The organism is Sphingomonas melonis (genome assembly GCF_013409985.1).
Lineage (GTDB): Bacteria > Pseudomonadota > Alphaproteobacteria > Sphingomonadales > Sphingomonadaceae > Sphingomonas > Sphingomonas melonis_A.
This window is the reverse complement of sequence record NZ_JACCBY010000003.1, coordinates 502,155-585,059: the sequence shown is the minus strand read 5'-3', so window position 1 is coordinate 585,059 and position 82,905 is coordinate 502,155. Positions and strand designations below refer to the sequence as shown.

Below are 82,905 nucleotides of genomic sequence, written 5' to 3'. Positions count from 1 at the left end.
CAAACTCTCAAGTTTATGTAACCACCCGGCGCCAGCGGAATAACCGACGTCAGGCAATCCATCTCAAGGACCCGCTCTGCACATTACTTCAGACCGCCACCAAGGTCGAAACCCAATGGCAGTCCATTACGTATGGATACGTGAAGGACATATAGAGCGAGCTATAGCTTTACCGACAATCCGACGCCTTGAAACGCCAGACGCCGGAGCCGCCGCCCACATGTCCCTTCATCTAACTAACAATGTCAAAGAGCCGACAAAAATACCGGCACAGCATCCCTACCCCTTTTTCTCAGGATAGTCAGCGCGCCAGATCTGTCGTGACTGCCTCAGCGACCAGTCGGCCACCGCTGCGGTGACACCCATCTAGGCGGGCCACCCAACACCGTCAACACCAAATTGCAGTTTTACGACATTTTTGCGGAGAATGGCGTTCAGCGCCCGTCTCCGGCGCTCTGATGGCGACGCGGGCCCCCCATCCTCCGGCCCGCGACAAATCGCGCGTCGCGCATTAGGAGCCGGGCATGGCTTCCCCTTATGATGCAATCATTCTTGGCGCCGGCGCTGCCGGATTGATGTGCGCCGCCGTCGCCGGACAGCGCGGTCGCCGCGTGCTGCTCGTCGATCATGCCGATGCGCCGGGCAAGAAGATCCTGATCTCCGGCGGGGGGCGGTGCAATTTCACCAACCTGCATACCGCGCCCGATCGCTACCTCTCCGCCAACCCGCATTTCGCCAAGTCGGCGCTCGGGCGCTATACCGCCGCCGACTTCGTGGCGCTGGTCGACCGTCACCGGATCGCATGGCACGAGAAGACGCTGGGACAATTGTTCTGCGACGGGTCGGCAAAGCAGATCGTCGCGATGCTGCGCGACGAATGCGAGGCCGGCCGGGTCGACATCGCCCTGTCCTCCCCCTTCGGCGAGATCGGCCATGACGGTTCGGCCTTTACCGTCGCCCTGCCCGGCCGCATCGTCAGCGCTCAGCGGCTGGTGATCGCCACCGGCGGCCCTTCGATTCCCAAGCTCGGCGCGACGGGCGTGGCTTATGATCTGGCGCGGCGATTCGGCCTCAAGGTCGTCGAGCCGCGACCGGCGCTGGTGCCGCTGACGCTTGGCGGGGACGAAGCCTTGTTCCGCGAATTGTCCGGCGTGGCGGCGGAGGTCGTCGCGACCGCGGGCAAGACGCGCTTTCGCGAGGCGGCGTTGTTCACGCATCGCGGCCTGTCGGGGCCGGCGATCCTGCAAGTATCGAGCTATTGGCGGCCCCGCGAGCCGATCGCGGTCGACTTCCTGCCCGATGCGGCGCGCGATTGGCTGATCGCGGCGAAGCGCGCGAACCCGCGCACCACGCTCAGGCGCGCGCTGGCCGCGACGCTGCCGGACCGGCTGGCGGAGGCCCTGGCGGAACGGCTGACGCTGCCGACGGAACTCGGCAACATCCCCGACCGGCGGCTCGACGAGGCGGCGCGACAGCTGTCGGGATGGCGGTTCATGCCCAATGGCAGCGAGGGATTCGCCAAGGCCGAGGTCACCGTCGGCGGGATCAGCACCGCCGACCTGTCCTCGCAAACACTGGAGGCACGGCGCGTGCCGGGGCTGCATGCGATCGGCGAGGCGGTCGACGTGACCGGCTGGCTCGGCGGCTACAATTTCCAATGGGCGTGGGCGAGCGGCTGGGCGGCGGCCCAGGCGCTCTGACGATCAATCCTGCGCGGCGGGGCCGTCGGTCGACACCGGGATCGCGTGCACGGCGCGATCCTGCGACGCGAGAAGATAATCGGCGGTGGTCAGGAAGGGCACCGGATTGACCGCATGGCCATCGATACGGACCTCGTAATGAAGGTGCGGGCCGGTCGAGCGCCCGGTCGACCCCATCAACGCGATCAACTGGCCGCGGGTGACGCGGGCGCCATCGGCGACGAGGATCTTCGACAGATGGCCGTAGCGCGTGGCGATGCCCTTGCCGTGGTTGATCTCGACCATATTGCCATAGCCGCCGAGGCGCGCGGCATGGTCGACGATGCCGTCCGCGGTGGCATAGATCGGCGTGCCGACCGGGCCGGGGATGTCGACGCCGGCGTGCATCGCCGCGGTGCCGCGGAACGGGTCGGAACGGATGCCGAAATTGCTGGTGAACTGGAGATGCTGGACCGGCTGGACCGAAGGGATGGCGATCGCGCCCTGCGGGCGGGTGTCGAGCTTCTTCCAGCTCTGGAACAAGGTGCGGAATTGCGCATCCGCCTTGAGGTCGGCCTGCGCCTCGGCGCTATTGGCATCGAGCATCGGGCCGCCCTCGGCCTTGGTCCCCTCGCCCTTCGTCCCGTCGCTCTTGATCGTCGTATGCGCGGTCGGCGTCGCGCCGGCGCGGGTCGCGTCCTGCGCCTGGGCTGCACCATAACCGAGGGTCATCGCACCCAGCGTGGCGACGATCGTGGCTTTACGGGCGAAAGTGCTCATCGGACCCCAATATGATGCGCCGCGTCCGTGGTCACGGACCCGACCGATTCCCTTCGTCTCGAAACCGCAGCCCCACCGCGTCCCTGACGGACAGTCTCTGCCGGCATTTGCCGCCCGACCACAATAGCTGCCGGCGGTTCGTCGCGATCAAGCGGCATCCGGCTGCGCCGAGTCGATGCGACACCATCACATCTGCGGGATTTCGCCGCTTCGAAGGGCGGGAATGGTGCCGGTTCGGCAGTGATCGCGCGGCTTGTCCGGGCTCGCCCGCCGCGGTCTGCGCGCGCCGTCCCGCGGGGGCATGACGCGGCCGCTCGGCCGGCCTATATCGTCCGCTTCATCAAATGGATGGCTTTCATGCTCGACTCCGCTTCCGCTCAGGTTCCCACGCTCAGCCTTGCCGATCAGGCGCATGATCCCGACGGCTTTGCCGCCGCGTTCGGAGAATCGTTCGAGCGGTTCGGCTTTGCGATCGTCGCGGACCATGGCGTGCCGCAGGATCTGATCGACCGCGCATGGCGCGACACCGAGGCCCTGTTCGCGCTGCCCGAGGCCGAGAAGCGGGACTATTTCGTCGCGGGCGGCGGTGGCGCGCGCGGCTATACGCCGTTCAAGACCGAGATCGCAAAGGACGCCAAGCACGTCGATCTCAAGGAGTTCTGGCACATTGGTCGCGAATTGCCCGAAGGCCATGCCAATGCCGATCGGATGGCGCCCAATATCTGGCCGGCAAGGCCGGAGGGGTTCAAGGACACGTTCCTCGAGCTGTTCACCGCCTTCGACCGCGCCGGCGACCGGTTGCTGTCGGCGATCGCTCGGCATCTCGGCCTCGCGCCCGACTGGTTCGATCCGGCGGTGAAGGACGGCAATTCAGTGCTGCGCCTGCTCCATTATCCACCGATCCCCGCCGATGCGGAGGGCGTCCGCGCCGGTGCGCATGAGGACATCAACCTCATCACGCTGCTGCTCGGCGCGGAGGAAGCGGGGCTGGAACTGCTCGACCGTGCCACCGGCCAGTGGCTGGCGATCAAGCCGCCCGAGGGCGCGATGGTGGTCAACGTCGGCGACATGCTGCAACGGCTGACCAACCATGTGCTGCCCTCGACCACGCATCGGGTCGTCAATCCGCCGGTCGAGCGGCGGGGTCATTCGCGCTATTCGATGCCCTTCTTCCTGCACCCGGCGCCGGATTTCCTGATCGCGACGCTGCCGCAGACGGTCAGCGCCGAAAACCCGAACCGCTATCCCGAGCCGATCACCGCGCACGATTACCTGCATCAGCGCCTGGTGGAGATCGGCCTGATCAAGGCTTAAGCACCGCGACGGTCAGATCCAAGCCGTCGCCACGCAGAATCCGCCATTTCCGGATCACGTCAAGACTTCTGAGGAACTGCCCCGTGCTCCTGCGAAAGCAGGATCACGGGGGTCACGAGCGCCTTAGACGTTGTTTTGTTTGGCCCTGGCCGGATCGCCATTCAGTTAAACGCCTCCCCCGCCGGAGAGGGCTATCGCCTATGGAGGTTCGTTTGGGCCGCCGCCCTCGAACCCCACCCCGTCACCCCGGACCTGTTCCGGGGTCCACTCTGCGGCTAGGAAAAAGGCTTGATGGGGCAGCGTTCTCATGTTGCCCGGTTGACCCCGGAACAAGTCCGGGGTGACGGATACCGGGGGGAAGCCGGTCAAACCTCATCACCGCAGACATTTGCGATAGCCCTCCCTAGCGGGAGGCGTTCTCTTCAAAGCTTGCATGTCGATACGGCCTGGGCTCCTGCTTTCGCAGGAGCATTGTTGCCTCACCGGCGATGACGACTTCGTTCGGCTCTCACCCGTCCAGATCTTCGGATTAGGTGCGGCAAGGAGGGCGAGAAACGTCTCCCTTTGGACGCATCGCTTTGTCGATCAATCGAAGCCACCCTCCAGATAGCGCGTCGCGACGGCGCAATGCATCGCGACGCCCTTCGCCATGACCGATTCCTCGATCGTCATCCGCGAGTTGTGCAGCGGCGGGTTGGTCGCCGGGTCGCTGCCCGCCGGGGCGACGCCGATGAAGGCGAACGCGCCGGGGAATTTGCGCAATACGTAGGAGAAATCCTCCGCGCCCATCATCGGCTGCGGCATCGGCGCAAACGGCTGGCCGAGGTCACCGGCGACCTGCTCGACCAGCGCCGCGCCACGGGAATCGTTGACCGTCACCGGATAGCCCTCGTCGATCCAGGCCTCGGCCGTCGCGCCATGCGCCGTGGCGATATGCTCGGCGATCCGGGTGATCGCGGCGCGCATCGTCGTCCGCGTCGCCTCCGACAGCGTCCGCAGCGTGCCGAGCATGCGCACCTCGCCGGGAATGATGTTGTGCGCCGATCCCGCCTCGATCTTGGTGATCGACAGCACCGCGGGGTCGGTCACCGCAATGGCGCGGGCGACATAGGTCTGGAAGGCGGTGACGATCTCGCAGGCGACCGGCACCGGATCGATACAATCGTGCGGCATCGCCGCATGGCCGCCGGCGCCGCGCACGACGACATGCACCGTATCCGCCGAGGCCATGATCGATCCGGCGCGGGTGATGACCACGCCGGCCGGCGCGTTGGGCGTGATGTGCAACGCGAAGGCCGCGTCGGGCGCGACGACGTCGAGCAGGCCGTCCTCGATCATGAAGCGCGCGCCGTGATGGCCTTCCTCGCCGGGCTGGAACATGAAGACGACCGTGCCGGGCAGTTGGTCCCGCCGCGCCGACAGCGCGCGGGCGGCGCCGACCAGCATCGCGGTATGCGAATCATGGCCGCAGGCGTGCATGCGGCCCGGGATGGTGCTGGCGAACGGGAGCCCGGTTTCCTCCTCCATCGCCAGCGCATCCATGTCGCCGCGCAGCAGCACGGTGCGACCGTTGTCGCCCTTCTGCCCGCGCAGGATCGCGATCAGGCCGCTGGTCGAGGGGCCTTCGTGATAGTCGAGCGGCAGGCCGGCGAGCGCCGCCTTGATCTTGTCGGTGGTGCGGCGGCAGTCGAGGCCGATCTCCGGCTCGGCATGGATCGCGCGGCGCAGCGTGACGATGTCGTCGAGTTCGGCTTCGCCGGCTGCGACCCAGTCGCTGCTATGGTCGTCGAGGGACATGATGAGGGCTCCGTTTCCGGTACAGTCTGGGCCGGTGCAGGGGCGTTGTCGAGGTTTGGGTGTGCTCCACCTGACCCGTCGTTCCCGCGCGGGCGGGGATTGATGGACACGACCGCAGCGATGGCGCCGCAAGGTCTGCGCTTATGAATCCCCGCCTGCGCGGGGATGACGATTTGGGGGGCGCGCCGGGCATCCCCCTTCGTCATGCCGGCGGAGGCCGGAACCCATTGGTGTGAAGCGCCGATGATGCGCGCAGCCGTGGTTGCACCGTGACCATGGGTCCCGGCTTTCGCCGGAATGACGATCAGGGGTGAGACGATGAGGTCCCCGCCCTCACCGCCGCATCAGATTGCCCAGCACGCTGCGCAGTACCGTGCCCATCAGGCCGCCGCTCGCCGACGAGCGCCGGGAGCCCGAACCGAACACCTGCTTGCCGATCTCGTTGGCCACCTGTCGGCCGATCGACGCGCTCGCCGCGCGGGTGGCGGAGGTCATCGCCTTCGCCCAGGGCGAATTCGCCGCCTCACGCGCGGCGGCGGCCTCCGCCTTGGCCTGTGCCGCCTGCGCGCGTGCCGCCTCCTTGGCGGCTTGCGCATCGGCCTTGGCCTGGACCGCCGCCGCCTTGGTGGCGTCGTCCTGCGCCCGCGCCGCGGCGGCGGCAGCCGCGGCCTCCTGCGTTTTGGCGGCGAGAATCTCCTCCGCCGATTCGCGGTCGACCGCGGTGTCGTATTTATCGCCGATCGCGTCGGTTTCGATCATCGCGGCGCGCTCCTGGGGCGTCACCGGGCCGACGCGGCTGGCCGGCGGCTTGATCAGCGTCCGCTCCACCGGCGCGGGCGAGCCGTCCGCCTGCAACAGCGACACCAGCGCCTCGCCGACCTTGAGCTCGGTGATCGCGGTGGCAACGTCGACGCCGGGATTGGCGCGGAACGTCTCGGCAGCGGCACGCACCGCCGCCTGGTCGCGCGGCGTGAAGGCGCGCAGCGCATGCTGCACGCGATTGCCGAGCTGGCCGGCGACGGCATCGGGAATATCGATCGGGTTCTGGGTAATGAAATAGATGCCCACCCCCTTCGACCGGATCAGCCGCACCACCTGCTCGATCTTGTCGAGCAGCGCCTTGGGCGCGTCATCGAACAGCAGATGCGCCTCGTCGAAGAAGAACACGAGCTTCGGCTTGTCGGGATCGCCGACCTCCGGGAGATGCTCGAACAATTCGCTCATCAACCACAGCAGGAAGGTGCTGTAGAGCTTGGGCGCCGCCATCAGTTTGTCGGCGGCGAGGATGTTGACGATCCCCCTGCCCTTGTCGTCGGTCCGGATGAAGTCGTCCATCTCCAGCGCCGGTTCGCCGAAGAAATGGTCGCCGCCCTGCGTGCGCAACTGAAGCAGCGCGCGCTGGATCGCGCCGATCGATTGCTTCGAGACGTTGCCGTAGGTGGTGGTGAGTTCGTCGGCGCGGTTCGCGCAATCCGCCAGCATCGCCTGGAGATCGTCGAGGTCGAGGAGCAGCAGCCCTTCCTTGTCGGCGACGTGGAAGGCGATCGTCATCACGCCCTCCTGCACCGCGTTGAGGTCCATCAGGCGCGAGAGCAGCAGCGGCCCCATCTCACTTACCGTCGTCCGGATCGGATGACCCTGCTCGCCATACAGGTCCCAGAATTGCACCGGCGTATCGGCATAGGCCCAGTCGGTCTCGCCGATCTCGGCGGCGCGCGCGGCGAAGGCGGCGTGCGTCTTCGCCTGCGGCGATCCTGCAATGGCGAGGCCCGACAAATCGCCCTTCACGTCGGCGACGAAGCTTGGCACGCCGACCTTGGAGAAGCCCTCGATGATCCCCTGCAACGTCACCGTCTTGCCGGTGCCGGTCGCGCCGGCGATCAGGCCGTGGCGGTTGGCACGCCGCAGGTCGAGCAGTTGCGGCTTGCCGCCGCCCAGTCCGATGAAGATGCCGTCGCTCATGTCCGCTCCTGTCGTCTGCGCGGCAGACCTACTCCGGCGCATCGGCAAAAGGAAAGGGCCGCCGCTCGGCTGAGCGACGGCCCCATGTCTCGGTCATCCCGGCGGCAGGGCCCCCGGCGAAACGCCGGTGACCTGCACGCCAGCATGCGCAACGGGTTACTTGATCTTCACCGCGATGAAGCCCGGCACACGACCGCGCTGGATCAGCAGCAGCACCTGCGGACGGCCCGCCGCCTTCGCCTGCGCGACGATCCGCGCGACATCCGCGGAGGTGCGCACCGGAACGCTGTTGACCGCCTGGATCACATCGCCGCGCTTCAGCTTGCCCGCCGCATCGCTGCTCGAATCGACCGCCGCAACCACCACGCCCTGCACGGTGGGATCGACGCCCACCGCACGGGCGATGCCCGGCGTCAGCGGCTGGACGGCGATGCCGAGCGGCGCCGAGCTGCCCTGCGTCGTGCCCGCGCCGGTGCCGCTGTCGTCGTCGCTGCCATCCCCCTGCGGGTCGTTGGGGCCGAACCCGCCCGAATCCTCGCCGCCGTTCGCCAGCGCCTTGATCTGGTCGTTCGACGGCCGGGTCGCGACCTGGATGTTGACCGTCGTCGGCTGGCCGGCGCGCAGCACCTCGAACCGCGCGGTCGTGCCCGGCTGGAGGTTCGAGACGAGACGGGTCAGCGTCTGGTCCGGCGTCACCTGCTGGCCGTTGATCTTGGTGACGACGTCGCCGGCGCGCAGGCCGCCCTTCGCCGCCGGGCCATTCGGCTCGACCTTGGCGATCAGCTCGCCCTGGTTCTTGGGGATACCGAGCGCTGCGGCGGCATCGTCATTGACCGCGCCACCGATGGTCACGCCGATATAGCCGCGGGTGATCTTGCCACCCTTCATGAACGTCTCGATGATCGGCTTGGCGGTCGCCGCGGGAATGGCGAAGCCGATGCCGATATTGCCGCCCGACTGGCTGAAGATCTGCGAATTGACGCCGATCACATTGCCGTTGAGGTCGAACATCGGGCCCCCCGAATTGCCCTGATTGATCGAGGCGTCGGTCTGGATGAACTGGTCATAGGCGCCGCCCTGACCGGTGACGCGGTTGATCGCCGAGATGATGCCCGCGGTCACCGTGCCGCCGAGGCCGAAGGGCTCGCCGATCGCCAGTACCCAGTCGCCGACACGCGCGCGGCTCGAATCGCCCCACTTCACGAACGGCAGGCCGGCGGCGTCGATCTTGAGCAGCGCCAGGTCCGAATCCTGATCCTTGCCGATGACCCGCGCGGTATATTCCTTGTTGTTGCTCAGCGTGACGGTGATCGAATTGACCGTCGCCCCCTCCGCACCCGGCGCGATGACGTGGTTGTTGGTCACGACATAGCCGTCCGGCGAGATGAGGAAGCCCGAGCCGAGCGACGCGCCCTCGCGCTTCACCGGTGCGCCGCCCTGACCGCCGCCCATGCCGCCGAACAGATCGCCGAACGGCGTGCCCGAGAACGGGTTGGCCGGCTGGCGCTGGACGATCGTCTGCTTGGTCGAGATGTTGACGACCGCCGGCTGCAGCTTGGCGACCATGTCGGCGAAGCTCATCGGCGCGCCGGCCTTGGGCGCGGCGGCCTGGATCGCGCCGGGCTCGTTCTGGGCCTGTTGCGCGGTGCTCGGCTGCAGCGCCAGCGTGGCGGTCGCGCCGCCGAGGAGAAGCGCACTGGTAATGGCGTAGGCGTAGCGCACTAGGAGAAAATCCTCTTCTGGATGGGCGTTCAGATTTGGTGCCTTAGTGGACCCAAACGCCTGAACGCCGCTTGAATGTTCATACGCCCGAAAGTTGGGGTGCAATCCCTGGGGATCAACGCCCCCGCCCTTCGAACTCGCGCAAGTAACTGTTTCCAGGCGACAAGATGATGGAGGTCGATCCCGTCGGCGCCGCGCCGCCGTCCGCGCCGAAGGTATGCCGATACGACTGCATCGCCCGATAGAAGTCGTAGAAATCAGCATCCTTGGTGAAGCTTTGCGCATAGATCCGCGCGGCGGCGGCATCGGCCTCGCCACGGATGATCTGCGCTTCCTTCTGGCCCTGCGCGCGGATCGTCGTCGCCTGTTGCTGGCGTGCCGTCGCCATCCGCGCGAGCGCGCGGTCGAGCGGGCTGCCGTCGGGCAGGTCGGCGTGCTTGATCCGCACGTCGACGATCTGCACGCCATATTGGCTGGCGAGCCGCTGCATGCGGATCTGGATATTGTCCATCACCTGGTCACGCTCGGGGCTCAGCAGCGTCGCGAACGGCTGGTTGCCGAGCTCGTTGCGGATCGAGCTGCCGAGCAGCGGGCGCAGCGCCTCGGTGATCGCCGCCTCGGTCTGCGAGGTGCTGCCGGTCGCATTTACCGCCTTCAGCGGATCGACGATGCGGAACCGTGCATAGGCATCGACCTCGAGCCGCAGCTGGTCGGACGAGAGCACCTGCTGGTTGTCGTAATCGACATCGAGCACACGCTTGTTGAGCCAGACCAGCCGATCGATGAACGGAATGCGCAGGATCGGACCGGCACCGGTGCGGCCGAACTGCTCGTTTGCCTTCCATGCGTTGACTGTGCGTACCGGCTGTTCGAAGCGCAGGATCACCGCCTGCTGCGTCTCCGGAACGATCGTGATCGTCGCGGAGAGCAGGATGACGAGGATCAGCGCCGCGAGACCGAGCGCGATGGGGTGACGCCAGAGGCCGTTCACTGGCCGCCTCCCGTCGCCGGGGCAGGCTGGGCCTGGGCCTGGGCCGGAGCGGCATCGGGCAGTCGCCGTGGGCGGTCGAGCGGCAGATAGGGCACGACGCCATTGGCTTCGACGATCGTCTTGTCGGACTTGGCCAGCACGGCCTCCATGGTCTCGTAATACATGCGGCGGCGCGTCACCTCGGGGGCGAGGCGATACTGTTCGTACACCTTGTCGAACTGCGATGCTTCGCCTTCGGCGCGGGCGACGACCTGCTTGGCGTAGGATTGCGCCTGATTGCGCGCGCCCTGCGCGTCCTGCTGCGCGGCGGTGACGTCCTTGAACGCGTCGTTGACGCGCGCGGGCGGGTCGGCCTGCTTGATGCCGACGCCGACGACGACGATCCCCGACTTATAATCGTCGAGCACCTTCTGCATCCGCTCCTGCACCTGGTTCTCGATTAGCGCGCGGCCCGGCCCGAGTGCCGAGTCGAGGCTGACGTTGGCCACGACCTCGCGCATCGCGCTTTCCGCGGTGGCGCGGACGGTGTCGCGCGGCCGGTCGATCTGGAACACGTAATTCTGCGGGCTCGAGATCTTCCAGCGTACCGCATAGGCCAGATCGATGATGTTCTGGTCGCGAGTCAGCATCAGGTTCTCGGTGCCGCTCTCCGGAAAATTCTCGATCCGGATGTTCTGCACGTCAACCTTGACGACGCGCGCGATCGGTGCCGGCATCGTCATCGCGATACCGGGATCGAGCGTGCCGGAATAGCGGCCCAGATAGGTCACGACGCCGCGCTCCTGCGGCGCGATCGGATGGATCGAGGTGTAGAGGACCCATACCAGCAGGATGATCCCGGCCCCGATCAGCCACAGCGCCCGCGCGTTGGGCGCACCGGGCAGGCCGCCGAGCCCGCCGCCGTTGCCGCCCCCGCCGCCGCCCCGCGCCTTGCGCAGGAACTCGTCGAGCGCGGTCTGCTTGGCGCCGGTCTTGCGCGCGCCGGGCGGCAGCGACCAGGGATTGCGCGGACCGCCGCCGGAGCCACCGTTGGCGTCGTCGCCCTGGCCCCAGGGGCCCCTGGGCGTTTCATTGGCGAGTATGGGAGGGCGCGATCGGCGACCCGGCAGGATATTCATGCCTATCCTTATAAGAAGGCGGACGCGGAAAAACAGTGGCAAGCCGTCGGCGTAGCCCTATCTGGTGCCGCATGACACAAGACGTAACGATTGCCGCGATCCGCGCCGCCGCGGGCGAGCGGGCGACGGTCCGCTTCGAAGGCACGCGGGCGGGCATCGTCCTCGATGCGACCGGCCTCGGCGGCGCCGAGCGCGATGCGCTCGAAGCGGCGGTACGCGCCGCCGCCACCGCCGCCTGGTCCGGCGAAGTCCGGCTGGTCGTCACCGCCGAGCGCGTCACGCGACGGCTGCTCGCGGTGGCGAGCGGCAAGGGCGGCGTCGGCAAGTCGACGCTCGCCGCCAATCTCGCCATCGCGCTGAAGGCGCGCGGGCGGCGCGTCGGCCTCGTCGACGCCGACATCTATGGCCCGTCGCAGCCGCGGCTGATGGCGGCGGAAGACCAGCGGCCGACCGCCAAGGACAAGGTGCTCGACCCCGTTCCCACGCCATACGGCGTGCCGATGCTGTCGATGGGCCAGCTCATCCAGCCGGGCAAGGCGATCGCCTGGCGCGGTCCGATGGCGGCCGGGGCCCTGACCCAGCTGGTCGACGCCGATTGGGGCGCGACCGACACGCTGGTGCTCGACCTGCCGCCCGGCACCGGGGACGTGCAGTTGACCATGGTCCAGAAGCACAAGCCGGCGGGCGCGATCATCGTATCGACGCCCCAGGATCTGGCGTTGATCGACGCGACGCGCGCGATCGACCTGTTCGACAAGGCGGGCATCCCGATCATCGGCATCGTCGAGAATATGGCCGGCTATATCTGTCCGCATTGCGGCGAGCTGTCGGATCCGTTCGGCAACGGTGGCGCGCAGGCGACCGCGGAACGGCTCGGCCTGCCCTTCCTCGGCCGGGTGCCGCTGGCGATCGGCATCCGCACCGCCTCCGACGCGGGCCAGCCGCCGGCGGCGGGGAACGGCGCCGATGCGACCGCGTTCCATGCGATAGCGGGCCAGGTCGACGACTGGCTGCGCAGCCACTGAGGAGACCGCCCGTGCCGCTGACCGACGATGCCGCGATCAAGGCGCTGCTGGAAGGCGCACGGACGATCGCCATGGTCGGCGCGTCCGACCGCCCCGACCGCCCGTCCTATGGCGTGATGGCGATGCTCCAGCGCCACGGCTATCGTGTCATCCCGGTCAATCCGCAGATCACCGGCGAGCATGTCCATGGCGAGTTCGTCTTCCGCGACCTTCACCAGCTCGGCGACCCCATCGACATCGTCGACATCTTCCGTCGCCCGGACGCGGCGGGCGAAGCAGTCGACGAGGCGATCGCAATCGGCGCGAAAGCGGTGTGGCTGCAATTGGGCGTGGTCAACGCGGCCGCCGCCGCGCGGGCGGAAGCCGCCGGCTTGCAGGTCGTCATGGACCGCTGCCCGGCGATCGAGATTCCGCGGCTGGGGGTCGCCCCGATCGAGGCTTGATATCGGACGCGGCTTGACGGAGACTGATGCGTCCGAGGCCATCGGGAAGACGCATCCCATGTTCGCGCTGCTGTTGCTGTCCGCCGCCCCGATCGAAGATGCCGCGACGTTGATCGCGCGCTCCTCCACCGTGATCGCCGGAGAGCGCTGCGCGCCCGATCCCGACAGGACCGATATCACGGTGTGCGGCCGACGCCGCGCCGACCGGTTCCGCGTGCCGTTCGTGGTCCATGATCCCGGCGACCCCAGATATCAGCCGGTGATCGTCGAGCGCGACCGCCTGCTCAACCGCACCAATCCGGTTAGGGAATTGAGTCCCTTCCTCGTCGGCGGAGGCATGGCCGGGGCCACGATGAGCACGCGCAACGGCCTGACCGGGGCCACCAATCGCCCGCTCGCGCCATGATCTGGCTGGCGATCGCCTTGCAGGCCGCGGTGCCGGCCACGAGCAGTCCGGCACCGGAACAGCCGCAGCGCTGGTCGATCCTCACGCCGCAGCCCTGCGCGCCGACGGACCGACCACATGACGACAAAAGCGACATCGTCGTCTGCGCCGACGGCAAGACCTCGCAATCGCTGCCCTTGCCCGACGAGGCGGGGCCGCCACCGGGCCGCGGCGCCAATCGCGATCTCTCTTCCAAGACGGCACTGGCGCTGGAGGCGCCGCCCTGTGCAGCGACGCAGGCGGGGTGCACCGTCGGCTTCGGCCCGCCAATCGCCCCCATCGTCGGCGCGCTCGCCAAGGTGGCGAAATCGGCCTTCGCCAAGAAACCCGACAAGCGCGGCCGCGTGCCGATCGACCTCGGCACGCCATAATTCTTCCCGCCCGGGCGAGACGATCGCATATTCAAGCCCACCCCGTCACCCCGGACTTGTTCCGGGGTCCACTCCGCGGCGAGGAGAAGGGCTTGATTCGAAACCTTTCTCTTGCGGCCAAGTGGACCCCGGAACGAGTCCGGGGTGACGAACCTGATGAGGACGCCGATCGAACCTCACCACCTCAGCCATAGGCGATAGCCCTCCCGCCGGCCGGGCCGAATTCGCCTCACCCCAGGATGGGCATCCACAGCGGCAGGCCGGACAGGCTCTGCGATCCGCGCAACTTCTCCAGCGCGTGGACGACCGCGCGTTCCGGCCCTTCGTGGGTGACGATGGCGACGATCGCGCTGCCGTCCGCCGCGACTCCGCGCTGGATCAGGCTCTCGATCGACACGCCCGCGTCGCGCATCGCCGCTGCGATCTCGGCCAGCACGCCGACGCGATCAGGGACGGTGAAGCGCAGATAGGCGCGGGCCCTCCGTTCGCCGGTGTCGGCGGCGCGTTCGGCGGTCAGCGCCGCCGCCGGCATCGCATAGGGCGAGCCATATTCACCGCGCGCGATGTCGATCAGGTCGGCGACCACCGCGCTCGCAGTCGGCCCCTCGCCGGCGCCGGCGCCCTGGAAGAACAGCCGGCCGACGTAATTGCCCTCCGCCACCACCGCGTTGAGCGAGCCGGTGACATGCGCGAGGGGATGATCGACCGGTACGAGATGCGGATGGACCCGCTGGAACAGGCCATGTGCATCGGCCTCGGCAACCCCGACCAGCCGCACACGATAGCCGAGCGCCGCCGCCTCGGCGATGTCGGCGGCGATGACGTGGCGCACGCCGGTGGCGGAGACGTCACCGAACGCCGGCCGCGTGCCGAAGGCGAGGCTGGCGAGGATCGACAATTTGTGCGCCGCATCGACGCCGTCGATGTCGAAGCTGGGGTCCGATTCGGCATAGCCGAGCGCCTGCGCCTCGGCGAGCACCTCAGCAAAGTCGCGGCCTTCGGCTTCCATCTTCGACAGGATGAAATTGCAGGTGCCGTTGAGGATGCCGTAGACGCGGCTGATCCGGTTGGCGGCGGCGCCTTCGCGCAGCCCCTTGATGACCGGCACGCCGCCCGCCACCGCCGCCTCGAACTTGAGCGGCACCGCGGCGGTTTCCGCAGCCTGTGCGAGTTCGAGGCCGTGGTGGGCGATCATCGCCTTGTTGGCGGTGACGAACCCCTTGCCCGCCGCGATCGTCTGCCGCGCCAGCGTCAGCGCCGGCCCGTCCGAGCCGCCGATCAGCTCGACGACGACGTCGGCCTCGGCGTGGCCGGCGAGATCGCGCATGTCGTCGATCCAGGCGAAGCGGGTCAGATCGATGCCGCGATCCTTGTTGCGATCCCGCGCGGAAATCGCGACGACCTCGATCGGCCGGCCGGCGCGGCGGGTGATCAGATCGCGGTTGGCATCGAGCAGGCGGACGACGCCGCCGCCCACGGTTCCGAGCCCGGCAAGGGCGACGCGCAAGGGTGTGTTGCTTTCCATGGCCGCCGCCTAGCGGAAAGGCGCGTTGCCTGTCCATCCGGCGCAGCTTTATGTCGCGCCGATCGTCACCATTGCCCCATCGTATCGCCCCGTGCCACAACCCGTGCCAATTCCATTCAGCCTGCGAGCGCTTTTCCCATAATGGCCACTGCCCCCAGCCCCATCGCGCGGCCCGTCGCCGAGCTGACCGTCCGCGGTATCCTGCTCGGCGGGGTCATCACCCTGCTGTTCACCGCGGCCAACGTCTATCTCGGTCTGAAGGTCGGGCTGACCTTCGCCACCTCGATCCCGGCGGCGGTCATCTCGATGGCGATCCTGCGCTATCTGCCCGGCGCGACGATCCTCGAGAACAATATCGTGCAGACCGTCGCCTCGGCGGCGGGGACGCTGGCGGCGATCATCTTCGTGCTGCCCGGCCTGGTCATGATCGGCTGGTGGCAGGGCTTTCCCTATCTGCTTACCGCCGGGATCACGATGACCGGCGGCATCCTCGGCGTGATGTTCTCGGTGCCGCTGCGCCGCGCGCTCGTCGTCGATACCGATCTGCCTTATCCCGAAGGCCGCGCTGCCGCCGAGGTGCTGATGGTCGGCGCCGGCAGCCGCGCCGGTGAGGCGGAGAGCGCGCGCGGCCTCAAGGTCATCGTCGTCAACGCCCTCGCCTCCGCCGGCTTCGCGCTGCTCACCCAGACCAAGCTCGTCGCCAGCGAGGCGGCGCACTTCTTCCGCGTCGGCGCCGGCACCACCGGCATTGCCGGCGGCCTGTCGTTCGCGCTCATCGGCGCCGGGCATCTCGTCGGCCTGTCGGTCGGGCTGGCGATGTTCGCGGGCGTCGTCATCGGCTGGTGGATCGCCCTGCCGATCCTGACCGGCCTGTCGCCGGCGGCGGTGGGCGTCGGCCTCGAAGACTGGGCGGGCGGCGTGTTCCGCACCGATGTCCGCTTCCTCGGCGCCGGCGTGATCGGCGTCGCCGCGATCTGGACGCTGCTGCGCATCATCGGACCGGTACTCTCCGGCATCCGCTCGTCGATCGCGGCGAGCAAGGCCAAGCGCGGCGGCGCGGTGCTCGAACTGGGCGAGCGCGACCTGTCGATCGGCATCGTCGTCGCCGTCATCCTTGCGACGCTGATCCCGATTGCCGGCCTGCTGTGGTCGGTCATCGTCGGCGGCCCGCTGGAAGGATCGGCGCTGGTGCTGATCGCCGGCGCCCTGGTGTTCGTGCTGGTGCTCGGCCTCGTGATCGCCGCGGTCTGCGGCTATATGGCGGGCCTGATCGGCGCGTCGAACAGCCCGGTGTCGGGCATCGGCATCCTGTCGGTGATCGCCGCCAGCCTGATGCTCGTCGGGCTGTTCGGGCGCGGGGCGGGGCCGGACACGACGCAGGCGCTGGTCGCCTATGCGCTGATCGTCACCGGCATCGTCTTCGGCGTCGCCACCATCTCGAACGACAATCTCCAGGATCTCAAGACCGGCCAGCTCGTCGGCGCGACGCCGTGGAAGCAGCAGGTCGCGCTCATCTTCGGCGTGATCTTCGGCAGCCTCGTGGTGCCGCCGGTGCTCGAACTGCTCGCGACGACGTTGGGCTTCCAGGGCGCGCCGGGCGCCGGTCCCAATGCGCTCGCCGCCCCGCAGGCGGCGCTGATCTCGGCGCTGGCCAAGGGCGTGCTGGGCGGCGACCTCAACTGGACGATGATCGGCTATGGCGCGCTTATCGGCGTCGGCGTGATCCTGCTCGACGAGACGCTCGGTCGCCTCGGCAAGCTGCGCCTGCCGCCGCTCGGCATCGGCCTTGGCGTCTACCTGCCGATGGCGGTGACGCTGCCGCTGGTGCTGGGCGCGGTGATCGGGGCGATCTACGACCGCTGGGCGGAGCGTACCGCCGATGTCGAGCTTGCCAAGCGGATGGGCGTGCTCACCGCAACCGGCATGATCGTCGGCGAAAGCCTGTGGGGCGTCGCCTTCGCGGTCCTGGTCTACCTCGGCAATTCCGACGCCCCATTGGCGATCGCACCGGGCGGCTTCGCGCCGATCGCGCTGATCGGTGGGACGCTGGCGTTCCTCGCGCTCCTCGCCGGCCTGTACCGCTTCACGCAGCGGTCGGTCGCGCCGCGGTAAGCGCCCGCCAAATGCGGCCAACCGTTTAACCGGTGCGGAACGCGCGGCGGGATCGGCCGTTTGACATGCAGAACCCGGTGATCACCCTGCCATCCCCCCCGGCCGGTGATTGCCGGGTTTTCAGTAAGCGTATCATGGGGTTCGTCGTGACATCGTCAGCACAAGAGCAGCGCGACCGATTGGCGAGGGTGAGCGAGGCATTGCAGTCCAGCGTCACCGTGCCGACCGACACATTCATCACCGACGACATTCCGCTGCTGCTGACCAAGCTGTCGCGGATCCCGGCCAAGCCGGACGACAAGCGCGGCAACGGCGCCGGCTGATACGCCCCCCGGTCGCGATCATCCCCGCACCGACGGGGATGACGACATGTGAGGGGCGCGCCCTCACACCATCGCGGCGAGCATGTCCTTGATCTTGACGAAGGCGAAGCCGACCGAGCTGTCGGCGATGCCGTACGGCAGGAACAACGTGTCGCCGTGCTTGATCGCGCCGCAGCTGTAGACGACGTTGGGCACATAGCCCTCACGGTCCTGGTCCTTGGCGGCGAGGATCGGCTCGCGGGTACGGCCGAGCACCTTCGACGGATCGTTCTTGTCGAGCAGCGCCGCGCCGATCGAATATTTGCGCATCGCGCCGACGCCGTGGGTCAGCAGCAGCCAGCCCTCGTCCAGCTCGATGGGCGGGCCGCAATTGCCGATCTGCACCAGCTCCCACGGGAAGACGGGCGTCAGGATCTTCTCGCCTTCGTCCCAATGTTCCAGGCTGTCGGACTTGAGCAGGAACAGATTCTCGCCGTCCTGCCGGCCGATCATCATATATTGGTCGCCGACCTTGCGCGGGAACAGCGCCATGCCCTTATTGCGCGCTGCCGGGCCAGACATCGGCACGAGATCGAACGCGCGGAAGTCGCGCGTGCGCATCAGCTCCGACTGGATCACCGAGCCGTTATAGGCGGTATAGGTGCCGATCCATTCGTAGCTGCCGTCCTCATGCTGGAAGTGGACGATGCGCAGATCCTCCAGCCCCTTCGACTGGGCGCGGGTGATCGGGAAGATGACGGTGCCCGACAGCGTCGAGTCGCGGTGCCGCCAGACCGTGACCGGCCCCTCCGGGATATCGTCCTCGCCGACGCCCACGACGTCGGTCGCGGTCGCGAACGGCGGCTCGGGTGCCAGCTTCAATTCGTTGCCGCTGGTGATGATGCCCTCGCGGAACGCGACCGAGGAGATATGCCCCTCGCCCACCGAGCGCAGGCTCATCAGGATACGCATCGATCCTTCGGGCATGCCCGACTGGTCGAAATGCGGCACCGCGCTGGGGTTCATCAGCGCCGCCGCGGCATAGCTATACTCGTGGCAGAAATAGGCGCCGATCAGCTGGCGCTTCTCGTCGCTGATCGCGCTGCCGTCGAGACCCAGCAGATCCTCGATCTCGTCGTAGCGTGTCATGAAGACGCGGCGCGTCTGCCAGTGCCGGGCCTCGAAGTCCTTGAGCACGATCTCGAGCTGCTCGCGCGCGTCGTCCACCGACATTTCGAGCACTTCGCCAACCAGACGCTCGGTCCGGTTGGGCGGGCCGCCCTTGCCGCCCCACGCGATGTGGAACGGCCGGACGACCACGCGGGACGGATCGGCATGAAGCCGCAAGCGGTGGTTAAACAGATCCATCGCGGTGTGTAAGCCTCGCCGGTCGGGTCGTTGACGATGTGTCGCCCGAACCGATCAGGCGACGCGCGTCGTCCCTGCCACGCCTTGGACCGACTTTGAAAGCCCCGAAATCGCGCAACTGGCCAGTTGGAGCGCCAAAATGGATTCGGCGCCTTGGTTGCGGTTGAGTCCGGTCGGCATGAGCCCGTCGAAACAGCCGCCATCCGCCGGGCTGGCGAGCGGCAGGTCCAGGTCGTTCTGACCCAGATACCAGGCATAGGCGCGGTCCGCCTCCGCCACCCAGCGCGGATCGTTGGTCGCGCGCCATGCCGACAGGCAGGCGTCGACCGTCGCCTGCGCCTCGAGCGGCTGCTGGTCGAATTGCAGCGGATCGGCATAGGGCCGGCCGAAGCTCTCGGTGCCGACAGCGCGGAAACGTCCCTCGGGCGAGGTCTGCTTGGCGACGATCCAGTCGAGCGTCTCCAGGCCGCAATCGATCAGGTCCTGGCGCTCCAGCGCCTGACCGGCGACGATCAGCGCCTGCGGCAGGCGGGCGTTGTCATAGGCGAGAACGATCTCGAACCACTGCCATTCCGGCCGGCGTGCTTCGGCAAGCAGCGCAAGGTGATCGTCCGGGAACCGCTCCAGGATCGATCGCGCCAGTTCGTGTCCCGGCGACGCTTCGAGCATCGCCGCCGCGCCGAGCATCGCGAACGACTGCGCCCGCAGCGATCCAAGGTCGAGCGCCAGGCTGGCAGTCGCGTCGAACATGTTGCGTGCCCAGTCGCGATGCTTCGGGTCCTTGCCGTCACGCGCGGTGACGCCGAGCGCCCAGATCGCGCGGCCGTTCGAATCCTCGGAGCCGACGTCCTCGCACCAGGTGCGGTCGAAGTTCATGAAGTTGCGGAAGCGGCGCTCGTCCGGGTTCCAGGCATATTGCACGAACGAGGCGTAGATCGTCGTCCACTTGTCGCGCTCGACCGGATCGAGGTCGTCCATCGCGCTCATCAGCATCAGCGCGCGGGCATTGTCATCGATGCAATAGCCATGGCGACGATCGGGCACCGAATAGATCGAATGCTGGAGCATGCCGGTCGCGTCGCTCATCCGCTCGACCGCGGCGAAGTTGGGCTTCAGCGCGCGCACGCCCTGCTGGGCCTGCGCCAGCCGCCTAGGGCGGGTGGCGACGGCGACCTCGGTCTCATGCAGCGTCGCTTCGGCCAGCCGCGGCCAGATCATCGTGCGACCGCGATCATAGGCACGCTGCGCCAACCGGGTCCGGTCGCGCGCGCTGGTCAGAAGTCGATCGATCTCGCGCGCAAAAGCGCCGACGTCGCGGAAGTCGACCAGCACCCCGTGGCCGTCCGCGAGGATTTCCGTCGCATGGACATAGGGCGTGGAGATCACCGCCTTGCCGACGCCGACCGCATAGGACAGCGTGCCCGAAGTGATCTGCGCCGGGTTCAGGTACGGCGTCGCGTAGATGTCGGCCGCCTGCAGATAGTCGATCAGCTCGTTATGCTCGACGAAGGCGTCGATGAAGGCGACGTTGCCGCCGACGCCGCGCTCCTCGGCCAGCGCCTTGAGGCGGTCGCGATAGGCTTCGCCCTCATGCGCGACGAGATTGGGGTGGGTCGCGCCCAGCACGACGTAGAGCAGGTTGGGATGGCGCTCAGCCACCGCGGGCAACGCCTCGATGATCGTCTCTATGCCCTTGTTGGGGGCGAGCAGACCGAAGGTGAGGACGACGTCGCGCCCTTCCCAGCCGAAGCGCGGCTTGAGCGTCTCGGGGTCGACGAACGGGCGGTCGGGCACGCCGTGCGGGATCATCGCGATCTGGCGCGGCGCCGCACCATAGACGCGGCGCAGGATGTCGCGGCCGCGCTCGGCCATCACGACGACCTTGGCGGCGCGGCGCAGCAGCCCTTCGAGCACGCGGCGTTCGTCGGCATTGGGCTTTTCGAGCACGGTGTGCAGCGTGACGATCACCGGCAAAGTCGTCCGGTCGAGCAGCGCGAGCAGATGCTCGCCCGCCGGACCGCCGTAGATGCCATATTCATGCTGCACCCAGATCGCCTGCGCGCCGCTCGCCTCGATCGTGCGGGCGGTGGTCAGATAGGCGGACAGGTCGTTCTGCGGGATCGTGCCGGTCACCGCGGGCGGATAGTCGTAGCGTCCCGGATGATCGTCCATCGCATAGACATCCACCCGGACGTCGGGGAAGCGCGCGCGCATCGCTTCGTACACGTCCGTGGTGAAGGTCGCGAGGCCACATTGGCGCGGCAGGAAGTTGCCGATCATCGCCAGATGCTTGATTGCGTCGCCGTTCGCCGCGGTCGTGAGCATGCCCGTCCCTTCGTAGATGCAACCCTGTGGCGGAGCCACAACCTTGCTATCGGATGAACACGCTCACGACCCAAAGGTTGCAGTGATGTTGCGCTGCACCTAACCGATCGCGTTGATCTCGATCAACCCCTGCCGCGGTACGGCGGCACGCCCTGATCGGGCAGCCACAGCTCGGCAGGCGGCGGCCCGGACTGCCAGAACACGTCGATCGGGATGCCGCCGCGCGGATACCAATAGCCGCCGATCCGCAGCCACAACGGCTTCATCTCGTTGAACAATCGCTGCCCGATGCCGACCGTGCAATCCTCGTGGAAGCCGGCGTGGTTGCGGAACGCGCCGAGGAACAGCTTGAGCGACTTCGATTCGACGATCGTCGCGCCGGGCGCATAATCGATGACGAGATGGGCGAAATCCGGCTGGCCGGTGACCGGACACAGCGAGGTGAATTCCGGCACTGCAAAACGCACGAGATAGGTCGTACCGACGCGCGGATTGGGAACATAATCGAGCACCGCTTCTTCGGGAGATGCGGGCAGCTGGCTGGCCTGGCCGAGATGCTTTGGGGTCATGCCCCGCCATGTAGGACGTCGACCCCAATATGAAAACGCTCGTTCCGGTCCTCGGCGACCAGCTCAGCATGACGCTTTCCTCGCTGCGCGACGCCGACCCCGCCGATACCATCGTGCTGATGATGGAGGTGGGCGACGAGACGACCTACGTCCGCCACCACAAACAGAAGATCGCCTATATCCTGTCGGCCATGCGCCATCACGCCGCGGCGCTCGCCGAGGCAGGCTGGACCGTCGACTATGTCCGCCTCGACGATCGCGACAGCAGCGGCAGCTTCACCGGCGAGATCGCCCGCGCCGTCCAGCGCCACGCCCCCGACCGGATCGTCGTCACCGAGGCCGGCGAATGGCGCGTCGTCGCGATGATCGAATCGTGGGAGACGATCTTCGGCATCCCCGTCGCGATCCGCAGCGACGATCGCTTCCTGTGCGACCATGCCGAATTCGACGCCTGGGCAAAGGATCGCAACCAGCTGACGATGGAATTCTTCTACCGCGTCATGCGTCGCAAGACCGGGTTGCTGATGGACGGCAAGCAGCCGGTCGGCGACCGCTGGAACTTCGACAAGGAAAATCGCAAGCCGGCGAAGAGCGACCTGTTCATGCCGCGCCCGCACGCCTTCGCGCCCGATGCGATCACGCAGGAGGTGCTGGCGCTGGTCGCCGAGCGGTTCGCCGATCACCCCGGCACGCTCGACGGCTTCAGCTATGCCGTCACCGCCGCCGACGCCGATTGCCAGGCCGCTTATTTCCTGGAAAAGGCGCTGCCGCAGTTCGGCGATTACGAGGATGCGATGCTCACCGGCGAGCGCTATTTGTGGCACTCGATCCTGTCGCCCTACATCAACTCCGGGCTGCTCGATCCGCTCGACCTGTGCCGCCGCGCCGAGGCGGAATATCGCGCCGGCCGCGCGCCGCTCAACTCGGTCGAGGGCTATATCCGCCAGATCATCGGCTGGCGCGAATATATGCGTGGCATCTACTGGCGCGAGGGGCCGGACTATGTGACCCGCAACTTCCTCGACCATCATCGCAAGCTGCCCGGCTGGTACTGGACCGGCGAGACCGACATGCACTGCCTCAAGGAGGCGATCGGACAGACGCTCGCCACCGCGCACGCGCATCATATCCAGCGGTTGATGGTGACGGGCAATTTCGCGCTGCTGATCGGCGCCGATCCCGCCGAGGTGCATCGCTGGTACCTCGAAGTCTATATCGATGCGTACGAGTGGGTCGAGCTGCCCAATACGCTCGGCATGAGCCAGTTCGGTGACGGCGGGCTGCTGGGATCGAAGCCCTATATCTCCTCGGGCGCCTATATCGACCGGATGAGCGACTATTGCGGCAAGTGCCGCTACGACGTGAAGAAGCGCGTCGGCGAAAATGCCTGTCCGTACAACGCGCTCTACTGGGACTTCCTCGTTCGCCACGAGGACAAGCTGGGCGACAATATGCGCCTGCGCATGCCCTACAGCACCTGGAAGAAGCAATCTGCGCAATCTCAAAAGGAAACCCGCGCTCAAGCCGCAACTTTCTTGCAGAGTCTCGACACGGCGGGTGAAGATGGCTATTGACCGCGGCGGGCGCTCCTCCCCAGTCGTCGGCCCGACTAACCCGTGCGAACGTAGGGAGAGTGTGTGATGGACGCGTTGGTGACCACCGAATGGCTGGCCGCAGAATCGGGTGCGAGCGATCTGCGGATCGTCGATGCCACCTATTTCGCCAACTTCCCCGGCGAGACGCCGCGCGATGCCGCCGCGGAATATGAGGCGGCGCATATTCCGGGCGCGGTGTTCATGAACCTCGGCGAATTGCGCGACACGGAGAGCGATCTGCCGATGATGCTGCCGAGCGCGGAGAAATTCGCCAGCCGCATGCAGAGCCTCGGCCTCGGCGACGGCAGCCGCATCGTGCTCTACGACAATTCCCCGCATCATACCGCGGCGCGGGCGTGGTGGATGCTGCGCACCTTCGGCGCGCACGACGTCGCGATTCTCGACGGCGGCCTCGCCAAATGGCAGGCCGAGGGGCGCGAGACGGCGAGCGGCAAGGAAAGCCTGCGCCATCGCCACTTCACCGTCTGGGCCGACGCGAAAAACGTCCGCACGCTGGCGCAGATGAAGGCCAATGTCGACAGCGGCGCCGAACAGGTGGTCGACGCGCGTTCGGCGGCGCGCTTCACCGGCGAGGAGCCCGATCCGCGCCCGGCGACGCATGCCGGCCATATCCCCGGCTCGAAGAACCTGCCGCAGGGCAAGCTGTTCAACGCCGACGGCACGTGGAAGCGGGGCGAGGCGCTACGCGAGGCGTTCGCCGCGGCGGGGGTCGATCTCGATCGGCCGATGGTCGCCACCTGCGGTTCGGGCATCACCGCGGCGGTGCTCGCCTTCGGCGCGCATCTGGTCGGCAGGGACATGCCCATCTATGATGGCAGCTGGTCGGAATGGGGAGCGGATCGCTCGACGCCCAAGGCCATGGGAGCCAAGGAAACCGTTGACGGATAGCAACACGACCGACCGCGATCTGGGCGACGCCACCCGCGTCGTCCAGGCCGGCCGGCGCCCCGAATGGACGCAGGGCATCGTCAATCCGCCGGTCTGGCGCGCCTCGACGATCCTCTACGACAGCATCGCCGATCTGCGCGCCAATGCCGGCCGCGATACGCATCACCGCCTCTATTACGGCCGGCGCGGCACGCCGACGCAATGGAGCCTCGCGGACGCGCTGACTTCGCTGGAGCCGGGTGCCGAAGCGACCTTCCTCTACCCCTCCGGCGTTGCGGCGATCGCGGCGGCGCTGCTGTCAGTGCTCTCGCCCGGCGACGAATTGCTGCTGGTCGACAGCGCCTATGACCCGACACGCGGACAGGCGATGCAGTTGCTCAAGCGGTTCGGGGTCACCACCCGCTTCTACGATCCGCTGATCGGCGCGGGGATTGAGGCGCTGATCGGCCCGGCGACGAAGGCGATCTTCATGGAAAGCCCCGGCAGCCTGACCTTCGAGGTGCAGGACGTGCCGGCGATCGTCGCGGTCGCCAAGGCCCGCGGGCTGGTGACGATGCTCGACAACACCTGGGCGACGCCCTTGTTCTTCCCGGCGATCGAGAAGGGCGTGGACCTCACCATCCTCGCCGCGACCAAATATGTCGTCGGCCACTCCGACGTGATGCTCGGGTCGGTCACCGCCGCGCCGGGGCATTTCGCCCGGCTGCGCGATACCAGCTTCCAATTGGGACAGGTCGCCTCGCCCGACGACAGCTGGCTCGGCAGCCGCGGGCTGCGGACGATGGCGGTGCGGCTGGCGCAGCATCAGCGCAGCGCGCTGGAGATCGCCCGCTGGCTCGAGTCGCGGCCCGAGGTCGCGCAGGTGCTGCACCCGGCGCTGCCCTCCTGCCCCGGCCACGACCTCTGGGCGCGCGACTTCAAGGGATCGAGCGGGCTGTTCTCGTTCGTGCTGAACGGCGGCACCGAGGCGGCGCGTGCGGCGCTGATCGACACGCTCGACCTGTTCGGCATCGGCTATAGCTGGGGCGGGTTCGAAAGCCTCGCCATCCCCGCCGACCCGGCGCGCATCCGCACCGCGGCGCCGCGCGACTATGCCGGGCCGATGGTGCGGTTGCAGATCGGGCTGGAGGATGCGGGCGACCTGATCGCCGATCTGGAACGGGGGCTGGCGGCGTTCCGCGCGGCGGGATAGCCCCGTTCTCCCTACCAGGCAGGCTATCGCATATCAGGCGCGCCGGGTTCCAAGTCCGCTCCGTCACCCCGGACTGGTTCCGGGGTCCACTCTGCGGCGAGGAGAAGGGTTTGAGCCGACACCATCCGCTTGCGGCGGGGTGGACCCCGGAACGAGTCCGGGGTGACGGATCTGTTGTACGAGCCGATCGAACCAGCACAGGGTCGATCATGCCCCCGGCGTGATCTTGGATTGCCGGGGCGATCCAACCCTGTGCCCCCGCTACGCGAGGGAGGACTTGGTTACTGCGCCGACGCCTTGGCGTCCTGACCGTCGCCTTCCGGTGCCGCGACAATGTCGCGGGTCGTCGCGCCCTTGTCGACGACGTTGGTCGCTGGGTCGCCGACCGACGAGCGGATGCCCGTATCGGCAACGTCGCCGCCGGCCTGGCTGACGACGCCATTCTCCGCGGCGCTGCGCTGCGGGTTGCCGCCGAACAGCGCCTGGAGCGTCTGCGCGGTGTTGGCATTGTCCTGCGGGCGCGCCGCGCCCGGCTGCGGCGGCACCAGCGAATAATCGGGCGGGATCACCAGCGGCGCCTGGCGCGCGACCGCGAATTCGTCGGGCCGGGCGCGGTCATAACCGCGCTTGCCGCAGCCCGAGAGGAGGACGACGCAGGCGAGGCCGGCGAGGATCGGAACTGACTTACGCATGGGGATTCTCCGAGGGAATGTCGCGCTTGTCGCGCATCAGAAGCGCGCGGACAAGCAGCACCAGCACGCCGAGAGTGATCGCCGCATCGGCGACGTTGAACACGAGGAACGGCCGCCAGTCGCCGAAATGCAGGTCGGCGAAATCCACGACATAGCCGAACCGCACCCGGTCGACGATATTGCCGAGCGCCCCGCCGAGGATCGCGCCGAGCGCCATCTGGTCGGCGCGATGCGGCTCGCGCGTCATCCATATTGCCACCGCAAGCGCGATCGCGCCGGTCATCGCGACCAGCGCCCAGCGCATCGTGTTGCTGTCCGCGTGCAGCAATCCCAGCGAGATGCCGTGATTGGCGACGAAGCGCAGGTTGAAGAAGGCGGTGATCGTCCGCTCGGCGGTCAGCTCGTTGAGCTGCAGCACGTCGGTGATCGTCACCTTCGTCACCTGGTCGACGAGGAACAGCAGGGCCGCGGTCAGCAATCCGGCGATCGGGGCCTTATGCATGGGCGACGACGCCCTCGCAGCGCGCGCACAGCGCGCCGTCCACCGTCACTTCGGGCAGGTGACGCCAGCAGCGGCCGCATTTGCGGTAATCGGTGCGCGTCACGGTGACCTCTTCGCCGGGCGCGACCCTGGCGACGATGAACGTCTCCGCCAGCGCCTCCGCCGACAGCGGCAGGTCGGGCACGGTCACCTCCGCCTCTAGGCTGGAGCGCACTGTCTTCTCGCGGCGCAACGGCTCGATCGCCTCGGTCACGCTGGTGCGCAGCCGGCGCACGTCCGCCCAGTCGGTGCCGAGCGGCTCGTCGCCGGGCAGCGCCGGCAGCTCGGGCCATTCGAGGAAGTGGACCGAGCCGTCCTCGCTCGGGAAGCGCGCCTGCCACACTTCTTCCGCGGTGAAGCAGAGGATCGGCGCGGCATAGCGGACCAAAGCATGGAACAGCGTGTCGAGCACAGTGCGATAGGCGCGGCGCTTCGGATCGCTTGGCGCATCGCAATAGAGCGAGTCCTTGCGGATATCGAAGAAGAAGGCCGACAGATCCTCGTTGGCGAAATCGGTCAGGCGGCGCAGGTAGCGGTTGAGCTCATAGCCGTCCGCCGCCTCGCGCAGGTCCATGTCGAGCTGGCCGAGCAAGGTGAGCACGTAGCGCTCCAGCTCGGGCATCGCCTCCACCTCGACCCGCTCGCTCTCGTCGAAGCCGTCGAGCGCGCCGAGCAGATAGCGGAAGGTGTTGCGCAGCTTGCGATAGCCGTCCGAGGCGGTGCCGAGCACCTCCTTGCCGATCCGCACGTCATCGAAATAGTCGGTCGAGGCGACCCACATGCGCAGGATGTCGGCGCCGCTCTCGCCGATCACCTTCAGCGGATCGACGACGTTGCCGAGGCTCTTCGACATCTTGCGCCCCTGCCCGTCGAGCGCGAAGCCGTGGGTCAGCACCGCGTCATAGGGCGCGCGGCCGCGCGTGCCGCAGCTTTCGAGCAGCGACGACTGGAACCAGCCGCGATGCTGATCGCTGCCCTCGAGGTACAGGTTGGCGCGGACGTCCTCGCCGTAGCGTGCCTCGACGGTGAAGACGTGCGTCGAGCCGCTGTCGAACCAGACGTCGAGGATGTCGTTCTGCGGTTCGTAATCGGCGAGATCGTAATCCGGCCCGAGCAGAAGCTGGTGATCGGCGGTGAACCACGCATCCGCACCGCCGTCGCGGAAGGCGGCGACGATCCGCGCATTGACCGCGGGATCGTTGAGATAGTCGCCGGTCGCGCGGTTGACGTAGAGCGCGATCGGCACGCCCCAGGCGCGCTGGCGGCTGATGACCCAGTCGGGCCGCCCCTCGACCATCGAGCGGATGCGGTTCTGCGAGCGCGCCGGCACCCAGCGGGTGTGCTCGATCGCGTCGAGCGCGGTCTCGCGCAGCGTCGCGCCGTTCGACGCCCCCTCGCCGCTGTTGAGGATCGGCCGGTCCATCGGGATGAACCATTGCGGCGTCGCGCGGAAGATCACCTTCGCCTTCGACCGCCACGAATGCGGATAGCTGTGCGCGAAATCGTCCGAGGCGGCGAGCAAGGCGCCGACCGCGCGCAGGTCCGAACAGATCGGGCCGTCCGCGCCGACGAACTTCTTGTTGATGACGCTGCCCTGCCCGCCGAGCCACGCCCAATCGGGCCGGTAGAAGCCCGCGCCGTCCACGGCAAAGACGGGTTCGAGGCCATTGGCCTTGCACAGCAGGAAGTCGTCCTCGCCATGATCGGGTGCCATATGGACGAGGCCGGTGCCGGCATCGCTGGTGACGAAATCGCCCGACAGGAATGGCCGCGGCCGCGCGAAGAAGCCGCCGAGCGCATGCATCGGGTGACGCGCGGTCGCCCCTTCCAGCGCACTGCCCTTGACCAGCGCGACGACGGTCTCGAGCGTGATACCGGTGCGCTTGCCGAACGCCGACAGCAGGTTCTCCTCGACGAGGAAGCGCCGCCCGCCGCTCTCGAACAGCACATAGTCGAGCGCCGGATTGTAGGCGAGCGCCTGGTTGACCGGGATCGTCCACGGCGTCGTCGTCCAGATCACCGCGGTGGCGCCGACCAGCAGCTCGCTCTCGGGTGCGGTCGCGATCTCAAACCCGACGTCGATCTGCGTCGAGACGACGTCCTCATATTCGACCTCGGCCTCGGCGAGCGCGGTCTTCTCGACCGGCGACCACATCACCGGCTTGGCGCCGCGGTAGAGCTGGCCGCTTTCGGCGAACTTGAGCAATTCGCCGACGATCGTCGCCTCGGCATCATAGTTCATCGTCAGATAGGGATCGGCCCAGTCGCCCATCACGCCCAGTCGCTGGAACTGGTCGCGCTGCACGCCGACCCATTGATCGGCATAGGCGCGGCATTCGGCGCGGAACTGCGCCACCGGCACCTCGTCCTTGTTATGCTTCTTAGCGCGATACGCCTCCTCGACCTTCCACTCGATGGGCAGGCCGTGGCAATCCCAGCCGGGCACATAGGGCGCATCCTTGCCCATCAGCGACTGGCTGCGGACGATGATGTCCTTCAGCACCTTGTTCATCGCATGGCCCATATGGATGTCGCCGTTGGCATAGGGCGGGCCGTCGTGGAGGATGAACAGCTCGCGCCCGGCGCGCTGTTCGCGCAGCCGCTGATAGACCCCGATCCGCGCCCAGCGTTCGAGGATCGCCGGCTCCTTCGCGGCGAGCCCCGCCTTCATCGGAAAGTCGGTCTTCGGCAGGAAGACGGTGTCGCGCCAATCCTTGGCGGTGTCTGAGGCGTCGGTCATAATCGCTGGGGTCTTATCGTGAGTGTCGGTCAGGACAAAGCGCATAAACGAGACAGGTTAAGCATCGAGCAACGCCCGCGCCCGCGCGCAATCGCGCTCCATCTGCGCCGTGAGCGCGTCGAGGCTGTCGAACTTCGCCTCCGGCCGCAGATAGTCGATCAGCGCCACCTCGATCGGCTGGCCGTACAGATCGCCCGAGAAATCGAAGAAATAGGGTTCGAGCAGTTCCTTGGGCGGATCGAAGGTCGGCCGGATGCCGAGGTTCGCCGCGCCCTTCAGCACCCGCCCGTCGCCCAGCCGCGCGGTAACGGCATAGATGCCGTAGGCAGGACGCAGATATTTGCCCATGTCGACGTTGGCGGTGGGATAGCCGATCGTCCGGCCGAGCTTGTCGCCGTGCTGGACGATCCCCTCGATCGCGAACGGCCGGGTGAGCAGTCGCGCCGCGCCGCGCGGATCGCCCGCGCGCAGCAGCGTGCGGATGCGCGTCGACGACACCGGCTCGCCGTCCAGCGTCACCGCGCCGACCGTCTCGGCGACGAAGCCATGCGCCCGGCCCCGCTCGGCGAGCAGATGCACGTCGCCGCTCTTGCGATGGCCGAAGGTGAAATCCTCGCCGGTCACCACCCCCGCCGCGGCGAGGTTGGCGTGCAGCCGCTCGGCGATGAACCGCTCGGCGGACAGCGCGGCGAGCGCCGCGTCGAACTGGAAGACGACCATCGCATCCACCCCCGCTTCGGCGAACAGCCGCTGGCGCTGGTCGAGCGTGGTCAGCCGGAACGGCGGCGTGTCGGGGCGGAAGTGGCGCACCGGATGCGGATCGAAGGTCGCGACCAGCGCCGGCCGGCCGGCGGCATGCGCGCGCGCCACCGCCCGGCCGACCACCGCCTGGTGCCCGAGGTGAAAGCCATCGAAATTGCCGAGCGCGACGATCCCGCCCGCCAGATGCGACGGCACCGCCGAGCCACCGTCCAGCCGCTCCATCGCCGGGGCCTTACGGCGCGCGCCGCCGGGGAGCAACAGGCGACGCACCCCCTTTCCGCGCTCCCGCCACCGGGAGTAGGGTGGAGGCATGACGACCCTCCCCTTCCTCGGCAACGGCCTGACGCCCGAGCCGATCGTCGCCCGCCTGCTCGCGCAGCCCGGCGTGCAGAAGGTGCCGAGCCCCAAGCTCGACCTGTTCATCGCGCGCGACTTCATCGGCCCCGTGCTGTGCGACGCGCTGATCGAGCGGATCGACGCGGTGCGCCGCCCATCGACGATCGCCGACCCCAATGGCGACGCCGCCTTCCGCACCAGCGAAACGGGCGACCTGTCGGCGAGCGATCCGGTGGTGCAGGCGGTCGAGGCGCGGCTGGCGGCATTCACCGGCCTCGACCCCGCATATGGCGAGCCGTTGCAGGGACAGCGCTATGCGGTGGGCCAGGAGTTCAAGGGCCATACCGACTATTTCGAGCCGCAGGGCGCGGACTTCGAGCGTTATTGTTCGGTGGCGGGCAACCGGACGTGGACGGTAATGGTCTATCTCAACGCACCCGCGGCGGGCGGCGCGACGCGGTTCAAGGCCGCCGACAAGATCATCCAGCCGGAAACCGGTAAGCTGGTCGCCTGGAACAACCGGCGAGCCGACGGGTCGCTCAATCCCGCGACGCTGCATCAGGGGATGAAGGTGCGCGACGGGGTGAAATACGTGATCACCAAATGGTATCGCGAACGCGTATGGGGGTGAGCCCGCAAGTCCTCCTTCCTGAGGGGGCGGGCTCTTGCACATGGCCGTTCGGGTGAGCCCATCGGATCCCAGGTCCACCCCGTCACCCCGGACCGAGTCCGGGGTCCACTCCGCGGCGAGGAGAAGGGCTTGATGCAACGCCATTCTCTTGCGCCCGGGTAGACCCGGAACCAGTCCGGGGTGACGATGCTGGCGAGGAGCCTGGTCGAACCTCCCCATCTCAGCCAGATGCGTTAGGCTCAGAACGTCGCGCTGACGCCGAGGCTGAACACGCGGCCGAGATTGTACCGGTTGATATAGACCTCGGTGCCGTTGGCGAAGGTCTGGCTCTCGCGATAGCGCGTGCGGGTCAGGTTGCGCGCCTCGGCCTTGATCTCGAACTTGCCGCCCATCAGCTCGACGCCCTGCCGCGCGACGAGGTCGAGGCGGATGCCGGGATGCTCGACGATGTCGGGCTGGAACCCGACGCCGGACAGGTTCGACGGACCACGATTGGTGACGCGCTTGCTGGCGTAGTTGAACAGCAAGGTGATCTGCGACAGCGCCGCGCTATCCTCGATCCCGAGCTGCAGATTGACGAGATGGTCCGACTGGCCGGTCAGCGGCGCCCCGTCGCGGAACAGCGAGGATGCCGGGGCAAACCCTTCCCCACAGCCACCGGTCGGCTGCGTCGAAGAGGCGACCGACGGTGCGCAATTGCCATCCGCCGTGATCTTGGACTTGGTATAGGTATAATTGGCGACGAGCAGCGCGCGCCGGGTGGCGAAAAAGTCGCCACCGAAGACATCGGCGAGCGGGAAATATTTCTGCAACTCGACCTCGCCGCCGTACAGCGTCGCCTTCGGCAGATAGGTGAAGCCGGTCTGCAACCGGTCGTCGGCACCGGTATAGAAGCCGACCTGTTCGATTGGGTTGTCGATCCGCTTGTAGAAGCCCGCCAGCGTGAAGCGCTGATCGCGCTTGAAGAACCATTCGTAACGCGCTTCGAGATTGTACAGCTTCGAGTCGCGCAGCAGCGGGTTGCCGAAGAACAGGCGGTCCGAGTCCGGATCGCGGAACTGCTGCGGCGCCAGTTCGCGGAACTGCGGGCGCGAGATCGTCTTCGAGGCGCTGGCACGCAGCTGCATGTCGGCGGCGAAATTCCACGTCAGGGTGGAGGCCGGCAGGAAATAGTCGTTCTTCAATCGGGTGAGGCCCGTCGTGACGCCAAACGGCGTGACCCGCTCGTCCCCGCGTTCGTAGCGCACACCGATCACCGCGCGCAGTCCGTCGAACGCCTCGCCTTCGGCCTGCACATAGCCGGCATGGACATCGAGGCTGGCGTCATAGCGATAGGCGCCCGCCGCCGTGTTGAACTGCAACTCGATGGTGCACGACGGCGTGGTGGTCGGGCAGGCGTTGTTGAGCACGTCGGGGCTCAGCAGATAGTCGGGCCGCAACAGATTGTAGGGATAGCCCGGTGCGGTGCCGCCGCCGCGCGAGGTCTGATAGTTGAACGGCAGGCGTGACGAAACGCGGTCGGTGCCCTGATAGAAATAGCCCGCCGACAGCGTGATCGGTCGATCGGCGTCGATCTTGTACGAGGCGTCGGCCTGACCGGTCCACAGATCCTCGTTCAGTTCGCTGAAGATGATCGAGGCGAACGGGGTGAAACGCTGCGTCACCTGATAGGCGCCGTTGCACTGATACCCGCCCGCCTGTTGCAGGCCGTCGCTGGTGATCGGGAGGCCCGTCGTCGTGGTCGGCGAGCAGAGATAGTCGAACTGCCGCTCGTAGGGCGCATTGCGCTTGGAATTGGCGTAGGCGCCGCGCGCGTCGACCTTGAACGCATCGCTCAGCTTGAACTCACCAACCAGCTGCGTCTCGATGAGCTGCCGTTCGAACCAGTTGGTGTTCTGCTGGAAACGCAGACCGCTGGCATTGTTGTACAGCGTCGCCGCCGAGCCGCGCCCCTGCTTCAACGTGTCGTGGATATAGACGTTGGTCCAGCGGATCGTGTTCTCGCCGAATTCGAGCCCGACGCCGATCAGCGCGTTGGCGACGATGCGATTGTCGGTCAGCACGGTGGTGAAGTCGTTGCGGAGCGTGCCGTCCGGCGAAACGCTGTCCTGCTGGGTGGCAGATCGGGTGCGGAAGGTGTTGCTCGCGCTCAGCGAGGCGATGACGCCGAGACGCGACGATCCGATATCATAGACCGAGCCACCACTGATCTCGCCCGACCAGTTCGCCGGCAGCTGGTTGTTGCGCTGGAGCAGCGTGGTCGATGCGTTGGACAGCTGCGCGACCTGCGCGGTCGGGATCAGGCCGCTGCCCGTGGGCGCGTTCTTGATGAACGAGGGCACCTTGCGCGTGCCGTCGTCATAGCCGATCCAGTCGGCATCGCCGCCTGCATAGGTATAGCCGAGCTCGCTCGTCGTCGCGTCGTCAGCCGCGATGGTGGCGCCGAACGAGACGAAATTCTTGTCGGGGATCGCCTTGGTCGTCAGGTTGATGACACCGCCGCCGAACTCGCCGGGGTAGTTCACCGAATAGGTCTTCTGGACCAGCGCCGAGCCGACGATTGTCGTCGGGAAGATGTCGAGCGGCACCGAGCGGCGCAGCGGTTCGGGACTGGGCAGCGGCGACCCGTTGAGCAGCGACGAGGAATAGCGGTCGCCGAGGCCGCGGACGTAGACGAAGCCGCCGCCGACCACCGACAGGCCGGTGACGCGGGTCAGCGCCCCGGCGATATCGCCCTCGCCGGTCCGCGCGATGTCGGCGCTCGACAGCACCGCGACGATCTGCGGCGTCGAGCGGACGACGTTGGGAATGTTGCGGCCGACGACGACGATATCCTCGACATCGCCGTTCATGCCGGGCGCCGAGACTTCGACCGGCGCGTCCTGCTGGTCGGTCGAGGTCGGCGCCGCGCTCTGCGGATCGGTGGTGCCGCCGGGGTTCGACGTGGCGGTGGTCGAGGTCTGCGCCGGGGCGGGTGCCGGCGACGCGGTGCCGCCAGCGGTCTGCGCGAGAACCGCCGGCGCCACGAGGGTGGAGGACATCAATAGAAGGGTGGCGAAAGCGAGCCGCTGCGGCATGACCGTCAATCCCGGATCAGGAGTCTGGATACAGGTGTCCGCAGGTGACGGGATCGCCACCTGCGGCACCGTTGCTGTGAAGGGGCACCGGCGGCGCCCCCGGCCTCAGCGGCCCTGGCAGGCGAAGTAGATCGAGTTGAACGACGGCGGACCGAAGTCCTGGAGGTTCGGATCGGCCGGGCGCACCGTGGTCCGCACGCCGTTGACCTGTTCGCCCGCGACGATGTTGACGCAGGCGACGCCCGACGGGGTACGGACGACGCCGTTGACGAAGCGCATGTCCGAGCCGCCGCGCTGGCGGATCGCGGCCGGCGCCGCCGCGGTCTGGATGAAGGTGAAATTGGCGTAGGTGGCGAAGGTCCGCGGCAGCAGGTCCTCGGCATTGTTCGAGTCGATCTCGGTCGAGAAGCTGTCGACCGTCGCACCCGAAGCCTTCTGGATCGCGATCATGAACTGCATGAAGCCGCGATAGCCGTTGTCGATGTCGAAGCCGTCGTCGTCCGCGCCGGTGATCGCGATATACTTCAGGTTGCTGGTGCCGCCGAAGATCTCGATGCCGTCATCCGCCGAGTTGTGGCTCTGGATGTGATCGAGCTGCGTGCTCGACCCGGTGCCGCCGAGCGTCAGGCCCTGCAGTTCGTTGCCTTCGGTGATGGCAATGCCCGAATAGCGGATCTGGACATAGGACATCGTGCCGCTCGAATCGGCGGTGTTGGTGCCGCCGTAGAATTTGCCGGTCACGCCCTCGATCGCCAGTTCGCACGGCCGCTGCGGCGTGCCGCTGCCGGTGACGCACACCGCGGTCGGCGCGCGGCCGAGCAGGATGACGCCGCCCCACAGGCCCTGGCTGCCGTCGCCGAAATTGTTGTTGCCGCCCAGGTTCTGCTGCGCCGTGAAGATGATCGGCGCGGCGCGCGTGCCGGTCGCGTTGAGCTTCGAACCGCGGTTGACGAGCAGCAGGTCGTTGGTCGGCTCGCTCGAATCGGCTGCAATGACGACGCCAGGCTGGATCGTCAGCGTCACGCCGGCGCCGCCGTTGGCGCCGAGATCGGCACCGACCTCGGTCTGGCCGCGGAGACGATAGAAGACGCCCGAGATCTTGGGCAGGTTCGTGTCCTTCGAGATATTGAGCGGCAGGCGGCAGGCACGGAAGCCCTGCACCAGCCCGTCGTCGATCGTGTCGGCCGGGCACGCCGCGGTTGCGCCGCCGCTACCGATTGCCGCGGTCGGTACTGCCGAGCAGGAGGCACCGCTACCGCCGAAGCTGGTGCCCGGCGCGTTGCAGGTCCAATCCTGAAACGCCGTATCGTTCGGCCCGTTGAGCGCACCGACGAAATCGGTCTTGGTGAAGAAGGCGTTGATCAGCGACGGATCAGCGGCCGGGGTCAGCGACGTTGCCGAGGTCGGGTAAACGCCGTTGAGCGTCGAACCGACACCGTTGACGTTGTTGTTGGTTCCCGTGTTGATGATCGCGAGCTGCTCTTCCGCCGTCACGGTGATGGCGTTGGCGCCCGTGCCGACCGTCGTGGCGGCGGCGAACTGCGCCGCAGTGATCGCCGACGGGGTCGGCGACGGGGTGGGGGCGGTCGGCGTGGGGGTCGGGCTGACGATCACGACGCTGCCGGCACCCGGCGAGGCGACGCTGTCGGCGCCGCCGCAGCCGGCCAGCGCCAGACACGCGGTTGAGGCCATGAGGATTGCGCCGATGCGCGTGTGGCTCGCCATGATCGAAAGCTCCCGGTCGATAGTCGTTGTGACGGTCGGCCAAGGCTCCCCCTTCGACCGATCCCTGGAGCCGCGGTACGAGCGGTAAATGACGCCTGAATGAGATTCAGGAGACGTTTCAGTGACGAGGATGTGACGGTTTTGTTGCGACGGGAGTGGACCGCGGCAGCGAGCCATATGGCGCAAGCATCTGAACGATCTCAGGATTGCGTACTAACACAAATCCTCCCCCGCCAGGGGGAGGTGGCGCGGCGAAGCCGTGACGGAGGGGGAGGACACGGAACGAACGTGTCACTTTACCTCCCCCTCCGTCATGCCTGCGGCATGCCACCTCCCCCTGGCGGGGGAGGACTTTGCGGCGACGATGAATGCCGATTCGGCCTCCCTCTTCTGCGCCCCCTCCGCGGCACACCCACCCCAGACGCAAAACGGGCGCCCTCCCTTCGGAGGACGCCCGCCGTTTCGGATCAGGCGAGACTTACTTGTCGCCGTCCTTCACGCCGATCGCGGGAACCGAGACGGTTTCCTTCTCGGTCTTCACCTTGGGGACTTCGACGGTGGTTTCCTTGGTGCCGACGACGACCTTCTTCGAATCGAGGTCGACATCCGGCAGCGAGCCACCCTTGGCGCTGACATCGACGGTCGGCAGCGAGCCCTTCTTGGTGACGTCCGCGCTCCAGAAGCCGGTCAGGAACAGCAGTGCGACGATGATGATCGCAACGACCGCGATGATCGCGAGCACGCGGCCCGCGCCGCCGCGGCGTTCGACGATGACGCGGTCGCCGTTGCGGTCGGTCGTATAGTCTACCATGATCTCTCTCCCTTAGAACTGAGAGACTTAATTCGGCGGACGAAGGATTGTTCCCGCCCCGCAACGACCAATGCGGACGCGATCGTCAGCGCGCGCCCCCGCACACGGGACGCCAAGAAACCAAAAAGCCCGCCGATCGTGCGATCGGACGGGCTGATATGGTGGGCGCGACAGGGATTGAACCTGTGACCCCACCCGTGTGAAGGGTGTGCTCTACCGCTGAGCTACGCGCCCGAAACCTGTCGGAGGCGCGCCTTTACGGGGCGCCGCCGCCGCTGTCCAGTCTCAGTTTACCGAATCTTTCAGGCCCTTGCCCGCTTTGAACTTCGGCTGGTTCGATGCCTTGATCGTCATCGGCTCCAGCGTGCGGGGATTGCGGCCCTGCGACGCCTTGCGCTTCGAGACGGAGAAGGTGCCGAAGCCCACCAGGCGAACCTCGTCGCCCTTCTTCAAGCTGTCGGTGATCGCGTCGAACACCGCTTCCACCGCCTTGATCGCATCGCCCTTGGCGAGCCCCGCGGTGTCGGCGACCGTCGCGATCAGCTCTTGCTTGTTCATGGAATACTGCCCCCTTCGAACCTTTGGAAGAATCATTGCCAAGCCAGAACGACCACTAAGGCCGCCTCGCCCGGCAGAGTCAATCGATACCGCTGCGTCCGGTGGGACGCAGCGGTTTCAAAACGTTAAGGCGTCGCCCTAACCGCGATCGGCTCAGTGATGCAACTCACCACCGGCGGGTGCAACCCCGGCCGGGGGCAAGGCGGCGAGTTCGTCGGCGTCCGTCCATTCGATCGCGACGAGCGGTTCGGTCAGCGCGAGCTTGAGCACCTCGTCGACGTGGCTCACCGGCACGATGGTGAGCCCGTCCTTGATGTTCTGCGGGATGTCGGCGAGATCCTTCTCATTCTCCTGCGGGATCAGCACCGTGGTGATGCCGCCGCGCAGCGCCGCGAGCAGCTTTTCCTTGAGGCCGCCGATCGGCAGCACCCGGCCGCGCAGCGTCACCTCGCCGGTCATCGCCACGTCCTTCTTGACCGACACGCCGGTCAGCGTCGAGACGATCGAGACGACGAGGCCGATACCCGCCGACGGACCGTCCTTGGGCACCGCCCCTTCGGGCAGATGGATGTGGATGTCCTTGCGGTGGAACAGCGACGGCTTGATGCCATAGCTCGGGCTGCGCGCCTGGACGAAGCTGAAGGCGGCCTGCACCGATTCCTTCATCACGTCGCCGAGCTTGCCCGTCGTCTTGACCGCGCCCTTGCCCGGCACCGTCACGCTCTCGATCGTCAGCAATTCGCCGCCGACCTCGGTCCAGGCGAGCCCGGTAACCGCGCCGATCTGATGCTCGGTCTCGCCGAGCCCGTAGCGGAACTTCTGCACTCCGGCGAACTCGTGGAGGTTCTCGGGCGTGATCACGACGCTCGTCGCCTTGCCCTCGAGGATCTGGCGCAACGCCTTGCGCGCCAGCTTGGCGATCTCGCGCTCCAGCGTGCGCACGCCCGCCTCGCGGGTGTACTTCTGGATCAGCGCGCGCAGGCCCTCGTCGGTCAGCGTGAACTCGCCGGCCTTCAGGCCATGCGCCTCGATCTGCTTCTCGATCAGATGGCCCTTGGCGATCTCGACCTTCTCGTCCTCGGTATAGCCTTCGAGGCGGATGATCTCCATCCGGTCGAGCAGCGGCTGCGGCAGGTTGAGCGTGTTGGCGGTGCACACGAACATCACGTCGGACAGATCGATGTCGATCTCGAGATAATGGTCGTTGAACTTGCCGTTCTGCTCGGGGTCGAGCACCTCGAGCAGCGCCGAGGCCGGGTCACCGCGGAAATCCTGGCCGAGCTTGTCGATCTCGTCGAGCAGGAACAGCGGGTTGGACGTGCCGGCCTTCTTGAGGTTGGTCACGATCTTGCCCGGCAGCGAGCCGATGTACGTCCGGCGATGGCCGCGGATCTCGGCCTCGTCGCGCACGCCGCCGAGGGACTGGCGGATGAACTCGCGGCCCGTCGCCTTGGCGATCGACTTGCCGAGGCTGGTCTTGCCGACGCCCGGCGGCCCGACGAGGCACAGGATCGGCCCCTTCAGCTTGTTGGTGCGCGCCTGCACGCCGAGATATTCGACGATCCGGTCCTTGACCTTCTCGAGCGCATAATGGTCCTCGTCGAGCACCGCCTGTGCCGCGGCGATGTCCTTCTTGATCTTGGACTTCTTGCCCCAGGGCAGGCCGAGCAGCACGTCGAGGTAGTTGCGCACGACGGTCGCCTCGGCGCTCATCGGCGCCATCGTCTTGAGCTTCTTGAGCTCCGACGTCGCCTTGGTGCGCGCCTCCTTGCTCAGCTTGAGCGTCGCGATCTTCTGCGTCAGCTCGGCGATCTCGTCGCCGTCGCTCTCGTCGTCGCTGTTGCCCAGCTCGCGCTGGATCGCCTTGAGCTGCTCGTTGAGATAATATTCGCGCTGCGTCTTCTCCATCTGACGCTTGACGCGGCTCTTGATCTTCTTCTCGACGTGGAGGACGCCGAGTTCGCCTTCCATCAGCGCATAGGCCATTTCCAGTCGCTTGACCGGGTCCGGCTCGACCAGCAGCGCCTGCTTGTCGGCGACCTTGACCTGCACGTTGGCCATGATCGCATCGGCGAGCTTCGACGCCTTGGTGATCTCGGTGAGCTGCTGCGCGGTCTCGTTGGGCAGCTTCTTGTTGAGCTTGGCATAGGTTTCGAACTGCTCGATCGCCGAACGCATCAGCGCCTCGACCTCGACGCCCTCAGCCTCGCGCTCCTCGAGCATCTCGACGGTCGACTGGAGGTAGCCGTCACCCTCCGACAGCTCGCCGAGACGGCCGCGCGCCTTGCCTTCCACGAGCACGCGCACGGTGCCGTCGGGCAGCTTGAGCAATTGCAGGACGGTGGCGGTGACGCCGACCTCGTACAGATCTTCGCGGCCGGGATCGTCCTCGGCCGGATCGAGCTGCGCGACGAGGAAAATCTCCTTGTCCGCGCCCATCGCCGCTTCGAGCGCGGCGACCGATTTGTCGCGCCCGACGAACAGCGGCACGATCATGTGCGGGAACACGACGATGTCGCGCAGCGGCAGAACGGGGAATGTGATCATGGGTACTCCGGTGCCACTTCGAACAGAATGGCTTTGATACACTATATGGGGATCGGGGCGTATCCATCAATCGTCGCGATCAGGCCACGGCGGGTCTTGTCATCCTCGGGCCGAGCGCCGAAACCCGCCGCGTCCATTCGGGAGTACAGAATGCCGCTTCGCCTGCCGTTCGCCGCCCTCTTGCTGCTGTCGACCAGCGCGTATGCCGCCGAACCGGGCAAGCCGCCGCTCAGCGCGCAGACCGCGGCGTCGGGCGGCCCGCTCGACCCGGCGCAGAAGAAGGTGACGTTCGACACCGCCGACCTGCAGATCGAGGTCGATCCCGCCCGCGAGGTCATCAACGGCACCGCGACGCTCGTCTTCACCGCCAAGGAGCGGACCGACCGGCTCGTCGTCGATCTCGACAAGAATTTCACCGTCACCGCGGTCACCGTCGACGGCGTCGATCCGGCGAGCTTCGCCAATCCGGAAGGCCGGATGACGATCAAATTGCTCAAGAAGGCCGCCAAGGACGCCAAGCTCACCGTCAAGATCACCTATGGCGGCCGCCCGCACACCGCGGTGCGCGCGCCGTGGGACGGCGGCTTCGTCTGGGCGAAGACGCCCGACGGCAGCCCCTGGGTCGCCACCGCGGTGCAGGGCGAGGGCTGCGACCTGTTCTGGCCGTGCATCGACTATCCGACCTACGAGCCCGAGAAGGTGACGCTGCACATCACCGTGCCCAAGGGCCTGAAGGCGCCATCGAACGGCAAGCTGCTCGGCGTCGACCATCTCGACGACGGCCGCAGCACCTGGAACTGGGAGGCAGCGCACCCCAATCCCTATGCGATCGCGCTCAACGTCGGGCCGTATGAGGAACTCACCGGCACCTACAAGAGCCGGTTCGGCAACGAATTCCCGATGACCTATTGGTACCTGCCCGGCGAGAAGGACAAGGCGGAGAAACTGTTCGCCGAATTCGCCCCGACGCTCGACTTCTACGAGAGCGTGGTCGGCCCCTACCCCTGGGCGACCGAAAAGGTCGGCGTGGTCGAGACGCCGCACAAGGGCATGGAGCACCAGACGATCAACGCCTACGGCAACGACTATGCCAAGGCGCCCGAGGGGTTCGACTGGCTGTTCCAGCATGAGTTCGGCCACGAATGGTTCGCCAACCAGATGACCGCGCCCAATTGGGACGATTTCTGGATGCACGAGGGCTTCACCTCGTACATGCAGCCGCTCTACGGCCGCTGGCGCGAGGGCGAGGCGCGCTATGCCGCGATGATGCTCGACATCCGCAAGAACATCCTCAACCAGTCGGCGCTGGTCACCGGCAAGCCGCAGACCGCCGACGACGTCTACAAGACCTCGCCGGGGCGCGGCGGCGACATCTATTACAAGGGCGCGTGGATCCTCCACACGCTGCGCAACGCGATCGGCGACAAGGCGTTCGCCGAGGTGCTGCGCTGGACCGTCTACGGCCGCGCCGATCCGGCGCCGGGCAATTTCCAGCCGCTGTTCCGCAGCACGCCCGAATTCATCGGCTACGTCAAACAGGTGACGGGGCAGGACTGGCAGTGGTTCTTCGACGTCTATCTTTACCAGGCGGCGCTGCCCAAGCTGGCCGTAACGCGCAACGCGACGCAGCTGACGCTGAAATGGACGACGCCGACCAACAAGCCCTTCCCGCTGCCGGTCGAGGTGTTGGTCGACAATGTCGTCCAGACGGTGCCGATGACCGGCGGCGTCGGCACGATCACCGTGCCGGAGGGCGCGCATGTCGTCGTCGATCCGATGGCGCGCGTGCTCAAGCAGGACGATGCGATCGACGCCTATCAGGCGTGGAAGGCCGCGCAGCCCAAGCCCAAGTGACCGAGGACCCCGCCATGTCGACACCCTGGACCGCGCGCGCTGCCGAGATGGCGGCGATCTTCATGGTCGGCGACGGCCTCGTCGGACTCGCCCAGCCGCGCCGGCACGTCGATCTGTGGAAGGACCGATCGCTCGGCGCCGAGAAGACCGTGGCGCCGTTCGTCGACCGGCCGGGCCGCCGCCGGCTCTACGCGCTGGCGCAGATCGGCGCCGGCCTGTGGCTTGCCAGCCGCCAGCGGCCACGGTGATCCACGCCGCCGGCCTGCCGGGACTGGCAGCGCTGGCGACCGGGCTGTTCCTGTTCGCCGTGGCGCTGGTCGCACTGGCCGTGCTGCGCTGGCGACGACGGCGCGAAGCCGGCAGCCGGCGCGACGCCCTGTCGCTGGCCGGCATCGCGGTCCAGGCGCTCGGCGGCGGCATCGCCGCGAGCGGCCCGGTGGACGCGACCCTCGACCCGCTCGGCACCGCGGCGCTGGTGCAGGCGGCGGTGACCGCGCTGTTGCTCGCCACCGCACTCGGCCTCGTCATCCGGACAATGGCGACACGCGGCCGCACCCGGAGCCCCATCGCACCGGCGCTGGTGGTGATCGCACTGGCGCTGGCGCTCGGGCACCTGCCGCGCCTCGTGGTGGCGCTGCCGGTCTTCGCGCTGGGCACGTGGCTGCGCGCGCGCGCCGCTGAACGCCCGCGTTACGGCACCACCGTCGTGAACAGATAGGCGGCGAAGATCACCAGATGCACCACCCCTTGCAGGACGGTGGTCCGTCCGGTCCCCAGCGAGATCGTCGTCACGAACAACGACAGCGCAAGCAAGGTCATGCTCTTCGCCCCGATCCCCATCGCCAGCGGCAGCCCGAGCACCAGGCTGACGATCGCCACCGCCGGAATGGTCAGCCCGATCGTCGCCAGCGCCGATCCCAGCGCGAGATTGAGGCTGGTCTGCAACCGGTCGCGCCGCGCCGCATTGTACGCCGCCAGGCTCTCCGGCGCGAGCACCAGCGCCGCGATCACCACGCCGACGATCGCCAGCGGCAACCCGGCGGCAAGGATCGCCGCCTCGACCTGCGCCGACAGCCCCTTGGCGAGCAGCACCACCACGACCAGCGCGACCAGCAGCACGCCGAACGCGCTCCACGCGGTACGATCGTTCGGTGGCGGCGCATGTTCCTCCGGCTCGACATCGCCGGCGGGCAGGAAATAGTCGCGATGCCGCACCGTCTGCACCAGCACGAAGGTGCCGTAGAGCACGAGGCTGACGATCGCGACGAAGATCAGCTGCGACGGCGCATAGGTCGGCCCCGCCGCGCTCGTCGTGTAATTGGGCAGGATCAGCGACAGCACGACCAGCGCGGCCAGCGTCGCCAGCGCGGCGCTGATCCCGCGCAACGTGAATCGCTGCTCGCCATGCTTCAGCCCGCCGGTCAGCAGGCAGAGGCCGATGATGAAGTTGAGGATGATCATGATCGCCGCGAACACCGTGTCGCGCGCCAGCGCCGCGACATCGCCTGATCCGGACAGCATCAGCGAGACGATCAGCGACACCTCGATCACCGTCACCGCGATCGCCAGCACCAGCGTGCCGAACGGCTCGCCGACGCGATGCGCGACCACCTCGGCATGATGGACCGCCGCGACCACCGATCCGATCAGGACGACCGCCGCGACGATCGTGCCGACCAGCCCCATCGCATAGACCGACAGCAGCACGACCGGCACGCCCAACGCCGGGAACAGGATCGCCCATGCCGGCAGCCCCATCCAGCCTCTGGTTACGGTCATGCTGTCTCCTCCTGATCGTTACGGCAAGCCAATGCTCCTGGCCGGCGAAAAGGTCCGCGATGGCCGCGCCGCAAAGCTGCCGTTTACATTTTGATACGGATCAAGAATTCATCCGGCGCAACCGGCATGATCGGACCGGCCTGATGTAAGTTATTACGATTGTTCGGCTTTGTTATGGCTCCGCAATAAACCTGCGGCGTCGTTAACGGTTGGGTCAGGGTCGGTGCGACGCCGACATGTTTCTTCCCAGACACTGGAGACGCCGCAATGTATTATCATGACAAACGCCTGCAATATCCCGTCACCGTCGAGAAGCCGGACCCGCAGTTCGCGCGGATGCTGCAACAGGCGATCGGCGGCGTCGAAGGCGAGATTCGCGTCTGCATGCAATATTTCTTCCAGGCGTGGGGCAATCGCGCGCCGGACACGCGCTATCGCGACATGCTGCTGCACACCGCGACCGAAGAGATCGGCCATATCGAGATGCTGGCGACCGCCGTGGCGCTTAACCTCGACAAGGCACCCGCCTCGTTGCAGGAAGAGGGCGCAGCCGATGGCATCGTCGGGGCGGTGATGGGCGGCGAGCGGCCGCGCCACATCATCGAAGGGCTGATCCACAAGAATCTGCTGTCGAGCGGCCTTGCCGCGATGCCGATCGATTCGGACGGCGTGCCGTTCAACATGAGCCACATCTATGCCAGCGGCAACGTCGCCGCCGACATGTATGCCAACGTCGCTGCCGAGAGCACCGGCCGCGTCCTCGCGGTGCGCCTGTTCAACGCCGCGCATGACGAGGGCATGAAGAAGATGCTCCACTATATGATCGCGCGCGACACGATGCACCAGAATCAGTGGCTCGCGGTCGTCGAGGAACTCGGCGGTCTCACCACGCAGGCGCCGATTCCGAACAGCTTCCCGCAGAGCGAGGAAGACAACCAGAACAACTATAACTTCTACGCGACCTCGGTCGACGGCACCTTCCCCGAGGGGCGCTGGACCAGCGGTCCGTCGGTCGACGGCAAGGGCGAATACACCGTATTCCGCAACGAGCCGCTCGGCCAGGAACCGATCCTCGGCCCCGCCCGCCCCGACAGCGGCGCGCAGACCGACCAGATCGGCAAGGCCTGATCGTTCGGGGACCGGCGGCGGTGGAAGCGTCGCCGGTCCTCCTCGTCACCGCGCCTGCACCGCCCGAACCTGCGCGGGGCGGTCGAAGGCCTGGTCGCGATAGCGCCCGTCCTTCTCGACCCAGTGCAGGAACAGGTGCGCCGACCAGCTGTTGGGATTGGCATCCAGCCGCCCATGCCGATGATGCGTGCCTTGGTAGAGCACGCCATCGCCCGGCTGCATCGCCACCGAAGCATATGGCTGCGTTCCGAAATCCTCCGATACGGTCGGCAGCGGCACGTCAGTGCGCTCGGTCGCAACGGACAATGGCCACGGCTGGTCGTCGCCATAGGCTATGGTGAGCGACAGGCTGTGCTCGCAGGCCTGCCGATCCGAATGCACCCTGCACACGTCGCCTTGCTGATAGGCCCGAAAGTACGCGTAGGTCGGCAGCAACGCGCGTCCGACCACGTCGGCGACGCGCGGCGTCAGTCCCCACAGAAACGTGAGCATGGGCGCATATTGGAACGCATATATCTCGATCGCTGGCCGGCGAAGCAGCGGGCCACGAGCGGTGAAGCTCTGCAACGGCCGTCCGGCCGCCTGCAGATCGCTTTGCATCATCTGATAGAAGGCGAGCAGCACCTCCGGCACGAACAACTGCGGCAGGGCAACATGCCCATCGCGATGATAGCGTTCCGATAACGACATGATTCGGCTCGTTTCCCCGACGATGTACGGGGTCTACGAGAAGGCGAACGCCTGCGCTACGGCGATCGCCGCCGCCTCTCACCCGCCCATGACGAGCAGGATCGCGGGAAACAGGTTCTGGAGCACGTGCACCGCCACCACGACGCCGATGGCGCGCCAGAAGCCGCGCGGCCGCCAGGTGACGTAGAGCGTCGAGAAAATCAGGAACGGCCACCAGATCACCGCGCCCCATAATGGCGTGGCGAGGCTGTGCGCGATGCCCCACAGGGCGCTGCTGGCGATCACCGCCTGCCAGCCCGCCAGCCAGCGCAGCAGCAGGCCGAGCACACCGGCCATGACCAGCGTCTCGACCACCGGACTGAAGCCGGCGACGAGGAACAATTTCATCGGGCCGGAGGTATCGCCGAGATCGGGGCCCGGGCGGCCGGGCACCAGCCGTTCGATGATGGCACTCAGCACGATGCTGCCGACGATAGTCAGCAGCCAGCCGACGAGGATCGCCAGCCACGCCTGCCGCTGCCGGAACAGCAGCGGCGGCAGGATGGCGAGCGGCCCCCTGCCCTCATGCCATGCCGGACTGAGGTCCGGCGCCGTCTCGATCCGTGTTGCCATTATCGCTCCGTCGGTTGTCGGCCCGGTGTGGGCCGGCCAGCGTTAACCCCGGATGAGGCGACGCGGCTATTTGGCTGATTCCCCCCTCACACAGCGGGAGTGCCTATGAACATTCGCTGTTGCCCGACGCTTGCCGCCCACCCCCGTCACCCCGGACTTGTTCCGGGGTCCACCGGGCCGCGGGGGGACGCTGTGTTCCCAAGCCACTCTCCTCGCCGCAGGGTGGACCCCGGAACGAGTTCGGGGTGACGGACAGGAAGAGGGTGCCGATCGAACCTCACTGCCTCAGTTCCATACGACAGCCGCACCCGTCCGGGGCACAGCCGCCCGCGGCCACACCCCGCGCCCACGAAAAAGGGGCGCCGCTCGCGCGACGCCCCCATTTCCGCCCAAGGGAAAAGCCTCAGGCCGCGGCGCCCGCCCCATCCTTCTTCTTCTCGGCATAGACGCGAATCGGCTCCTTGCGGCCCTCGATCACGTCCTTGTCGATCATCACCTCGTCGACGCCATCCATACCGGGCAGGTCGAACATCGTGTCGAGCAGGATCGCCTCGAGGATCGAGCGCAGCCCGCGCGCACCGGTCTTGCGCTCGATCGCCTTCTTGGCGACCGTCACCAGCGCATCGTCGGTGAAGTCGAGCTCGACCTGCTCCATCTCGAACAGCTTCTGATACTGTTTCACCAGCGCGTTCTTCGGCTCGGACAGGATCTTGACCAGCGCCGGAATGTCGAGGTCCTCCAGCGTCGCGATCACCGGCAGACGGCCGACGAACTCGGGGATCAGGCCGAACTTGAGCAGATCCTCCGGCTCGGTCTGGCGCAGCAGCTCGCCGGTGCGCTTCTCCTCGGGTGCCGCGACATAGGCGCCGAAGCCGATCGACTTGCCCTGCAGACGGTCGCCGATGATCTTCTCGAGGCCCGAAAAAGCGCCGCCGCAGATGAACAGGATGTTCGTCGTGTCGACCTGCAGGAATTCCTGCTGCGGATGTTTGCGCCCGCCCTGCGGCGGCACGCTGGCGGTGGTGCCTTCCATCAGCTTGAGCAGCGCCTGCTGCACGCCCTCGCCCGACACGTCGCGGGTGATCGACGGATTCTCCGCCTTGCGGCTGATCTTGTCGATCTCGTCGATATAGACGATGCCGCGCTGCGCGCGCTCGACGTTATAGTCGGACGCCTGGAGCAGCTTGAGGATGATGTTCTCGACATCCTCGCCGACATAGCCCGCCTCGGTCAGCGTCGTCGCGTCCGCCATGGTGAACGGCACGTCGAGGATGCGCGCCAGCGTCTGCGCCAGCAGCGTCTTGCCGCAGCCGGTCGGGCCGACGAGCAGGATGTTCGACTTGCTGAGCTCGACGTCCGCACCCTTGGCGCCGTGGTTCAGGCGCTTGTAATGGTTGTGGACCGCCACCGACAGCACGCGCTTGGCGCGCTTCTGCCCGATGACGTAATCGTCGAGGACGTCGCAGATCTCCTGCGGAGTCGGCACGCCGCCGTCCTTCTTGGACACCAGCGCCGACTTCGTCTCCTCACGGATGATGTCGTTGCACAGCTCGACGCACTCGTCGCAGATGAACACGGTCGGTCCGGCAATCAGCTTGCGGACCTCGTGCTGCGACTTGCCGCAGAACGAGCAGTAGAGGGTGCTCTTCGAGTCGCCACCGCTCAGTTTCGTCATTCAAACTTCCTTGTCGCGGGTGAGGCCCCGCTGGTGAGGCCGGACATGGTAGCCCGGCCGTTACGCAAACCACAACGCCCAAACGTCCCTAACGGCTCGTTCCGGCGCGCAACTGCGCCTTTATGCCGCTGCGGCAGCATCTTCCGACGGAGTCGGGCGCTTGTCGAACACTTCGTCGACCAGCCCGAATTCCTTGGCTTCATGCGCCTCCAGGAACGTGTCGCGATCCATCCGACGCTCGATCTCCTCGATCGGCTGACCGGTGTACTGCGCGTACAGCTGGTTCATCCGGGCGCGGATGCGCAGGATTTCCTTCGCCTGGATCTCGATGTCGCTGGCCATGCCCTGCGCGCCGCCCGACGGCTGGTGGATCATGATCCGCGCATTGGTCAGCGCCACGCGCATGCCAGGCTCACCGCTGGCGAGCAGGAAGCTGCCCATCGACGCCGCCTGGCCGATGCACACCGTGCCGACGCGCGGACGGATATATTGCATCGTGTCGTGGATCGCCATGCCCGCCGTGACGACGCCGCCCGGCGAGTTGATGTACATGAAGATGTCCTTCTTCGGGTTCTCGGACTCGAGGAAGAGCAGCTGCGCGGTGATGAGGCTGGCCATGCCATCCTCGACGCCGCCGGTGACGAAGATGATCCGCTCGCGCAGCAGGCGGCTGAAGATGTCGAACGAGCGCTCGCCGCGGTTCGACTGTTCGATGACGATCGGCACCAGCCCCGCCTGGGTCTGCTGCAAGCCAAGGCCGGCACTGGCCATCGGGCTCATGAAGTCGCCGGTCTCGAACGGATTATGCATGAAAATCTCTCTATATGCCCCGAAGGATGCCAACATCGGCGCTCCCACGGGGGAGTTCAAGCCCCGGCAGTCGGGGCGGGATGGGCGAGATAGGCGAGCCGTCGCACCTCACGCCGGCCGCGTACCACGGTATCGAGGATCAGCCCCGCGAAACCGCACAGGGCGGCGATGATCATCAGCCCGGTGATCAGGATCGCGGTCGGGAAGCGCGGCACCAGATGCGTGTGCATATAGGTGATCGCCAGCGGCACGCTCAGCGCCACGCCAACGGCGGCGAACAGCGCGCCGATCACCCCGAAGAACAGCAGCGGCCGTTCGATCCGGTACAGCGTCAGGATGGTGCGCAGGATGCGGAAGCCGTCACCATAGGTGCTCAGCTTCGACGCCGACCCCTCGGGCCGCGCGTAATAAGGCGTCTCGACCTCCGCGCAGGGCATCTTGAGTTCGAGAGCATGGACGCTGATCTCGGTCTCGATCTCGAACCCCGACGACAGCGACGGGAAGCTCTTGACGAAGCGGCGCGAAAACACGCGATAGCCAGACAGGATATCGGTGAAGCTGCGCCCGAACAGCCGCGCGAGCATGCCGGTGAGCAACGCATTGCCGAAGCGGTGGCCGCGGCGATAGCTCTCCTGCACCTGGCTGACCCGGCTGCCGACCACCATGTCGCAGGGTTCGTCGAACAGCTTGGCGACCAGCGCGGGGGCGGAGGCGGCGTCATAGGTCGCGTCGCCGTCGGCCATGACATAGACGTCGGCATCGACGTCGGCGAACATCCGGCGGACGACATTGCCCTTGCCCTGGATGCGCTCGGTGCGGACCACGGCGCCGGCGGCGCGCGCCACCGCGACGGTGTCGTCGGTCGAATTGTTGTCGTAGACGTAGACGGTCGCACCGGGCAGCGCGGCGCGGAAGCCGGCAACGGTCTGCGCAATCGCCGCAGCCTCGTTGTAGCAGGGCAGCAGGACGGCGATCGTCGGTTGCGTCACGGGTGAATCCTCATCGCGGCGCTCGGCATGGGTCTACCCGATATCCGTCCGTTTGCCCTGAGCCTGTCGAAGGGCAATGCATCTCACGGTGCTTCAACAGGCTCAGCACCAACGGGTTTGGCATATTACACTGAATTTTGTCATCCCCGCGCAGGCGGGGATCCATAGACGCTGACGCTGCGGCTCGATCGGAGACCCGCGCGTCTGGATCCCCGCCTCCGCGGGGATGACAATGTGGGGAAGGAGCCGCAGCCCCCTCCCCGTACATCAGCCCTCGCTCGACGCGGCGGCCTTCTTCGCGCGCGGCTTCTTCGCCGGGGCGTCGGCGGCCTCGGTGCCTTCCGCGGCTTCCGCTGCGACCGGCGACGATTCGGTCACCGCAGTCTCGGCGTCGACCGGAGCGGCGGCCTTCTTGGCGCGCGGCTTCTTGGCGGGCGCTTCCTCGGTGCCGGCGTCGTCGGCCGGCGTCTCGGTCGCGGCATTGTCGCCCTCGGCGACCGGCTTCTTGGCGGCGGCCTTCTTCGGCTTGGCCTCACCCGCGGCCTTCTTCGCCTTGGGCTTGTGGTTGTCGTGATCGTGCGTGTGCGTGCCGGTCGCGAAACCGTCCTCGCTCTCGATCGCGGCTTCCAGCTCCTCGCGGGTCGCTTCGCGGTCGGTCACCTCGGCCTTATCGAACAGGAAGTCGACGACCTTGTCCTCGTACAGCGGCGCGCGCAGCTGGGCCGCCGCCATCGGCTCCTGCTGGACGTACTGGATGAAGCGCTGCTGGTCCTCGCCGCGATACTGCTGCGCGGCCTGCGCGATCAGGCGGTTCATCTCCTGCTGCGACACTTCGACGCCATTGGCCTGGCCGATCTCGGAGAGCAGCAGGCCCAGGCGCACGCGGCGCTCGGCGATCTTGCGGTAATCGTCGCGCTCGGCTTCCATCTCGGCCAGCGCCGCGGCGGGATCTTCCTCGTGCGTCGCCTCATGCTCCAGCTGCTGCCAGATCTGCGCGAACTCGGCCTCGACCATCGACGGCGGCACTTCGAAATCGTGACCCTCGGCGAGCTGGTCGAGCAACTTGCGCTTCATGTGGGTGCGGGTGAGGCCGTTATGCTCCTGCTCGATCTGACCCTTGATCAGGCCGCGCAGCTGCTCGAGGCTCTCGAGGCCGAGGTTCTTGGCGAGGTCCTCGTCGATCGTGCTCTCGGCAGCGACCTGGATCTTCTTGACGGTGATCTCGAAGGTCGCGGGCTGGCCGGCGAGTTCCTTGGCGCCATATTCCTCGGGGAAGGTCACGTTGAGCACCTTCTCCTCGCCCAGCGTCACGCCGACGAGCTGCTCCTCGAAGCCCGGGATCAGGCGGCCCGAGCCGAGCTCGACGCCCATGTCGGTGCCGGTGCCGCCGTCGAAGGCGACGCCGTCGGCGGTCTTGCCGACGAAATCGACGGTGACCAGGTCACCCATTTCGGCGGCCTTGCCCTCGGGCGCGTCGTCCCACTTCTTCGACTGGTCGGCGAACTTCTGCAGCTGCTCGTCGACCAGTTCGTCGGCGACCGGCACGGTCAGCCGCTCGAGCTTGAGCGAATCGATCGCCGGCGTCGGCACGGTCGGCAGCACTTCCAGCTCGACGGTGACCGCCGCGTCCTGGCCGGGCGCGTAATCGTCGTTGAGCGCGACCGAGGGCTGCATCGCGGGACGCAGCGCCTTGTCGGCGATCAGCTGCTGCACGCCCTGCTGGATCGCGCTGTTGAGCGCGTCGGCGGCGAGCGATTCACCATGCATCTTGCGGACGAGATTGGCCGGGACCTTGCCGGGGCGGAAGCCGGGCATCTTCACCTGCGGCGCGATGCGCTTCACTTCGGCATCGACCTTGGCGTCGATATCCTTGGCGGTGATGGTCAGCGTGTAGGCACGCTTCAGCCCCTCGTTCAACGTCTCGACAGTCTGCATGTTCGGCCTTCAATCTTGAGAAATCTGACGGAAATTCGTTAAGGCTGCCGTCCCGCCCGAAAGCGGCGGGACTGGTGCGGGCGAAGGGACTCGAACCCCCACATCTTGCGATGGCAGGACCTAAACCTGCTGCGTCTACCAATTCCGCCACGCCCGCACGAAGGACCCGCCGTAGGATTCCCGACACAGATAGTCTGCGACGGGCATCCCTTGGGCGCGCGTCTATACCAGCGTGGCGCCCGGGGGCAAGCAAAGAGGCAACCGGCGCGCACCCGGAACGTTGGACCATATGAAGGAGAGACCGACATGGCAACCCAGCCCCCACCCGAAACGCCGGCCCCGACCCCGCAGCCGGTCCAGCCGGACTCGCCGCCGCCCGAGATCCAGACGCCCGCGCCCGACGTCGACGTGCCCTCGCCGACGATTCCCGCCACCGATCCCGGCACGTCGCAGCCGGCGGAGATCTGACGATGAGCACCGATCCCAACGCGATCCCCGAGGATGCGCCAGACAGCAACCCCGACGCCCGCGACGACGAGCGCAGCGACATCGAGCAGGCGGTCGAGGCCCGCGCCGACGCGGTCGCCCGCGGCGAAGGCGGCAAGGAGCCCGCGCGCTTCACCGATCCCGGCGCCTTCGACGGCAACAGCGGCACCGGCGGCGAGGTCAAGAACCAGGACCTGACGCAACAATGACCTGGCGGCCCTTCGGGGCCGCTTTTTTGTGGGGCACGGCGGGCCCTTCCATTAGGAAGCCCGTACAGCCCAATACGGATCGTCGGCGCACACACAGCGAGAGGTTTGGTCGATCTCCTGTACAAACCCGTCACCCCGAACTCGTTTCGGGGTCCACCGGCCCGCAAGGGAATGGCTGGAGGCTCAGGCCTCGCCCCCCGCCGCGGAGTGGACCCCGGAACAAGTCCGGGGTGACGAGGAAAGTGAGGGACGCCGATCGCCTAGGCGCAACCCCGCATATATCGCGTCGGAACTCCGCCACGATGGCAGATCGACGGTCCACTGGCCCCACGTCCAACGAAGCCACTATTTCACCCGCCGCGCGGTCCGGATCGTCACCTTGGTCACCGGCACCTCGCCCTTGAACGCGCCGCGCAGCGTCGCGGTCGGCGAGACCGGTGCATCGAACACCTTCAGGATCGTATCCTGCCCCTCGACGACATGGCCGAACGCCGCATAGCCCAGATTGTCGCCCGGCTTGCCCGGGTCCGCGTCGAAGGAGGGCTGGTCGCCGATGCTGATCGTGAACTCGCCGCGCGCACTGCCCGGTTCGAACCGCGCGGTCGAGACGGTGAAGTCGGTGTGGCGGATACCGGTCTGCGTCGTCGGCTCGTGCTTGATCGGCGGCAGCAGCCGTTTGATCTCACCATCCGGCCCGAATTGCACGAAGCCGAAATGGTCGCCGATCTTCACCGCGCGATAGAAGCGCACCCCGTCGAGCCGCTTGCCGTCGACATATTTCAGGAAATTGCCCGCGCTGATCGGCGCGTGGACGGTATCCGCCTCGATCACGAACCGCCCGACACTGGTCTCGAACGCGACGCGCGGCAGCGCCGGTGTCGGCTGCGGCGCGGGCGCCGGTGCGGCCGGCGTCCCCTGTTGCGCCATCCCCGGCGCCGCGGCGAGCAACACGGCGACCGCCGCCAGTCGAACCAAACCGATCATTCCGCTCTCCTACCGCCAGCGGCTCAGACGAACCGCAACCGCACGTCCCGCCCGAACTCCGCACGGGCATCCTCGAAGACCTGCTCCGCGCGCCGGATATAGGCAAGCTCCTCCGCAGGCAGGCCGGCGACGTTGCGGACGATCACCGCGAACGGCGGGTCCAGACGGGCGATGCCGCCGCCGAGGCAGTCGAACAGCGCGTCGAGATTGCCCCCGACCCACGGCTCCGCGCCGAGCCGCGGCAGCAGCGCGGCGTAGAAATCGGCCCTGCTCCGCCAGCCGCGCGCGTCGAGGTCGATCGTCGTCACCGCGCGCGGATCAGGCGAGCGCCTTCTTGAGCAGTTCGTTGACCACCGCGGGATTGGCCTTGCCGCCCATCGCCTTCATCGTCTGGCCGACGAAGAAGCCGAACAAGGTCTCCTTGCCGCCGCGATATTGCGCGAGCTGGTTGGGGTTCTTGGCGATTACCTCGGCGATCACCGCCTCGATCGCGCCGGTGTCGCTGGTCTGCTTGAGGCCGCGATCCTCGACGATCTTCGACGGCGCGTCCCCTGTCTCCAGCATCACCTCGAACACCTGCTTGGCGAGACTGCCCGACAACGTGCCGTCGGCGACCAGCGCGAGCAGCTCGGCGGCCTGCGTCGGCGACACCGGCGAGTTGCTGATATCGCGCCCGGTGCGGTTGAGCGCACCGAACAGCTCCGACGTCGTCCAGTTCGCCGCCGCGACCGGCTTGGCGCCGGCATCGAGCAACGCATCGAACCAGCGCGCCGCCTCCACCTCGGCGGTCAGCACGTCCGCCTGATAGGCCGAGATACCGAGCGATTCGTACCGCTTGCGCTTGGCGTCGGGCAGTTCGGGCAGGCTCGCGCGGCACTCGGCGAGGAACGCCTCCTCCAGTTCGAGCGGCAGCAGGTCGGGATCGGGGAAATAGCGGTAATCGTGCGCGTCTTCCTTCGAGCGCATCGAGCGGGTGGTGCCGCTCTCGACGTTGAACAGCCGCGTCTCCTGGACGATGCGGCCGCCGTCCTCGATCACCTCGACCTGGCGCTTCGCCTCATATTCGATCGCCGCCATGACGAAGCGCACCGAATTGACGTTCTTGGTCTCGGTGCGCGTGCCGAGCTCGCCGCCGGGCTTGCGCACGGAGACGTTGACGTCGGCGCGCATCGAGCCCTCTTCCATATTGCCGTCGCACGAGCCGACATAGCGCAGGATCGCGCGCAGCTTGCGCAGATACGCCCCCGCCTCGGCCGGCGAGCGCATATCGGGCCGGCTGACGATCTCCATCAGCGCGACGCCCGAACGGTTGAGGTCGACATAGGAGCGCGTCGGATGCTGGTCGTGCATCAGCTTGCCGGCGTCCTGCTCGACATGGATCCGCTCGACCCCGATCGTCTTGGTCGCGTCGGGATTCTTGTCGTCGGGGCTGATCTCGATCGCGCCCTCGCCGACCAGCGGATGATAGAGCTGGCTGATCTGATAGCCCTGCGGCAGATCGGCGTAGAAATAGTTCTTGCGATCGAACCGCGACCAGCGGTTGATCTGCGCGTCGATCGCCATGCCGGTGCGCACCGCCTGGCGGATACACTCCATGTTCGGCACCGGCAGCATGCCGGGCATCGCCGCATCGACGAGGCTGACCTGCGTATTCGGCTCCGCCCCGAACGCAGTCGCCGCGCCCGAGAACAATTTGGCGTTGGAGGTGACCTGCGCATGGACCTCGAGGCCGATCACGACCTCCCACTCGCCGGTGGCGCCCTGGATGCGGTAGCTGGTCTCGGTCATGGATGCGTCTCTGGGGTGATGAGGGTAAGGTCTGGAAAATAGGTCGCGAGCCGACGGTCGCGGGTCATCAGCGTGGCACCGAGCACCTGCGCGTGGCCGGCGATCAGGAAGTCGGCGAGGATTGCCTGTCGCGTCCCGCCGCGACGCCGGTACACAGCGAACGCCAGACCCGCTGCTATTGCTGCGTCGGCGGTCAACGGCAGGATCTCGATATTGAGCGCCTCCAGATCGTCGATCAGGAACTCCAGCCTGGCTGTACCAGCGGCGACCTCCGACAGGATGACATGGTTGCAAGCCAAAGCAGCGACTTGACCGACAACATTGTAATTGCGGCGAGACCAGCTTTCGTCCGCACCATCGACGCTGTTCAGCAGGTCAATGATGATGTTGGTGTCGAGCAGAATCACGGTAGCGGTTCATCGCCGCGTAATTCCCGCATGATCTCATCGGTCGGCCGCGTGAAATGCGGTCGCTGCCGAATACGCGCGAACACTGCCTCGATCCGGGCCGCGCGTTCCTCGGGCGTTTCGTCCGGCCAGCGCTTGCCCGGAACGACCACCGCCTCGCCGCGATCGTTGATCCCGACATCCACCGGTCGCCCCGGCACCAGCCCGATCGCGTCGCGCACGTCCTTGGGGATCAGCACCTGCCCCTTGCTCGTCATATTCGTCGTCGTGCGCTTGTCGAGTAAAGTCGCCATCACTCGCCTCCGGTGTTACCAAGGTAACACCTCACGCCACGATCGTCTACTACCACGCCTGCGGCCACTAGGTCCTCATTTACCATGTCGGCTGTATGCGGGAGCGACATGACACCGGCGTCGTGACCACCGTACCGTCGCCCCCTGCCCCACAATTTTTCCTTTGGGCGACTCCCGGACCTTACCAGACGATCGATCTCTCGTCGCTTGGCGGGCCGATCATCGTTCCGACGACGCAGCTTGTCGGTGAGACCCTCAAAAATCCGGAGACCATCAAAAATGCTTTCGACGATCTCCGCAAGCTGCATCACCTACCACCACGCCTGCGGCCGCGCGGTGAAGCCCGCGCGCTGTTCGATCGCCAGCCCGGCGTTCAGCACGCCCTGCTCGTCGAGCGGCTTGCCGATGATCTGCAACCCCAGCGGCAAGCCCTGTTTGTCGAGCCCGCCCGGCACGCTCATCGCCGGCAGCCCCGCGAGGCTCGACGGCACGGTGAACACGTCGTTGAGATACATGGCGATCGGATCGGCCGATTTCTCGCCGAGCGCGAACGCCGCCGACGGCGCGGTCGGGGTCAGCAGCACGTCGCACGTCTCCCACGCCCGCTCGAAATCGCGCGCGATCAGCGTCCGCACCTTCTGCGCCTGCGTATAATAAGCGTCGTAGAAGCCCGCCGACAGCACATAGGTGCCGATCATGATGCGGCGCTTCACCTCCGGCCCGAAACCGGCGGCGCGCGTCGCGGCATACATGTCCTGCAACCCCGCCCCCTCGGGCAGTTCGCGCAGGCCGTAGCGCACGCCGTCATAGCGCGCGAGGTTGGACGATGCCTCCGCCGGCGCGATGATGTAATAGGCCGGCAGCGCATACTTCGTATGCGGCAGCGAGACCTCGACGATCTCCGCACCGGCGTCGCGCAGCCAGTCGATCCCCGCCTGCCACAGCGCCTCGATCTCCTCGGGCATGCCGTCGACGCGATATTCCCTTGGGATGCCGACGCGCTTGCCGGCGAGATTGCCCGACAGCCCCTCTTCCCAGCGCGGCACGTCGAGCTGGAGCGAGGTCGCGTCCTTGGCGTCGAACCCGGCCATCGCCTCGAGCAGGATCGCGCAGTCGCGCACGTCGCGCGCCATCGGCCCCGCCTGGTCGAGGCTCGAGGCGAAGGCGATCGTCCCCCAGCGCGAGCAGCGGCCATAGGTCGGCTTGATGCCGCTGATCCCGGTGAACGCCGCCGGCTGGCGGATCGAGCCGCCGGTGTCGGTGCCGGTCGCGCCCGGGCACAGCCCCGCCGCCACCGCCGACGAACTGCCGCCCGACGAGCCGCCCGGCGCCAGCGGCGCGTCGCTGCCCGGCCGCCGCCACGGCGAGATCACGTTGCCGAACGCGCTGGTCTCGTTCGACGAGCCCATCGCGAACTGGTCCATGTTGAGCTTGCCGAGCATCCCCGCGCCGGCATCCCACAATTTCTGCGAGACGGTCGATTCGTAGGTCGGCACGAAGCCGTCGAGGATATGGCTCGCCGCGGTGGTCGCGACGCCGTTCGTGCAGAACAGGTCCTTCATCCCGATCGGCACGCCGGCGAGCGGCTTCAGCGTCTCGCCCGCCGCACGCGCGGCATCGGCGGCGCGCGCCGCGGCGAGCGCATGATCGGGCGTCTCGACGAGGAAGGCGTTCAAGGGCTTGGCCTTGGCCACCTTCACCACGAAGGCATCGGCGACCTCGACCGCGGAGAAGGCGCCGCTGCGCACCCCGTCACGCAGGGCGGCGACGCCCAGTTCGGTCAGCTCGGTCATTATTCGATCACCTTGGGAACGGTAAAGAAGCCATGCTCCGCCTGTGGGGCATTGGCCATCAGCGCGTCGCGGATGCCGCCGCCGGTCAGCGGATCGGCGTTGATCACGTCCTCGCGCAGGCGCAGCTGGTTGGGGATGACCGCGGTCATCGGCTCGACGCCGGCGGTATCCACCCCTTCCAGTTGCTCGATCCAGCCGAGGATGTTGCTGAGTTCGGGGGCGAGGCGGCTGGCGTCCTCGTCGGTGATCGCGATGCGCGCGAGCGCGGCGACCTTCTTCACGGTGGCGGTGTCTACGGACATGGCCCTGCGCCTATCAGAGGCGGCTCGGCGGATGCAACCTCCGCTTGCGTCGCCGCGCGCAACCGTATGTTGCCAGTTCGCCGGGGCTCGTCCATCAGACGCCCTCCCTGCCCTGCCCGGACACCCACGCTTGGCCCGCAAATTCCTCTACGTCTTCGCGTTCCTGATCGCGCTCGTCATCGCCGGCGCCTTCGCCTACCGCCTGTACGGCGTCGAGATCCTGCGCATGGCGCTGGTCCCGTCGGAGGCGTTCCGGGCGCAGCCGCGCGTCGATCCCAAGCGCTACGCCGATCGCGGCATGTGGATCGCGCGCCCCGACATCCCGGCCAATCCCGCGCTGTGGACCCCCGCCGGCTACACGCCCGCGGCCAGCCCCAAAGCCGCGGTCTTCTTCATCCACCCGACCTCGTACATCGGCCGCGACCATTGGAACGCGACGCTCGACGATGCCGAGACCAATGCGCGCGCCGCGATCTTCCTGCGCGGCCAGGCGAGCGCGTTCAACGCCGCCGGCGAGATCTGGTCGCCGCGCTACCGCCAGGCGACGTTCGGCGCCTTCCTGACCAGCGTCGCCGACGCCAATCGCGCGCTCGACCTCGCCTACGGCGACGTCGCCGCCGCCTTCGCCACCTTCGTACAGCAGGTCGATCGCAAGCGGCCGATCATCCTCGCCGGCCACAGCCAGGGCGCGCTGCACCTCACCCGCCTGCTGCGCGAGCAGGTCGCCGGCAAGCCGATCGCCAGGCGCATCGTCGCCGCCTATGTCGTCGGCTGGCCGGTGTCGAAGACCACCGATCTCGCCGCGCTCGGCCTGCCCGCCTGCACCCGCCCCGATCAGGCGCGCTGCCTGCTGTCGTGGGAGAGTTTCGCCGAGCCCGCCGACCCGCAGCAGATCACCGACATCTACGACCAGACGCAGGGGTTCGACGGCCGCCCGCGCCGCGACACGCCGCTCGTCTGCACCAACCCGCTGACCGGCACCGCCGACGCCGCCGCCCCCGCCACCGCCAACCAGGGCACGCTCTACCCCTCGGCGGACCTCAGCAGCGCGACGATCGCGCCCGGCAATGTCCCCGCGCGCTGCGGCCCGCGCGGCTTCCTGCTGATCGGCGAGCCGCCCGAGGTCGGCAGCTATGTGCTGCCCGGCAACAATTACCACGTCTACGACTACAGCCTGTTCTGGGCCAACGTCCGCGCCGACGCGCTGCGCCGGCTCGCCGCCTTCGGAGCATCGCGATGATCACGCCCGACCGCGCCGTCTTTCGCGAGGCGCTGCCGGCGGGCGGGCGGCTGCTCGGGCTCGACCTCGGCAGCAAGACGATCGGCACCGCGCTGTGCGACGCCGGCTGGAGCTTCGCCAGCCCCGCCGAACTGATCCGCCGCAGCAAGTTCACCAAGGACAAGGCGGCGCTGGTCGCGCTCGCCACCGCGCAGCAGGTCAAGGGGCTGGTGCTCGGCCTGCCGCTCAACCTCGACGGCAGCGAGAGCCCGCGCAGCCAGTCGACGCGCGCCTTCGCGCGCAATTGCGACGACCTCGGCCTGCCGATCCTGCTGTGGGACGAACGCTGGTCGACGGTGGCGGTGGAACGCACGATGATCGAACAGGACATGAGCCGCGCCAAGCGCGCCGAGCGGATCGACAACCTCGCCGCGGCGCACATCCTGCAAGCGGCGATCGATGCGCTGGTGATGGTTTAGGAAGCATTTGCTGTAAGCTACGGCTACTGGAGGGCGTACTTTCGTAAGCGGCAGTCACTGAGTGGTCGACGAGCAGCGAGTGCGTTTGACTGCAGCAAATCAAATGCTGAGAGAACGCTGGTTGACTTATGACGGGTAGATGACTCTAGCGCCCGCATAGCCGATACAAGGATGTGGTATGGCACAGACCTCTTCCATCGAGTGGACGGACGTCACTTGGAACCCTGTTGCAGGTTGCTCCATTGCGACAGCCGGTTGTACCAATTGCTATGCGATGCGTATGGCGGCTCGTCTGGAGGCGATGGGCACAACCAAGTATGAAGGGCTAACCCGCAAGAGCGGCGATCGATATGTTTGGACGGGCCGGATAACTTGCGATGAGAAAGCGCTAAGCGCTCCTTTAGCATGGAAAAAACCGCGGCAGGTTTTTGTCAACTCAATGTCAGACCTCTTCCACCCGGACGTCCCAGAAGATTTTATCGTACGTGTTTGGAGGGTGATGCAACGTACACCGCAGCACACCTACCAAATTCTCACAAAGCGTCCCGAGCGAATGAGGAACCTGCTTTCTCAGCGGGCTTTTGATCGGCTTCCCAACGTTTGGCTCGGCACCAGTGTGGAAGACGGTCAGGTCTTGGGAAGAATTGACCAGCTTCGCGCCACCCCTGCCTATGTTCGTTTTATCTCTTTCGAGCCGCTGATCGGATCAGTCGCCGGTGCCGACTTGACCGATATTCATTGGGCTATCGTAGGGGGTGAGTCCGGGCCTCGTTCGCGCCCTATGCCGGAGAGTTGGGTTCTGGAAATCAAGGCGATGTGCGGACGATCCGACACGGCCTTCTTTTTCAAACAGTGGGGCGGCCGGAACAAGAAGGCCGCTGGCCGGCTTCTTAATGGTCGGACATTCGACGAAATGCCGCAGAATGCTTTTTGATTACCGCCGAGGCCAAGCTCTTTATCAAAGACTGCGCCGCGGGGCTTTTATTGTTACTCATACAATATAGTTGGAAGTAGTCATCGGCACTCCTGACCTTCAAACTCAACGGCTCAGAAACATAAGAGAATAGCTTATCTCTTAAACGCTGCCGATAAAAATCGCCCACTCTCTCGCGGGTTACAGATCGCAATGCCACTCGATCGTCAGCAAAGCTCAGCAAATCAAGCTGTTTGTTAGGTGAAAACGCATAGAACTGATCCTCCCAATCATCCCCACCAAAAAACTCATCCAACTTGGCGCGTTTTCCTGGATCTAGGCGCTTGTGATCATGGGGCATCTGCTGACAAATCCCCTTCAAATTCACGAGATACCAAACGTCCGCACGTTCGGTTTCCGCTAGCATGCGAAGCGTCGCCCAAGTGACGCTAATCCCGTATGGGTCTAGAAATACGAGGGCGCGCTGCTTCCGTCCCTCAGAACGAGATGTCCAAGGCGGATTACCAAAGATGCGAGGCAATACCGTGTTGGCATTTCCCAGCATTGGCTCCACGTCACGATCGGGGAACTGGGCCTGAAGATCCAGCAGGGCTTGGTAATGCTCCTTTCTGCGCTCGATCAACCGAAGATGAACAAATGGAGGATTGACTGCCAATGCCCGCCGGGCACTACCGGCCAGCGTCAACTCAACAGTGTCAATTGGTGCGCCGTCCAGAATGCCGCCGATTGAGCGGGCCTCGGTACGTGACCCCGTGCCTGCGAACGCGTCAACATACCAGAGTTCAAAATTCTGGTGCTTGAGCGCAGTCGTATAAGCCCGGGCATACCCGTCGATTGCATCGAGTTTGACCTCAGTCCAAGGTCCGCCGAATCGGTGCTCTGTCATTCGGATTTATTCATCTCCCGTGGTCAAGCTACATTCAGGACAACCCCGTTGCTAGCGGCATCTTGCGGTTAGCTTGTGTGCTAATTTGGATCACAGATGCTCATGCTCCCACTACCGCACGGATCAGCTCCGAAGATGTGCCGCTCAATGCGAGGCTTTCCGACTTCACGTGAGGATTGATTGAGCGAAGGTCTTTTCAGAATTGAGTGCGAGAGTTGATCAAGGCGCTGATGCGCCGCCGTCGCCCTAGACCCCGCCCCTCCGCTACACCTTGTCCCGCTCTTTCGCATCGTGACCCGGATCATCACCAAATCCGAAGCGATCAGGCCGGATCGTTTCCGTTCAAGTGTCCACCTCGCCCCAACCCCGCCGCAATTCCCGACACCCCGCGCCCCTCCCCGCTTGCCCCCACCCGCCCTGCGCGCTAACCGGCGCGCTTGATGAACCGTTCGGACCACCGCCCCGCTGCCCTGATCCAGGGTGGCGCCGTCTTCCCGCACCGGCACCTCACCGGCATCGACGGGCTCCAGCCGCATGAGATCGCCTTTCTGCTCGACGAGGCGGAAAGCTGGGTCGCGGCGAACCGCAGCCATGCCGCACCCGACAAGCGGCTCGCCGGCCTCACCCAGATCAACGCCTTCTTCGAGAACAGCACGCGCACGCTGCTGAGCCTCGAGATCGCCGGCAAGCGCCTCGGCGCCGACGTGGTCAACATGCACGCGGCGCAATCGAGCGTGAAGAAGGGCGAGACGCTGATCGACACCGCACAGACGCTCAACGCGATGCGCGCCGACGTCATCGTCATCCGCCATATGGCGAGCGGCGCGGTGCGGCTGATCGCCGACAAGGTCGATTGCCCGGTGCTCAACGCCGGCGACGGCCGCCACGAACATCCCACGCAGGCGCTGCTCGACGCGCTCACCATCCGCCGCCGCAAGGGGTCGATCGCCGGCCAGCGCGTGGTGATCTGCGGCGACGTGCTGCACAGCCGCGTCGCGCGGTCGAACATCCTCGCGCTCACCGCGCTCGCCGCCGAGGTGCGCGTCTGCGCGCCGTCGACGCTGATGCCCGCCGGGATCGAACGGATGGGGGTGACGCCGTTCACCGATTTCGACGCAGCCTTGGTCGGCGCCGACGTGGTGATGATGCTGCGCGTCCAGAACGAGCGGATGGCGGGCGGCTATATCCCGTCGAGCCGCGAATACCGGCTGCGCTACGGGCTGACGCCGGAGCGGCTGGCGAAATTGCCCGATGCGCTGGTGATGCATCCGGGGCCGATGAACCGGGGGGTGGAGATCGATTCGGTGGTGGCGGACGGGCCGCAATCGGCGATCACCGAACAGGTGGAGATGGGCGTGGCGGTACGGATGGCGTGTCTCGACGTGCTGACCCGGCGCGCGCGCGGCGTGGAGGGTTGGGCATGAGCGTGATCGCCTTCCTCGATGCGCGGCTCGCCTGCCCGGTCGCCGGCGTCGCGCCGGGCGGGCTGCTGGTCCGCGACGGCGTGATCGTCGCGCGCGGCCCGTTCGAACTGCCCGCCGACGCGGTGACGGTCGACTGCGGCGGGCGGGTGCTGGCGCCGGGGATCGTCGACCTCGGCGTGTTCAAGGTCGATCGCGACGCCTGCCGCGCCGGCGGCATCGTCCGCGTCGCGCTGATGCCCGACGGCAATCCGGTGCTCGACGATCCCGGCGTCGTCCAGCGCGCCGCGCTGATCGGCAAGCCCGACCTGTGGATCCACCCGATCGCCGCGGCGACGCAGGGCCTCGCCGGCACCGACATGGCGGAGATGGCGATCTGCGCCTCGGCCGGCGCGCGCGCGGTGGGCACCGGGCGCGGCTGGATCGCCGACAGCGGCGTGATGCTGCGCGTCCTGTCCTATGCCCGCGACCTCGATATCGCGGTGGTGGCGCATGGCGAGGACGGCGCGCTGACCGCGGGCGCGGTGGCGACCGACGGCGAGACGGCGACGCGGCACGGCCTGCCCGCCGCGCCGGCGGTGGCCGAGGCGCTGGCGGTGGCGCGCGACCTGATGCTCGCCGAGGAGAGCGGCGCGCGGCTCCACATCCGCCAGGCGACGACCGCGGCGGCGTTCGACCTGATCCGTGCGGCCAAGCGCCGCGGGGTGCGCGTCACCTGCGGCATCACGCCGGCGCATCTCCATCTGTCGGACATCGCGATGAGCGACTTTCGCACCTACGCCCATCTCTCGCCGCCGCTGCGCAGCGAAAGCGACCGGCAGGCGGCGCGCGCGGCGGTGGCGGACGGGACGATCGACGTGCTGTCCTCGGGCCACGATCCGCACGGGCCGGAGGCGAAGCGCTTGCCCTTCGTCGATTCGGCGGCGGGGATGGCGGGGGCGGAGACGCTGCTGCCCCTGGGGCTGCTGCTGGTGCGCGACGGGGTGCTGCCGCTCGAACGGCTGCTGGCCATGCTCGCGGTCAATCCGGCGAAGGTGCTCGGGCTCGACACGGGGACACTGGAGGTCGGCAAGCCCGCCGACCTGATGCTGTTCGATCCCGACACGCCCTGGCAGGTCGACGGCGAGGCCTTCGCCTCGGCGGGCAACACGCCGTTCGACGGGCTGCCGGTGCAGGGCCGCGTGCAGCGCCTGTGGAAGGCCGGCCGCGAGATCTGAACGCCTCCCCGGTCGCGGGGCGGCGGAGACGATCACCGCGATGCGATCTGCACCGGCGGTCCAAACCATGGCGCGACGCGTCCACCTGCCCCGCGCCGGACAAAACACGCACCGCCTTGTGCACGATACCGCCCGCACAACCGCTCCGCCCCCTCGCGGCGGAACCCGCCGACCGACACTCGGTAGAGCGATCCCTGCCCCGCGGCGACCACCGCGCCGGTCGGGCATTGCCCGCTCAATGCGGCGAAGCGGCGCGTCGCATCGGCCCATCCGGTCCTGGCGACGGCGGCATTGTGGTACGCGCCGATCTGCACGAACCAGTCGCCGGCCGCGGCGTCGCGAACCGGCGCGGCCGGCTCGACCCGCCGTACCGCCGCGACAGGGCTCGTCACCGGGAGCGCCGCCAGCCGCACCGGCATCCGCGGCAGTGCCTGCGCCACCTCCTTCGGCGGCGCGAACACGATCCGGGCGGCCGCCGGGGCGGGTGTCGCCGCCGCGGTCCGAACGACGCCCTCCGGCACCGGCAGCACCGGGACGGCGGCGTTGAGCGCGAGCGCCACCGGTCGGCCGCCATCGGCGACCGCCGTCACGCCGAGCAGGCTCGCCACCTGGTCGGACGCCGCGCGCGGCTGCGCGAAGGCCGCCCATTGTTCGAGCCGCGCGTCCACATCGGCCGGCGACATGTCCGCCGCCGCGGCGACGCGCGCCATGGTCCACTGGCCGGCGAGCGCATAGCTCAACGCGAGATTCTGCCGCACCTTGGCGTCGGCACCCGGCATCCGCGCCGCCGCGGCGAGCGTCGCGATCGCCGCCGCCGGATTGCCGGCGAGCGCGGTGGCCAGCCCGAGATCGCCGACCGGCAGGATCGCCGCGTGGCGCGCCAGCGTCGCCTGCGCCGCCGACCAGTCGCCGGTCGCGATCTGCGCGAGCGCGAGGCTCAGCGCTGCCTTGCCGTTGCCGGGCGAAAGATCGAGCACCTCGGCAAAGGTGTCGCGCGCCGAGACGAAGCGCCCGGCGCGCTGATAGGCCTGGCCGAGCAACAGTCGATAGCCGGCATCGCGCGGCGCCAGCGCCACCGCGCCCTCGGCAAGACGGACCGCCGCCGCCGCGTCCCGCCGGGCGAGCGCGCGCGCGGCGCCCTGCGCCTGACGGGCCGCGGCCCTGGCATCGAGCCGATCGCTGCGCGCGCTCGCCGACGCGATACGCCCGCCGCCGGCGGCACAGCCGACCACCGAACCGCCGAGCACCAGCGCCGAAAGGGCGACGGTGAGGATCAAGCGCGGCCGCATTCCGTACGCCTTCGTCATCGCACCCGCGCTCATCCACCGATCCCGCGACGCCCGAAACCGCCCGTCGCGGTCCGCGCCCCGAAGCCGCCGTTCACCGTCGGCACGCTGAAGACCGTGCGCCGGAAGTTCGTCTCGAGCCGGCCATAGACATAGGTCCACAGATGGGCGATCTCGGCCGCCGACAGGCCATCGGGATCGACCTCCACCACGGTATGGCCGTCGATCATCGACGCGGCATAATCGGCGCGATGGTGGATGGTGATCGGCGCGACGCTGCCATGCTGCGCCAGCACCACGGCCGCATCGGCGTTGATCGGCGCGTCGGGCTCCGCGGCGTTGATCACGAACGTCAGCGGCTTGCCGGCGCGCTGGCACATGTCGACGGTGGCCGCGACCACGCGGAGGTCGTGCGGGGACGGCCGCGTCGGCACGACGACCAGTTTGGCGACGTTGATGACGTTCTGGATCGCCATGATGGTCGGCGGCGGCGTGTCGATCATCGCCAGCTTGAACCCTTGCTGGCGCAGCATCTCCAGATCGGCGGGCAGCCGCGCCACCGTCGTCTGGGCAAATGCGGGATACTCGACGGTGCGGTCGTTCCACCATGCGAACAGCCCGCCCTGCGGATCGAGGTCGATCAGCACGACCGGGCCATGCCCGGCGCGCTGGGCCTGCACCGCAAGGTGCCCGGACAAGGTCGTCTTGCCCGAACCACCCTTTTGCGATGCCATCGCGAGTACGCGCATAGGGCCCCTTCGATCTCTGTCGCTCAACCTGTCAGCAGACCTGACACGACAGGGCTAACAACCCCTTAAGACAGGCTTTTGCGCGATGGCGCTTTGCCTGCGGGCACGCTCGGGGCATGAAGCGGCGATACGGGAACGAAGGTGACAAGCATGCGGAACACCGGTTGGATCGCGGGCGCGATCCTGGCCTGCCTGGCCAGCGGCGCACCGGCGGTGGCGCAGGATGTGAAAGCGGGCGTCGACGCCTGGGGCCGCGGCGACTTCGCCGGTGCGGTGAGCCAGTGGCGCGGGCCGGCGGTCGCCGGCGACGCCGACGCGCAGTTCAATCTCGGCCAGGCGTATAAGCTCGGTCGGGGCGTCGCGCCGGATTCGGCGCTGGCGGAAAGCTGGTTCCGCAAGGCGGCGCTGCAGGGGCACCCGCAGGCGGAGGACAATTACGGCTTCGCGCTGTTCCAGGCGGGCCGCAAGGCCGAAGCCGCGCCCTGGCTGGAGAAGACCGTCAGGCGCGGTGAGCCGCGCGGCCAGCTGGTGCTCGGCACGATGCTGTTCAACGGCGACGGCGTACCGCGCGATTACCCCCGCGCCTATGCGCTGATGACGCTGGCATCGCGAGCCGGCCTGAAGTCGGCGTCGGAGACCCTGGCGCAGATGGACCAATATATCACCCCGGCCGATCGCGAACGCGGCACGGCGCTCGCCCAGCGTTACGCGTCCGATCTGCGTACCGGGCCGATGGCGGGGGATCGCAACGGCATGATGACGGCAGAGACGCGGACCCAACGCCCGGCCGCCGCGCCGGCCCCCGCGCCCTCCCGCCCCAAGCCCGCGCCCGCGCAACTGTCCCCGGACCGGCCGGTCGCCGATCGTATCGTACCGCATGCGACGCGACCGGCTCCGGTTCGACCGAAGCCCGTCGCTACCGCCTCGGGTGGCGCGTGGAAGATCCAGCTCGGTGCATTCAGCACGCAGGCGAACGCGCAGACGCAATGGTCGCGGGTGCGTGGCAAACTGGGGAATGCGCAGCCGGTCTATGCCAAAGCGGGCAGCGTGATCCGTCTGCAAGCGAGCGGCTTCGCATCGAAGGCCGCGGCGCAGCAGGCCTGCGCGGCCTCCGGCGTCCCCTGTGTCGTGGTCGGTCCGTAGAGCGACACGATCCGATCACGGCTAAGCCCCGGCGCCGATAGTCCACTCGGGACGCCGATCGCGGGCGTCACCGCCATGCGCGCCTTATTCCACGACCCACGCCGCTCGCGGATACCCCTGTGCATAGAGCAACGTTGAGAGGTCGCCATGATCGATCCGCGCGCCGGCTGCCGCGGCGACGATCGGCTTGGCGTGATAGGCCACGCCCAGCCCCGCCCGCTGGATCATCGCGAGATCGTTGGCGCCGTCGCCGACCGCCAGCGACAGGGCCGGATCGATCCCGCGCGCCGCGATCCAGTCGAGCAGCGTCTCCTGCTTGGTTGCCGACCCGACGATCGGCTTGGCGACCTTGCCGGTGAGCTTTCCGTCCTCAATCAGCAGCACGTTGGCGATCGCGCGATCGAAGCCGATCTCGGCGGCGACCGGCTCGGCGAAGCGCGTGAAGCCGCCCGACACCAGCACCGCCGCGGCGCCATGCGCGCGCATCGTGCGCACGAGCGCCTTCGCGCCCGACATGATCCGCACCCGCTCGGCAAGGCATTGCGCGATCACGCCCTCGTCAAGCCCGGCAAGCAGCGCCACACGCGCATCGAGCGCGCCCTCGAAGTCGAGCTCGCCGCGCATCGCCGCCTCGGTGACCGCCGCCACCTCGGCCTTGATCCCCGCATAATCGGCGAGTTCGTCGATACATTCGACGGTGATCATCGTCGAATCCATGTCGGCGACGATCAACGCCTTGCGCCGCGTCGCGGTCGGCTGGACGATCACATCGGTGCGTTCGAACGTCCCCTCCAGCGCGGTGCGCGCAGCCGCCGGATCGGCAGCGAAGGCGATGTCCGCCGCGACACCAGGCTCCAGCCAGGCCGTAGCCTCCGGCGCACACCCCGCCGCCGCCAGCCGATCGGTCGCGACCGACAGGTCGCCTGGTCCGAGCGTTTCGCCTATGAGCGTCGCGGTGAACATGCCTGTCTCCAACCCAAAACCAAGGGTCGCGCTCATCGCAGGGCCGACCGCCAGCGGCAAGTCCGCCGCCGCGATCCAGCTGGCGCAGCTGTTCGACGGCGTCGTCATCAACGCCGATGCCAGCCAGGTCTATGCCGACCTCCGCATCCTCACCGCGCGTCCCAGCGCCGAGGAGGCGGGACGCGTGCCGCACCGCCTGTTCGGCCATATCGATGCCGCCGATGCCGGCTATTCCGCCGCCCGCTGGGCTGCCGAAGCCCGTGCCGAGATCGCAATCGCGCACGGGACGGGCAAGCTGCCGATCCTCGTCGGCGGCACCGGCCTGTATCTGCGCACGCTGATCGACGGCATCGCGCCGGTGCCGGACATCGACCCGGCCATCCGCGCCGAGGTCCGCGCGCTTCCGGTCGCCGACGCGCATCGGCTGCTCACCGCCGAGGATGCGGACGCCGCCGCCCGCCTTGCTCCCGCCGATACGACACGCGTCGCGCGCGCGCTGGAGGTCGTGCGCTCGACCGGTCGGCCGCTGGCGGCGTGGCAGCGCGAGCGCTTCGGCGGGATCGCGGACGCGGTCGATCTTGCGGCGGCGGTCCTGCTCCCGGAGCGCGACACGCTGTTCGAGCGGATCGACCGGCGCTGCGTCGCGATGCTGGGCGACGGCGCGATCGACGAGGTCGCGGCGCTCGTCGCGCGGACGGATGTGCCGGCTGATGCACCGATCCGGCGCGCCATCGGCGTGCCACCGATCGCGGCCTTGCTGGCCGGCGCGCTGGATCAGGACGCGGCACTGGCACAGATCCAGCTCGACACGCGGCGCTACGCCAAGCGGCAATACACCTGGTTCCGTAATCAACCGCCGAGCCGCTGGCTTCGCGAGACAGAATCAAACGAAATAATTGCAGCTTTAGCAAGTTTATTGCGCGCAGAGGGTTGACCCGCCTGTGACCGGCGGCTAACCGCACCGCAGCATTTCCCGTACAGCAATGTTGGAGACATACCGTGGGCGAAAAGAGCGGAGCAGACATCCTGGTCGAGGCGCTGTGCGATCTCGGCGTGGAGGTCGTGTTCGGCTACCCCGGTGGGGCGGTCTTGCCGATCTATGACGCCATGTTCCGGTCCGGGCGATTGAAGCATATTCTCGTCCGCCACGAACAGGCGGCGACGCACGCGGCGGAGGGCTATGCGCGCTCGACCGGCAAGCCCGGCGTCGTGCTCGTCACCTCGGGACCGGGCGCGACCAATGCGGTCACCGGCATCACCGATGCGCTGCTCGATTCGATCCCGATGGTCGTCATCACCGGACAGGTGCCGACCGCGCTAATCGGCACCGACGCCTTTCAGGAAGCGGACACGGTCGGCATCACGCGCCACTGCTCCAAGCACAATTACCTCGTGAAGGATCCGGCGACGCTCGGCGCGACGATCCACGAGGCGTTCCATATCGCCACCTCGGGCCGTCCCGGTCCGGTCGTGGTCGACATACCCAAGGACGTCCAGGTCGCGACGGCGCGCTACAGCAAGCCCGGCCCGATCCAGCACAAGACCTATCGCCCGCAGGTGAAGGCGCCGCAGACGCAGATCGAGCAGGTCGTCGACATGCTCGCCGCGGCAGAACGGCCGATCCTCTACACCGGCGGCGGGATCATCAACTCGGGTCCGGCGGCGTCGCAATTGCTGCGCGAGCTGGCGCGGGTTACCGGAGCGCCGGTGACCTCGACGCTGATGGGCCTCGGCTGCTTCCCCGCCTCGTCCGACCAGTTCCTCGGCATGCTCGGCATGCACGGGACCTATGAGGCGAACATGGCGATGAACCAGGCCGATCTCGTCGTCGCGATCGGCAGCCGGTTCGACGACCGCGTCACCGGCCGGCTCGACGCGTTCAGCCCGAACAGCCGCAAGGTGCATATCGATATCGACCGGTCGAGCGTGAACAAGAACGTCCGCGTCGATCTCGCGATCATCGCCGACGCCGGCCACGCGATGGAGGACATGGTCCGCATCTGGAAGTCGCGCCAGCATCCCAAGCCCGACACCCGCGAATGGTGGAACCGCATCGCCGGCTGGCGCGCGGTCAAGAGCCTCAGCTTCCCCGAGGCGGGCGAGGCGATCATGCCGCAACGGGCCGTCCGCGCCTTGTGGGAGGCGACGCATCATCGCGATCCGATCATCACCACCGAGGTCGGCCAGCACCAGATGTGGGCCGCGCAGCATTTCGGCTTCGAGAAGCCCAACAAATGGCTGACCAGCGGCGGCCTCGGCACGATGGGCTATGGCCTGCCCGCGGCGATCGGCGCGCAGCTCGGCAATCCCAACGCGCTGGTGATCGATATCGCCGGCGAGGCGTCGATCCAGATGAACATCCAGGAACTCGCCACCGCCTCGCAATACCGGCTGCCGGTCAAGATCTTCATCCTCAACAACGAATATATGGGGATGGTGCGCCAGTGGCAGGAGCTGACCTATGAAAGCCGCTATGCCGAAAGCTATTCGGACTCGCTGCCCGATTTCGTCAGGCTCGGCGAAGCCTATGGCTGGAAGGGTATCCGCATCGACGGCATGGGCGAGCTCGACGACGGTATCCAGGCGATGCTCGACCATGACGGGCCGGTGATCGTCGACTGCCGCGTCGCCAAGCTGGCGAACTGCTTCCCGATGATCCCGTCGGGCGCGGCGCATACCGACATGATCCTGCAGGCCAACGAGGTCTCCGGCACGATGGACGACGAGGCCAAGGCGCTGGTCTGAACCCTTAAGCTCCTCCCCGGCACGGGGAGGGATGTGTGGGGCGCCCTGTGCCCCGCACAGGGCTGAATTTGCCGGGGGCAAATTCACCCACACATCATGCGGAGCATGGTGGAGGGGGAGTGCGGCAAGCGAAGGCGCTGGTGGAGGGCCCCCTCCACCACTCGCTACGCGAGCGGTCCCCCTCCCCGTTCCGGGGAGGAATTGCATTGCACATCAAGACCGAAGCTGCCGAACGCCATACGCTGGCGGTGATCGTCGACAACGAGCCGGGCATCCTCGCCCGGATCGCCGGCCTGTTCACCGCGCGCGGTTATAATATCGAGAGCCTGACCGTCAGCGAGATCACCGCCGACAAGCAGGTCAGCCGCATCACCATCGTCACCAGCGCCTCGCCGGCGACGATGGAGCAGATCATCGCCCAGCTCGACCGGCTGGTGCCGGTCCACAAGGTCACCGACCTGACCGCGCAGGGCGCCCACGTCGAGCGCGAACTGGCGCTGGTCAAGGTCGCCGGCACCGGCGATCACCGCATCGAGGCGCTGCGCCTCGCCGACGTCTATCGCGCCCGCGTGGTGGACGCGACGACGACCAGCTTCGTCTTCGAGGTGACCGGCTCGATCGAGAAGATCGACAAGTTCGTCGAGCTGATGGGCGAGGTCGGCCTGATCGAGGTCGCCCGCACCGGCATCGTCGCCATCGCGCGCGGCCGCGACGCGGCGTAACACGCGCACGATTTTCTTCGTCATCCCCGCAGAGGCGGGGATCCATAATCACCGACCGCAGCGGGTATCGATCCCCGCCTCCGCGGGGATGACAAAAAGGGACTTAGTATCATGAAGGTCTATTACGATCGCGACGCCGATCTGAACCTGATCACCGACAAGAAGATCGCCATCGTCGGTTACGGCAGCCAGGGTCACGCCCATGCGCAGAACCTGCGCGACAGCGGCGTCAAGGACATCGCAATCGCGCTGCGCGAGGGCTCGGCGACCGCCAAGAAGGCGATCGACGCCGGCTTCGCGGTCAAGTCGAACAAGGAAGCGGCGCAATGGGCCGACATCGTCATGATCCTCGCCCCCGACGAGCATCAGGCGGCGATCTGGGACGCGGACCTCAAGGGCAATATGAAGCCCGGCGCGGCGCTCGCCTTCGCGCACGGCCTCAACGTGCATTTCGGCCTGATCGAGCCGCCCGCGGACATCGACGTCTTCATGATCGCGCCCAAGGGCCCGGGCCACACCGTCCGCTCGGAATATGTCCGCGGCGGCGGCGTCCCCTGCCTGATCGCGATCCATCAGGACGCCAGCGGCAACGCGCATGACGTCGCGCTCGCTTATGCCAGCGGCGTCGGCGGCGGCCGCTCGGGGATCATCGAGACCAACTTCCGCGAGGAGTGCGAGACCGACCTGTTCGGCGAGCAGGCGGTGCTGTGCGGCGGCATCACCCATCTGATCCAGGCCGGCTTCGAGACGCTGACCGAGGCGGGCTATGCCCCCGAGATGGCCTATTTCGAGTGCCTCCACGAGACCAAGCTGATCGTCGACCTGCTCTATGAGGGCGGCATCGCCAACATGCGCTATTCGATCAGCAACACCGCCGAATATGGCGACATCACCACCGGTCCGCGGATCATCACCGACGAGACCAAGAAGGAGATGAAGCGCGTCCTCGCCGACATCCAGTCGGGCCGCTTCGTCAAGAACTTCGTCCTCGACAACCGCGCCGGCCAGCCCGAGCTGAAGGCGGCGCGCAAGCAGGCCGCCGCGCATCCGATCGAGAAGGTCGGCACCGAGCTGCGCGCGATGATGCCGTGGATCGGCGCCAACAAGCTGGTCGACAAGGACAAGAACTAAGCAGCCATTCCTCCCCCGCCAGGGGGAGGTGGCACGGCGAAGCCGTGACGGAGGGGGAGGAGACGGGACGTTTCGTGAACGAGGCTCCCGCCCTTCCTCTCCCTCCACCACCACGCTGTCGCGCGGCGGTCCCCCTCCCCCTGGCGGGGGAGGACCGGGATTTGGAACGATCCGTTTCGGCTTTGCCTCTTCCGCTTGTCACAAACCCATGGTTTAACCTCCGAAACACTCTTTTCGGAGCTTCTTCCATGCGTCTCCTCCTCGCCGCCGTGCTCGCAACGGCCGCCGTTCCCGCCGTCGCCCAGATCATCCCGACCGTCCCGGCGCAGCCGGGCCAGCCGACCACCAAGGTTCCCGCGGGCACCTATCAGGTCGATCCCGCCCACACCCAGGTGTCGTGGGAGGTCAACCATATGGGCTTTTCGATGCTGCAGGGCATGTTCGGCGCCTCGACCGGCTCGATCACGATCGATCCCGCCAAGCCCGCCGCCGCCAAGGTGGACGTGACCTTCCAGATCGCCGACCTCGCCGTCACCGCGGCGCCCTTCGCCAAGCACCTCCAGTCGCCGGACTTCTTCGACGCGGCCAAATATCCGACCGCGCGCTTCGTCTCGACCAGCGTCACCCCGCGCGGCGGCAACAAGGCGACGATCACCGGCAATTTGACGATCAAGGATCAGACCAAGCCGGTGACGATCGACGCGACCTTCGTCGGCGCAGGCGCCAACCCGATGAGCAAGAAGCTCAACTTCGGCTTCAACGGCACCGCGACGATCAAGCGCAGCGACTTCGGCGTCGGCGCCTATGCCCCGGTCGTGTCCGACGAGGTCAAGCTCCACATCCACGCGGCGTTCACCGCGCAGTGAGCCGCGGGCGCGTGGCCGGTCAGGCCGCGCGCCGCACCTTGGCGAACCCAGCGAACGTCGCCCGCACCGCCGGGTTGGCGTTCGCGGTCAGCGCGCTGATCCGGTCGAGCGGATCGCCGCCCTCCTCGTCGGGCGCCTTGTACGCCATTGCCCATTCGCCGAACTCGCGCGTCTCGATCGTGCGATTCGACAGCACGACCAGCGCATGGTGGTGGCCATCCGCCTGGATTCGTGCGAAGGTGGCGTCGACCGTCGCATCGTCCCCCTCCAGCGCCTGGAGGAAGCGCTTGCCGTCGAAGAACAGCAGCCCCGTCACCCGTGCCCGCGCATTGTTGCGGCGCGATTGAGCGAGGATCACCGCCGGATCGACATCCGCCTGTTTTCGCACGCTGCTGATGTAGACGAGCTGACGCATCCTAAGCCCTTCAAAACATAAGTTAATGAGGGGCCGAGCCGCCTCTCGACCGGCTAGCGGCAAGAGACTTAACAGGTCGTCAACGCCGCACCGCGCCGCCGCGACGGGTGGACAAGCCGATCCGCCTCGGCCATGAACGCGGCATAATGGACCGCACGACCCTCCTTCTGCGACTTATCCGCCCTTAGGGCGGCGGTTGCTCGTGCACGCCTCCCTAAGGGCCGGATAACGCTTCAGCGCCACCCAGCCGCGTCCGACGATCAGCGTCCGCGGCGCCAAAGACGGGACCGACACATGCTCCGCGATCCATCGACCAAATACCGCCCCTTCCCCACCATCGACCTGCCCGACCGGCAATGGCCGTCGCGCGTCATCACCCGCGCGCCGCGCTGGCTGTCGACCGACCTGCGCGACGGCAACCAGGCGCTCATCGACCCAATGGACGCCGAGAAGAAGACGCGCCTGTTCGACCTGCTCGTCAAGGTCGGCCTGAAGGAGATCGAGGTCGGCTTCCCTTCGGCGGGGGCGACCGAGTTCGACTTCATCAGCGGGCTGGTGAAGACCGGGCGCATCCCCGACGACGTGTTCGTTCAGGTGCTCACCCAGTCGCGCCGCGACCTGATCGAGACGAGCTTCGCCAGCCTCGACGGCGCGAAACAGGCGATCGTCCATCTCTACAACGCGGTGTCGCCGGCATGGCGCAAGATCGTGTTCGGCATGACCCGCGACGAGGTGAAGCGGATCGCGATCGAGGGCGTCAAGGTGCTGCGCGACGAGGCGGCCAAGCGCCCCGACACCGACTGGCGCTTCGAATACAGCCCCGAGACCTTCTCGACCGCCGAACTCGATTTCTCGCTCGAAGTGTGCGCGGCGGTGATGGACGTGCTCCAGCCGACCGCCGACAAGCCGATCATCTTCAACCTGCCCGCGACGGTCGAATGCGCGACGCCCAACGTCTATGCCGACCAGATCGAATGGTTCGGCCGCAACATCCCGAACCGTGACGCGGTGGTGATCTCGCTCCACACCCACAACGACCGCGGCACCGGTGTCGCGGCGGCGGAACTGGGGCTGATGGCGGGCGCCGACCGCGTCGAGGGCTGCCTGCTCGGCAACGGCGAGCGCACCGGCAATTGCGACCTCGTGACCGTCGCGCTCAACATGTACACGCAGGGCGTGTCGCCCGATCTCGACCTGTCGGACATCGACGGCATCGTCAACACGATCAACTATTGCACCAACATCCCGGTGCATCCCCGCACGCCCTATGCCGGCGATCTGGTGTTCACCGCTTTCTCCGGCAGCCACCAGGACGCGATCAAGAAGGGTTTCGCGGCGCAGGCGGCGCGTAACGACGACGTGTGGGAAGTCCCCTATCTGCCGATCGATCCCGCCGATCTCGGCCGCAGCTACGAAGCGGTGATCCGCGTCAATTCGCAAAGCGGCAAGGGCGGTGTCGCCTGGGTCATCGAGCAGGACAAGGGGCTGAAGCTGCCCAAGCGCTTGCAGGCCGATTTCAGCCGCCACGTCCAGGCGCTCGCCGACGAGACCAGCCGCGAACTCGGCGCCGCCGACATTTGGGGCCGGTTCGAGGCGACCTATCTGCCCCGCCCGAACGACCGGTTCGTGCTCCGCGACTATGAGGAGAGCGGCGGCGCCGGCGACCGGCTGTTCGTCGGCCGCGTCGCCGTCGATGGCGAGGAACGGTCGATCTCGGGCCGCGGCAACGGGTTGATCTCGGGCGTGATCGCCGCGCTCGGCGAGACCGGGCCGGCGCTCGACGTGGTCGACTACAGCGAACATGCGATCGGCTATGGCGCCGATGCGCAGGCGGCCGCCTATGTCGAGTGCCGCACGGCGGATGGTCGCACGGTGTTCGGCGTCGGCCTGGACACCGATATCGCCACGGCAAGCGTCCGCGCGGTGCTCAGCGCGGCGAACCGCGCGTGACATGCTGACGCTGATCGCCCTCGCGCTGGCAACACCGCAGGTTTGCACCGAGCAGACCAGAACCTGTCGCGCGTGTACGACCAGGCTCGGCAAGCCGGTATGCTCGACGATCGGCATCGCCTGCCAGCCGAAGCTGCGGCGCTGCACACCAACGGCGCCGGTCGCGGGTAAACCAAAGTCCGTTTCCGGCCATGAAATCGCGCGATTGCATGGCCGGGAAGGCACTTAAGGGGCCGGTGAGCCGGTCGCCGGCGCTTGCAGCCACCGGGTGAGAGACTCCGGAAGCGCCTGTCGGATTGCATCCTGCTTGGGGCCGGCCGTCGCCTCGTCGATGAACGACGGCGTATATGTCGCGCTGGGCGGGACCAGCACCGTATCGCCGGGGCTTCCGGGTGCAGCCGGCACAGTCGGCAATGGCTTCGATCCCTGTGCCTGCAGTCCGGCGATGATCTCCGCCATCCCTCCCCTGCATAGTACCGGATCGTTACGCCGGACATGCGATGTGGCCCGTTCAAGCCCGACCGCGACCGATGCCAGGCGCATCCTCGCTTCGACGGGCAAACCCGCGAGATACGTGACGATCGCGCGATTGTTCCCCAGGAGTTGGTCACGGCGATGCACCGGTGCCGTCGCATCGCCGCAGCGCACCCCATCGACGGCGATGAGGATGTAATTGTACAGGAAGACCATCGCCGCGGAGCCTTCGATCCCGCCACGGTCCGCCACCGGAAGCATCTGCGCGAGCCGCCAAAGGGCATTCATATAGCCATAGGTGACGACGAAACCGGCGCCGTCGAACAGCCGCGATTGCTCCCAATTCAGGTCGAGCGCGATATCGTCCGGGGCGGATGGAGAGTTCAGCCGCCGGACCAGCTGGAGATACTGTCCCTCCTTATACGCGCGATCGAGCTGCGCGGCGTCCGCGGGCATTGGCCGCCCTAGCGGGTTCATCTGCGGCGCGAGCCGCAACCGTAGCATCTCGGCGCTATCCTTCGGCTCCGAGACGGACTGCGCAAAGCCCGCAACCGGCCACATGGTCATCCCGAAAATACAAAGCGTTATCACCCGATGGCGGAAACATCCGAAGCGTCTGCAGAGACTGCTCATGGTGAATGCCCGCCTTGTCCGACCCGCCTCGCTATTATAGCAGCCGTAAGGCAGACCCAATCGTTTCGCTCGGCTAACGAGCGGTCCCCCGCGTAGCTTGAGCTACCGCTAGCCCGCAAAGGCATGTGATCGCCATGACGCGCGCACTTATCGTCATCGACATTCAGAACGAGTATTTTCCGGGCGGCGCGCTGCCGCTGTGGCAGGCTGATGAGGTCGAGGCGCGGATCGTCGCGGCGATCGGGCAGGCGCAAGCCGCGGGTGATCGGCTGATCCTCGTCCGGCATGAGTCGCGCAGCCCCGGCGCGTTCGCGACGGGGAGCGCCGGTGCGGCCATCCGCCCGGCGATCCTTGCCGCGGCCGGCAATGCGCCGGTCGTCGTCAAGCACCATGCCGCCTCCTTCCAGGGCACCGATCTCGCCGCGCACCTGGACGATGTCGACGTGCTGCTGATCGCCGGGATGATGACCCAGAATTGCGTCGTCTTCACCGCTTTGTCGCGCAGCGCGGACGGCTATGATGTGCAGGTCGTCGGCGACCTCTGCACCGCACCGAGCGACATCGTCCATGCGGTCGCATTGCGCGCGCTCGCGTCGAAGCTGCCCGTCGTCACCGCGGCGTCGGTCTGGCGCTAGCGCGAGCGGGTGATCTCGCATCCCACGGCGGCGTCGGGGTAAATGTCGGGCTTCATCGACCGCACGCGCACGTGCCGGACGCGCGGATCGGCCAGGCACAGCGTCGCGACCGCCTCGACCAGCGTCTCCTGCAATGCGAAGCCGGGACCGGCGGCCATGGCGAGGATGCCGTCGCGCAGGAAGTCATAGTCGAGCACCGCCTCGATCGCATCGGCGCCCGGCGGGGCCGGATAATCGACCGTCATCCATACCGACAGGCGGACCCGCTGCGGCGCCGCCTCATGCGGGTGGATGCCGAGGCGCATCGCGACCTCGAGGCCGTCGAGGATCGTGGTATAGTCAGCCATCACGCCCCGCGAACATCACGTCGCCGTCGCGGCGCAGGAAGCGCTGCCCGCAATCGACGTAGAGCGTCTGGCCGGTGACGCTGCGCGCGCCGAGCAGATAGACCACCGCCGCCGCGACGGCGTCCGCACCCACCGGCCGCCGCAACAGATTGTCCGCGGCCACCGCGGCAAAGTCCGCCTCGCTCTGGTCGCCGCTCGGCAGGGTGATGCCGGGCGCGACCGCGTTGACGCGCACCTTCGGCGCCAGCGCCTGCGCCAGCATCTCGGTCGCGCCGGCGAGCGCATATTTGCTGAGCGTGTAGCTGAAGAAGTCGGGATTGGGGTTGGCGAGCTTCTGGTCGAGCAGGTTGACGACGGCGCCGTCGTCGACATCGTCCTGCGCCGCGAGCGCCGCCGCCAGCATCGCCGGCGCGACCGCGTTGATCGCGTGCAGCCGCGCCGCGAGTGCCGGATCGATCGCCTCGGGGCGGTCATAGGCGAACAGCGAGGCGCTGTTGACCAATGCGCCGACCGGCCCGCCGGCCGCGTCCCGCGCGCGGGCGAGCAGCGTCGCGGTGGCGGCGGGGTCGGCGAGGTCGCCCTGCACGCTCGCGCCGCCGATATCCGCCGCCAGCGCCTGCGCATCCACGGCGGAGGTGCCGTAATGGACCACCACCCGCCAGCCGGCGGCGGCACAGGCGCGCGCGATGACCGCGCCGAGCCGCTTCGCCCCACCGGTGACGAGGACGGCCCCGCTCAGCATCCCATCAGCGCCAGCACTTCCTTGCGGCTGCGGTCGTCCTCGCGGAACACGCCCATCATCCGGCTGGTGACCATCGACACGCCCGGCGTGCGCACCCCGCGCGCGGTCATGCAGGCGTGGCTCGCCTCGATCACCACCGCGACCCCCTGCGGCTTGAGATTGTCCCAGATACAATCGGCGACCTCGGCGGTGAGCCGCTCCTGCACCTGCAACCGGCGCGCGAAGCCGTGCAGCACGCGGGCGAGCTTGCTGATCCCGACGACATGGTTGCGGGGTAGATAGGCGATGTGCGCCTTGCCGATGATCGGTGCCATGTGATGTTCGCAATGCGACTGGAACGGGATGTCCTTGAGCAGCACGATCTCGTCATAGCCGCCCACCTCCTCGAACACGCGGGCGAGGTGCTGGGCGGGGTCGTCGGCATAGCCGGCGCAATATTCCTTCCACGCCTTGGCGACGCGGCGCGGCGTATCGATCAGCCCTTCGCGGCTCGGATCGTCGCCGGCCCAGCGGATCAGGGTGCGGATCGCCTCGGCGACGTCGGCGGGGACGGCCGGCGCGTCACCGGTTGCGGCGGTGCTGCCCTCGTCCGGCGTGTCGTGCTGATCGGTCATGTGTCGTCCCTTCGTCCAGCCGCCTGCGGCGGCGGCGGCATCCATAAGTTCGTTTCCGCAACGCGTCCAACCGTGGCTGCGCCGCCGCGTGCAACCCTTTGACGCATTGGCACGCTGTTAGCCGGTTGAACGCATGGGAGACGGATGATGACGGACCTCAAGAAGGGCGACGAAGTGACGTGGAAGAGCCATGGCGGCACCGCGCACGGCACGGTCGAGAAGAAGCAGACCAGCGACACCGCGATCAAGGGGCATACCGTCCGCGCCTCGAAGGACGACCCGCAATATATCGTAAAGAGTGACAACGGTGGAAAGGCAGCGCACAAGGCGACCGCGCTGAAGAAAGCGTAACGTTTGAGAGCGCCCGGGCTGGACCGGGCGCGAGCAGGAAGGAATGCGATGGCTACGACTACCAAGACCGGCGGCATCCATGCGCCCGTACAGCCCTCTGCGGAGCTGGGTGCGATCGTCGGCAACGACAAGCTGCCGCGCAGTGAGGTGATCAGCAAGGTGTGGGAATATATCAAGGCCAACAACCTGCAGAACCCTGAAAACAAGCGCGAAATTCTTGCCGACGAGAAGCTGCAGAAGGTGTTCGGCCGCGACAAGTGCACGATGTTCGAGATGAACAAGTATATCTCGCAGCACGTGAAGGCCTGAACCCGGCTCTTCGATCGGGAGCATCGCGCCATTTGCGGCCGACGATGCTCCCGACGTCAACACTGACGCTATAGTGTCCGATGCGGCGACGGGCCGCGACGCCCGCTCAGCGCGAGCGGACGGGCACGAACGGCAGCGCGATCGCCGAACCGATGATCATCAGCACGCCGACGAGCACATAGAGCCAGAAGCCGAGCGGCTTGATCCGCGAGCCCGGAACGCCGGGCACAGCGCCCGAATCGGCTTCGGCGGGCGCCGTTGCGCTGATGGTCTGGCTGAACACGTTGATCCCCACATGGCTGATCCGGCCATCGCTCTAGCCGCGAATTGTTGCCGGCATTTTGCAGTGCTGCCGCCCCCCGGCGGGCGGGCGCTATGCCCCGACCGGCGGCGCGATGCAAGCATGTCCGTTGTCGACATGATCGGGTGTCGCGGCGGGATCATGGGACGAGCACGATCGGCAACGCCCGCCGCGACCCGGGCATAACGCGCCGTCGCGCGGTTCGCCCCACCGGTGATCCAGAGCTGGAGGGATGGTGACCCCGGCGCGATTCGAACGCGCGACCTACAGATTAGGAATCTGGCGCTCTATCCGGCTGAGCTACGGGGCCACTACGCTCCTGATACCGGCGCGCGCCGGGCGGGTCCAGCGGGTCAATGCGCCTTTTCGGGCGGCACCACCGGACAGAGCAGCGGCGCGACCGGCACGCCATCCTTGACCAGCGCCTTCGCCTCCGCCAAGCTGGCCTGCCCGTGGATCGGGCGGACGGCCTCTTCGCCGTCGTGCATCGCGCGGGCCCGCGTCGCGAAATCGCCACCGACCCAGGCGGAGTCGGCGAGCGCCTTGGCCTGGCTGGCGGCAATCTCGCTCAGCGCCGCCTTGATCGCGGCGGCGGGCGGCAGGTCGGCGCGGCGGTTGCCCTTGGCGGGAATGCTCGGCGCCATCACCGCCTTGCCGATCGCGGTATCGCCGCACATCGGACAGGCGAGCAGCCCCGCCGCCGCCTGCGCATCATAAGCGGCGCTGGAGGCGAACCATGCCTCGAAGACGTGATCCAGCCCGCAGCGCAGGTCGAAGACGATCACGCGCGGGTGACCGGCGGAATGGCGCGGGTGTGGTCGAGCACGGGAATGCGCGCGCGGACATCGGCGACGCGCGCCAGATCGATCTCCGCCAACCCCAGCCCGCGCGCCTCGCCCATGTCGAGCAGCACGTCGCCCCAGGGATCGACCACCAGCGAATGGCCATAGGTGGCGCGGCCATCCTCATGCGCGCCCGCCTGTGCGGAGGCGATGACGAAACAGCCGGTCTCGATCGCGCGGGCGCGCAGCAGCGCGTGCCAGTGCGCCGCGCCGGTCGGCCGGGTAAAGGCGGCGGGCACCGCGAGCAGCTGCGCGCCGGCCGCGGCGAGCGCCGCGTACAGCGCGGGAAAGCGCAGATCGTAGCAGATCGACAGGCCGAGCGCGCCGAGCGGAGTCGCGACCACGACCGCGGCATCGCCGGGTGCGTAAGCGGCGGATTCGCGCCAGCTCTCACCGGTCGGCAGGTCGACGTCGAACAGGTGGAGCTTGTCGTAGCATGCGCGTATCTCTCCGGACGCGTCGATCACGAAGCTGCGATTGGCGTAGCGGCCGTCGGAACGGCGCACCGCGAGCGAGCCTATATGCACCCACAGGCCGGCATCGGCCGCAGCCCGCCGCACCGATGCCAGCACCGGATCGTCGGCCTCGGCATGGATCGCGGCGGCGGCGCGGGTGCGGTCGCGATCGATCAGCCCCGCCATCTCGGGCAGGAAGACCATGCCGGCACCGTTCGCCGCCGCGGCGGTGATGCCGTGGCGCATGTCCGCGGCATTGACGGCGGGATCGATCCCGCTCGTCATCTGCAGCAGCGCGATCCTCATGCCGCGAGCAGCGGGTCCAATCCTCCGCGCGCGTTGAGCGCGGCGAGGTCGTCCGAACCGCCGATATGCGCGCCGTCGATGAACACCTGCGGCACGGTGGTGCGGCCGTTGGCGCGCTGGATCATCTCCTGCCGCTGCGGACCGCCCAGCGAGATGTCATATTCCTGCGGCGTCACGCCCTTGGATGCCAGCAACGCCATCGCGCGCGTGCAATAGGGACAATATGCCTTGGTGTAGATTTCGACCTTTGCCATCCGCTTGAGGTGTGGGCTGGCGGGCAGCTTGTCAATCGCCCCCCTCCCCGGTCCCGACCACCCGTGCCCAGCACAGCACGACCACCGACACGGCACCGGCTTGCAGCAGCGCCTGCGTACAGGCGGCCGCGGTGGCGCCGCTGGTATAGACGTCGTCGACCAGCGCGATCCGTCGTCCCGCCACCCGTGCCGGATCGCGCACCACGAAGGCGCCGGCCACCGCATGGCGGCGAAGACGGCGGCCGAGCCCGCGCAGCGGCACCGTCGCGCGGGCGCGGACAAGCGCGCAGGGATCGTGCGCGACCTGCGTGCGGCGATGCACCGCGGCGGCGATCAGCCCCGCCTGGTTGAAGCCGCGCCGCCACAAGCGCCAGCGATGCAGCGGCACCGGCACGAGCAGGTCGACATCGGGTGGCAGGATCGGCGCCATCCGGTCCGCCATCGTCGCGGCGATGCCGATGCGGCCGCCATATTTCAGCTTCAGCGCCAGCCGTCGCGCGACCGCGCCATAGGCGACCGCGGCGCGGATGCCGGCATGGCGCGGCGGGTCGGCGAGGCAGGCGGCGCAGCGCGCGCCGGGGCCGCGGTCATAGGCGAACGGGCGGTTGCACGCGGCGCACCAGGGCGGCGTCAGCCAGCGCAGCCCGCGCCAGCAGGCGGCGCAGAAACGGTGATCCGCCGCCACCGGCACGCCGCAACCCGGACAGCGCGGCGGCAGCGCCGCGGCGACGATCGGCGCGATCAGCGACGCCAGCGCGCGGCGGCCCCGCGCCGCCATCGCCGCCAATCCGCCCGCGCCGATCGTCCGCATGCCCGCT

80 protein-coding genes, 3 tRNA genes and 1 pseudogene are annotated in these 82,905 nt (G+C 67.4%); 34 read left to right on the top strand and 50 right to left on the bottom strand.

The genetic code is table 11. The features are described 5' to 3' along the window. The first annotated feature begins 524 nt into the window (after positions 1–524). Complete coding sequence (locus HD841_RS13545; RefSeq protein ID WP_179509372.1) at positions 525–1,700, top strand: NAD(P)/FAD-dependent oxidoreductase; 1,176 nt, start codon at positions 525–527, stop codon at positions 1,698–1,700. Positions 1,701–1,703: 3 nt separating this feature from the next. On the opposite strand, the pseudogene HD841_RS13540 reads toward HD841_RS13545, so the two are convergent. Continuing rightward, positions 1,704–2,300, bottom strand: a pseudogene (locus tag HD841_RS13540) (M23 family metallopeptidase); the annotation flags it as partial. 516 nt (positions 2,301–2,816) lie between these two features. Between HD841_RS13540 and HD841_RS13535 the strand changes: the two are divergent. Continuing rightward, on the top strand, positions 2,817–3,773 hold the full coding sequence (locus tag HD841_RS13535) for an isopenicillin N synthase family dioxygenase (RefSeq protein WP_179509371.1): 957 nt from the start codon (positions 2,817–2,819) through the stop codon (positions 3,771–3,773). A gap of 585 nt (positions 3,774–4,358) precedes the next feature. On the opposite strand, the gene HD841_RS13530 is transcribed toward HD841_RS13535, so the two are convergent. From HD841_RS13530 to hflK, 5 genes are all read right to left on the bottom strand, one after another. Beyond that, positions 4,359–5,570: a M20 metallopeptidase family protein gene (locus tag HD841_RS13530; RefSeq protein ID WP_179509370.1), complete on the bottom strand. Its 1,212-nt coding sequence runs from the start codon at positions 5,568–5,570 to the stop codon at positions 4,359–4,361. A gap of 333 nt (positions 5,571–5,903) precedes the next feature. After that, positions 5,904–7,532 (bottom strand): helicase HerA-like domain-containing protein, encoded by a 1,629-nt coding sequence (locus HD841_RS13525; protein WP_179509369.1) that lies wholly within the window; start codon positions 7,530–7,532, stop codon positions 5,904–5,906. Between the two features lie 156 nt (positions 7,533–7,688). Next, on the bottom strand, positions 7,689–9,254 hold the full coding sequence (locus HD841_RS13520; protein WP_179509368.1) for a Do family serine endopeptidase: 1,566 nt from the start codon (positions 9,252–9,254) through the stop codon (positions 7,689–7,691). Between the two features lie 115 nt (positions 9,255–9,369). Then, positions 9,370–10,245 (bottom strand): protease modulator HflC, encoded by an 876-nt coding sequence (hflC, locus tag HD841_RS13515; protein WP_179509367.1) that lies wholly within the window; start codon positions 10,243–10,245, stop codon positions 9,370–9,372. Next, the gene (hflK, locus tag HD841_RS13510) at positions 10,242–11,363 is read right to left on the bottom strand and encodes an FtsH protease activity modulator HflK (protein ID WP_179509366.1); all 1,122 of its coding nucleotides are present in this window, start codon (positions 11,361–11,363) and stop codon (positions 10,242–10,244) included. Before hflK ends, hflC begins: the two co-directional genes overlap by 4 nt. 71 nt (positions 11,364–11,434) lie before the next feature. On the opposite strand from hflK, the gene HD841_RS13505 reads away from it, so the two are divergent. From HD841_RS13505 to HD841_RS13490, 4 genes are read left to right on the top strand one after another with little or no spacing between them, the layout of a single operon-like run. Beyond that, a complete protein-coding gene (locus HD841_RS13505; RefSeq protein WP_179509365.1) occupies positions 11,435–12,388 on the top strand; it encodes an Mrp/NBP35 family ATP-binding protein in 954 nt (317 codons plus the stop codon). 11 nt (positions 12,389–12,399) lie between these two features. After that, positions 12,400–12,831, top strand: a complete 432-nt coding sequence (locus HD841_RS13500) for a CoA-binding protein (protein WP_179509364.1) — start codon at positions 12,400–12,402, stop codon at positions 12,829–12,831. Between the two features lie 58 nt (positions 12,832–12,889). Next, positions 12,890–13,237, top strand: coding sequence for a hypothetical protein (locus tag HD841_RS13495; RefSeq protein WP_179509363.1), 348 nt, complete (start codon positions 12,890–12,892; stop codon positions 13,235–13,237). Next, on the top strand, positions 13,234–13,647 hold the full coding sequence (locus HD841_RS13490) for a hypothetical protein (RefSeq protein WP_179509362.1): 414 nt from the start codon (positions 13,234–13,236) through the stop codon (positions 13,645–13,647). The genes HD841_RS13495 and HD841_RS13490 overlap by 4 nt, the downstream gene beginning before the upstream one ends. A 229-nt stretch (positions 13,648–13,876) precedes the next feature. On the opposite strand, the gene HD841_RS13485 is transcribed toward HD841_RS13490, so the two are convergent. Then, a complete protein-coding gene (locus HD841_RS13485) occupies positions 13,877–15,172 on the bottom strand; it encodes a homoserine dehydrogenase (RefSeq protein ID WP_179509361.1) in 1,296 nt (431 codons plus the stop codon). A gap of 141 nt (positions 15,173–15,313) precedes the next feature. Here HD841_RS13485 and HD841_RS13480 point away from each other — a divergent pair, with 141 nt between their 5' ends. Continuing rightward, positions 15,314–17,284 carry an OPT family oligopeptide transporter gene (locus HD841_RS13480; protein WP_179509360.1) on the top strand — a complete coding sequence of 657 codons (1,971 nt, stop codon included), beginning with the start codon at positions 15,314–15,316 and terminating at the stop codon, positions 17,282–17,284. A gap of 65 nt (positions 17,285–17,349) precedes the next feature. Then, positions 17,350–17,607, top strand: coding sequence for a hypothetical protein (locus tag HD841_RS13475; protein ID WP_179508884.1), 258 nt, complete (start codon positions 17,350–17,352; stop codon positions 17,605–17,607). A gap of 63 nt (positions 17,608–17,670) precedes the next feature. On the opposite strand, the gene HD841_RS13470 is transcribed toward HD841_RS13475, so the two are convergent. From HD841_RS13470 to queF, 3 genes are all read right to left on the bottom strand, one after another. After that, a complete protein-coding gene (locus tag HD841_RS13470) occupies positions 17,671–18,954 on the bottom strand; it encodes a glycoside hydrolase family 130 protein (protein WP_179509359.1) in 1,284 nt (427 codons plus the stop codon). Between the two features lie 54 nt (positions 18,955–19,008). After that, a complete protein-coding gene (locus tag HD841_RS13465; RefSeq protein ID WP_179509358.1) occupies positions 19,009–21,279 on the bottom strand; it encodes a glycosyltransferase family 4 protein in 2,271 nt (756 codons plus the stop codon). A gap of 122 nt (positions 21,280–21,401) precedes the next feature. Beyond that, positions 21,402–21,848 carry a preQ(1) synthase gene (gene queF, locus HD841_RS13460; protein WP_179509357.1) on the bottom strand — a complete coding sequence of 149 codons (447 nt, stop codon included), beginning with the start codon at positions 21,846–21,848 and terminating at the stop codon, positions 21,402–21,404. A gap of 29 nt (positions 21,849–21,877) precedes the next feature. Here queF and HD841_RS13455 point away from each other — a divergent pair, with 29 nt between their 5' ends. From HD841_RS13455 to metC, 3 genes are all read left to right on the top strand, one after another. Continuing rightward, complete coding sequence (locus HD841_RS13455; protein ID WP_179509356.1) at positions 21,878–23,422, top strand: cryptochrome/photolyase family protein; 1,545 nt, start codon at positions 21,878–21,880, stop codon at positions 23,420–23,422. Between the two features lie 66 nt (positions 23,423–23,488). Beyond that, positions 23,489–24,352, top strand: coding sequence for a 3-mercaptopyruvate sulfurtransferase (sseA, locus tag HD841_RS13450; protein ID WP_179509355.1), 864 nt, complete (start codon positions 23,489–23,491; stop codon positions 24,350–24,352). Then, a complete protein-coding gene (metC, locus tag HD841_RS13445; RefSeq protein ID WP_373563024.1) occupies positions 24,303–25,544 on the top strand; it encodes a cystathionine beta-lyase in 1,242 nt (413 codons plus the stop codon). Before sseA ends, metC begins: the two co-directional genes overlap by 50 nt. 281 nt (positions 25,545–25,825) lie before the next feature. Here metC and HD841_RS13440 read toward each other — a convergent pair whose 3' ends face one another. From HD841_RS13440 to HD841_RS13425, 4 genes are read right to left on the bottom strand one after another with little or no spacing between them, the layout of a single operon-like run. Next, entirely contained in the window at positions 25,826–26,236 is a 411-nt protein-coding gene (locus HD841_RS13440) for a DUF3035 domain-containing protein (RefSeq protein ID WP_179509353.1), read from the bottom strand. Continuing rightward, complete coding sequence (lspA, locus tag HD841_RS13435; protein ID WP_179509352.1) at positions 26,229–26,738, bottom strand: signal peptidase II; 510 nt, start codon at positions 26,736–26,738, stop codon at positions 26,229–26,231. The genes HD841_RS13440 and lspA overlap by 8 nt, the downstream gene beginning before the upstream one ends. Further along, positions 26,731–29,517 (bottom strand): isoleucine--tRNA ligase, encoded by a 2,787-nt coding sequence (gene ileS, locus HD841_RS13430; RefSeq protein ID WP_179509351.1) that lies wholly within the window; start codon positions 29,515–29,517, stop codon positions 26,731–26,733. The genes lspA and ileS overlap by 8 nt, the downstream gene beginning before the upstream one ends. A gap of 57 nt (positions 29,518–29,574) precedes the next feature. Further along, positions 29,575–30,501, bottom strand: a complete 927-nt coding sequence (locus tag HD841_RS13425; protein ID WP_179509434.1) for a bifunctional riboflavin kinase/FAD synthetase — start codon at positions 30,499–30,501, stop codon at positions 29,575–29,577. 88 nt (positions 30,502–30,589) lie between these two features. Between HD841_RS13425 and HD841_RS13420 the strand changes: the two genes are divergently transcribed. Beyond that, positions 30,590–31,246, top strand: a complete 657-nt coding sequence (locus HD841_RS13420; protein ID WP_179509350.1) for a prolyl hydroxylase family protein — start codon at positions 30,590–30,592, stop codon at positions 31,244–31,246. A 239-nt stretch (positions 31,247–31,485) separates the two neighbouring features. On the opposite strand, the gene HD841_RS13415 is transcribed toward HD841_RS13420, so the two are convergent. The 6 genes from HD841_RS13415 to lon form a co-directional block, all read right to left on the bottom strand. Beyond that, positions 31,486–34,323 (bottom strand): TonB-dependent receptor domain-containing protein, encoded by a 2,838-nt coding sequence (locus HD841_RS13415; protein ID WP_179509349.1) that lies wholly within the window; start codon positions 34,321–34,323, stop codon positions 31,486–31,488. 105 nt (positions 34,324–34,428) lie between these two features. After that, complete coding sequence (locus HD841_RS13410; RefSeq protein WP_179509348.1) at positions 34,429–36,048, bottom strand: hypothetical protein; 1,620 nt, start codon at positions 36,046–36,048, stop codon at positions 34,429–34,431. Between the two features lie 478 nt (positions 36,049–36,526). Further along, entirely contained in the window at positions 36,527–36,859 is a 333-nt protein-coding gene (locus HD841_RS13405; RefSeq protein ID WP_179509347.1) for a hypothetical protein, read from the bottom strand. A gap of 159 nt (positions 36,860–37,018) precedes the next feature. Next, positions 37,019–37,093 (bottom strand) — tRNA-Val (locus HD841_RS13400). Between the two features lie 51 nt (positions 37,094–37,144). After that, positions 37,145–37,417: an HU family DNA-binding protein gene (locus tag HD841_RS13395; protein ID WP_179509346.1), complete on the bottom strand. Its 273-nt coding sequence runs from the start codon at positions 37,415–37,417 to the stop codon at positions 37,145–37,147. 153 nt (positions 37,418–37,570) lie between these two features. Next, the gene (lon, locus tag HD841_RS13390; protein WP_179509345.1) at positions 37,571–39,964 is read right to left on the bottom strand and encodes an endopeptidase La; all 2,394 of its coding nucleotides are present in this window, start codon (positions 39,962–39,964) and stop codon (positions 37,571–37,573) included. 150 nt (positions 39,965–40,114) lie between these two features. On the opposite strand from lon, the gene HD841_RS13385 reads away from it, so the two are divergent. The 3 genes from HD841_RS13385 to HD841_RS13375 are packed head-to-tail and all read left to right on the top strand — an operon-like array spanning position 40,115 to position 42,536. Further along, the gene (locus HD841_RS13385) at positions 40,115–41,818 is read left to right on the top strand and encodes a M1 family metallopeptidase (RefSeq protein WP_179509344.1); all 1,704 of its coding nucleotides are present in this window, start codon (positions 40,115–40,117) and stop codon (positions 41,816–41,818) included. Positions 41,819–41,832: 14 nt separating this feature from the next. After that, complete coding sequence (locus tag HD841_RS13380; RefSeq protein ID WP_179509343.1) at positions 41,833–42,066, top strand: hypothetical protein; 234 nt, start codon at positions 41,833–41,835, stop codon at positions 42,064–42,066. After that, complete coding sequence (locus HD841_RS13375; RefSeq protein ID WP_179509342.1) at positions 42,063–42,536, top strand: hypothetical protein; 474 nt, start codon at positions 42,063–42,065, stop codon at positions 42,534–42,536. Before HD841_RS13380 ends, HD841_RS13375 begins: the two co-directional genes overlap by 4 nt. Here the strand turns inward: HD841_RS13375 and HD841_RS13370 are convergent. After that, positions 42,509–43,597, bottom strand: a complete 1,089-nt coding sequence (locus HD841_RS13370; protein ID WP_218845530.1) for a calcium:proton antiporter — start codon at positions 43,595–43,597, stop codon at positions 42,509–42,511. The genes HD841_RS13375 and HD841_RS13370 overlap by 28 nt on opposite strands. 267 nt (positions 43,598–43,864) lie before the next feature. Here HD841_RS13370 and HD841_RS13365 point away from each other — a divergent pair, with 267 nt between their 5' ends. Further along, positions 43,865–44,725 carry a manganese catalase family protein gene (locus HD841_RS13365; protein ID WP_179509341.1) on the top strand — a complete coding sequence of 287 codons (861 nt, stop codon included), beginning with the start codon at positions 43,865–43,867 and terminating at the stop codon, positions 44,723–44,725. 45 nt (positions 44,726–44,770) lie between these two features. Here HD841_RS13365 and HD841_RS13360 read toward each other — a convergent pair whose 3' ends face one another. From HD841_RS13360 to HD841_RS13330, 7 genes are all read right to left on the bottom strand, one after another. Beyond that, on the bottom strand, positions 44,771–45,358 hold the full coding sequence (locus HD841_RS13360; RefSeq protein WP_373563017.1) for a hypothetical protein: 588 nt from the start codon (positions 45,356–45,358) through the stop codon (positions 44,771–44,773). 135 nt (positions 45,359–45,493) lie between these two features. Continuing rightward, a complete protein-coding gene (locus tag HD841_RS13355) occupies positions 45,494–46,027 on the bottom strand; it encodes a hypothetical protein (protein WP_218845528.1) in 534 nt (177 codons plus the stop codon). 403 nt (positions 46,028–46,430) lie between these two features. Then, the gene (clpX, locus tag HD841_RS13350) at positions 46,431–47,702 is read right to left on the bottom strand and encodes an ATP-dependent Clp protease ATP-binding subunit ClpX (protein WP_037533125.1); all 1,272 of its coding nucleotides are present in this window, start codon (positions 47,700–47,702) and stop codon (positions 46,431–46,433) included. Positions 47,703–47,822: 120 nt separating this feature from the next. Then, the gene (locus tag HD841_RS13345; protein ID WP_306455781.1) at positions 47,823–48,512 is read right to left on the bottom strand and encodes an ATP-dependent Clp protease proteolytic subunit; all 690 of its coding nucleotides are present in this window, start codon (positions 48,510–48,512) and stop codon (positions 47,823–47,825) included. Positions 48,513–48,568: 56 nt separating this feature from the next. Next, the gene (locus HD841_RS13340; protein WP_179509340.1) at positions 48,569–49,501 is read right to left on the bottom strand and encodes a glycosyltransferase family 2 protein; all 933 of its coding nucleotides are present in this window, start codon (positions 49,499–49,501) and stop codon (positions 48,569–48,571) included. 267 nt (positions 49,502–49,768) lie between these two features. Next, positions 49,769–51,436 carry a trigger factor gene (tig, locus tag HD841_RS13335; protein ID WP_179509339.1) on the bottom strand — a complete coding sequence of 556 codons (1,668 nt, stop codon included), beginning with the start codon at positions 51,434–51,436 and terminating at the stop codon, positions 49,769–49,771. Between the two features lie 72 nt (positions 51,437–51,508). Beyond that, a tRNA-Leu gene (locus tag HD841_RS13330) sits at positions 51,509–51,593 on the bottom strand. A gap of 149 nt (positions 51,594–51,742) precedes the next feature. Here HD841_RS13330 and HD841_RS13325 point away from each other — a divergent pair. Together HD841_RS13325 and HD841_RS13320 are read left to right on the top strand one after the other, a co-directional pair. After that, a complete protein-coding gene (locus HD841_RS13325; RefSeq protein WP_169742536.1) occupies positions 51,743–51,904 on the top strand; it encodes a hypothetical protein in 162 nt (53 codons plus the stop codon). A 2-nt stretch (positions 51,905–51,906) separates the two neighbouring features. After that, a complete protein-coding gene (locus tag HD841_RS13320; protein ID WP_179509338.1) occupies positions 51,907–52,131 on the top strand; it encodes a hypothetical protein in 225 nt (74 codons plus the stop codon). 345 nt (positions 52,132–52,476) lie between these two features. Here HD841_RS13320 and HD841_RS13315 read toward each other — a convergent pair whose 3' ends face one another. The 7 genes from HD841_RS13315 to gatC all read right to left on the bottom strand — a co-directional run bounded on the left by HD841_RS13315 (position 52,477) and on the right by gatC (position 57,698). Then, a complete protein-coding gene (locus HD841_RS13315) occupies positions 52,477–53,115 on the bottom strand; it encodes a peptidylprolyl isomerase (protein ID WP_373563016.1) in 639 nt (212 codons plus the stop codon). 23 nt (positions 53,116–53,138) lie between these two features. Continuing rightward, complete coding sequence (locus tag HD841_RS13310; protein WP_179509337.1) at positions 53,139–53,423, bottom strand: barstar family protein; 285 nt, start codon at positions 53,421–53,423, stop codon at positions 53,139–53,141. Between the two features lie 10 nt (positions 53,424–53,433). Beyond that, positions 53,434–54,903 carry an Asp-tRNA(Asn)/Glu-tRNA(Gln) amidotransferase subunit GatB gene (gatB, locus tag HD841_RS13305; RefSeq protein ID WP_179509336.1) on the bottom strand — a complete coding sequence of 490 codons (1,470 nt, stop codon included), beginning with the start codon at positions 54,901–54,903 and terminating at the stop codon, positions 53,434–53,436. Then, complete coding sequence (locus HD841_RS13300) at positions 54,900–55,310, bottom strand: type II toxin-antitoxin system VapC family toxin (protein ID WP_179509335.1); 411 nt, start codon at positions 55,308–55,310, stop codon at positions 54,900–54,902. Before HD841_RS13300 ends, gatB begins: the two co-directional genes overlap by 4 nt. Further along, positions 55,307–55,603 (bottom strand): AbrB/MazE/SpoVT family DNA-binding domain-containing protein, encoded by a 297-nt coding sequence (locus HD841_RS13295; RefSeq protein WP_257015530.1) that lies wholly within the window; start codon positions 55,601–55,603, stop codon positions 55,307–55,309. Before HD841_RS13295 ends, HD841_RS13300 begins: the two co-directional genes overlap by 4 nt. 311 nt (positions 55,604–55,914) lie before the next feature. After that, on the bottom strand, positions 55,915–57,396 hold the full coding sequence (gatA, locus tag HD841_RS13290; RefSeq protein ID WP_179509334.1) for an Asp-tRNA(Asn)/Glu-tRNA(Gln) amidotransferase subunit GatA: 1,482 nt from the start codon (positions 57,394–57,396) through the stop codon (positions 55,915–55,917). Next, on the bottom strand, positions 57,396–57,698 hold the full coding sequence (gene gatC, locus HD841_RS13285) for an Asp-tRNA(Asn)/Glu-tRNA(Gln) amidotransferase subunit GatC (protein WP_179509333.1): 303 nt from the start codon (positions 57,696–57,698) through the stop codon (positions 57,396–57,398). The genes gatA and gatC overlap by 1 nt, the downstream gene beginning before the upstream one ends. Positions 57,699–57,828: 130 nt before the next feature. On the opposite strand from gatC, the gene HD841_RS13280 reads away from it, so the two are divergent. From HD841_RS13280 to HD841_RS13270, 3 genes are all read left to right on the top strand, one after another. Further along, the gene (locus tag HD841_RS13280) at positions 57,829–58,938 is read left to right on the top strand and encodes a DUF3089 domain-containing protein (RefSeq protein ID WP_179509332.1); all 1,110 of its coding nucleotides are present in this window, start codon (positions 57,829–57,831) and stop codon (positions 58,936–58,938) included. Beyond that, entirely contained in the window at positions 58,935–59,396 is a 462-nt protein-coding gene (gene ruvX, locus HD841_RS13275; protein WP_179509331.1) for a Holliday junction resolvase RuvX, read from the top strand. Before HD841_RS13280 ends, ruvX begins: the two co-directional genes overlap by 4 nt. A gap of 178 nt (positions 59,397–59,574) precedes the next feature. Continuing rightward, complete coding sequence (locus HD841_RS13270) at positions 59,575–60,330, top strand: DUF5131 family protein (protein ID WP_179509330.1); 756 nt, start codon at positions 59,575–59,577, stop codon at positions 60,328–60,330. On the opposite strand, the gene tcmP is transcribed toward HD841_RS13270, so the two are convergent. Continuing rightward, positions 60,287–61,216 carry a three-Cys-motif partner protein TcmP gene (gene tcmP, locus HD841_RS13265; protein WP_179509329.1) on the bottom strand — a complete coding sequence of 310 codons (930 nt, stop codon included), beginning with the start codon at positions 61,214–61,216 and terminating at the stop codon, positions 60,287–60,289. The two genes, HD841_RS13270 and tcmP, sit on opposite strands and share 44 nt — an antisense overlap. Positions 61,217–61,656: 440 nt before the next feature. On the opposite strand from tcmP, the gene HD841_RS13260 reads away from it, so the two are divergent. Both HD841_RS13260 and HD841_RS13255 read left to right on the top strand, forming a co-directional pair. After that, positions 61,657–62,640 carry an aspartate carbamoyltransferase catalytic subunit gene (locus HD841_RS13260; RefSeq protein ID WP_179509328.1) on the top strand — a complete coding sequence of 328 codons (984 nt, stop codon included), beginning with the start codon at positions 61,657–61,659 and terminating at the stop codon, positions 62,638–62,640. Further along, entirely contained in the window at positions 62,637–63,854 is a 1,218-nt protein-coding gene (locus HD841_RS13255) for a dihydroorotase (protein WP_179509327.1), read from the top strand. The genes HD841_RS13260 and HD841_RS13255 overlap by 4 nt, the downstream gene beginning before the upstream one ends. Before the next feature lie 32 nt (positions 63,855–63,886). Here HD841_RS13255 and HD841_RS13250 read toward each other — a convergent pair whose 3' ends face one another. Both HD841_RS13250 and HD841_RS13245 read right to left on the bottom strand, forming a co-directional pair. Next, positions 63,887–65,143 (bottom strand): SPOR domain-containing protein, encoded by a 1,257-nt coding sequence (locus HD841_RS13250; RefSeq protein ID WP_179509326.1) that lies wholly within the window; start codon positions 65,141–65,143, stop codon positions 63,887–63,889. A gap of 29 nt (positions 65,144–65,172) precedes the next feature. Continuing rightward, entirely contained in the window at positions 65,173–65,889 is a 717-nt protein-coding gene (locus HD841_RS13245; RefSeq protein WP_179509325.1) for a ParA family protein, read from the bottom strand. A 150-nt stretch (positions 65,890–66,039) separates the two neighbouring features. Between HD841_RS13245 and HD841_RS13240 the strand changes: the two genes are divergently transcribed. After that, positions 66,040–67,032, top strand: a complete 993-nt coding sequence (locus tag HD841_RS13240; protein ID WP_179509324.1) for an SPOR domain-containing protein — start codon at positions 66,040–66,042, stop codon at positions 67,030–67,032. 84 nt (positions 67,033–67,116) lie between these two features. Here the strand turns inward: HD841_RS13240 and serB are convergent, their stop codons facing one another. Further along, positions 67,117–67,995, bottom strand: coding sequence for a phosphoserine phosphatase SerB (serB, locus tag HD841_RS13235; protein WP_179509323.1), 879 nt, complete (start codon positions 67,993–67,995; stop codon positions 67,117–67,119). Between serB and miaA the strand changes: the two genes are divergently transcribed. The 5 genes from miaA to HD841_RS13210 all read left to right on the top strand — a co-directional run bounded on the left by miaA (position 67,994) and on the right by HD841_RS13210 (position 73,459). After that, entirely contained in the window at positions 67,994–68,929 is a 936-nt protein-coding gene (miaA, locus tag HD841_RS13230) for a tRNA (adenosine(37)-N6)-dimethylallyltransferase MiaA (RefSeq protein WP_179509427.1), read from the top strand. The genes serB and miaA overlap by 2 nt on opposite strands. A 65-nt stretch (positions 68,930–68,994) precedes the next feature. Then, entirely contained in the window at positions 68,995–70,740 is a 1,746-nt protein-coding gene (locus HD841_RS13225; RefSeq protein WP_179509322.1) for an acetolactate synthase 3 large subunit, read from the top strand. A gap of 206 nt (positions 70,741–70,946) precedes the next feature. After that, positions 70,947–71,462 (top strand): acetolactate synthase small subunit, encoded by a 516-nt coding sequence (gene ilvN / locus HD841_RS13220; RefSeq protein ID WP_179509321.1) that lies wholly within the window; start codon positions 70,947–70,949, stop codon positions 71,460–71,462. A gap of 111 nt (positions 71,463–71,573) precedes the next feature. Then, complete coding sequence (gene ilvC, locus HD841_RS13215) at positions 71,574–72,593, top strand: ketol-acid reductoisomerase (RefSeq protein ID WP_179509320.1); 1,020 nt, start codon at positions 71,574–71,576, stop codon at positions 72,591–72,593. A 248-nt stretch (positions 72,594–72,841) separates the two neighbouring features. Further along, entirely contained in the window at positions 72,842–73,459 is a 618-nt protein-coding gene (locus HD841_RS13210) for a YceI family protein (protein ID WP_179509319.1), read from the top strand. 19 nt (positions 73,460–73,478) lie between these two features. On the opposite strand, the gene HD841_RS13205 is transcribed toward HD841_RS13210, so the two are convergent. Beyond that, positions 73,479–73,874 carry a BLUF domain-containing protein gene (locus HD841_RS13205; protein ID WP_179509318.1) on the bottom strand — a complete coding sequence of 132 codons (396 nt, stop codon included), beginning with the start codon at positions 73,872–73,874 and terminating at the stop codon, positions 73,479–73,481. A 294-nt stretch (positions 73,875–74,168) separates the two neighbouring features. Between HD841_RS13205 and leuA the strand changes: the two genes are divergently transcribed. After that, positions 74,169–75,824, top strand: a complete 1,656-nt coding sequence (leuA, locus tag HD841_RS13200; protein WP_179509317.1) for a 2-isopropylmalate synthase — start codon at positions 74,169–74,171, stop codon at positions 75,822–75,824. Position 75,825: 1 nt separating this feature from the next. Beyond that, positions 75,826–76,053 (top strand): hypothetical protein, encoded by a 228-nt coding sequence (locus HD841_RS13195; protein WP_179509316.1) that lies wholly within the window; start codon positions 75,826–75,828, stop codon positions 76,051–76,053. On the opposite strand, the gene HD841_RS13190 is transcribed toward HD841_RS13195, so the two are convergent. Further along, positions 76,050–76,865 carry a hypothetical protein gene (locus HD841_RS13190; RefSeq protein WP_179509315.1) on the bottom strand — a complete coding sequence of 272 codons (816 nt, stop codon included), beginning with the start codon at positions 76,863–76,865 and terminating at the stop codon, positions 76,050–76,052. The genes HD841_RS13195 and HD841_RS13190 overlap by 4 nt on opposite strands. A gap of 200 nt (positions 76,866–77,065) precedes the next feature. On the opposite strand from HD841_RS13190, the gene HD841_RS13185 reads away from it, so the two are divergent. Then, a complete protein-coding gene (locus HD841_RS13185; RefSeq protein WP_179509314.1) occupies positions 77,066–77,566 on the top strand; it encodes an isochorismatase family protein in 501 nt (166 codons plus the stop codon). Here HD841_RS13185 and HD841_RS13180 read toward each other — a convergent pair. From HD841_RS13180 to folE, 3 genes are read right to left on the bottom strand one after another with little or no spacing between them, the layout of a single operon-like run. Then, entirely contained in the window at positions 77,563–77,913 is a 351-nt protein-coding gene (locus tag HD841_RS13180; protein ID WP_179509313.1) for a dihydroneopterin aldolase, read from the bottom strand. The two genes, HD841_RS13185 and HD841_RS13180, sit on opposite strands and share 4 nt — an antisense overlap. Next, on the bottom strand, positions 77,906–78,655 hold the full coding sequence (locus tag HD841_RS13175) for an SDR family oxidoreductase (RefSeq protein ID WP_179509312.1): 750 nt from the start codon (positions 78,653–78,655) through the stop codon (positions 77,906–77,908). Before HD841_RS13175 ends, HD841_RS13180 begins: the two co-directional genes overlap by 8 nt. Then, positions 78,649–79,269 carry a GTP cyclohydrolase I FolE gene (gene folE, locus HD841_RS13170; protein WP_179509311.1) on the bottom strand — a complete coding sequence of 207 codons (621 nt, stop codon included), beginning with the start codon at positions 79,267–79,269 and terminating at the stop codon, positions 78,649–78,651. The genes HD841_RS13175 and folE overlap by 7 nt, the downstream gene beginning before the upstream one ends. 144 nt (positions 79,270–79,413) lie before the next feature. On the opposite strand from folE, the gene HD841_RS13165 reads away from it, so the two are divergent. Further along, positions 79,414–79,620: a DUF2945 domain-containing protein gene (locus HD841_RS13165; RefSeq protein WP_445013693.1), complete on the top strand. Its 207-nt coding sequence runs from the start codon at positions 79,414–79,416 to the stop codon at positions 79,618–79,620. Between the two features lie 48 nt (positions 79,621–79,668). Next, complete coding sequence (locus tag HD841_RS13160) at positions 79,669–79,929, top strand: SWIB/MDM2 domain-containing protein (protein ID WP_179509310.1); 261 nt, start codon at positions 79,669–79,671, stop codon at positions 79,927–79,929. A 106-nt stretch (positions 79,930–80,035) separates the two neighbouring features. Here the strand turns inward: HD841_RS13160 and HD841_RS13155 are convergent, their stop codons facing one another. The 6 genes from HD841_RS13155 to HD841_RS13130 all read right to left on the bottom strand — a co-directional run bounded on the left by HD841_RS13155 (position 80,036) and on the right by HD841_RS13130 (position 82,898). Beyond that, positions 80,036–80,212 (bottom strand): hypothetical protein, encoded by a 177-nt coding sequence (locus tag HD841_RS13155; protein ID WP_179508883.1) that lies wholly within the window; start codon positions 80,210–80,212, stop codon positions 80,036–80,038. A 251-nt stretch (positions 80,213–80,463) separates the two neighbouring features. Then, positions 80,464–80,540, bottom strand: a tRNA-Arg gene (locus HD841_RS13150). Between the two features lie 43 nt (positions 80,541–80,583). Beyond that, positions 80,584–81,015: a DUF1178 family protein gene (locus HD841_RS13145; protein ID WP_179509309.1), complete on the bottom strand. Its 432-nt coding sequence runs from the start codon at positions 81,013–81,015 to the stop codon at positions 80,584–80,586. Beyond that, positions 81,012–81,833, bottom strand: coding sequence for a carbon-nitrogen hydrolase family protein (locus HD841_RS13140; protein WP_179509308.1), 822 nt, complete (start codon positions 81,831–81,833; stop codon positions 81,012–81,014). Before HD841_RS13140 ends, HD841_RS13145 begins: the two co-directional genes overlap by 4 nt. Further along, positions 81,830–82,087, bottom strand: coding sequence for a glutaredoxin 3 (grxC, locus tag HD841_RS13135; RefSeq protein ID WP_179509307.1), 258 nt, complete (start codon positions 82,085–82,087; stop codon positions 81,830–81,832). The genes HD841_RS13140 and grxC overlap by 4 nt, the downstream gene beginning before the upstream one ends. A 31-nt stretch (positions 82,088–82,118) precedes the next feature. Next, on the bottom strand, positions 82,119–82,898 hold the full coding sequence (locus tag HD841_RS13130) for a ComF family protein (RefSeq protein WP_373563015.1): 780 nt from the start codon (positions 82,896–82,898) through the stop codon (positions 82,119–82,121). Positions 82,899–82,905: the final 7 nt, after the last annotated feature.

Coding starts and splice junctions, on each gene's coding strand:
- HD841_RS13485 (WP_179509361.1), bottom strand. CDS start 15,172: ATGGAAAGCAACACACCCTTGCGCGTCGCCCTTGCCGGGCTCGGAACC.
- lspA (WP_179509352.1), bottom strand. CDS start 26,738: ATGCATAAGGCCCCGATCGCCGGATTGCTGACCGCGGCCCTGCTGTTC.
- ruvX (WP_179509331.1), top strand. CDS start 58,935: ATGATCACGCCCGACCGCGCCGTCTTTCGCGAGGCGCTGCCGGCGGGC.
- HD841_RS13355 (WP_218845528.1), bottom strand. CDS start 46,027: ATGGCAACACGGATCGAGACGGCGCCGGACCTCAGTCCGGCATGGCAT.
- hflK (WP_179509366.1), bottom strand. CDS start 11,363: ATGAATATCCTGCCGGGTCGCCGATCGCGCCCTCCCATACTCGCCAAT.
- folE (WP_179509311.1), bottom strand. CDS start 79,269: ATGACCGATCAGCACGACACGCCGGACGAGGGCAGCACCGCCGCAACC.
- HD841_RS13140 (WP_179509308.1), bottom strand. CDS start 81,833: ATGAGGATCGCGCTGCTGCAGATGACGAGCGGGATCGATCCCGCCGTC.
- grxC (WP_179509307.1), bottom strand. CDS start 82,087: ATGGCAAAGGTCGAAATCTACACCAAGGCATATTGTCCCTATTGCACG.
- HD841_RS13455 (WP_179509356.1), top strand. CDS start 21,878: ATGAAAACGCTCGTTCCGGTCCTCGGCGACCAGCTCAGCATGACGCTT.
- HD841_RS13250 (WP_179509326.1), bottom strand. CDS start 65,143: ATGCGGCCGCGCTTGATCCTCACCGTCGCCCTTTCGGCGCTGGTGCTC.
- HD841_RS13495 (WP_179509363.1), top strand. CDS start 12,890: ATGTTCGCGCTGCTGTTGCTGTCCGCCGCCCCGATCGAAGATGCCGCG.
- ilvC (WP_179509320.1), top strand. CDS start 71,574: ATGAAGGTCTATTACGATCGCGACGCCGATCTGAACCTGATCACCGAC.
- HD841_RS13210 (WP_179509319.1), top strand. CDS start 72,842: ATGCGTCTCCTCCTCGCCGCCGTGCTCGCAACGGCCGCCGTTCCCGCC.
- HD841_RS13345 (WP_306455781.1), bottom strand. CDS start 48,512: ATGCATAATCCGTTCGAGACCGGCGACTTCATGAGCCCGATGGCCAGT.
- sseA (WP_179509355.1), top strand. CDS start 23,489: ATGGACGCGTTGGTGACCACCGAATGGCTGGCCGCAGAATCGGGTGCG.
- HD841_RS13475 (WP_179508884.1), top strand. CDS start 17,350: ATGCAGAACCCGGTGATCACCCTGCCATCCCCCCCGGCCGGTGATTGC.
- HD841_RS13370 (WP_218845530.1), bottom strand. CDS start 43,597: ATGACCGTAACCAGAGGCTGGATGGGGCTGCCGGCATGGGCGATCCTG.
- HD841_RS13480 (WP_179509360.1), top strand. CDS start 15,314: ATGGCCACTGCCCCCAGCCCCATCGCGCGGCCCGTCGCCGAGCTGACC.
- HD841_RS13180 (WP_179509313.1), bottom strand. CDS start 77,913: ATGGCTGACTATACCACGATCCTCGACGGCCTCGAGGTCGCGATGCGC.
- HD841_RS13365 (WP_179509341.1), top strand. CDS start 43,865: ATGTATTATCATGACAAACGCCTGCAATATCCCGTCACCGTCGAGAAG.
- gatC (WP_179509333.1), bottom strand. CDS start 57,698: ATGTCCGTAGACACCGCCACCGTGAAGAAGGTCGCCGCGCTCGCGCGC.
- HD841_RS13420 (WP_179509350.1), top strand. CDS start 30,590: ATGACGACCCTCCCCTTCCTCGGCAACGGCCTGACGCCCGAGCCGATC.
- gatA (WP_179509334.1), bottom strand. CDS start 57,396: ATGACCGAGCTGACCGAACTGGGCGTCGCCGCCCTGCGTGACGGGGTG.
- HD841_RS13190 (WP_179509315.1), bottom strand. CDS start 76,865: ATGACCATGTGGCCGGTTGCGGGCTTTGCGCAGTCCGTCTCGGAGCCG.
- HD841_RS13425 (WP_179509434.1), bottom strand. CDS start 30,501: ATGGAGCGGCTGGACGGTGGCTCGGCGGTGCCGTCGCATCTGGCGGGC.
- HD841_RS13255 (WP_179509327.1), top strand. CDS start 62,637: ATGAGCGTGATCGCCTTCCTCGATGCGCGGCTCGCCTGCCCGGTCGCC.
- tig (WP_179509339.1), bottom strand. CDS start 51,436: ATGCAGACTGTCGAGACGTTGAACGAGGGGCTGAAGCGTGCCTACACG.
- HD841_RS13380 (WP_179509343.1), top strand. CDS start 41,833: ATGTCGACACCCTGGACCGCGCGCGCTGCCGAGATGGCGGCGATCTTC.
- HD841_RS13525 (WP_179509369.1), bottom strand. CDS start 7,532: ATGAGCGACGGCATCTTCATCGGACTGGGCGGCGGCAAGCCGCAACTG.
- HD841_RS13490 (WP_179509362.1), top strand. CDS start 13,234: ATGATCTGGCTGGCGATCGCCTTGCAGGCCGCGGTGCCGGCCACGAGC.
- HD841_RS13185 (WP_179509314.1), top strand. CDS start 77,066: ATGACGCGCGCACTTATCGTCATCGACATTCAGAACGAGTATTTTCCG.
- queF (WP_179509357.1), bottom strand. CDS start 21,848: ATGACCCCAAAGCATCTCGGCCAGGCCAGCCAGCTGCCCGCATCTCCC.
- HD841_RS13130 (WP_373563015.1), bottom strand. CDS start 82,898: ATGCGGACGATCGGCGCGGGCGGATTGGCGGCGATGGCGGCGCGGGGC.
- gatB (WP_179509336.1), bottom strand. CDS start 54,903: ATGACCGAGACCAGCTACCGCATCCAGGGCGCCACCGGCGAGTGGGAG.
- HD841_RS13205 (WP_179509318.1), bottom strand. CDS start 73,874: ATGCGTCAGCTCGTCTACATCAGCAGCGTGCGAAAACAGGCGGATGTC.
- HD841_RS13295 (WP_257015530.1), bottom strand. CDS start 55,603: ATGGCGACTTTACTCGACAAGCGCACGACGACGAATATGACGAGCAAG.
- HD841_RS13535 (WP_179509371.1), top strand. CDS start 2,817: ATGCTCGACTCCGCTTCCGCTCAGGTTCCCACGCTCAGCCTTGCCGAT.
- serB (WP_179509323.1), bottom strand. CDS start 67,995: ATGTTCACCGCGACGCTCATAGGCGAAACGCTCGGACCAGGCGACCTG.
- HD841_RS13320 (WP_179509338.1), top strand. CDS start 51,907: ATGAGCACCGATCCCAACGCGATCCCCGAGGATGCGCCAGACAGCAAC.
- HD841_RS13440 (WP_179509353.1), bottom strand. CDS start 26,236: ATGCGTAAGTCAGTTCCGATCCTCGCCGGCCTCGCCTGCGTCGTCCTC.
- HD841_RS13405 (WP_179509347.1), bottom strand. CDS start 36,859: ATGGTAGACTATACGACCGACCGCAACGGCGACCGCGTCATCGTCGAA.
- HD841_RS13175 (WP_179509312.1), bottom strand. CDS start 78,655: ATGCTGAGCGGGGCCGTCCTCGTCACCGGTGGGGCGAAGCGGCTCGGC.
- HD841_RS13240 (WP_179509324.1), top strand. CDS start 66,040: ATGCGGAACACCGGTTGGATCGCGGGCGCGATCCTGGCCTGCCTGGCC.
- HD841_RS13470 (WP_179509359.1), bottom strand. CDS start 18,954: ATGGATCTGTTTAACCACCGCTTGCGGCTTCATGCCGATCCGTCCCGC.
- HD841_RS13165 (WP_445013693.1), top strand. CDS start 79,414: ATGATGACGGACCTCAAGAAGGGCGACGAAGTGACGTGGAAGAGCCAT.
- lon (WP_179509345.1), bottom strand. CDS start 39,964: ATGATCACATTCCCCGTTCTGCCGCTGCGCGACATCGTCGTGTTCCCG.
- HD841_RS13160 (WP_179509310.1), top strand. CDS start 79,669: ATGGCTACGACTACCAAGACCGGCGGCATCCATGCGCCCGTACAGCCC.
- HD841_RS13410 (WP_179509348.1), bottom strand. CDS start 36,048: ATGGCGAGCCACACGCGCATCGGCGCAATCCTCATGGCCTCAACCGCG.
- HD841_RS13260 (WP_179509328.1), top strand. CDS start 61,657: ATGAACCGTTCGGACCACCGCCCCGCTGCCCTGATCCAGGGTGGCGCC.
- HD841_RS13385 (WP_179509344.1), top strand. CDS start 40,115: ATGCCGCTTCGCCTGCCGTTCGCCGCCCTCTTGCTGCTGTCGACCAGC.
- HD841_RS13195 (WP_179509316.1), top strand. CDS start 75,826: ATGCTGACGCTGATCGCCCTCGCGCTGGCAACACCGCAGGTTTGCACC.
- HD841_RS13315 (WP_373563016.1), bottom strand. CDS start 53,115: ATGATCGGTTTGGTTCGACTGGCGGCGGTCGCCGTGTTGCTCGCCGCG.
- HD841_RS13325 (WP_169742536.1), top strand. CDS start 51,743: ATGGCAACCCAGCCCCCACCCGAAACGCCGGCCCCGACCCCGCAGCCG.
- HD841_RS13505 (WP_179509365.1), top strand. CDS start 11,435: ATGACACAAGACGTAACGATTGCCGCGATCCGCGCCGCCGCGGGCGAG.
- clpX (WP_037533125.1), bottom strand. CDS start 47,702: ATGACGAAACTGAGCGGTGGCGACTCGAAGAGCACCCTCTACTGCTCG.
- tcmP (WP_179509329.1), bottom strand. CDS start 61,216: ATGACAGAGCACCGATTCGGCGGACCTTGGACTGAGGTCAAACTCGAT.
- ileS (WP_179509351.1), bottom strand. CDS start 29,517: ATGACCGACGCCTCAGACACCGCCAAGGATTGGCGCGACACCGTCTTC.
- HD841_RS13530 (WP_179509370.1), bottom strand. CDS start 5,570: ATGTCCCTCGACGACCATAGCAGCGACTGGGTCGCAGCCGGCGAAGCC.
- HD841_RS13270 (WP_179509330.1), top strand. CDS start 59,575: ATGGCACAGACCTCTTCCATCGAGTGGACGGACGTCACTTGGAACCCT.
- HD841_RS13545 (WP_179509372.1), top strand. CDS start 525: ATGGCTTCCCCTTATGATGCAATCATTCTTGGCGCCGGCGCTGCCGGA.
- leuA (WP_179509317.1), top strand. CDS start 74,169: ATGCTCCGCGATCCATCGACCAAATACCGCCCCTTCCCCACCATCGAC.
- HD841_RS13465 (WP_179509358.1), bottom strand. CDS start 21,279: ATGCTCACGACCGCGGCGAACGGCGACGCAATCAAGCATCTGGCGATG.
- miaA (WP_179509427.1), top strand. CDS start 67,994: ATGCCTGTCTCCAACCCAAAACCAAGGGTCGCGCTCATCGCAGGGCCG.
- HD841_RS13415 (WP_179509349.1), bottom strand. CDS start 34,323: ATGCCGCAGCGGCTCGCTTTCGCCACCCTTCTATTGATGTCCTCCACC.
- HD841_RS13245 (WP_179509325.1), bottom strand. CDS start 65,889: ATGCGCGTACTCGCGATGGCATCGCAAAAGGGTGGTTCGGGCAAGACG.
- HD841_RS13395 (WP_179509346.1), bottom strand. CDS start 37,417: ATGAACAAGCAAGAGCTGATCGCGACGGTCGCCGACACCGCGGGGCTC.